Below are 115343 nucleotides of genomic sequence, written 5' to 3' on the forward strand. Positions count from 1 at the left end.
TCGGAGCGGGAACCATGGGGAATGGTATTGCACATACTTTTGCACAAAGCGGTTTTAAAGTAAACCTGGTAGATGTATCCCAGGAAGCTTTGGACAGAGGAATAAAGACCATTACCACCAATCTTGACAGAATAATTGCAAAGGGAAACCTTACGGAAGAACAAAAAACAGAAACATTAGGAAACATTACTACTTTTACAGCCCTTAATGAAGCTGTAGGAAGTGCTGATCTTATCGTAGAAGCAGCTACTGAAAACCAGGATTTAAAATTAAAAATCTTCGGTCAGATGGATGAATTTGCACCGGAAAACTGCATTTTGGCGACGAATACATCATCAATTTCCATTACTAAAATTGCTGCCGCTACAAAAAGAGCTGATAAAGTAATCGGAATGCACTTTATGAATCCGGTACCGATTATGAAGCTTGTTGAAATCATCAAAGGATATTCTACTTCTAAAGAAACGTTTGATTCCATCTATGAAATGAGTAAAACATTAGGAAAAGTTCCGGTGGAAGTTAACGATTATCCAGGATTCGTAGCCAACAGAATCTTAATGCCAATGATCAATGAGTCTATTGAAACACTTTACAACGGTGTTGCCGGAGTTGAAGAAATAGACACAGTAATGAAATTGGGTATGGCTCATCCGATGGGTCCGCTTCAACTGGCAGACTTTATTGGTCTCGATGTATGCCTTGCTATCCTGAACGTGATGTACGACGGATTCAAAAATCCGAAATACGCCCCGAATCCGTTGCTGGTAAACATGGTAACAGCCGGAAAACTGGGTGTAAAATCAGGGGAAGGCTTCTATGATTATTCTGAAAGTAAAAAAGCTGAAAAAGTTTCAAAAATGTTTTTGAACTCATTTTAAGTCAATAATTTTATTTATCTTTGAGAAAGTTAAAACATTAAAAAAATGAAATTACCAAAGTTTTTATTAGCAGATAATTCGGAGTTTCCAGAAGATTTATTCGTAGTCCACACAGAATATCCAAGATTTATCTTAAACGTTGAGGAAGAAGAAGTTGAGTGGTTGGATGATCTTGAAGGTGATGATGAAGAAACGATGGCAGATGAAGCTACGAAAGTGGTAGAAGCAGCATTTAAATGGTGCGATGAAGAGTTGGCTAAGTACGACGAAGAAGAGGAAGATTAATAACAATCCAAACATAAAAAAGGAACTCCAAAGAGTTCCTTTTGTTTTATTCTGATTTGTTAAACTTCAATAATAAAAGATTGTCTTTATACAATTCCAGGGTATTTCCGGAAATCACATACTTGTTGGCTTTTCCCATCATATCCATAAAGTTCTGCTCTACACCGATATTATTACACATCATCTTTGTAGATCCCATTTGCCCGGCAGAAAAACTTCCTGTAGACGGATCTACTTTAGCCGTTCCAAAATAGTTATTACAACCGGCATTTCCGGTGATTTTCTCTCCTTCAATATTCAGCGTTGGGATTTTGCCTTTTACATTTTCTGCCAACGTCCATTTTGTATTTGCAAGTGCAGGCTGAGCTTTTCCTACCTTAGAAGCCGATGGACTGGTCATGGTTCCACATGAAGCCAAAACCGCTGCTGTACATATACTTAAAAAAAGATTTTTCATTTTTTTCTTTTTGAATTAACCAAATTTACGGAAATTATATTATTTAAACGGGTTCCTGTAAATTTTATTATTCATTAACACCTTGCATTTTGAATAGTTTTCAAGCACAAATACCATCTTTGTCTATAATCTGTCACCGGACTCCTTCGTGTGTCATTGAAACTGGGTTTAGCCCAAGATTTGGATCAAGCCCAAAAGTTGGGGTCTTGTAACATTTAGATCTATTTAATTTTTAAAATTCACGCAAAGATTTCTTTTTGATTACTCTTTATTTTAAGTAAGCTAAGAAATGAATCGATCTTTAATCGATTCTGATGAAGCGCGCTTAGTCAGCAGCTATGCTGCCTTCTTTGCCTACTTGAAATGGAACATTATTTTTTTTAAACTTTGCGTGAAAAACGAGCTCAATAATTTTGATGCTAATCAATAATAGACAGAATTTTTACATTCAGACCCAATTTATTATATCCCCAATTTTTGAGACTGATCCCAAGATTTATCTGAGACCTACATCAATAAAAAAACGGACCTTACAAAGTCCGTTTCTATATATTGTTTTTTACATTTAAGATCTCAATTCAGCATTGAATTCTTTCTGGAAAGATTTAATTAGGGAATCCATTACTTCTGTGATTTCCTTTTCTTCCAGTGTTTTTTCCTCGTTTAACAGCTCGAAGCTCATTGCGTACGACTTCTTCCCTTCCGGCAGATTTTTCCCTTCATAAACATCGAATAGGTTGATGCTCTTAATGAATGGGGATTTATTTTTCTTTGCAATCTGATATAAATCCTGATAGTTAACAGTCTTATCAATCAATAAAGCTAAGTCTCTTCTGATTTTGTTGAATTTCGGAATGTCTTTAAACTTCAATTCATTTTTAGAACGTAATTCCTGAGCTAATTCAATCTCGATTTCAGCATAGAAGCAATCCTGATCAATATCAAAGTCTTTCAACAATACCGGCGCTACTTTTCCGATTCTTACCAAGACTTTACCGTCTGCCTCATACGCTAATGCATCAGAGAATCTTTCGTCTGATAAAGCTACTTCTTTATAGTCTACGGCTAATCTTTCCAGCAATACTTTTACATAGGCTTTAAGATTATAGAAACTTACTGCCGATTTAGGTTGCAGCCAATTCTCAGCAACATCTCTCCCTGAAACCAGAATAGCTAATTGTTTTCTTTCTTCGTATTGATCTTTTTTAAGATAGATCTTCCCGAACTCAAAGAATTTAATATCCTGATTTTTCCTGTTGATATTATACACTGTATTCTGAAGAAGCCCTTCCAATAAAGATTTTCTCATGAAAGCAAGATCACCGCTTAAAGGGTTCAATAGTTTTACGGCATCCGTTTCATCTTTTACAGAAGTCAGTGAATTATTCATTACTTCATTGAAACCAAGCCCCTGTAAAGTTCTTGCCCAGCTATTTTCCAATTCATCCTGATCATTGGCGCTTAGTTTAACAGGGGTAAATGAAATTTTTTGTGGAGCATCGATTTTGTTGTATCCGTAGATTCTGAGAATCTCTTCAATCACATCAATTTCTCTTGTCACATCTGCCCTGTAAGCAGGAACAGAAATTTCGAAACCGTTAGGAATCTCATTTAACACCTGGATTTCCAGCGCCTTTAAAATTTCTTTTACTTTTTCCCTGTGAATTTTTGTTCCTAAAATCTGTTCAATTTTTGAGAACCTTAAGATCACATAGTTATCTTCAATTTTCTTAGGGTATTCTTCCAACAGGTCTCCCTTCAATTTACCTTCTGCTATCTCCTGAATCATTTTAATAGCATGGGTAATAGCTGTTCTTGTAATATTGGGATCCACCCCTCTTTCAAATCTGAAAGAAGCGTCTGTATTCAGACTATGTAATTTCGCACCTTTTCTTACCGCTACAGGGTTGAAATAAGCACTTTCCAGGAATATTGTTTTTGTAGTTTCAGTCACTCCTGAATGTTCTCCTCCGAATACTCCGGCAATACCCATCGGGTTATCTTTACCGTCTTTGATTATGATTTCAGAACCATTCAATGTTCTTTCCACCCCATCCAAAGTTGTAAACTTTGTTCCTGGCTTTACCAGTCCTATTTTCACTTTTTTGTCAGCAATTTTATCAGCATCAAATGCGTGAAGAGGCTGACCGTACCCATGAAGAATATAGTTGGTAATGTCTACCACATTATTGATCGGGCTTAGTCCGATGGCTCTTAACCTGTCTTTCAACCAGGATGGTGATTCTGCCACTTTTACATCTTCAATCACTGCTCCGATGTACCTTGGACATAATTCAGCATCTTCAATTTCGATGCTAAAATCATTTGAGCCCTCACTATTCAAAGCTTCTGAAGCCACTTTATTAAACTGTGATTTCAATTGATTGGTAGAAAGATAAGCATGAAGATCCCTGGCAACACCATAGTGAGACATTGCGTCAGTTCTGTTTGGCGTTAACCCGATTTCAAAAACCTCATCATTGGTCAGTTCAAAATAATCGGCAAAGTTTTTTCCCACTTCATATTTTGTCTCATCCAGTACCATAATTCCGCCGTGATCATCGCTAAGGCCCAGCTCATCTTCTGCGCAAATCATTCCCTGGGAAACCTCTCCTCTGATCTTTGCTTCTTTAATTTCAAAAAAGTTTCCGGTTTTATCATAAATTTTAGTTCCGACAACCGCTACAGGAACCGTTTGGCCGGCTTCTACGTTAGGAGCCCCGCAAACGATGTTCAACACTTTTCCGTTCCCTACATCTACTGTTGTCTTCTTAAGTTTATCAGCATTCGGATGTTTTTCACAGGTTAATACTTTACCTACAACAATTCCTTCCAGACTGCCTTTTACACTTTCAAATTTTTCTATCCCTTCAACTTCAAGACCTATATCTGTAAGGAACTCACCGATTCTTTCAGTTTTTAATTCCGTTTTTACAAAGTCTTTCAGCCAATTGTTTGATATTTTCATCTGATAATTTTATTTTTTCTAAAGCCGGATACTGCCTATGAATGTATCCGGTGTATTTTCAAAATTGATTTGAATTTGTACAATTACCATTGTACTATTTTAAACGTACAAATGTCGTGTTTTTTTGAGAAATAGAGAAATTTAGGGGCAACTTTAAGATAATAAATTTTCATTAATTGGTCCTTTACGAACCGTCCCAATTCTGTCTGTGTGCTCATTGCTCTATTTAAAAGATTTTCAAAACAATAGTAAAATTTCTCATCTAATTCCGGGTAGATCATTGGAAGGATTTACCGCTTTTTTTAAGCTGTCGGAAAACAATACCAAGCCTGAAGCCATCATAATAATGTCTTTTAAAACCAAGCGACCTGCTCCTGACAGATACGGAAACCCATACTGAGGGGTAGGATAATCCCCATCCAGCTTAGGAACATAGGCCTCCGGGGTAGTGATTAAAAAAGAAAGTGTTACCAACGACATTAAAAACGTTAACATTCCTCCCACAGTACCTGCTTTAGGAAACCAAATACCTGACAGAACCAATACTCCTATCAGAAAAATCATTGTGCCCAAACCATAGGAAAATATATAGGTTCCGTTCTCCTTATGCCAGTTAATATTTTTCTGTACTATTTTTCCCTCCGGATTTTTATATAAACTGTATTCGGCAACGATTTTTTTATCTTTATTCTCCACCTTATTTTCTGCATTTTTATAAAAAAAGCTCATCAAAGGACTGTTAGCAACAAAGGGAACAATCCCGTCCGCTTCATATTGAAAAGCTTTAAGCCCGCCGATCCAGGCCATAACAACAAAAATTGAAATTCTAAGAAAATTGAGAAAATAAGTATCCAATTTTAATAAACGGTTGTATACGCTAATGTTTTGCATGTGGTTTACTTTTTTTTACAAAGGTATCCTCATGTAAGATGTATTAACATAGATATTTCATGACATTATATGGACATTTTCGCCACCACAGAAACTCCTACCTTTTTTCTGTAATTTTTGGGAGAACAGCCTACTGATTTTTTGAAATACCTGCTGAAGTAGAATTCATCGGTAAACCCCAGCTCTGATGCTATTTCTTTTACAGAACGATACGTAAGGTGCAGCAGTTTCTTAGACTCCAGAATGATTCTTTCATTGATAAGCCGGGTCGGTGTTTTATTAAATTCTTTCTTAACAGCTTTGCTTAATGTATTATTTGTAATACTCAGTTTATCACTGTAAAATGAAAGTTCTTTTTCATTTTTATAATGGGTTTCCAACAGTTTTTGAAATTTCGAGGCATTTTTATTGACTAATTTTCCACTAGAAGTTATGTTGTGATCAATATTGCTTTTTTGTTTACTTGCTAAGGCAAGGATCAACTGAATATAGGTTTTGATTATCGATTCTGAAAACGGATGTTGTTCTGATTCTTCTCTTTTAATGTGATTAAAAAGTCCGAGAATATATTCATAGCTCTCTTTGGAAAGTTCTATAGCAGGATTTAAATAAATATTATTAAAAAGTAAACCATTACAGGCCACTTCTTCTTTATGATATTCTATGCAATAATAATCACCATGAAATAGGAGAATAGAAATATTTTCCCCTGTTTCTGAAAACAGCTTTAATTTTTGATAAGGAGAAAGAAATAATATATTATAACCTTTATAAGCATAGTTTATTTCATCTACAGAGAAAAAGCCGGAACCTTTCCATACTATTACACTATAGTTTTCAGTAGTAAATTCTGAAGGGAAACCGGAATAGTATGATTGTATGTGTATAGGCATATTTTTATTTCAAGATTGAAGAACAAGTTTAGGATTTTCATTTATTCTTTCCATCCGCTAATTCCGGATGCACACCCCAGAAAATATCTGTCATAGGATACTATCAGGCCATTCTTTTCAAAAATATCCTTTACAGATCGGCTATTTTGAAATTGCTCCGTATAAACCCAAAGCATTTTATAGTCATCAGGATCACCCAAAAATAGTTTTCCCAGAACAGGGATCACTTTACCCAAATAGAATTTATAAAAAAAGTAAATCCATTTATTTTCAGGTCTGGATACTTCTACGAAACTAAATTTTCCACCTTTTTTAAGAATCCTTGTTATTTCTTTTGCTAATATTTCAAGTTGTTCTGCATTAAATGTTTTTAATCCATAGGCACAAGAAACAATATCATAATAGTCTGACGGAAGATGATGATGAAGAATATTTTCACAAATCAGATGCAGATTTCCCTGGAAAATCTTTTTTGCTTTATTTCTGGAGTTATCAACCATTTTTTCAGAAAAGTCAAGAGCAGAAAATTGAGCATTAGGAAAATTCTTATGTAAATAAACCCAGTTTTCTCCCAGACCTGAAAGTAAATCAATAACTTTTAAATCATTATTAGAATTTCCTAATTTTTTTAAAAACTGTTTTCGCCATCTGATAGAAAAACCAAAAGAAGTAATATAATTCATCCTTTCATATGATCCTGCCATATGATTGAAAAGTTTTTTAACATAATTGGGATCATAGATGTTTTTCATAAACCGGTGGGATGCAAGAATATTATTTTTTCACTAATATATTGTGAAATAATGAGTAAAACAATTCCCATAAACAGTAAAAGCCGGAAAATTCCGGCTTTACTGTTTTTCTATTCTTAATTACAATCCGATAACCGGCATTGATAACATTAAAATATTTTCGTTGTCTTCAAGACCATCAAGTGGTTCAATGATTCCGGGCCTGTTGGGTTGAGACATTTTCATTGTGATATCATCAGATCCCAGTATGGTCAGCATTTCAGTTAAAAACTTAGAGCTGAAACCGATGTTAATATCTTCTCCGTTGTAATCGCAAGGTATCTGCATATCTGCCTTGTTTGCATATTCGGTATCTTCGGCGTGAAGATGAAGGATATTCCCTGAAAGTTTAAATCGTACCTGGTTGGTGGATTTATTAGACATGATTGACGCTCTTTTGATAGCCCCCAGCAAAAGATTTCTGTTGATGGTCAATACATTTGGATTTTCTTTTGGAATCACCGCGGTATAGTTAGGATATTTTCCATCGATCAGTCTACAGATCCAGATATGCTTATCAAATGTAAATTTAGCCATGTTTTCATTGAAGTCGATTTTAACCTCTTCGTTCGAACTTGCTAAAATATTTTTGAAAATGTTTAAAGGTTTTTTAGGCATGATGAATTCCATAGGCTCTGCATTCATCAGGTCTGCTCTTTTATAAACAACCAATCTGTGAGAATCTGTAGAAACGAAGTTCGTTTCGTTTTCCCCAAACTGGAATAGTACTCCTGTCATTACCGGTCGAAGAGAGTCGTTACTGGTTGCAAAAAGGGTATTGGTAAGCGCCTCAGATAAAACTCCCGCCGGCATTGTTACGCTTTGGGAAGCATCAAATTCCGGCAATTCCGGATAATCGTCAGCATTGTCCAATGCTACCGCAAAATTATCTTTTTCGTCTAAAATCTCAAGCTGGCTTCCGGTTCCTTCCGCATTGTCTTTTACAACAAATGTTAAAGGTTGCTCACCATACGTCTTGATAAAATCCTGAAAAATTTTAGCAGGAACAGCAAATTTACCCGTATCATCAGACTTTACCTCCAAAGAAGTAACAAGAGTCGTTTCGCCATCTGATGCTGTAATGGTAACATTATTTCCGTCTAATTCAAAAAGATAGTTTTCTAAAATAGGTCTCGATTGAGAGCTTGATATTACGCCACTTACAGTTTGCAAAGCCTTCTGCAGTTCACCACTTGAAATAATAAATTTCATAGATTTAAAAATAAGTTTCTACAAATATAATAAATAGATATAACAAAGAAAAAAATAATCTTGAGGAGTTTTTAACAAAGATCATTAATTCGTTTACTGGCTTGGCGTTGCGTTTTGTCTCCTCTATTTCCAAAGATGACAGCAAATCTGCCATTATAAAAGTGCAAAGCTTATCTTTGTAAAAAATAAAAATGCGAAAACCACCTGTACATATCAGCTTTCTCAATGCTTTCCGGGGTGTTTTTGTGATGATAAAAACAGAACGGAATTTTCAGGTTGAACTGATGGCATTTTTCATCAACCTGTTTTTAATTTTTTATTTACAGCTTTCCGGCACCGATGCAGCCCTTATTCTCATTGTTTCTTTTGCCGTTTTAAGTGCTGAAATTTTCAATACCGCCATTGAAAGGATCTGTGATATCATTCAACCCGATTTCGATAAACGAATAGGCTTTATTAAAGATATTGCTGCAGGAGCTGTGGTTCTTATGGCTATCGTTTCAGTAATCGTCGGAATTCTTGTATACTGGAAATATATTTTTATTTAGACCGGAAGAAGAAAACCCAAAAATTTATTGACCTGTAACTTTCCAGGCTAATTTTTTATATGTGGTTGAATATTTCTATCTCCCAGACCTCAGGCATTTTCCTCTTCCAGCTTCATCACTGCATATTATTTGACAGCAATAAAAATATCTACTTCTGCATCTGATGCATCCTGCGCTTTTTCTCCATATATTTCAAAATCAGCCGTGAAGCTTCTTCCCAGTTCCATACTCCAGATTTTAAACCATTCATTAATGACCAGGCCTTCTGCCAGATCTCCTTTTGCTGTAAATTTGATATAATCTCCACCATCAAAAGATTTTCCGGTCATTCCCTCCGGAATATGATCAAGATGTTCTACTTTACATCCTAATAGTGTAGTATATGGCTTTGTATGATCTTTTTCATAATCTGTGTATATTGAGTAAACCTCATTGTCTACCTTGTTGGGTATCTTCCCCTGAATATTTTCAGTGATGAATTTTTCCCATAATGCTTCAATATCTTTGGCTGCCTGATTGTTTTCATTAGTTGTTCTTACTGTAATGCCAATTACCTTGAAAGGCTCGATTTTCGTTTTAATCATTTCTTTATTTTTGTTGGATGTCAAAGGTATAGAGGAATTGTGACAAGGGTATGTCAGGAGCTAAAAAAAATCTGCTGCAATTGTGTTTTAAGTTTTGACTTAAGCCAATTGACTTATATATTTTAATAAAAGAGTCTGTCTCAAAAGTGAGACAGACTCTTTTTCCTATTGTTATTTTTTAATGACTTTTTCTGAGTATATTTCGTTTTTATCAGTTGTTACTCTTACCATGTAAACTCCTTCTTTACGAGCTGTCAGGTCTATTTCTATTTCTTTTTCTCCACGTACTATTTTATTAAAAACTGTATTTCCGGTCATATCGCTTACTTCCAATGTTCCTGATGTAATTTCTTTGTTCAGAATTGCTTTAAATAGTCCATGGGTAGGATTTGGGGTTAGTGTGATAAACTTTTCTTCCACGGAAGACCTTGCATTCAACGGTGTCTGGCAGCTCATATCAATGTCAAAGTCAAAATACGGGTATTTGTTCCAGCTATAAGCAACATTCCCATAAGAGTCAATCATCGTCAGCCTGAATTTATGCGGACCTGTTGATCCAGCAGACAATGCATCATCAAAGCTATAGGTAACAAAATTAAAAGTAAAAAAGTTTCCAGATAACACAGGATAAGCATTCACTGGATATACTGCGCCGGTCTGCAAATTAATCAGGTCCAATTTAAGCTCCTTCAAAGTGATTCCAGCCGGAAGATGATAATATCCCTGAAGGTCTGAAGTAGCATGTATACATTGCCCTGGCTCATAAAGAAAATCTATATTTCTGTCCGAAGAAACACATATGGTTTCTGCTAAATCTTTCCAGTAATTCGTTTCTCCTGCCATCATATGAAATCCGTTAGTTCTATTAAAATAAGACCTAGCATGACCATTACTTGGATCTTGGGCAACAGTTTCAAGTGGCCCGGTATACGATCCGTTAGGACTGGCAATAGATGCGGCAGCCAGGATTGCATCATTGTTTGTATTAGCATGAATAACCGTAAACCTTATCCCTCTGTTAATTTTAAAATCCATCACATTTGCAAATGCCTCATAAGAACCATAATTGGCAGCAAAAGCAGGATTTACAAGATAAGAATTAAGGCCAGTTGAAGCTCTTTCTGCATCAGTAAATACAACAACCCTTGTTTGCTGCAATGAATTCAATGTTTTCTGGGGGCTTATAATATCAGGATTTGGAATTCCGTCTAAGGCATCTCCCACCAGGCCCATAGATTGTTGAAAATAATCTCCGAAATCCAACCGGCGTTCAAAATTCTGTGCTGTAAAAAAATCATTGGTAAAATCAGATTCTATATAAATTAAGGGTTTATACACTCCTGTGTCATTATCAAATACCCCAGTCCCATATTGTACCACTGCTACCCTGTTTTCAGGATTACAGGCGATAAGCTGTTCCATTAATTTAATAGCGCCACGCCTCATCACTAAATATTCGGACTTATCCAGGGAACCTCCATTATCCAGCATAAAAATATAGTCAAGCTGTGCACTTAAAGTACCGCATGACATAAAAAATGTCATCAAGACAAATAAAAATGTTTTTTTCATGATCATTATTTTATTAGTTGACCCTAAAAATAACACTTCTTTACTAATAAGAAAAAAATTAAATAAAAATTTATTTATAATGTAAAATATAAATCTAAATATCAATAAAATAGAATATAAAAACACAACCTCTATGAAATAGCAATTGTTTTGGTAATTATTTTAATGAATAATCTTTTTAGCTTATAATTATTATAATTAATAGAAGCAGTCCCAAAAGTGAGATAATCTTTTATATTTACAAAAAGATTGCCCTTCTTGAGACCGCCGCTTATTGAGTATTTTAAAATACAGCCCCATGCAACTTGTTATTTCTGCACGGGTTCGTAATAAAAAATGAACCGTTATATATATCTTTCAATAATGGGTATGGCTACTTCAGCCATCATTCCGTATCCTTTTTCATTGGGATGGACTCCATCTGCAGAAAGCAGAATTTCTTTATCCCTTATCAATGCTGAATAAAAATCAATATACCCCAAAGAGTAATCTGCAGCAATACTTTTAAGAATTTCATTATAAGCAATCACCTCTTCATTTGACCTTAATTTTCCCGAGCCCGTCACTACTCCATCAATATTTTTAGAAACAGGAAGAATACTTACCAGATAAATATCGCTTGAAAATTGTTTGGCCTGCTGAACAGCAGTGATGATATTATTTTTAAATTTTCCAGGATCTACTACCTGTACTCCGTCTTTTATAGCCAGATCATTGGCTCCGTAGCTTATGAAAACCAGATTCCCGTCTGCGGAATTTCTTGCGCTTAATTCTGCAGGCATCCGCTTCAATAAACCTTCTGTTGTTTCTCCACCGATTCCCAAATTGAATAAGATCAGTTCATGCCCATTTCCTTCATGAAATTTCTGAAGGGCATATCTCTTTAAAATATCTACCCAACCTCCAAAAACGCCATCATATTCTCCATACGTTATACTGTCTCCAAAGAACAGTCCATATACTATTTTCTTCATTCAATTAATTCTTTGTTTATTGATTTTTGCTTCTTACCCAAAGCTTCTAATTATTTTTCAAAGTAAGATAAAAATCTGCTAAATCAGCCTAATCTGCGAGAGATTTTTTATGACAGGATGTATTGATAAGATTTTAAACCATTAAGATTTCTATGTTGATGATTCTTTAGATTTTAGATACTAAGATAGAATCAACAAGTTGATTGGATAAATTGGTGGTATTTCAAACCTTATAGGTTTTTGAAACCTATAAGGTTTAATTAAGGAGTATTGATGATTCATCAATCTAATTTCAGGATAATATTCCTGTGCGATTCGATAATTTCCACCAGAATTTCAAATAATGTTTGCCCTTTTCCTTCCGTTAGATCCTTTAGCTTTTGCCGGACCAATTCTATATTGAAAGGCTTACCTTTCCTGATTTTATTTTCGTAAAATTCTTTAGTTGCTATGAGCCCTAAATCCTTTCTTGATTTTTCTGACTCTTCCCACAGGATCTCAATTTCCTCATGACTTTCAAATATACCAAAACCTCCATAAAGGATATCATTAAACCCATCTAAGGTTCCTACTTTCCAATCGGTGTCTTTCATTAAGACCTTTGAAATTTCTTCGTAAAAACCCTCTAAAGACGAAAAATGACCGCCATGAATGACGATCATTTTTCTTGTATTGTTATTTGAAGTATTCAACACCGTTTTTGAATATGTTGTGATAATTCGCGGTTGGTATGTTTCTCATAAGACCTTCCGTAAATCGTTCCGGGTGTCCCATTCTTCCGTAGATCTTTCCGCATGGGCTGGTAACTCCTTCAATTCCGAATAATGAATTGTTCGGGTTGAACGGCATTCCGTGAGCAATATTTCCATCAAAATCGATGTACTGCGTTGCGATCTGCCCGTTTTCATATAACTTTTTGATTTCTTCTTCCGAAGCCATGAAACGTCCTTCTCCGTGAGAAATCGGAATGGTGAAAATCTGATCTTTCATTCCCTTTAACCATGGGCTTTCGTCATTCACTACCTTTACCGTTACCATCTGAGAAATATGTCTTCTGATAGCGTTGTGAGCCAGGGTCGGAGAATTTTCATCCAGATCCTTGATTCTTCCGTAAGGCAATAATCCTGATTTAACCAAAGCCTGGAAACCGTTACAGATCCCGATGATCATACCGTCTCTGTCTAATAGTTCATGAACTGCATTTCTCATTTTGTCGTTCTTTAAAACGTTGACAATGAATTTCGCAGAACCATCCGGCTCATCACCTGCTGAGAAACCTCCTGAGAAGGCAAGAATCTGTGAAGTTCTGATCTCTTCTACCCATGCATCAATGCTTTCATCCAGCAATTGGTGACTGATATTGATTAAAGGTAAGCTGCTTACTACAGCGCCTTCTTTCTGGAATGCATTTAAAGTGTCGTACTCGCAGTTGGTTCCCGGGAATACCGGAGCAAATACTTTAGGCTGTGCAATTCCGTGTTTTTTGATGATGATATTTCTTGGATTGATGGAGTTTGATTTTTCATCAATTTCCACTGTTATCTTTTCTTTTTCTACTGTTGGGAAAAGGTTTTCGAATGTACTTGTATAAGCAGACACTAGATTCAAGATGCTAGACTCAAGACCATTGATCTTTAAGATCCCTGAATCTTTTACTTCCCCTATTAATTGAAGAGATACATTACTTAGTTCTTCCGTAGCTTCGATGATCAGGCTACCGATATTTTTAGATAGCAATACATTTTCATCAGCATTGATTTCAGCTCCCAATCTGTTTCCGAAACTCATTTTTGCCAGTGCTACAGCTACTCCACCGTCTTTTACTGTTTTTACAGAAACGATTTTTCCTGATTTGATGTTTTCAAAGATGAATTCATAAATATCTTTTAAAGCATCATAGTTCGGAAGACCGTTTTCCTGAGCGATATGGTTGAAGAAATATACTTTGTTTCCTGCAGCTTTAAATTCAGGAGAAATGATATTTTGTTTCTCACCGTTGGCACATGCAAAAGAAATCAACGTTGGCGGTACATTCAGATCCTGATAAGTACCACTCATGGAATCTTTACCTCCGATTGCCGCTAATCCAAGGTTGATCTGTGCATCATAAGCACCCAGGAGGGAAGCTAAAGGTTTACCCCATTTTTCAGGAGCCTGACCAAGTTTTTCAAAATATTCCTGGAAGCTTAATCTGATGTTTTTATAATCACCTCCCATGGCAACAATCTTCGCCACACTTTCTACTACTGCGTAAGATGCTCCCAATAATGAGTTTTGTTTTGAGATTTCAGCATCGAATCCCCAGCTTGCAAGGGAAACCGTTTTGATATCTTTTGCGCCTAAGACCGGAAGTGTCTGCACACTTCCTTCCATCAGGGTTTGCTGATATTTTCCTCCTAAAGGCATCGCAACAGTTGTTCCTCCTACGGAAGAGTCAAACATTTCCAATAGTCCTTTTTGGGAAGCTACGTTTTTATCTTTTAAAGTATTCAGGAAGTTTTCTTCGTTGAATGCCTTAGTTTCTGCTTTTACTTCTTCAAGATGATTGATTTTTACTTCCTGGGATTTTGAACATCCGTTGGTATCAAGGAATGCTCTTGAAAGGTCAACAATTTTGTCTCCTTTCCAGAACATCTGCATTCTTCCTGAGTCTGTCACTTTTGCTACTTCTACGGCTACAATGTTTTCAGCTTCACAGAATTTGATAAACTTTTCTTTGTCTTTCGGATCTACTACAACGGCCATTCTTTCCTGAGATTCGGAAATAGCCAGTTCTGTTCCGTTTAATCCTTCATATTTTAATGGTAATACATCAAGATTTACTTCTAAAGAGTCTGCAATTTCACCAATCGCTACGGAAACTCCTCCAGCACCAAAATCGTTTGACTTTTTGATAAGTCTTGTCAGTTCAGGGTTTCTGAACAGTCTCTGGATTTTACGTTCTTCTACGGCATTTCCTTTCTGAACTTCTGAGCTCATGGTATGGATAGAAGTCTCGTCCTGTTCTTTTGAACTTCCGCTTGCTCCTCCAACTCCGTCACGGCCTGTTGCACCTCCTAAAATGATAATTGAATCACCGTTTGCAGGTTTTTCACGTCTTACCCAATCTACAGGAACAGCTCCGGTAACGAAACCAACTTCCATTCTTTTGGCTTTATATCCTTCATCATAAATTTCAGAAACCATCGTGGTTGCAAGACCAATCTGGTTCCCGTAAGATGAATATCCGTTCGCAGCTTGTTTCGTGATTGTTTTTTGAGGTAACTTCCCTGGTAATGTTTTATCTACTGATTCTAAAACATCTGCAGCCCCTGTTAATCTCATGGCCTGGAATACAAAAGATCTTCCGGACAATGGATCCCTGATCGCACCTCCTAAACACGTTGATGCTCCGCCAAAGGGTTCAATTTCCGTTGGGTGATTGTGTGTTTCGTTTTTGAATAATAAATACCAAGGTTCTTTTTTACCGTCGTATTCTGCTTCAATCTGGATGGTACAAGCGTTGATCTCATCAGAAATCACAAGGTTATCCAGATTGCCTGTTTTATGGAAATATTTACCACATACTGTTGCCAGGTCCATTAAAGAGATTGGCTTCAGCTCACGGCCTAAGAATTTTCTTTTTTCGATATAGTCATTGAAAATAGTTTCCAATGTATGTTTGAATTTTCCTTCAAACTGAATGTCTGACAATTCTGTTTCGAAAGTCGTGTGACGACAGTGATCGCTCCAGTAAGTATCTAATACTTTCAGTTCAGTTTCTGTAGGGTTTCTTTCTTCAGTTTTAAAATATTCCTGGATGAATTTCAGGTCATCTAATCCTAATGCAAAACCGTGATTGTTATAGAAATTTTCAAGTTCAGCATCGTTGAAATTGATGAAATTTTCGTGGATGATTACTTTTGAAGGGGTTTCATCAGCAGGAATATCCAGTACAGACAGGTCTTTTTCCTGAGATTCCACTTTATTGATCAAAAGGTCTTTGATTTTCACCAAATCAGCTTCTGTAACTCCTTCAAATTCGATCAGCTTTCCACTTCTTACTTTTGACTTTTCATTCTCTGTTAATAAAGCGATACACTGTTGTGCAGAGTCTGCTCTCTGATCGTACTGACCAGGCAGGAACTCCATTGCGAAGTGGATGCTTTTTGCAGGGTTTTCTGTATGTAAAATATCAGTCACAGGATCTACGAAAGTGTTGTTCACTACTTTTTCGAATTCCCCGTCATTCAAGTTAAAAATATCATACACATTGTAGACTTTCACACTTTGAATTGCCGGAACAACTGCTTTTACTTCATCAAAAATTTTTGGACTTTCAACATCGAAAATTCCTCTTTTTTCTACGAAAATTCTTTTGTTATTAGACATTAGATGTCAGATTTTATTTAATATTAGATTTATATTCAAATTTATTTCTTGCTATCTCTATTGAACGATTCAATTTTTCAAGCAAAATTCTTTCCGGAGGTAAGATAAGTAAATATTCTGCAATTTTTATATTATCTCCTTCGAGATTCATCAGTTCTATATGTTCGGTATTTTTTCCGGAGCAAAGAATTAAACCAATCGGTGGGTTTTCCCCTTCTACTTTTTCATATTTGTTAAGATAGGAAAGATACAGCTCCATTTGTCCTTTATGGCCAGCCTCAAATTCTCCTAATTTCAGTTCGATAACAACCAGAGATTTCAGTTTTCTATGATAGAAAAGCAAATCTATGTAATAATCTCTGTTATCAATCGTGATTCTTTTTTGCCTTGAAAGAAATGCAAAATCGCTTCCTAATTCAGAAATAAATTTTTGAAGTTCCACAATAATAGATTCTTCTAAATCTTTTTCAGAAAAAGTGTCTTTCAATTCTAAAAAATCAAGGAAATAAGGATCTTTAAAAACCAGATCAGGATTTAAAATATTATTTTCAGACCAATTTTTAAGTTCGTTGTTAATGATTTCTTCGGGCTTTTTACTTATTGCAGTACGTTCAAAAAGCAAAGAATTTATTTTTTCTTTTAAAGTTCTGACACTCCAATTTTCAATTTTACAAACTTCGAGATAGAAGTTTCTCTTAGTATCTTCCGAGATGGGAATAAGAAGTAAAAAATGTGTCCATGATAATTGTCGCATCGCTGATGCGACAATCTCAAAGTTATTAAAGACTGATGCAAACTGCATCATTTTTCGAATATTTTTTTCAGAAAAGGAACTTCCAAATTCTACGGTAAGATGTTGAGCAATTTGTAAAATTACTTCTTTACCATACTCTGCCCTTTTATTCCCCAGAACATCTTCATTTATTCTCTGTCCAATTTTCCAGTACAAAACCACCATTGCCGAATTCACCTGAACAGCGACCTGACTTTTTGTCTTATCAACCAGTTCTTTTAAATCGGTAATTAATTGTTGATGATCCTGATTCTGTAACATTATTAAAAATTAAATGTCAGATTTTAATATTTTCTTTTTACTTTTTTGGGTTAAAGTTTCTTTCTTTAAACCCATGTATATTGGAAATTTTTTTTCAAAAATTTCCTACAACTATTATTCTTTACAAATTTAAAGGAATAAGTCATATGTTCTTCAAATTTGAACTGCCGAATTTCCAATTTATATTATTTATTGATAAATTTATTCGGATTGTCCTTATGCTCTTTCTGAAAGTCTTCTGCATTTTTTATTTCTTCTTTCAGCCAGTTTTCAAAAAGAACTTTTTTTTCGTTAAAATCCTCAATGGCATAAAATGTTTTACCATCTTCTGAAACCAGGAATTTAAAACGATACAGTGTACCCAGATCTTTTTTCCTGTAATCATACGCGTTTACCTGGTAATATGGAAAATTTTCTTTAGGTCTTTCTACGATTTCAAAAAACAGTTTCTTTTCATCATCAGAAAATGTGTTATAAACATTGACGTAATAAATATCTGAGAGCTTTTTATTCTGTTTTTCAAAAAATTGAAGAATATTTTTTTCTTTCCCGCTGTAGGAAAACGGATATGGATAATATTTCCCATCAATCTCAATGTCTTCCCCTGATTGTTTTGCAAGCGGCTGAACGGTTTGCCCTCTGGTATTCATCACGCCCCATTTTCCACCTACAATTGCTTTGTGCTCATCATTGGTTTTCTCCCAGTCACACCCATCGCAAAAAGAGGCATAGCCATAATTAAACGGTGAGACGAAATCATGTTCCGGTTCTATAACTGTCTTTGCGTTTCTATCTACAAAACCTATTTTACCGTTTTTAACAAATCTTCTTACACCTTCGGAAAAATAATCCGCTCCATTATCATAAGAATAAGGTTGATAAAGAAGCTTTCCCTTTTCATCAAAAACAACTCCCCAAGCATTTTTCTCTACTTCACTTTTGTTAGCTAAAGAGGAGTCAATAAAAATTGTATTATTTACACTTTTAACCAATTCACCGTTTTTCACTCCGGTAAGATTGATAAACTGTGCAGGAATAATGATTTCTCCCTTTTTATTTTTTACTCCAACTAAATTATCTTTGGAAATAAAATACTTTAATACATCTTTTCCCTGAGAAAAAGAAAGTACAGGAATCATTACAACGAATAGAAGCGTCTTTTTCATGGTTGGATTAAATAAAATATGCAGCCCAAAAGACTGCATATATTTTATACTTTAAGATCAGCTTCCAATCCTATTAAGTCTTTATTCTGGTCCAGAATCGGTTGTACCTCATTCTTAATGAATTCGTCCGTCTGAATCGGGGCGAACCCGATAAAGTTTTTCGGATCTAAAACTTCTTTTAATTTTGATTTGTCTAATTTTAAAGAGTTATCATTTAAGATTCTTTCAATAAGGTCATTTTCTTTTCCTTCTTCCTTTACTTTCTTGGAAGCTTCCATAGAATGAACTCTGATTACTTCGTGAATTTCCTGACGGTCTCCCCCCGCCTTCACTTCTTCCATGATGATGTATTCTGTTGCCATGAAAGGAAGTTCTTCTTCAATATGCTTGTTGATTCTGTTCGGATATACTACGATTCCGTTCAGGATATTGTTCCAGATCAATAAGATAGCATCCACCGCTAAGAATGCCTGGGGAATGGTTAATCTCTTGTTCGCAGAGTCATCCAATGTTCTTTCGAACCATTGGGTAGAAGCTACCATGGCAGAACTTGTTGTAAGAGACATTACATATTTTGCCAATGCACCGATTCTTTCACTTCTCATCGGGTTACGCTTGTATGCCATTGCCGATGAACCGATCTGGTTTTTCTCGAATGGTTCTTCAATTTCCTTAAGATTCTGAAGCAAACGTAAATCGTTGGTGAATTTATGAGCAGATTGAGCAATATTTCCTAATAAAGCCACTACTTTAGCATCAATTTTTCTATCGTAAGTCTGTCCTGAAACTCCGAATACTTTTTCGAATCCGAATCTTTTTGAAAGTTCTTTATCTAAATGTTTTACTTTGGAATAATCTCCGTTAAAAAGCTCCAGGAAACTTGCAGCAGTTCCTGTAGTTCCTTTTACACCTCTGAAACGAAGGGTTTCAAGGAAGAAATCCAATTCTTCGATGTCAAGAACCATACTCTGTAACCAAAGGGTTGCCCTTTTTCCAACTGTTGTTAACTGAGCCGGCTGGAAGTGAGTAAATCCTAAAGTCGGAAGGTCTTTGTACTGAATTGCAAAATCTGCTAGGTTTTTCATTACGTTTACCAGCTTTTTCTTCAGGATTAAAAGTCCGTCACGGATCTGAATTAAGTCCGTATTATCTCCTACAAAAGCTGAAGTAGCTCCCAAATGGATGATTCCTTTTGCTGAAGGCGCCACATCTCCATAGGTGTGAACGTGAGCCATTACATCATGACGGAATTTTTTTTCATATTCTGCTGCTTTATCAAAATCGATGTTTTCAGCATTCGCTTTAAGCTCTGCAATCTGTTCGTCTGTAATTTCCAGGCCTAAATCTTTTTCGATTTCAGCCAAAGCGATCCAAAGCTTTCTCCAGGTACGGAATTTGTTATTATGTGAGAAGTTAAACAACATTTCTTCACTGGAATAGCGCTCTTCCAATGGATTTTTGTAGGAATTCATTCGTTCTTTTACTTTTTAGATGTACAAAAATACGGTTTTTCGGTGAGAGATGAAAATTCTGTTTTTATGATTTTTATGCTAAAAATTTTCCTGCCCCTGGTCCTATTTTAACGTTATATCTTAATATTATTATACAATCGGCAATCTTCAAACCCTGCAAATTAAAAGAGCTATACATTAAATCGAGTATGCTGCTATTAATAATAGAATAAAACTGCCTCAGAAATGAAACAGTTTTATTTTTGTTATGCCGTGGTACACAAAAATCGTTGAATATCCACACATTAGATGTGAGGTAAAAATGGATAATTCAGATGATTTTTACTGGTAAATTATAACATCATTCTTTTTAATCTGATATCCTTTTTTCTTGTAGGGAATTAAAACATAACTATCTTTAATATAGCTTCCGCTTTTCCAGATTTTATCTTTTCCTTCTTTTTCAAGAATAATGCTCTTTGCAGCTCCGTCCGGAATAAAAATTTCTGCCCGTTTCATGTCTTTGCTAAAGATAACAGCAGTCATTGTGTGATAGCTTTTATCCAAATTCACTTCTTTTAGCTTAATCTTTTGCTCAAAGACTTTCACGCAGTTATTTCTGATTTGTGAATAGGTATAACCTGCAGAGCCTTTACAACCATGAACATCCCTGTCTCCTCCTAAAGCCGGAGTATTTTGCTGTGCAAAAGTTAAAAACCCCAGGAACAATGTGCTCAATAAAATTGTTTTTTTCATATTTAATTTATTAATGTTTTCAGTCTGGTAAAGTATATCTAAAATAAGGAAATAATTTATTTCAGACTACAAAAAAAGCCACTCTTTCGAGTGACTTCATTTTTTTGAAAATTTGATTTTATTGATAAATCACGACATTGTCCTTTTTAAGCTGATATCCGCCTTTTTTAAAAGGAACCAGTACATAACCATCTTTTTTCCATGCCTTTGCTTTCCCTGCTCTGGTAAGAATTACACTTCCACCTTCAGCATCTTTAACGAAAACTTCAGCTTTTTTCATGTCTTTGCTGAAAATAACCGCAGCAATATAGTCTCCTTTTGAGGCTACTTCTTTCAATTTGATTTTTTCTTCAAATGTTCTTACACAGTCTTTTTTGATCTGAGAGTACGTATACCCTGCCGAACCAATGCATCCGTGCGCATCTTTATCACCACCCAACACAGGTGTTTTTTGTGCAAATACTAAAGTACCAAGGAACATCGCGCTAAGTAAAATTGTTTTTTTCATGTTGTTTGTATTATTATAGCTACGCAGGTTACTATAAAAAATCATGCCAAAAAAACATAAAACACATTGCTGTGAATATTTTTTTACTTATTTATTTTGACCAGTTGATTTTTGAATGCTTTACCTCATCTGAATTGGTTCCGATCATAATATCGAATTCACCTGGTTCCCAATCATATTTCAGGTCTCCGTTATAAAATTTCAGATGTTCAGGGGTTACATCAAACGTTACTTTTCTGGATTCTCCCTTTTTCAAAAATATTTTTTGGAAACCTTTTAATTCTTTCACCGGTCTTGTAATACTTCCTACCATATCTCTGATATACAATTGTACAACCTCTGCTCCATCATAATCTCCGGTATTGGTTATCGTTACAGATGCCTGGATAGTTTGGTTTCCTTTCGGATTTGCATTGGAGATGCTGATATCTGAATAATTGAATTTTGTATAGCTCAATCCGTATCCAAAAGAATACAACGGTGTATTACATTCATCCATATAGTTGGAACGGAATCTCTGGTATTCGCATTTTTCTACCAGCTTCTGATCCAATGGACGGCCTGTATTCTTAGCATTATAATAAATAGGCACCTGTCCGAGGCTTCTGGGAAAAGTCATCGGAAGTTTTCCTGATGGATTTACCTTCCCGAATAAAACATCGGCAATTGCACTTCCCGCTTCTGACCCGGCAAACCATGCATTCAATATAGCATCAGGAGTATCTTTCACATTGGTAAGGGCTAAAGGGCGACCTGTAAAAAGAACCATGGCAATCGGCTTCCCGGTTTTTTTCAACTCATTCAGCAAGTCTACCTGGGATTGAGGAATGGTAATTTCTGTCCTGGAAGAAGACTCACCACTCATTTCTGCAGATTCCCCGATAGCCAGCACAATTACATCTGCTTTATTGGCAACTTCCACCGCTTCTTTTAAAAGGGCTTCTTTTGAACGGTTGTCCCTGTCTGTTTTTTTACCGTGGGCGGCATAAATTTCTTCTAATTTGGCATCATAGTCAATATTAGCTCCTTTTGCAGAAATAAACCTGACTTCTTTTCCATAGTTTTCCTGTAGTCCCTGCATTAAAGAAACTGAAGAGCCATGTTTGGTAGCAACACTCCATGTTCCTCCCATATTCATGGAATTGTTTACCAATGGGCCAATTACAGCTACTGTTCCTGATTTTTTCAAAGGCAATACCTGACGATCATTTTTCAGCAATACCATAGACTGGGCAGCCACATTTCTTGCAACTGTACGGTTTTCCATGTTATAGACTTCTTTTGCCGCCCATCTGGCATCTCCATAACGATAAGGATCTTCAAATAATCCCAGATCATATTTGGCTTCAAGAATTCTTCTGGTAGCCGTATCAATTTCAGCCTGGGTCACTTTTCCTTCGGCTAATGATTTTTTAAGTGTAGTAAGGAAACCTTCGCCTACCATATCCATATCAATTCCTGCTTTTAAAGCTAGCGCCGAAACATGCTGGATGTCGCCTAATCCGTGGTCTACCATTTCATTGATTCCGGTATAATCGGTTACGACGAAGCCTTTAAAATTCCACATTTTTCTTAATACGTCGGTTTGAAGCCATTTATTGGCTGTAGCAGGAACTCCGTCTACTTCATTGAAGGAAGCCATTACGGAAGCTACTCCTGCATCTACCGCTGCTTTATAGGGAGGAAAGTATTCATTGAACATCCTTACATGGCTCATATCCACGGTATTATAATCTCTTCCCGCTTCTGATGCCCCATATAAGGCAAAGTGTTTCACACAGGCCAGGATCGTATTGTTTAAGGATAAATCTTTTCCCTGATAGCCATATACCATATTCCTGGCGATTTCACTCCCCAGATACGGATCTTCCCCGGATCCTTCGGAAACCCTTCCCCATCTTGGTTCACGGGAAATATCTACCATCGGGGAGAAGGTCCAGTTGATCCCATCAGATGCGGCTTCCCTGGCAGCAACTCTTGCAGACTGCTGCACCAGGTTCATATCCCAGGAAGCTGCAAGTCCTAATGGAATTGGAAAAGTGGTTTCGTACCCATGGATGACATCCATTCCAAAGATCAAAGGAATTTTCAAACGGCTTTTTTCTATGGCCACTTTCTGAACCGCTTTGATTTTATCGGCTCCTTTTATATTGAACAATCCTCCAACCAATCCTTGCTCCACTTTTTTTCCGATATCGGAACTCTGGGCCTGGCCTGTTGTAAAATCTCCGGAAGTCGGCAGATTAAGCTGGCCGATTTTCTCGTCCAATGTCATTTTAGCTAAAAGCTTATCTACAAAGGCTTTCTTTTTTGCCTGATATTGGGCTGTCTGATAAGATTGTACGGGTTTATCTACCATTTCCTGTGCTGAAAACACCGGGGACAACGCCAAGGTAGCAAGTACGATTAGTTTTTTCATAAGTCTAACTTCTTATTGTTCTCTGTTTTTAAGGTGAGAACGTTATTTTTAATTCAATTTATTTCAAACCTCATTATTGTCTCTAAAAAAGACAATATTCAAAAATATGAAATTTATTCTATACGGTAATATAATCAATTCAAAGCTTTCCGTATAAAAAGCTTATTTTATTGGTAAACATTTAATTTTTTCTTTTTGAAAGCATCCACTCATATAATCCAGGATCAGAATAGGCAGAATCCCAAGAGTTATGGTTATCATTCGGGAAAATTATCAGTTCTGCCGTGGGGTTTACCGGATGCAATTTTTGGTAAAATTTAAAAGCATTTTCCGGCAGCACAATATCATCCATGCCTCCATGAAAAATTTTCATATTCAAATTTTTGTATTGCTGAATATTGGCGGTCATCACCTGATCAGTCGGAGCACAAACTGAAGCTACTGCTGCAAACATTTCAGGATGCTCCATAGCCAGCTTCAGAGTTCCCCATCCTCCCATGGAAAGCCCCGTGAGATAAATCCTGGAAGCATCAATTTTATATTTCTTCTGAATTTCCTTGATGAGATGATAAACAGTCACCGTATCCCACCAGGTACCGGAAGGACATTGCGGAGCCAGAATAGCCACCGGTTCTTTGATCAGGTTTTTATAGGTAAACGGGCTGTGGGCTTTTACTGCTTCCAGATTATTTCCCCGCTCTCCGGATCCATGAAGAAAAACAATCAATGGTACATTTCCTTTGGCTTTTTGAGGATAATCCAAAATGTAGGAAATTTTCTCGGAACGTTTGATTTCTTTATTCAATTCGGCTTTTATTTCCTGTGCATTGAGCTGCAAGGAAAACGGAAGCAATAAAAGGGGAATATGTTTTAATTTCATAATGCTATCAGGTTTTTGGCTAAAGCCTTTGGATTTGGTTTTTATTTATTTTCAATGGATTTCCTTTTAAGCTCAGCATAATATTCTATTTCTTCTGAATCCACGTGATTTATAGTTATTTTTTCTCTCGTTGATTATGCAGATCGAGCAGATTATTGTGTGTGACTCCGATTCAAAATCTGCATTATCGGTTAAATCAGCGAGTTATATTTTTTATCATTGTTTGGAATAGTCTTTACGAACCTCTTCCAATCAATTATTTTATTCCATATTTAGTAGATTGAAAGCTCAGTTTTTTCAATCCTTGTTGGATTTCGGGAGCATTCATAAACAACTTCCATAAAAAGCCAGTTCTATAATTTTCAATCATGGGAGCTATTGTTCCTTGATCAATGGCCAGATATCTTGGTGTGAACCAATTGTTATAATGAATGGAAGTCGCATCATAAGGTCCTGCACTTCCTATAAACTCAGGCTTCTGTGTATAGATAAATCTTAAAAAAGCCATTGATTCCTCCGGAGTATACGGAAAACTGCTCAACGCAGCCGTAGGAGTGATTACACCGTTATCATTGCCCGGCATATGAGCCGTGTAGCCTGTACTTCCGTCTTCATTTCTTGTATATCCTGCTGTCAGTCCCCAATAGTTCGGGCCATAGCCTTTCCATTGTTTTGGATTTTCAACGCAGTATTTATAATCAATAAGGGTCTGATTCTTATTAATATCAAAATAGTTTTTCACAAGTTTATCGGATAATCCTGTAGGATCAAGCCCGATATATGAATACTGAGCCCAGAAAAGCGGACCTCCATATTCTTCAGCATAGTTATGCTTTACATAAAGGGGTAATCCGTATTTTGTTTTATCGGTAAGATAAGTTCCGTTTCTTGTCCAACCTTTGTAATACGTTTCGGCATCTATGGAATAGGTAGGTGAAGATGCTGCTAAAATATAGGTAATAAGACACTCATTGTATCCTTCAAGAGGAAAATTCATTTCCCACTGATAATCCGGAGACCAGTGCCAATACAATACTTTTTCGCCTCCTTTCGTATACCAGTTCCATTGAATTCCTTTCCACAGCTCATCACATTTTGCTGCCAGGGCTTTTTCTTCGGCATTTCCGTTTTTAAAATATTCGCGGACCATCAGTATTCCTGAGGTAAGGAATGCTGTTTCTACCAGATCTCCTCCATTATCCTTTTTTCCAAAAGGAACGGTTTTCCCTGTTTCTCCATTGATCCAGTGAGACCAGGCTCCTTTATGCCTGTCGGCTTTCGCCAGGAAATCCATAATATGGGTAAGTCTTTTTACCGCTTCCCCACGCGGTACAAATCCTCTTTCTACTCCGACCAGAATTGTTGCCAATCCGAATCCTGAACCTCCGGTAGTAATCACATGTTTATCCTTATCGGGATAAATATTATCTTCGTGATAACGTTCCCTTCCCAACAATGAATGCGGCTCTGCATAATCCCAAAAATATTTTAAGGCATCTTTTTGCACTTTATCCATCAGCTGCTCATCTGTGATATCACTTTTTACTGCTGTTTTTTGTCCGGTTCCCTGTGCCGCCGCCTGGGGATTTTTACAAGATATTGCTAATAAAGAAATTAAAGCTATTGACAGTAGGGTCTTTTTCATAATTCAAACTATTTTACAATTGATTTCTAAAAGAAGAGGAGAACTTACATTCTCCTCTAAGCTTATCTTTTCATTTTAATATCCGGGGTTTTGTGCAGAAAGTCCTCCGGCCTCCGTGATAAAGTCCTGAGGAAGCGGGAATAATTCATGTTTCCCAACAATGAACTTTTTACCACCATCTGCTGCCATAGCAGCTTCTGCCTGCCCTGTTCTTACTAAATCGAACCATCTATCGTGCTCGAATGCTAATTCCAGTCTTCTTTGCTTCCAAATATCCGCTCTCACTTCAGCTTGAGAGACAGCCGGAGTATCTCCGATATTCGCTCTGTTTCTTACCTGGTTCAGGAAAGGAATTGCTGCAGAGGTCTGACCCAGCTCATTCATTGCTTCAGCTTTGATTAATAAAACTTCAGCATATCTTAGATAACGGATGTTTACATCTGTTGAAGCCTGGTCTCTATAGTTAGATGAATAGGCTTTATAGTTATAGAATTTATTTTCCGTATTTGGCCCTACATAATATCCATCATATAGCGTCATATCTCTGTGGATAATGGTAGCATCTCTTCTTGTATCTGTTGCGGAATAAGCATCGTATAGTCCTTGAGTAGGTGTAGCAAATCCCCATCCCCATCCAGTAGTACCTCTGGCACCCTGTACTTGGCTATATTGCTGGATAGCTCTGCCGGCTGTTCCTCCGGTACCATTAATTTCAAAAATAGATTCAGCATTGTTTTCCCCGGAGACTTTATAAATATCCTGGAAGACAGGCGTTAGTGAATAACCAGTCACCAAATTGGCTTCATCCACAGCTAGCTGCCATTTTTTCTGATATAAATACACTTTGGCCAATAAAGCATGAGCTGCTCCCACAGATGCTCTTCCCACATCACTACCACCATAAGCTGACTTATTGGGAAGGACTGCTATAGCATCTTTAAGGTCTTGCTCGATGAATGCATAAATTTCTTCTTTGCTTTTTCTGGTAAGCGTCATCTGTTTATCTGCTTCAACTCCTGTTACAGGAACATGGTCTACTAACGGAACGCCTCCAAAAGATCTCACCAACGTGAAGTACATAAATGCTCTTAAAAATTTAGCTTCTCCGGTTAATCTCTGCCGTAATTGTGCATCTGCCTTATCCAGTAGGGGCAGATATTTTAAAGCTTGATTACATCTGTTAATCCCCTGATAATTAGAAGCAAATAATTCTTTAAATGATGGGGTGGCCGGATTAAAATTCAGAGCATCCAAGATGTCTTTATCAGAACCGGAATCACTTGGACTGGAACCTTTATCAGCATCGTCTGAAACTATAGATGTCACCCCAATCCACGCAAAAGTACTCATGTTCCAATCTAAAAATTTAGCATAAATAGCTGTCACTAAACTATTGGCTCCTTCATTATTATTATATATTTCACCTAAAGCAGATTCAGGGATTTTCTCTGTAGGTGATACATCAATAAAGTCATTACTGCAGCTCTGGTTAACAGCTCCTAAAATTAAAAATGCGGCTGCTATGATATATTTCTTATTCATTTTTTAAAAGTTTAGGTTAACACCAAATATAAAAGATCTCAACGTAGGATAAGCATCCAGCTCTATCCCGGCACGTTTGTATGGATCTCCCTCTGCTGTAGGATCTGCCGGATTGTATCCTGATAATTCGGAAGAATATCCTGAATACTTTTGGAATACTATCGGATTGATTGCGCTAACATAAAGCTTAATGGACTTCATATAATCCGTTACATTCTTAAAGGTATATCCTACTGAAATATTATTGATTCTGAAATAATCTCCGCTTTCTAAATAGAAATTAGATGCTACGGGAATACTTGATGGATTCACAGGATTTGCGGCGTTAGTATTTGATGGTGTCCAGAAATTATTCGCTACAGAAGCTTCAACATTTTCACCACCATTTCTTTGTGCTTTTTTACCATTATACACTTTAAACCCAAAGGCTCCATAACCGTTAAGAGCAAAATCCCAGTTCTTGTAGGACATGGAAATATTCACTCCTAGTGTTGATTTTGGAATATAGGAATCAAAGAAACGTCTATCTCCTCCGTCCATAATACCGTTACCATTTAAATCTTTGAATTTCAGATCACCCTTCTCATCATATCCGTCTGTTTCATACAAATAGAAACTTCCTAAAGCATAACCTACCGCTGAAGCATTGAAAATCTTGGTATCCACTCCGTTACCAAGATTTCCTCCTACAATCTGAGAAACAGGTTTTGAAAGATCAATTCTAGCAAGTTTATTTTTGTTATAAGAGTAATTGGCTCCAATGGAATAAGTAAAGTCTTCACCTACTTTATCTGACCAGTTTAGACTTACCTCAGCACCTTTGTTCACAACACTTCCCATGTGTGAATAATTCACATCCGAAATCCCTGTTGCCAAATAAGGAACAACTCCTAAAATAAGGTTATTGGTCTTTCTGTTATAAACATCAAAGCTACCGGTTAATCGTTTATCCAATATTCCAAAATCTAACCCCAAAGAGGTTTCTTCTGTAACTTCCCATCCTAAATTCGGGTCGTATCCCTGATTAATGGTAACCCCGTTGCTTACAGGTGATGTCCCGAATCCATAGTTATAGGTTGCCCCTGATGAGAGTGGCAAATAATTTAACGGGACCTTCTGGTTACCTAATTTACCCCAACCTCCTCTCAATTTTAAAAGATTAAAGAATCCATCCTGCATAAAGCTTTCTTCAGAGATAATCCAGCCGGCACCAAAAGATGGGAATGTCCCCCATCTGTGACCTTCAGCAAACTGGGATGACCCATCTCTTCTGATAGTTCCGCTTAATAAATAGCGGTTCATAAATTTATATTGAAGTCTTCCGAAATAAGAAACAGTTGTATTTCGGTTTCCTTTTATAGATTCAATCGCTTTTGTTGTATTATCACTAAATAAATTACCATAATAGTCAACACCATCCAGATTCCAGTAATCCTGTGAAACAGGTACATTTTTTCTGTTAATCACTAAGGTTTCAAGACCATTGGCTACTGAAGTTTCTGTGCCGGCTACAATTTCGATATCGTGATTTCCTATTTTTTTTGTGTAAGTTAAATAGTTATTTAGTAGCCAATTGTAGTAATTCTGATTCTTATTAGTCAATCTTGTTAGTGGCAGAGAAGAGTCATAACCACTATCTACTCTTGTCGGGTCACTATCCAGCCAGAATGCTTTAGAGTTTACAAAATTATAGTATTTATAAGTATTATACTCTCCACTAAACTGAGAAGTAAATTTTAAATCCTTATAAATATCTATATCTAATTTTAACCCTCCCTGCAATAAAAAGTTCTTTCCTTTTTGATTATCATAGGCAAGCTGCATTACCGGATTTCCTACATTATTAAAACGGCCTCCTGTATAACTGATATTACCATTGGAATCGTAAATTGGCTGGCCATATTTGCCATTTGGATAATACACAGGAACTAACGGTGATTGTTTATATGCATTGGTAAAGACACCAAATGATTTAGGGGTATCGTTAGTAAAAGTAGCACTTAAAGTCTGAGATAATCTGATTCCTTTGGATATTCTGAACTCGTTATTTGTTCTTACTGTAGTCCTGTTATAGTTAGTTCCTTTAAGAATAGATTGCTCATCGTAATTTCCTAAGCTTAAGAAATATTTTGCAGCTTCAGAAGATCCAGAAATAGAGATATTATGTTGATTATAAATTCCTGTCCTGGTAATTTCTTTAAACCAATCCGTATTATAGGGCTGATTTGGATTTAAATGGGTGCTTGTTTTACCCGCATTATTATAATTTGCAAATTCTGAGGCATTGGCCATCCTGATTGTTTTCAGCGGGCTTCTGAAACCTACCAGGCCATCATAAGTAACACTTAATTTTCCCCGGCCTGACTTTGTAGTAATAATAATAACCCCGTTCGCAGCTCTGTTCCCATAGATTGCTAATGCTGCTGCATCTTTCAATACGTCATAGGTAAGGATATCATTTGAATTGATGTTATTAATGTTATCAGTAAACATTCCATCTACTACGTATAATGGAGTTCTTCCTCCTAACACGGTACCCAGACCTCTGATCATGACACTTGGTGTAGAACCAGGTGCATCTGATGCTATTACCTGTACCCCTGCTGCTTTCCCCTGAATAGCCTGTGAGGCATTCAATACTTTGGTTTTGGTTACTTCTTCTGCGCTGATAGAGCTGATAGATGTGGTGTTATCTACTTTCTTACGGCTACCATATCCAATCATGACTACTTCATCAATTTTCTGGACCTTAGCAGAGTCATTTGTAACCTGCGCATCCACGTTCATCCCAAAGTATAAAACAGCGATGAGACATGAATACTTTAAATTACTTTGTTTCATATAGTTTCAATTTTATTCGTACAATCAATTTCGGTAAAAGGCTTCAGTGGAAATAATTAATTTCTCAAAAGAAGACATTAACCAAAAATATAAAAAATATTGAACAATGTTAAAACATCTTAAAAATTTAAAAAACAATGTAATATTTTATATAAAAACTATTAAAAAATAAAATTCATAAACTTTAACAGCAAAATACTGTTCAAATAACAATCATTTCCTTAATGATAAAATCTATGTTTTCAGAAAATAATTCACCAAATACCGTATCAAAATTTAATATTTTGTTAATATGAGAATAGTATTTACCTTTGGTGCAGTTTTTGAAAAAACCAAGAAAAAGATCAATGAAAAAATATATCATTGCAGCAGCCCTTATCATAGGAACCGGTACTGCTATTACGACAACAGTACAATCTTGTACCACTTTAGCCACTTCCGACATGGGGCTTTCGATCATTAAAAGAATCCTGCTTAACGGCATTGATAAAGGAATGGGAATCTACGGAAACAAAGAAGCTTTTCTACAGAATAATATGGTAGATAAGGCACTTCCGAAAGAACTTAGGGACATCAATTCCGTACTGGAAAAAATAGCTCCGTCACTCGTTGCTAAAGAAAGGGATTATATTGCTCAGGCAGCAGCCTATACCGTGAATACTTCCAGACCGATTTTACAAGGTGCGGTAAACAGCTTAAATGCACAAGATGTAACACGAATAATTCAGGGGACCACAGCCACCCAGATCCTGAAAGAAAAAACATCACAGCAGCTTATTGCTGCTATTGCTCCTAAAGTAGATGAAAAACTGAATGAATATGGTATCGTCAAAACCATCAATACAGCATTATCCGGAAGTAATTTCCTGGGCAATCTTCTGGGAGGAAACAAAAATACAGTGAATGCAGGAGGACTCAGCCAGCTTGCTTCTGAACAACTGGTGAACGGACTCTTTAACATTATCGAAGATTATGAACACCAGAACTCCAAATCCCTTCTGGGACCATTTGGAAAATAGGAAAAATTTCGTTATATTTATATACTATATTAATAATTGCAGATGGATATATTACAAGGAAATCAACACGCAAGTCCTGAAGATTTCTACAAATCTTTAAGGGAAAAACTGGAAGGTCATCACGATTTTCCGGAAGATTATTTATTTAAATTTATTATTCCTACAGACCAGGCAAAACTTACTGAAATATACAGGGTTTTTGATGGGATCAAATTTACATTGGGAAACCGTGAAAGCAAAAATGGGAAATACACCGCCTGCAATATCAATGCATTTGTTCTGGATGCCGATCAGGTCGTCAATATTTATAAAGAAGTAGCCAAAATAGAAGGCGTTATTCTATTGTAAAATTAAGACTGTCAGACTAGACAGTCTTTTTTTTATCAGACAGAACCTGATCATCCAAAAATGGGCTTTAGCCCATTTAATGAATAAAATTTTCCACTGGCTTTAGCCCAAACTCGTATTATTTTAAAATAGGATTACCTTTCAATAAAAATTGGCTGCCTCAATGTTTGAGGCAGCCAATTTTTTGCTATTCATATATTCTTTATTTCTCGATAAAGAATTTTACGTTTTCAATAGGTCTTCCCAACATGGCTACAGAACCTTTCACCAGAATAGGTCTTTGGATTAAAGAAGGGTTTTCAGCCAGAACCTTGATCCACTCTTCTTCGGAAAGATTTTTATCGGCATAGTTTTCAATATACAGTTTATCCGTTTTACGAATAATATGAAAAACACTTTGATTCAGCTTCTTCAATACAGTTTTAATCTCCAAAACACTCAAAGGATCTTCAATGATATTGATAATCTCAAATGGCACCCCGTTTTCATCAAGATACTCTAATACGGCATTTGATTTCGAACAGTTTCCGTTATGTAAAACTTTAACTAACATTTTAATTATTAAAAAAATTACTCTTAATAAATTTACCAAGAATTTAACCGGGAAACTCTTAATTCTTTGATAAATATTTGTTAAAATAACCCATGAAGTTCCGCTTCAATCTTCTCCAGGATAAATCCGAAGTCTTCCGGTTTTTCTACAAAGTCTAGGTCATCCACTTCGATAATCAACAGCTTGCCTTCTGTGTAATTGGAAATCCATTTTTCATATTTCTGGTTCAGCTTCGAAAGATACTCAATACTGATAGATGTCTCATATTCCCGTCCTCTTTTATAGATTTTTTTTACCAGATTCGGAACATCCGATTTCAGGTAAATCAACAGGTCCGGAGCGGAAACAAAAGACTTCATCAAATCAAAAACAGATGAATAGTTATTGAAATCCCTGTCCGAAAGGAGATTCATGTCATTTAAGTTTTCTGCAAAAATGTGTGCATCTTCATAAATGGTACGATCCTGAATAATATTTTTACCACTTTCTCTGATTTCCTTTACCTGGCGGAACCTGCTTCCCAGAAAATATACCTGCAATGCAAAACTCCATTTGCTCATATCTGAATAAAAATCCTCCAGATAAGGATTATGATCTACATCTTCAAATTGTGCATCCCATCCGTAATGCTTGGAGAGCATTGTCGTCAAAGTTGTTTTTCCTGCTCCAATATTTCCTGTAACTGCAATATGCATATTTTTTTCCTTGTATTTACTGATTAATTGATAAGCTTTCCTATGTCTGCCTCCTGAGCTTCAGAAATATCTTCAATCAACTTTTCCAAAGTATGGTCTGAAGGTTTTCCTTCTGCATCTCCTGCATCTGACTTCCCTTCTGCTTTTTCTACCGGTTTTTCAGTAGATTGTTGTAGAATTTCTTCCTGGGATGCATGCTCATTTTGCGGCTTATGTATCTTTCCTTTTTCAAGGCTGTAAAGATAGAGCTTGTTCCCATTGATTTCAAAATAAGAAAGGATGTTTTTATCCACAATTTGTGCATCCTGATCTTCAAAAATAATCACCATACCTTTTTCAGGAACATATTTCCAAATGGAATTATTGGCAATGACCAGAATTGCATCATTTTCCCTTCTAAAACGCTTTCCATTATCCAGCGGTGCTTCAAAAAGCTTTTCAAATTTCAGATTGTAAATTCTGATCTGCTTCCCTGTCAGGATATACACTTTATTTTCGTAGACCAAAAGATCCGTCAGGTCATCAAAGCTGATATCAAAAGGGTATGAATTGATGGTGGTATCATTTCTGAAATTATACTGTATCAATCTTTTTGTGCTGTCATCCAATAGCCAAAGCTGTTGCAGGTCTTCAGCATAAGCCATTCTGATGAACCCGAATTTTTGTTTAAAGTCAATACGCTGGATTTCGTTCAGGTTCTGATCTACAAATTTCATCTCCTGGGCATTTTCAGAAAATAAAAAGACATTCAGCGGATTTTGTACGCTTTGTACTTTGTAGGGAACCGTAAGCATCATTTTTCCGATCTGTTTGCCTAAGGAATCATATTTGGTAAAACTGAAGTCTTTGTTTCTATAGATATACAGGCTGCCGTAATCATCAGCGAGCATATCTTTTGCCTCCTTCAGCTTCAAAGTGTCTAAAGGAAAAGCTTTCTGTGCTGCAGAAGAACAGAAAACAAACATCAGTATCAAATAGAATATTCTCAAAATTCTTTTTACTAAGATAGCGCTCCTGAGGAACGCTACCAATTTACATACTTTATTTTATTCAAATAGAAATCTTCTTTCCTATTTAATGGTAACTTCATAGATTTTCGGCCAGTTTTTGCCCGTCACCAGCATATTGTCTCCTTTAAAAGCAATTCCATTCAATACATCATCGCTCCCTTTGGTATTTTGCTTTGCAATATCAGTAAAGTCGAATGTTCCCACTACTTCACCGGTTGCAGGATTAATTTTCAAGATAATAGGTTTTTGCCATACATTGGCATAGATAAACCCGTTGTGATATTCCAGTTCGTTCAGCTGATCATAAGCCTGAGTGCTTCCCGCTACAGCAATGTATTTAATCAGTTTTGACGGATCATTCGGATCAAGGAAATACAGCAGTTTACTTCCATCCGATGCAATCAGGTTTTTACCGTCGTACGTCAATCCCCAGCCTTCACCCAATACATTAGGGTATGCAAATTCGGTAATCAACTTCAATGAGTTTTTATCATAGATATATCCTTTCTTACTCTGCCATGTCAGCTGATACACTTTATCCCCTACAATGGTGCTTCCTTCAGAAAAGTCCTCTGGTGCCTGTTTAGTAGAAGCAAGCGGGGTTGTTGTCCCAAGTGTATATTTTAAAATCTGTGAAGAACCGTTCTGACCGTCACTCTCATAAATCGTGTTTCCTTCGATCTGGAACCCCTGGACAAAGTTTTTAGGATCATGCGGATATTCTGCAATAATCTGGTATGAAATATTCTTTTCAGGATTCTTTGCAAACACATTGATCGTTGCATCCTGATTCAATACTTCGCCTCCTTTTGTTTTGATATTAAAAGTTACGGCATTATCCCCTAATGTGAAAAATTTAGGGTCAATCGTTAAATCTTTAGTTTCTTTATCCCCGAAACTGATGGTTACGCTTTCTGCATTATCTGTCACTTCTTTAGGAAGTGTAAGCTTATCTCCGAAGTGATATCCCTTTGCTTCCATTGAATTATTATAGGTGCTCAATGTATCAAGAATCTCTTTATCCTTATTACAAGAAGCCAGTAATAAAATCGCTGCGAAACCCGCTATTATATTTCTTTTCATTGATTTTCTAAATATTTCCCCAAAAATAGCAAATTTTATTCCGTACTGCCAATATTATCCACAGTTTCACCAAATTGTAGTATATAGCCATTATTATCATAGATGGCAAATTCCCTCATTCCCCATTCAAAAGTTTCTATTTCATAGCAGATTTTAGCTTTTGTTTTAAGATCTTCCCATAGCTCATCCACCTCATTTACATTGAAATACAATGATCCTGTAAAACCTATTTTATCAACTTTTTCATTTTCGTTGGGCTGAGAAAGCATAATATAAACGTCATCCTTCCGGAGTGAAGCCCATTGCCAGTCATCATTTCTACCCATTAAATTAAAGCCCAGAATATGGATATAGAATGCGATAGTCTCATCAATATTTTCCGTCCAGAGAACAGGTCGAAGCCCGGTATATTTTATCATTACTGCAATTCAAAAGTTTTCCTGTGGATTTTCATGTTTAAAGAAATCCATGTTTCCTGATCAATCTGTGCTTCATTTCTGACTGCAGGGTCAATGGTAAAGCCCACTTTTTTGTAACATTCAATAGCTCCGGTATTCCAATCATAAACATTTAACTCTGCCGTTTCTTTATCAAAATGACCAAATCCATACCTTAGCAGTTGCTGCATCACTTTTTTTCCATAGCCTTTCCCCCTGTTATTTTCGTCCCAAATCAATATGCGTCCAAGCAAAAAGGTCTCTTCTTTAAGAAATATCTGGGCATGTCCAATGGTGTTTCCGCCTGTTCCATCAACAATTTTAAACAGTGTCCTGTTTTCATTAGCGAGATCTTCTTCCAATTGCTTTTCAGTCAGAGGAAAATGATATGCAGGTCCTGCAAACTGCAACAGCATTCTTTCATTTTTTATTTTTGAAATCAATTCGGAAGAATCGTCAATGGTAAAAAGCTGTAATTCTATCATCTTTTATTTTTCTAAATATGTTTTCAGGCTATCCCCTATAATACTATTCCAGCCTCCGGTGAAACTTTCTCTTGAAAAATTTTCTCCAAGATCTTTAAAATTTTCAATTCCTTCATGGGTTAATTTTACTTGCACACTATGGTCTTCCGGGAATAATTCCCAGGTCACAATGGTCTTCAATGGAGAAAAATCAGGATAAGACCAGGAATGCTTCAATAACCGGGCGGGAATAATTTCCAAAATCTGGCATTGATGATGGTATTTATTTTCACCCCCGGGTTCATAGAAATTAAATACTTTTCCTACTTCAGGTTCAAAATCCTGAATATCAAAATACCAGGATTTCATTTCATTTTTATCAGTCAATGCTTTCCAAACCTTATCGATAGGAGCATTTATCTTGTATTGAATGATGATTGGCGTATTCATATTATTAAAGTTTGAATGAACTACTCAATTATTTTTAACCACAAAAGTCACAAAAGAAACTTAATACTTAAGGTATTTTAAAGTTAATATTTACTATTGAAAAGCACTTAAGTTTTTATTTACTTTGTGAATCTTATGCAAGTTAACCTTAATTTTAGACTTGGCTTAAATCCTTTTTATGACTTTTGCAGTTTATTTTACTTTATCGTAAAAATCTTCTGTTATCCATGTGAGAATCCGGTAATTTTTGCTTCATCAAAATCCAGCTGCATTTCTATGGCTCTCATTACATGATCATCAAAAATCTTTTCTTTTTTCATTTTATGCAGTTCGTTCCTCTGCGCCTGGATGATTTGCCTCAGCACATCTTTATTTTCATTGATGGCAGTTACATAGTCGCCTGTGGAAGCCATACATTGGGCTTTATCTGCCATCAGCATCATTTCATTTTCCAGTTTATGCCTTTGATGGCGTACCAGGCTGTTGGTTTCTGCAAGTTCTGAAAAATCATTTTTCAGTTTGTGAAGTGCCGTTTCTTTCAGCTTACGCATAAGGATAACTTCCTGTTTTTCTTCAGGTAATTCACTTCCGGCATCCTGTATTTTTAGTAATTTCAGGATCGGAGCCAATAACAACCCTTGCCCTACTAAAGTAATCAGTATAATAACGAAAGTTACAAACAGAATAATGTTCCGGTGTGGAAAAGCTTCGCCGTTCGGTAAAAATGCAGGAATAGACAATGCTGCAGCTAAAGAAACTACTCCTCTCATGGCAGCGAAACTGATGATAAAAGGTTCCCTCCAATCCGGTTTTGGAGCTTTAAGCCTTAATTCTTTGGAACAGAGCCGCGGAAAATACATCAATGCATAACTGTACAATATTCTTGTTCCGATAATAGCACCTCCGATCACAATACTATAGAAAATCCCTTCTGAAATGGTATAGTCTTTCATGGCTTCTACCACAACAGGCAGTTCAAGGCCAATTAAAATAAAAATAATAGTATTCATTAAAAAGATCAGTACACTCCATACATTCCCAGACTGAATTCTTGAGGTATGGCTCAGATAACAGTGAGAATTGTATGACATCAGCAATCCTCCGGCCACTACAGCCAGTACTCCCGAAAAATGGAAATGCTCAGCCCCCACATACATAATGTAAGGAACGATAAGGGTAATGACCGTATCTATATTGGAATTGGAAGGAATAATCTTTAATAATGCTCCAAACAAAAAGCCTACCGCTACTCCTACCGCAATTCCTCCAATCGCCATGGTAAAGAAATCCTGAATAGCATCCCTCCATATAAACTGACCGGAAATAACGGCTGCCAATGCAAACTTGAATACAATTAAACTGGATGCATCGTTGATCAGGCTTTCTCCTTCCAGAATACTGGTGATCTTTTTGGGAATTTTCATATGTTTCAGTACGGAAGTGGCTGCCACAGCATCCGGTGGTGAATTGACGCCTCCCAACAAAAATCCCATAGCTACTGTAAGCCCGGGGATGATAGAGGATGAAAGGTAAGCCACTACCACAGATGTTAAAAACACCAAACCAAAAGCCATGGAAAAAATCTGTTTTTTCCATTTATGAAAATCCTGCCATGAGGTAAACCAGGCAGCTTCAAATAAAATAGGTGGCAAAAATATAAGAAAAACCAGATCCGGTTCTATTTCAACCCGCGGCATTCCCGGAACAAGGCTTATCAGTAATCCTGCAATCACAAGAAAAATCGGATAGGCCACTCTGAGCTTTTGCCCGATCATTACTAATATCATTACAGACAGTAAGACTACAATGGATATTATAACATAACTGTGAATCATTTCGTTTTAGTTTTTTTAAGTATCATTTTTTATTATTAAGACAGAAAATACGAGGAAAAGCGTGCTGATTTACTAGCTGGTTATCTAAACCTTATAGGTTTTAAAAACCTATAAGGTTTCTTTTTTATCTTATACAGATTTTGCAGATAGCGCAGATTTAAATTCTGACTTCATTATTTTTTAATCTTAAAGTACAATATTATTTTTCGGAGCAATAGCCGGCGGAAGATCAGACTCATCCAGCATATCTCTCATATCAATTTCGATCGTCCGGCTGATCTGGGTGATCGGAACATCGTTCGGGCTACCTTCAAAGGGGTTTACAGAAGCTTCGCCTACACTGTCTAATGTATGAAAACACCACGTTACCAGTAATGAAAACGGAATATTAAACCATAATGTCCATCCTTCTAAAGCCGTACCGTCACCCAGCTTATCCAGTTCTTTTAATAGTCCGAACGGTACAAAGAGAATAAACAGTAAGAGAAGGTACGTTGTGATAGAAGAAAAGTTCCTCGGATAAGGAAAATTCTTAATTCTTTCGGCTTTTCCCTGGTCATCAGTAAATTTCACCAACTGCTGATTGATCTGTGTCCATTGAAAATCGTTGATCTCTCCCTTTTCATACGCTTCAGATAGTTCTTTACTCTGGCTTGCCATCAGCTGTGTTGCCCTGTTTTTTTTGCTTAAAATATATTGAAGCTCATGCTCTGATAAATATTTTTTCAGCTCTTCGTCCAACCGGGTCAGTCTTTCCGGAATATCATATTTCCTGGAGTATTCATCAAACTGGACAGTTCCCATATTTTCCCATGCCCTGGGTTCCCGAAGCTGAAATCTGAGTGCTGTAAGCCATGCGTAATGGCGAAGAAACATTTCTTTTACCTTTTGGGGATTTTTTGAGGCAAGGGCATCTCTCAGAATATAACCGAAACTACGGCTATCATTGATAATGGCTCCATAAATCTGCCTTGCTTCCCAAAGCCTGCTATAGCTGGCATTGTTTTTAAACCCCACGATAAAGGCTACTGCCGTTCCCATGATAGCTATAGGCTGCCAGGGCACTGAAAGAAATTTCCAGCCTAAAAAGTATAAAACAGTAGGAATGGCTGATAATAATGTTAAGGCATAAATACTGTGGCGCGTCCATTTCGCAAATTCGCGTGCTCCAAATCTCTTTCCTGAATGCATATGTGTTTATTTTATTGTATTAATGTATTGATTTTTTACAAAACCGTTTTTCCATCATCCGGGCATCCAGCAAAGTACGGTTCTTATTAATTTCTGGTAAACGGAATATTGTTATAAAAACCAATCTGGATCTGCCCGCGGTTTCTGTTTTCCTGGAGCTGATTCATATATCCCGCTTCAATCCGCATATTTTTATTGATAACATATCCTAATGCGCCATATACCCTGTTACGATCGAAAACAGGACTGTCGAAGTGCAGGAAGATTTCATTATAAACGGATGCATAAAATGTTTTCGGCAGCATCTCTTTTTGAGTAATCGGAATATTCAGTCCCAGCATATACCTGAACCTCATTCTAAAATCATCTTCCAGAAAACGTTCTTCCAAACGATACCGATGCTGAAGATTAAAACGCCCGAATTTCTGTTTGGTAATATACTGTTGAAAAATCCGGTGTTCAATATTCTCTTTCTTTTCACCATTTACATAAGGCTGGCTCAGAATAAAACCATATCCCAGCAAAACGTTATTATTGTTTTCCGTAAGGTCATATCCTATCCCGGTACGGATTAAAAGCTGTTCCAGATCCCCGATGGCATCAAAATTACGATACTGGATTTCATTATGCCAGTTCAGTTTCTTGCTGATTTTGTTATTTCCAAAATACATATACCAGGCTCCCAGCTCATTTTTCTGAGCATAGAGAGATACTGATCCCAGACTCAATAAGGTAACCGCCCACTTTGTAAAAACCTTTCTCATGTTTGTCAATTACTATTATCTATCGTTTTAACAAAATTAATAATTTAAATCAATAATAACAAGTAATATTTCATAGAGAGCTGTCTTCCATATGCTAGGATTAAAAAACCGGCAGAATAACTGCCGGCGTGTATTATAATTCCACATTAAAAATTATGGTTGCTGCTGCATTTTCGCAGGATCATCATAATTGACCATCCAGTTGATGCCAAACTTATCGGTAAACATACCGAAGTAAGCTCCCCAGAAAGTATTTTCCATTGGCATGGTTACCTGTCCTCCTGCAGAAAGTCCGTTAAACAGCTTATCTGCTTCTTCTCTGGATTCTGCATTAATGGAAATTGAATAATTGTTTCCCAGTTTAAACCGGGATGCCCATTCTCCGGCGGTATCGCTACCCATCAGGATTGTTTCTTTCGAAATCGGAAGAGAGACGTGCATGATTTTGTTTTTATCTTCTTCGGAAGTTTCTTTACCTTCCACTGGAGGCATTTCTCCAAAAGTTCCGATATAAGGATATTCTCCTCCAAAAACAGATTTGTAAAAATCAAATGCTTCTCTGCAATTTCCGTTAAATGTTAAATAAACGTTTACTGTTGCCATGATTGTTTTTTTATAAGTTAAGTTTTAATAAGCTTTCAGATGATTTATATAGAATTACCTGTGCTGATCTATTAGAATCATATTTCCATCGGGATCTTTCAGGTAGATATGTTCAGGGCCTGAAGTATTTTCATCAGCCTCTTTATCCAGCTCTATTCCGTTTTCCTTCAAATGTTTCTGTATACTTCGTACATCATCGAAAGCGTCCAGGTTTTGGGCATTTTCATCCCAACCAGGGTTGAAAGTCAGCATATTTCCGTCAAACATAGCCTGAAATAAACCGATCAGGGTACTTCCGTTTTTCATAATCAGGTAATTTTGCTCCATACCTCCACCCATTGTAGTAAAGCCCAATTTTTCATAAAAATCTTTAGACTTTTGAAGGTCTTTCACACTTAAGCTAATTGAGAATGCACCTAATTTCATATTCTTTTTGTTTTTAAAGCGAATGAATGTCCTGCGAAAACCAGTCCCCAAACAAGTATTCCCAAAATCCAGAACCAGATGGGAGTGGGTACAATAGACATCATATAAATAGACATCAGTAAAAAAATAATTCCACAGACAATGGCTGCAACTGGTTTTCCATTATTGGCAATTTTTGAAGCGGTAAATCCCGAAACAAAGGCAGCTGCTGCATATGCCAGAATGACAAAAAACAAAGCCATGAAAGGGGCCTCAGCAACATACTTTTTCAATGCTTCCATGTCTCCGTTCATGGATTCTGCAGGAGGCGGATAAAAGTAATGTCCTATATTTTCAATTGCTGTGATACAGACAGAGCCCGTAATAAGCCCTACGACTACTGCCAAAATGCGTCTCAACATGGCTATTGGTTTTTTAAACGGGTTTTAAAATCTAGTGTACCGTCATAGCTTCTCCAGTCACCGGTGAGTTCAATATATTGTCCTTCTACCTTTTCGGTTTTCTTATTCCATTTGAGGTTATACACGAATTTTCCTTTAAACAGCCCCGAATGTTTCCCTTTATTCTCTTCCGCCAGCTCATATTCACCGAAAACAGTTCCCTGTCTCTTGGCATCTTTATACTTCAGAATGGTGATCTTCCCTTCGAATCTGGTATAATTGGTATCTACAAGAGAATATCCTGATACAAAGTATTCCTGATCATTTTTCTTATTCTGTTCGGAAGTATTGATTTTAAGTTTCAGTTCCTGTCCTTTGCTTCCGATGGTACCGATATAGGGTTTGCTGTTATTCAGCCATACATTGGAGATATCCGGCATTTGTCCCCAAACCAGGTGGGTTGCCAGGATGAAAAAGAATACAAGTTTATTCATTCTTATTTTTATTTTTAAAACAGATGGAGTATCATAACAATTGAATAGTTGCATATACTCCATCCGATTATTTTAAACTCCGAATTGTGACAGGTGGTGGTTCAAATGTTTGGCAAACATATTATTCCATTCCTGTGCGCTTAATTTTCCGAAGGAAAAAGATTCCTTACCATCAAAGGCTTCAGCACCAAGCTGCTGGGTTTTTTGAATAAATCCGATCAACCTGGTTTTTTCTTCTTCAAAGTTTTTTCTTCCCGTAATCAAAAACTGGGGTGCTGTAGGAGAATCCCTCGGATATGCTTTTTCACCCACCACTTTAGGTTTCACAAAAGTTTTTAATATAAATTTTGCTATGGTTCCCGGTTTTTTATGTTTTTCCGGTTCGTATACCATTTCATAGGTTACACAACAATGCGCCAGCATCTGGTCTACCGTCATTTTCCCCCATAATCCATGGGTATCTTCCACAAGCTTATGTATTCTATCAATATAGCTTTGAGCATCTTTTGCATCAAATACGTTTTCCATATTTTTTCTAATTAACTGTTGACAAATATATCAGTTTTTTTGTTTGATTGTATAAGTCTGTTAAAAATTACAGTGATGCATTACGGGACCGGCTGGTGATTAAGTATAATACCAAAATAGTAACTGAAAGAGTAAAATGACGACAAAAATGATTAGAGTTTCAGCAAATGGTATAATTATCTGTTGTAGCCTAACATTTGGTATCCTGACAAATCTCCTGTAACCATATCTTCATCACAAAACCAGCAACCAGAAAACCGGCAACAAACAGCCGGAAAAGCAGAAGTCAGCACTCTTACTCTCCATCCTCATGAGACACATTCTCAACTGCTATTTCCTGAGGAGCAGCATTTTTAAAAATAAACCACAGCTTAATCTTTAGTGCGATCCAGCCCAGAATAGCATAGACTACTACCAGAACGCTCAGGTGTTCCAGGTAAGGAAAGGTGAGTTCTACAGAACCTTTCTGAATCAATAAAATTTTAAAGGCCTGTAAAAAGGGAGTTAACGGAATTATATTGGCAATAAACTGAACGAAGGCAGGCATTGCACTTAGCGGCCAGGTAAAACCACTGATGATAAATGCAGGGGAAGCAATTACCATAAGAATCTGGGTTGCCTTCAAGGCATTCGGTATCAGTATACTGATGAATACTCCCAAAAATGAAGCTGATCCTACAAAAACAGAGGTAAGAAGGATAAAATTGAGTATTCCTTCGGGCATCGGAACCCTGAAAATCATATGCATAAAGTAATAGATACTTACGATAAGAATTGAAAATACCCAGATCGGAATTACTTTGATCAGCATTGTAGGAAACGCCCATCTTTTCATTTTTATATATTCTTTTACAAATGATCCTCTTTCAAATTCTGCTGCAAAGCTTACTGCCATTGCCAACAGGATAACCTGCTGCAGAACAACGGCCAGCATGGCAGGCCACATAAAGATCAGGTAGTTTCCTGTGGTATTGAATAATGTAATATAATTGGCTTTAAAAGGCTCATATTGTGTAGCGGCTTTTGCTGCCGGCATTCCTGCTTTTTGCAATGCCTTGATTGAAGCTCCGGCGGAAAACGTTCCTATCGTAAGCTGAAGAGCTTTGGAAGCAAAATTTGCCGTCAAGACGTTTCCTGTATTGATATACACATTCAGTTCAGGATATTTTTTCTGAAGCATATCTCCTTCAAACCGGGAAGGAATAATGACAACTGCTGCCGCTTCATGCCTGATCACCTCATCTTTAATACTCAGAGGTTCCTGCAGGTATCTGATAATTTTGATGCTTTTATTGTCATCCAGCATCTCAGTCAGCTGATTGGACAACGGAGTATTATCCCTGTCAATAACCAGCACAGGGGTATTTTCAACTTTCCCGCTTTTGTAAACAAACCCCAGCAAAGTGGCATAAAAGACCGGTGCCAGAAAGAACACTGTCCTTAAGGTAGAATTGCCGATAAAAAGTTTGAACTCACGTTTTAAAAGACGGAAAAATTCTTTCATCTGTTTATATTTATTGTTGTAAAGCCTGAAGAGAATATAGCTATAATTAAATCCCGACTCTATTTTATTTCAAAATAACATTTGCATTGACTAAAATATTTTTAGCCTTATTCATATCTTTTGGTTTTACCTTGATCTCGTAGATTGCATCCTGCAGCTGATAATCAGGATAAGCTGTTGTAATGTCCGCATATTTTGTCAGCTGTTTGATATATACGATAGTTCCTGTCAGGTTTTCTTTATTATAAACCACCTGCATATTAACTTCCTGTCCTTTTTTATATTTTGAAATAGCACTTTCAGGAATGGTAAACCTGAAATAGGTACTTTCAGGAATATATCCGTTAAACAATGCAAACCCCGCTGTTGCCAGTTCTCCTGTATTCAGGCTGATGGTTTCTATTTCCATATCATTGGTGGCAATAATATATCTCTCAGAATAGGCCACATTAGCCTCCTGCAGCGCACCCTTAGCCTGGGAAGCCTGCCCTGCCGCCATTTCCACTTTTTCGAAGCGGGTACCTCTTTTCACATCATCCAGTTCTGCCACTACAGCATCGTATTGTGCTTTTGCTCCTTGCAGTTTGGCATAGACCTCATCATGGGCCTGTGGAGACATGAGGCTGTCACGGAACATATTGTTTGCCCTTCTGTACGATTTTTGAGCAAATTCATATTGTTCTTTCAGGCCTTTGTATTTTGCCTGAAGCTGTCTCATCTGATCTGCCGTAGCGCCGTTTTTCGCCATCTGCTCCTGAGCCGTTGCTGCATTTACCGCTCCCTGTGCCTGCGCTATTTTTGCAGAAACCTCCGGAACATCCAGCTGTGCAAGGGTATCCCCTTTTTTCACAGTTTGCCCTTCAGAGACAAATATTTTTAAGATTCTTCCGGTTACTTTCGGAGCAAACGAGATAACGTCTTTTTTTGTTTTCCCTTCCGGTTCTTTTATTTTTTCATTTTTCTGATTACAGCTCCCTAAAAAAAACAGAGCAGCAAAGAGTATAGATATATTTTTAAGCATCATTTTAATTTTTTAAGGGATTAAATAAAGTTTGGTGATATCCAGTTCCTGGGTAGATCTCATCAGTTCTATTCCCGCTCTTCTCTGATTGAAAATGGCATTTTGATATTCCAGTTCGGCAACTTCCAGATCATTTTCTGCATCAATAAGCTGGGATGATTTGCTCATCCCATACCGGAATTCTTTTTCAGCTTGCACCAAAGCATTTTTTGCCAGTTCTTTTTCTTTGGCTTTCAAGGCGATCTGTGCAGTAGCAATATCATAATTGGTCTGATTATTGGCCAGGTTCAGGGATAATTTTTTCAGGGCATCTTCTTTTTGATTCTGAAGGACTTCTTTTCCCACTTTTGCTGTTTCTTCAGCATGTTTTCCTTCTTTTCCGTCAAAGATTTCCCATTTAAAGCCTATTCCTGCAGTAAGTAATGGAAAAATATTGACATTATTCGGACTCCAGTCCAGCTTCTTTCCTTCATAACCAAGCAATGGAACAGCCGGAATGATATTTTCTGAACTTTTAATCCTGTTTCCATATAATCCTATATAATAAGCTGAAGCCATCAGCTGCACTTTAGGGATCATCCATGTTCTCTCGGCCTTTATTTTATAATCGGCAGCGTTGATCCCATGTTCCAGCGCCCGGATTTCGGCTCTCTGCTCGATTCCTTTTTCCGCAGCCAATAGTTCTACCGGAGATAAAACAGGATCTATCAGCCTTAGTCTTTCCTTGCTGATTCCTGTCAGGATATACAACTGTGTCAGAAGGAGTTCTTTTTTTCCTTCATATTCCACTACTTTTGCATTCAGAGTAGCCTGAGCCAGTTCAATTTTCTTGTGATCATATGGGGTAATCAATCCATACCCTAAGGCTTTATCAGCAGTCTTTTTATTGATGTCAAGCCTTTTTGTACTTTCGTCCAGTACTTTTCTGGACTGATGAATCAGGGCCAGCTGGTCGTAAGCTTTAGAAATAGTAGCCACCACTTCATCCCTTGTTTTTTCCAGTAAAATATCTTCAGACTTTTTCTTTTCTTCCACTGCTTTTTTCAGATACTTCACTTTTCCTCCGGAATACAGCAGCATTTTGGCATCTGCTTTGGCAACACCTGAAAATCCTGATACGTTAAAGTTATTGTTGAAGGCACCTTCCGGGATATTGATGAAAGGGGCTAAGTTAATTTCCGGTGACGTCAGTCTTGCTGTTCCATTCAGATAGCCGGCTTTACCGCTTAGTTCCAATGTAGGGAGAAAGATATCTTTCAGCTTGTGTTCATCAAGATCGGTAAGTTTATTCTGGGTAATCTGCATTTTAAGGCTCGAGTCCCGAACCATTGCACTATCTAAAAGTTCTTTAAAATCCGGCGCAGACTGTGCCCAGCCTACAGCAGGAAAAGCAAAAAAACTAAACGCAAAAATCAATAAATTGTTTTTCATGGTTTATGTTTATAACAAATATAATGCAAAAATTGTTTAATTCGTCATAGATAATTCAACAAAGCTGTGAATTTAAAGCAAGTTTAAAATATGTTTAATCATTATACACTATTGATCATGGATATATCCCGTTTGTTTAAGTTTAATTTAAAAGAAGTTTTATTGTAAAAAATGTTGACTTAATTTTCATTGATGCTGTGTTCTGTTTAAAAAAATGACGGAGGATAAACAATGTAAAAACAAAAAATATAAAATTTTCAGAAACGTTTCGTCCTTTGTGGCGGGAAGCCGGAAGTTACTTTTCAGCTGTAATTACTACAACCAATCGTACTATTCATTTACTTCAAAGAAAACCAACAGATGGAAACATCCATATTTTACACAAAAAAGGCCCTCCACACCACTGCAGAGAGCCTTTCGTTTATAATAAGCATATTTTTACTTCTGAACTGCCTTTTTCATTGCGGCATCAGGGCGTAAAACCCTGTAACGGACTTCAATATCTTTAGGCACATAAAACACTAATGGAAGTTTACTGTTGTACCTTACGATTTCCGGTTTTAAGGTAACAAACTTTTTAGTCAGCTTTTGTTCCGGGCAGGCCATCAATGTTCCTGCTGTTTCTCCTTTGGATTCCACTTCATAATAGTTGTACCCCCATCCCTGAAGATCCTGGCTTTTCATTTCTCCCATTAAGGAGTATTTATTGCAGTCTAACATTTTTTCGGTTCCAACGAAAACTTCTACTTTTAAATCATTTTCATTTTTTGCTATCGGAAGCTGAATATATACTTGCTTATAACCTTCTTTAGCTTTCGGGAACATTTCAATCTGCAGTTTTTCAAACTTTTCAGCTTTCTTTTGAGCGAAAGCAGTTACACCCGCCATCAATACCAATCCTGTAATTAAAGTTTTTGAAAATTTCATTTTATTGGGTTTTAAAATTTTAATTACTACCCTATAGCCAAAAATCATTCCAAAATCTGAACCCCTGTACCTTTTGTGTGGGCATTCATCTGTGGGGCATAATAGTTCTGCATGGTGGTAATCCCGTTGGAAAATTTACCGGAAGCATTGGCAACCACGTCATACTCAAACACATATTTTCCTTTTGGCATGTATTGAATATAGAAATTAGTGGAAGCATCTTTTGTAGACTGATAATAGCCTAAATTATTTTTCCACTGGTACCCCGATAAAGCATCTAATGGTTCAAATCCTGCGGCCCTCATATCTTTAATATGAATAAATTCCATCGGACGATCTGTATTTAAAATCATTCTTACCGTCACCTTATCTCCTACTTTTAATGGAGTTCCGGAGGATATTTTCTGAAGTTCTTCACCGTTTACAGTTTTCACTTTTTTATAAAGTTCTTTCGTCACAGAGATATAGTTTTCAGAGGATTTAATTTTGTCCAGGTCTTCATAATACTGCCAGAACAGTCCGCCCTGTACAATTCCCGGCCCCGGTTTTGTTACGGTAACGGTTCCCAGATCTTTATTGATTATGTCTGTTTTCACGGTAGATTTCACATAGCCCGTAGCCTGTGTTTGCGGTGACAATTCTTTTCCACCCCAGACAACAGTAGCTTTGTCACTCTCTCCTCCTGTCCAGGATTTTCCTGTATTAAGTATCGTAAAGATAACCTCAGCAGTTCCTCTCGAGCTTCCCCATGCGTTGACTTCTTTCTGGGTCACCAGCCAGATCTTCATCTCTTCGATAAACTGCTGGTCATTGGCTTTTAATTTGTTGAATGCTTCCAATGCACCGGCATGATTCACTACTTTTGAACCAAACCATCCCCAGTCATTAAAGTTTTGCTTCCAGTAGACTCCTTGTGTTTTGGTATCTGTAGAAGTTTCTTTCAGATAGGTCATCAATTTATCAGATACATCTTTCAGACCGTAGTCGTTCATCAGCAATGCTGCACGATGTAATCCGAAGAAAGTAAAGTCTGTGATTTTTGCTGTTTTTGCCTTTTGTTTTACCAAGGTTTTCAAATTTGCCCCACTTCCTTTCAACGGGTGTTCTTTTTCCCAATAGTTCCGGGTATCCAGATAATCCAGTGCCCAGTTGCTCCAGACATTATCTTTCTTTACATCCCAGTATTTGCTGATCTCATTATCAACATACTGAATCAGTTTTGCTACCAGGATTTTTTGTTCAGAGCTTTGATAGTCTTTCACATTATCCTTTAACCAGAAGTTGATTTTCCCTAAGTTTTTAAGGATATACAAAGAAGTCCCGTAAGAACTCGGGTATCCTGAATACCATGAGAATCCGCCATCAGGATTCTGAAGTTTTTTTAATTCATCCCAATCCTGCTGAATGGAGTTTTTCATCGTATTTGCATCAAAGAGTAATGCTAATTTCTGCATCTGCTCTTCTTCATTTTTACTTTGAAGCACCCAGGGCGTTTCTTCCAGCAATAGCTGTTTCAGTTCCTGGTTCTTTTCAAGGTTTGAGTTGAGTAGTCCTTTATTTTGATATTCTTCAAAAACAGTTTTCATTTTCGGATTGGCCTTGAATATTTCAGCAGCCAGTACATCGGCAAACCATTTATTGAAAATTACATCTGCAGATCTGTTTGGATCATTTTTCAGGCTTGGAAGCGCAAACATAATCTCCCAGATCGGGTTGGTGGTTAATTCTAAGGTGTTGGAAACATTAGAAGCCGTTGTGGAAGTATTATTTTTAAGATGGTCCAGAACAAAGGTCTTCGTTTCTCCTTCTTTTACAAAAACAGGAACGGCATCCGTAACCAGCATTCTGTTGGGCAGTACTGCTACTGCCTGTTGTTCTCCATCGGAAAAGGCTCCGGCTTTGGCCACTATTTTCAAAATAATGGAAGAAACATTATCAGGAACTTTCAGTTTCCAGGTTAATGCTCCGTTTCCGTTTTCAGCGATATCAAAGTTCTGTATTCCTGAGGTTACTCCGAATTTTGAAGAAATGTCTTCATTGGTAAAGGCATCTAATATCTTCAATTCGGCAGAACCGCTTAGTTTTTTGCTGCTAAGGTTGGATAGCTTTGACTGTAGGTTCAGCTCATCTCCTTCTCTTAAGAACCTTGGATAATTCGGTGTTACTGAGAATTCTTTTTGGGTCACTACTTCTTTTTCCAGGGTAGCAGCTCTGGCATCTTTGGTATGAGCCAGGAACATCAGTTTCCATTTTGTAAGGGCTTCAGGAGAGGTGAATTCAAAGTTGACATTGCCTTCAGCATCTGTTTTAAGATCAGGATAGAAGAAAGCAGTCTCGTTCAGGTTTTGGCGAACAGGGACTTTTTCCAGGTTTTCTTTTTGCTCCGCCTGGTTTTCAACATCTGCTTCAACCTGTTGTACTTCTCCAGCTTCTTTTGATACAGCTCTTTTACTATATCCTGTCACCACAACTTCCTCAATATTTTTATTTCTTGCCATAGCAGAAGGTGCCGGCATAACGCTATCATATGCAACAGTAATTCCTGCTGCTCTTCCTTGGAGTGAAGAAAGCAGGTTGCCATCAAACCAATTAAAGCTTGGAACCTCTACATATGAACCGTTGAAATACTTAAATCTTTTCTGGTACCCCTTCTGCAAAAGATAATTTCTGATAGCATAAGAGGTAATGATTTTAAACGGCACATATAATTTATCCCAGCTATATGTATTTTCTGCAAACTGATCCAGCGACATATCGTACATATTGGCCAATACTTCAGCATTGATCTTTTCTTTATCATTTCCGGTTACTTTCACGGTCCATTTTTCCTTAGAGTTAGGTTCCAGTTTATCCCTGAAGGTAATGGTTTCAATTTTCAAAGGTTTCTCAGTATCTTTTATTTTTAAAGAAACAGGCTGTGTATTCACATCATTAAATGCAACTACCTGAAACTGGATATTCAGTTCTGAGACGCTTTTATCTTTTGGAATATCAGCTGTATATTCCAATATTCCTTTTTTCAGCTGGTGAGTTTCAGAAATTGTTTTTCCTGAACCATCCTGAACAAAAACATTCACTAATGCATCCGGAATGGCTGAATACACATAGATTTTCACTTTTTCTCCCCTTGAAACTTCCTCTTTCGGGGCAATAACGGTCAGGAACGTTTTTTGTCCCGGTTTCAATGTGCTTTTATCCCAGACACTGAAATTTTGTGAAGTCCTGATCGTATCTTTTCCTTCAATATTGAACAGTTCCAGCCGGTAATCTCCTGCCTCCAGTTTCCCCAAATCAAGTTTATCTGCTGTTGGCTGTTGTTGCCTTTCTACAATCACTTTTTCGGTCTTCCAGTTTTTGATATCATCATTTTTATCAAATAAATCATGAGGAAACCTTCTGATAAATTCTTCTTTTGAATATTTCGGAAGATCCTGAACTGCAGATTTGAAATTATCCCTGAAAATTCTGTCCGGGGCTGTCAGTTTGGATAATTTTACCTGATAAGGCTTCCTGAGGATTTGTTCATTATAATTTTTTGTTTCTACTTTTAGCTTTACATTTTCGTCGCTAAAGGTATTCTTAATTTCATCTGCTTTGATGTAATGGGAGACAGAAGCTACTTTAAGCTGAGTATCGGCAGATTGCGTTTCTCCGTTGATATCGGTAACTGAAGCATTGATTTCATAGTTATCAACCTGAATACCTTCCAGCTTTTCATCCTTTTTAAGATCAAGACGGATTACAAATTCTCCTTTTTCGTTGGTTTTCACCTCTCCCAGAATTGAATTTTCATTGTCATCATCGTCTTGTGGATACCACCAGAAATATTTCCATCTGATGTTATGCTTTTTGATTTCGTAATGAACGGTTGTATTATTTAAGGCCACTCCGGAAAACATCATTGCTTTTCCTTTCAGCTCTATCGTCTGGCCATATTTATATTCTTCTTTTACAGGTTCAAAAGTAACCTCAAATTTAGGTCTTTTGTACTCTTCCACTCTGAAATCCTTATATCCCTGCGGATCGCCTTCTGTTTTCAGATAAAAGGTACCATTCAGCTGACCTTTTGGCAGGATGAAACTTCCATGGTAAGAACCAAATTCATTGGTGGTAAAATCTTGTGAAGAAACTTCCTGGCTGTTGGCATCCAATAAAGTAATTTTCTGCTTAAGGCCCGGTAATACAGATTCTACCTCCTTATTCAGCTGAGTATTGATGACTTTAAAATAGACGGTCTGGCCTGGTCTGTAAATAGCCCTGTCTGTAAATATCTGTATTGTTTTACGAGAATCTTTGTTAGGATTAAAATTTTCCACACCATTGCTTCCATATACCTGCATCATCTGGAAGTCATTGGTTTTTGGCTGACGGATCAAAAAGGTCCTGTAATATTCTTTATTGGCGGTGGAAGGAAATTTGAAAACCCCTTTTTCGTTAGTTTTTCCATCCACTTTGTTCAAAGTTTTATTAGAAACAAACTCGTAGAAAATAAGGTTTTCATTGCTTACAGGCTTCCCGTTTTCGCTGTTTACTAATTTCAGTTCATTGGACAATGGGTTATTGTCTGTTTTGGTCTGATAAATGACTGTATTCCCGGAAACCAAAAAATAAAAATTCTGTCTGGAATTATTCTCCTTTGTACCGTCACCCGCCACGGAATATTCTACAACATACGCTCCGGCAGGAAGGGGTTGTATTTCCAATGAAGTTTTATGAACCTGGTAATCTTTAGGATCGGAAAGCTGATAGGTCTCCTTTCGCACCAGGTTCTTTTTGATCCGTCCGAAAATATCGGCATACGAGTTTTGAATATACTGCAGCAGAGAAGTAAAATCCTCTTTTACTTCATAAATGTTTAAAGAAAACTCAGATACATTTTTATATTCTGCCACCAGATGAACCGGCATATTGCTCTGAGTCTGCTGTTCATATCTGATATTGAGCAACGGAGTGATAATCTGCTCCTCTTTATTTCTGATATTTCCCAGAAAAGGGGATTTGGGGTATTGGCTTTTTGCCTGTGCAGCCACTGCAATGGCTTCTTTATTTTTCTTTTGGGTAATCAGCTCATTCATGATATCTTCCATGATGAGTACTTTATAATCGCCTTCTACATTTGACTTTAACAGATTCTGAAGTTGCTCAAGCCTGTCTTTACACTGGTTGAAATTGCAGTTTTCTACCAGCTTTTCTTTCATGAAATACAGCCTGGAGTTTCCTTCGTTTTTCGCAATTAACTCATCAAAAATGGTATTCACAGAAACACGATTTTCAGCAAGTTCATTTTTAGTAAAAAGGCCGTTATCTGCTAAAAAACTGATTTTCTTTAAGGAATACCAATCAAAAAGAGTTGGGAAATAAGTGATATCTTTGGTACCCGAAAACACTTCTTTATATTTCTCCAGGGCAACCGCCTTCATTTCAGGCTTCTGCTGATCCAGCTCCTGATAGGTTTTGGTTAAATAGTTTTTAAAATCAAGTTTGCTCCAGGTTTCAATCTGTGACAGGTCTTGTGAATTGATATTGGTCCTCCCGTTGATCTTCCAGGAATTCTGGTTGTAATAATCCAGGAAAAAGCTACTGAGTAACACTTTGAATACCAGTTTCCCTTCTCCTTTCAGTTTTCCTTCTGTTTGCTGAAGCTTACTGAAAAATTTCGATGCGGCATCGTTCTGATCATCATCCACGGTCCGGTTGACAATACTGAATTCCGCTTTCAGTGCACGGATCAGCTGCAGGGTATTATTTTCTTTCATCGCCTGATTTTGTATGTCTAAAATAACGGGAAGATTAGATTTATAAGCTCCCTTCTTGCTGTTTTCTACGATTTTTTTCCATTGGTCATCATAGTATTTCTGTGCAAAAACCTTTGAAAACCCCAGCATTAAAAGCAAAAGCATAAATATCTTGGAAAATCTTTTCATATATATTATTTTTGATAAATGAACCTATTAAAAATACTGAAAAAATCTGTCATAGACAGCCAAATTTATGTCTCTCTGATGGGAACTCTTTTTGCAGTATTTTTCATGAAAGAGCAAAACACATTCCGTTTGCCCACTATAGTCTTTATTTTCATTACGTATTTCAGTGGCTATCTGTACACTAAATACCAATATACGAGACATTTTTTTAAGATATTGGTTCTGAATGCAGTAGCCGGAATAGTATGTGCTCTTTTAATTATTTATAATCATAATGAGGTCAGGCTCCTGAAATGGTTTATCATTGTAGTACTGGGGCTATTGTACAATAGTTTTTTTCTGGACGTGTATATCCGTAAGATTCCTTTTTTAAAAGTTTTTTATGTGGGATTGATCTGGGCCCTGGTGAATTGCTGGCTGACGCTTCCGGAATTCAGCATTCCTATTTTTCTGATCAGTTTTTTTTATATCACGGCATTGGTGCTTCCGTTCGACATCCGGGACATGAACAGTGACAGGGTAAAAACTTTTCCCATGCTGGTAGGAGTTCAGAATACAAAATACATTGCATACATCCTTGTTTTTATAAGTTGCATCATCGGGATTTTTACCCTGAAACCTCTGTATGCGGTTTCTTTTTTCCTTTCCTGTATTGTCACTTTTTTCTTGATTTATTTCTCTGAAAATAAAAGAGATGACGCTTATTTTTCATTCGGGGTGGAGACCTGCTCGGCACTTCCTTTTTTATTTTTGCTAATAATGGAGTATTTTTGACGAATGATTATCAAGAAACTTTCCCTGTACAATTTCAAAAACCATTCGGAGAAAAAATTTGAGTTTTCCCCGCAGATCAACTGCTTTGTAGGTAATAATGGTGTGGGAAAGACCAACATCCTGGACGCACTGCATTATTTGTCCGTGGGAAAAAGCTTTCTGGGAAATACTGACGTTAACAATATTAAAAAAGAAGAAGATTTCTTTACTATTGATGCTGAAATTCAAAATGAGGACAGTGATGATATAATCAGAGTTTCCCAGCCTAAAGAAGCTAAAAAGGTCATCAAAAAGAATGATAAAAGCTATGACAGGCTTGCAGATCACATCGGATACCTGCCAAGTGTTATGATTTCACCTTATGATTCCAACTTAATTTCGGATTCAGGGGAAAGCAGACGCAGGTTTCTGGATTCGATGATTTCCCAGACAGATTCTGAATATCTTTTTGACCTGATCCAATACCAGAAAGCCATTCAGCAACGGAATGCCCTATTGAAATATTTTGCCAAAAACAGAACCTGGGACAGGGATTCCCTGGAGATTTATGATGATCCGATTAGCCGGTTCGGGACTAAGATTTTTAATAAAAGAAAAGAGTTTGTAGAACAGCTCAACCCTATTGTTCAGAATTTTTACCAGATCATCTCCGGTGGAAAAGAAACGGTTTCAGTGATTTACGAATCTCACTTACTGGAAAATACTTTTGAGAATCTTTTAAAAGAAAGCCTTGAAAGGGACCGCATGCTTACCTACACTTCGAAAGGTATTCATAAGGATGACCTTCTTTTTGAAATGGATCATGTTCTGATCAAAAAAACCGGTTCCCAGGGACAGCAGAAATCTTTCCTTATCTCCTTAAAGCTTGCCCAGATGAGCCTTGTCAAAGAGTTAACTAAAAAGACCCCTATTCTCTTACTGGATGATATATTTGATAAGCTTGATGATACCCGTGTTTCTCAATTGATCGAATTGGTGAACAGGGAAAGCTTTGGCCAGATATTCATCACGGATACACACCGGGAACGTACGGAAAGTGTTGTAAAAAAAATCAATGAAGAAAGTATCATTTTTGAAGTGTAGTCTATAAAAATTCAGGATTCTCACCAATATGGAAAAAAGTACAACTTTAACCTTGGATTCTAAACTTTAAATCTTAAATTTCACAATGTAAGGTTACCTTACAAACCAACTAAGAACCACACACCTCCTCCTCCCGATTATGAAGAAGAAAAAACGTGAATACCAATCCTCCGAACTTGTAAAATCCTTTGCCAGAATATATGGTTTTGAAGATAAGCTTGTGGCTTTTGATATCAAAGATTTTCTAGAAGATTACCTCGATGAAAGCCTGTTCAATGAGATCCGGAGTGTCAACATAGAAAAAGGCTGCATCATCATTAAAATAGATTCTCCATTGCTGAAACATGATTTTCAGATGCGTAAAAGTTTTTATCTGAAAAAATTTCAGGATAAATTCGGTATGGAAAAATTTGAGGATCTGCAGATACTTTAATTTTCGTTATCATGTAAAGGATCAGAAATGTATCTTTGATGCTGTATTTTAAATTTCACGCTGATTTTTCAGATACCGCGGGGTATTCCTCCAGCAGCAAATTCTGGCATCATGAATGTATAATCGTAATATAGTCTAAAATAAAAAGATTGCTCCATTACTTATGAGGCAACCTTTATTTATTCCTATTTTAATGATCCTGTTCTTCCGATTTATTGGAAATCGTACTGCTCATCAGATCATTAGCCTGTTTATCCAACCCTGAGCGTAATGGGAAGAAAAATTTTAACGGATGTTTTACAAAATAACTGAAGATCTCTTTATAGATTTCACTCACCTGCCCAAAATTCATTTTTCTTGACCTGAAAGCCAGGAACATTGACAAGCTGAAACTTACCAGGAAGTTGAAAAAACCTATTAAAAATACAGTGAAGAAGGAAATCCAGAAGGTATAGGAATCTACTGAGAAATCTTTACCATAAAGACCTAATGCAAAGTTTCCTGCAGCAAAGGTGATATGCCTGATATCCAGATCCAGTCCAAAAAACAAGCCTATTGGTGCCGTAGCTCCCAGGAAAACCCCAAACCAGAAATTGGAAACAATCCCCGGCCAGTTTTTAGCATAATATTTTGAAAGTCCTTTTGCAAATTTCTTCCCGAAAAAGCTTCTGATCGAAAGGTTTTTGGCAATCCTCTCCGGAATCTGATAAAACACGGAGTTGTTTCCGATATTTCCTGAAATAATTCCTGAAATAAAAAGATAAAAACCAGCAATACTGGCATGCAGAATAGCCTTAGATTTAAAAGGATCCAGATCTTTTAATAATTTATCCGATCTGTCAACAGCCAGGTTCTGTGAGAAAAAGACATCCAGACCATAGATGATGGCCAATGCCACCGGAAAAGCAAGCAAAACATTTCCTACAAAGGCAATAAACTGACTCCTGAAAAGCTTGGACACAAGGTGTGCAAATTCAGTATTGTTTCTTTTGCTGTTTCCTTCCTCGGATAATACTTTGGTCATCGTAGCTGCAGTCATAGCCGGTTGCTTCGTTGCCAGCGTAAATCCCATGAGGTAAATCATGATAAATCCCATCGCATAGTTCATGGAATACAAAAATGCATGTGAAAAGTCACTGCCGGGAATATAGCCATACAGCATTTTCAAAACACAAAGTGCACCCACTATGATTCCTCCTCCGCTCGCTTTGTAAAACATAGTCATATATTCCCTGCGCGTGGATGTGATATAGTGAGCTCCTGTTTCCGCTGTGTGATTGGTAATAAGGTGGGAGATCAGCCTCGTACTATCGTTGATGAGGTCAGCAATATTATTTTTATGAGATTTATAGTTCAGGATATTGAAAATCAACTGTTTTGACTTGATCAGCACATCTTCTTCAGAATCAATCACCAGCAGCTGGACAATCTCATAGATCCTCTTTGTCTGCTGTCGGATTTTCAGTAAAGACTGGTTAATCTTTCCCGAAATACCATATTTGGCAGAATTTTTAAAAGCAATGTTTACAAATTCAAGGCATTGTTCTGCATAGATCTTAATTTGCTTGTACCTGCTGTCTTTGGAATGCAGTTGCAGTTCAGGATCATTAACCAGATCTTCTGCCAGTGTTTCCAGCTCATTCTGAAGGGCTAAAAACGGGTTATCAAGGTTTCTGTATTGGGGAGCCATCCTTACGACTTCCACTTCCATCGCCATTCCGGTTACCCGCCAGGAAAGAATATTCATTGAAAAGATAAGTTCTTTCTTTACATTTGGCCTGATAATAAAATCTGAAGCTCCCAGAAGGGTTAAAAACTCATTGATCTCATTTTCGGGAAGGTTGTGCAGGTATTTCAGATCCGTTTTAGGTCTCAGACTTACATTATCGATCATATACCAAACCGTTTTCTCATTCTCTACCGGAGGTAATACCTTATTCAGAATCCTTTTTTTCAATTCCGGGAAAAAGGCGTTTTCTGAAAGGATATTGGCTTCTGTGAGAGACAGGTTGAAAGGCCTTCCTTTAAAAATATTATGGATATAATGTTTAAAGTTATCCGCAAAATTGGGATTGCTTCTGAGAAAATTGAGCACATCTGTAAAGTCCGCCTTTTTTATACTTTCCAGAAATTCTGCAAAGGGTTCTAAAGAAAGGGTTTCGTTCTTAAAAGAAAAATATTTTTTAAGAACTGACTCAAAATTTGTGCTGGAATTAAAGAATTTCATTAGTACAAAGATACTATTTCAAACTCACATTCCTCATCTGTCTCATGATCCAATTGTGTTTCTTCCTCAGATAAGGGGATGGATTTTTAGGATCGTATTTCTTCGGATTGGGCAATACAGCGGCAATCCAGGCTGCATCCGAAGCACTTAAATCTTTAGATGATTTTCCAAAATAATACCGGGCAGCAGCTTCTACTCCAAATACTCCCTGTCCCATCTCGATAGAGTTCAGATATCTTTCAAGAATAATATCCTTACTCCATACTTTCTCGATAATGAAAGTATAAATAGCTTCCAATCCTTTTCTGATCCAGCTTCTGCCTTGCCAAAGAAAAACATTTTTGGCCGTCTGTTGGGAAATGGTACTTCCTCCTCTTATTTTTTTCCCTTTTTCATTATACTTCATTGCCTTTTCAATAGCTGTATAATCGAAGCCGTTATGGTTAAAAAACTTTTGATCTTCAGAAGCGATCACTGCTTTTTTCACATTGTTCCCCATATCATCATAAGAGATATAATCTCTGTGAAGTTTCCCATATTCAAAAAGCCCTCCTATCTGGGTAATGGTAATCGGCGGATTAAAAAACCTGCCCCAGATAATAAATACAACATTCATTACAAGAATGATGAAGATAAGCTGTTTAATTTTTTTCCACATAACTTCTATAAAAAGAAAGGCAAAAATAAGCAATCGCCCGGGTTACTGCAACTCTTTCATATAAGTCAGCTGATAACCGGGCAATAGTTCGGGATGAAAAATTTTAATATAATCTTTGAGGATCAAATCGGCTCTTACCACTCCGCTTTCAAAGAAGTCATTGGCTCTTTGTTTTTCTTTCCCTGATAATGTATAGATTTTCCCTTTATTGAAGACTTCTAGTTTTCCATATAAGGAATTTACTTTCTGCATTTCTTTTTTAGAGGTATAGTTTCCTGCATTTACCCAGTACTGTACGCCGTTAGTTTTTGCAAACACTTCTTCAAACCCCATGGTTAATGCTTTTTCATCCTTATTATCTTTCAGTATATATGAAGCATTGGCATCAGCAATATAATGAGCAACAGAGGTATTTCCACCAGGAAGATACCATACATCACCATACATTTCATTGGCTAAAACCAAAGGTTTTTCTTTAGAAGTAAGGGCCAGTTTTTTTAATTCATTATAATTTTCAGCTATTTCCTCATATTTGGCTTCCGCTTCTTTTTCTTTTCCTAACAACTCTCCAAAAAGCTTTATATAGGCTGTTTTCTCTAATGGCTTCTGTTCCATATACTCATCCAGGAATATAACCTGAATTCCGTTATTTTTCAGTAATTCGTAGGTATTCTCAAAACTGGCAATATGATTGGTGAAAATAGCGTCAGGTTTCAATGCGATAATTTTCTCGACATCATATTTCTGATCACTTCCTACATTTTGGATTTTCCCTTCTTTAATAAGGTTTTGAATTTTTTCTGAATAAATATACTCCGGACTAGAGACTCCGATAATCAGATTTTCGGCTCCAAGCTCTGAAATATACCCTGCCATACTTGCGTTCAGAAGAATGATTTTCTTAAAAGGAGTCTGATTTTTATTAAAATTATAGGTGAAATTTCCTGATTTCAGCTCCAATGTTCCATCATGCTCCTTAAATTGGGTACGGCTTGAAATATGAGTCCAGTCTGAGGACGAAATTTTTGATTCTCTTTTACAGGTAATTAGCGAAAAAACCGTAAATAAAAGTAAAATTTTCTTTTTCATCTTTCAAAGAACGGAAAAAAGTGCTATATTTGCAAACCTTTAAACAATAAGGAAACAACGGCCTCGTGGCGCAACTGAATAGCGCATCTGATTACGGCTCAGAAGGTTACAGGTTTGAATCCTGTCGAGGTCACTTAAGGAGACAACTATTAAATAGTTGTCTCTCTTTTTTTGTGCATAAAAATCTATATATCAAACTTTTACAATCTGATATGTTATGGTTTGAATTTTTACGTATAAAAACCTGAGTCTGTCTGAAATTGTCAGTCTAAAAGTGCTATAACAGTGATTTCAGCAGCATTGAAGCGTGGTTTGAAATCCCATTAAGGTTCTAGTATTTTTTTCTCTTTTGGCTTATCATAATTTTTTGATACTAATATAATTTTAGCTTCCTTCTCATTTACCTAAATTCCATTCTTAGCTAGAAGAATAATTGCTTGCTCAACTGAAACGTTTTTATCAATGAAATTCATTTTTCTTATTAGATTCTCGGTTAATTTTTTTTAATAATATTTTTGAAAATGCTTGATTCAAGTCCAAAGAGAGATCTCCTGTTTTATAATCAATATCTTTCATACAATATGTTTCTTGATGGTAGTAGCTTCATTCTATCAAGTCTGATCGTCCCGCTCCTCTTAATAACAAAACTCTTCCAAATCATTATACTTGAGCCTTTCAACAAAGTAATCTGGACTTTCTAACAAACCCTAAAGGACAGCATCGATGTAATTTTGTGTCAATAATAACGATGCAATTGAGCGAAGTTTTAAAAGACAATAAAATGAAAATAATTAACCAACATTATGTCGATGGTCAATTTCGGCCTTCGACAGGTAGCGAGAAAATGGATATCATTAATCCTTCGGATGAAAGCCTCATCGGCCATGTCTTATTGGGTAATGAGCAGGAAATGGAGGCTGCAATAGTTGCTGCATCAGCAGCTTTACCTTCTTTTTCACAGACGAGCAGAGAACAGCGCATGGATTACCTACAGCAATTACATGATGCGCTAATGGAGCGGCTCGACGATCTGCAGGAAGTAACCACTACAGAGTATGGTGCAACGGTACAACGGTCTCGCTGGTCAAACCAGTATGCCGCTGAGACTTTCCTCTACTTCAAGGAAATCCTTAAGGATTTTTGTTTCGAACGTCGCATAGGCCAATCTGTAGTTTCTATGGTGCCAGTTGGCGTAACTGGGATCATGACGGCCTGGAATGCCAATTCAGGTTCCATATGTGTGAAGCTGGCTGCTGCGATAGCAGCCGGCTGTACCGTAGTGATTAAACCCAGTGAAATGAGTGCGATGCAGTCGCAGGTTTTGGCAGAGTGCTTCGACCGAGCTGGACTTCCAGCTGGCGTAATCAATATGGTGCATGGACGCGGAGACATTTTGGGCACGGTATTGTCTACCCACCCTGCTGTGGCCAAAATTCTGTTCACAGGTTCTACAGTGGTTGGCAAGATCATTGCGCGTAATGCAGTGGACACCATGAAACGCGTCACGCTGGAACTCAGTGGAAAATCACCGAATATTATTCTCGATGATGCGGATTTCGATACTGCAATACCGATGGCGATAAATGCGGCCTTTATGAATAGTGGTCAGGCTTGTATTGCTGGTACACGACTGCTGGTGCCGGAAGCTAACCTGCAAGAGGTTAAAGATATCTTGCTTAAAACGATGGCTACACAAAAAGTTGGTGATCCAAGAGATGGGCAGACGGTCATTGGGCCAATGGCCAGTCAGAAACAGTTTGACCGGATACAACATTATATCAGGCTGGGTATCAACGAGGGTGCAGAACTTTTAGTTGGCGGTCTGGGCAAGCCGGAAGGACTAGAGAACGGATTTTACGTCAAACCCACTATATTTACAGGTGTAAGTAATGAAATGACAATTGCGCAGGAAGAAATTTTCGGGCCTGTATTATCTGTTATTACCTACAAAACTGAAGAAGAAGCTATTGCCATTGCCAACGATACCATATATGGACTGCATGCTTATGTAAGCAGTTCAGACATGGAGCGGGCACAACGAGTGGCAGCACAGATCAATGCAGGCAGGGTTTCGATCAATACGATCTATCACGATGCATTGGCACCATTCGGCGGATTTAAACAATCTGGCTTGGGCAGAGAAGGTGGCCTATATGGCCTCGAGGAACAATTAGAACCAAAAGTAATTATAAGCTAATCGTTATGGAATGCAAAAATGATATTTCCGAAAAAGCAAAAGATGCCGCTACAGGCCCCAGAATAGTACTAAATACGTATTCCGGGAACACGATTGAAGGCGAAGCTTTTGTAGCAGATCATATCTTCAGTTATATTCTCCAGGGTAAGCAGGATGTCTGGCTTGCTGATCAAAAACACTCTTATCGGGAAGGTGACTTCCGCTTTTTCCGACGCAATCAGCTGACCAAATACGTAAAAAGTACCACCGATGGAAGTTTCAGATCTATAGCAGTGCATATCGATCAGTGCACCTTAAAGGAAATGAGCGAGCAGTACGGACTGAAAGCCAACAGCATAATTGATGCCCATGCTGCACTGCTGATCCACTCGGGGGCATTGCTGAAAGGTTTTGTAGATTCCTTGGTTCCCTATTTGCAGCAGCAAATGGATGACCGCATTGTGTCGCTTAAGGCCAAAGAACTTGTTTTACTGCTTATTCAGCATAATCCGGCATTTAAAAATGTGTTGTTTGATTTTAATGAACCGGGTAAGATCGACCTCGAAGCTTTTATGAACAGCCATTACCGTTACAATGTACCAATGGAACGTTTTGCTTTTCTTACAGGCCGCAGCCTTTCCGGTTTTAAGCGCGATTTTGAAAAGCAGTTTAATACCAGCCCGGGCAGATGGCTGTTGCGGAAGCGTCTGGATACAGCCCGCTTCCTGATCGAACAGCAAAAAGAGAAGCCATCCGATGTATACTTGGATCTGGGTTTCGAGGACCTCTCCCACTTTTCCTTTGCCTACAAAAAAGAATTTGGTTATGCGCCAAATAAAAAACATTCATAGCATAAAAATCAATTAAAATGGACATACAATTAAAGGGTAAACGTGCCCTGGTAACCGGATCTAGTTCCGGATTGGGCGAAGCTATTGCCAAAATGCTCGCAAGTGAAGGCGCCATGGTAATCATACATGGGCGTAACCTTAAACGGGCCAATGATGTAGCTGCAGAGATTAACGCTTCCGGTGGATCTGCCACAGTAGCGATCGGAGACGTTGCGACAGATGAAGGCGCCGATGCTGTAGCTGCAGCGGCACTCTCCTCCGGACCGGTGGATATACTGGTTAATAATGCCGGAGTTACTTCCCACAAATCATGGGGCGAAGCAAGTGCGGAAGACTGGTTAGCGCTGTACAATACTAATGTGGTTTCATATGTACGGATGATACAACGCATCGTTCCACAGATGAAGGAGCTTGGTTGGGGCAGGTTAATACATATCGGTGGTGGACTGGCTATACAGCCCATAAAGGAACAGCCACATTATAATGCTACCCTTGCTGCGCGGCATAATATGTCTGTATCGCTCGCTAGGCAGCTTAAAGAGACGGGTATTACCTCTAATATCGTATCTCCCGGAGCTATCATCAATCCAATGGTAGAGCAATGGCTCGAGCAGGCAGCACCTAAATTTGGCTGGGGAACGGATATGGAAGAGATTAAGTACAAAGCAGTTCAGGAGCTTATCCCCAATGATACCGGTAGGTTTGGTGCACCTGAAGAAATTGCGGGTGCCGTTGTCTACCTCTGTAGTCGTTTTGCTGACTATATCAGCGGTTCTGTACTACGGGTCGACGGAGGGACAATCCGTTGTTTATAAAATCAGACCAACAAAGTGAAACAGCGGTTTATTTACCGCTGTTTTTCTGTTTTTGAAACTTTTTGTTTTCATATTTACTATAACTGCATCTGCTCTGTAGACCAATCTAAGATCTTCCTCACCTTTTCATCGAAGATGTGCTGCAAACACCACAGTTACCACCTGTTCGAATGTTTGTCTAATTTATACGCAATTTACAGATATATTATTCAACGATCAGCTATAGCATCATCTTGTTCGCGGATTAAAATAACCAACTCGACAGCTAATATGTCCGCTTCAACCGATTGTTTCTTTCTATAGCCTTTGGCCTGGTCTACATTTGTCTCAACAAAAAGGAAATCAGAACAAAACTTTAAAACAAGAAACAATGAAAACAAAACTTACAACACTTCTTTTAGCAGCTGCATTCTCTCTAAGTATACCTACAATTGCCAGTGCTCAAATCAACAAAACAACCAATACTGTTTCAAAAACAGACACCAGCATCCGTCCGTTTAAGATAAACATTCCACAGTCAAAGCTTGACGAGCTCAAACGCCGTATCGCAGAAACTCGCTTTCCCGATAAAGAAACTGTGAATGATGAATCTCAGGGCATTCAATTAGCACAGTTGAAAGAACTGGTAACCTATTGGGGGAAAGGATATGACTGGAGAAAACTTGAAAAAAAATTAAATGCTCTTCCGCAATACATAACAAAAATTGACGGTTTGGATATCCAGTTCATTCATGTCCGCTCAAAAGAATCCAATGCACTTCCGGTAATCCTTACCCACGGTTGGCCAGGATCACCGCTAGAATTCATAGATGCCATTGGCCCGCTGACTGACCCTGTAAAATATGGTGGAAAAGCGGAAGATGCATTCGATGTGATTATCCCCGCAATCCCAGGATATGGCTTTTCAGAAATTCCCAAAGAAACAGGTTGGAATCCAGACCGCGTTGCCAAAGCTTGGGATGTATTGGTAAAACGCCTTGGCTACACAAAATATGTATCGGAAGGTGGTGATCATGGTTCAGTGATCTCCGATGCGCTGGCGCGACAGGCTCCAGCCGGGCTTCTTGGAATACACCTTACGATGCCCGCAACAATTCCCGCTGAATTGGTAAAACCGATTAACGCTGGTGACCCTACTCCTATCGGACTTTCAGAAGACGAAGCTAAAGCATATAATTCTCTAAGTACATTCTTTGGAAGAAATGCAGCTTATGGTGGAATGATGGTTACAAGACCACAGACAACAGGTTATCTTCTTTCTGATTCTCCAAGTGCACTTGCGGCATTCTTGTATGAAAAAATTGCAGAATGGACAGAAAGTGACCTACAACCCGAGAAAGTAATCAATAGAGATGCAATACTAGATGATATTACCTTGTATTGGTTGACGAATACCGGTGCTTCCTCGTCACGGTTCTATTGGGAAAACAATAACAATAATTTCAGTTCAGATCATCAAAAAACAAAGACTATAAAAGTTCCTGTGGCTATTTCCGTATTCCCACATGAAATCTACCAGGCACCTGAAAGCTGGTCAAAAGCCGCTTATCCCACCCTATATTATTATCATAAAGCGAAAAAAGGAGGACACTTTGCGGCATGGGAGCAACCTCAGATTTTTACTGAAGAACTTAGAGCTGCATTCAAATCCCTTAGGTAATAATATAGTTTAATCCTTTATAAAATTCCAACAATGAAAAAGATCATAATAACAGCCACATTTTTAGCGATGTTTGTATTAGGAACTGTACCTACCTACGCACAAATTGCCTCTAATAATACCGTTCAGCCAGATCAGAGCATTCGTCCATTCCACATCCGAATACCGGATGCAAAGATCACGGATCTGAAAGCACGACTACGGAATACAAAATGGCCGGACAAGGAACTTGTCGATAACGAAACACAAGGAGTCGAACTTACTACCATGAAGTCACTTGCGGACTATTGGTTGACAAAATATGACTGGCGAAAAATAGAATCAAAACTAAATTCTTACCCGCAGTTCACTACAAATATTGACGGAGTGGATATTCATTTTATTCATGTCCGCTCAAAGAATAAAAATGCACTTCCAATAATTATTACCCATGGCTGGCCAGGATCGGTTATCGAGCAATTAAAGATAATTGAACCGCTTACCAATCCGGAGAAATTCGGAGGAAAAAAAGAAGATGCTTTCGATGTCGTAATTCCGTCAATCCCCGGGCATGGTTTTTCGGGAAAACCCACAGAACTTGGCTGGAACCCTGTACGGGTAGCCAAAGCATGGATCACACTAATGGGCAGACTGGGTTATAACAAGTATGTTGCTCAAGGTGGTGACTGGGGAAATGCAATCTCCGAAAATATGGCACTGATTGCTCCCAAATCATTACTTGGAATTCATACCAATATGGCAGCCACAGTACCAAGTGAGATATCGCAGGCCTTGGCAAAAGGTGTTATACCTACGGATTTAAGTCCAGATGAAAAGAATGCGTTCACACAACTGGACTTTTTCTATAAAAAAGGTTTGGGCTACGCCAATGAAATGAGTCTACGCCCTCAAACCCTTTATGCAATTGATGATTCACCGATCGGACTAGCAGCCTGGATGCTTGACCATGACGACCGGAGCCAAAAATTGATTACACGTGTATTTGCAGGTCAGCAGGAAGGACTGTCCAAGGATGACATCCTTGACAATATATCCTTGTATTGGTTTACAAATACGGGAATATCTTCAGCGCGTCTGTACTGGGAGGCATCCCAAGGGTCCACAGCTGGATTTTTTGATCCAAGGGGACTAAAGATTCCGGTAGCGGTAAGTGCTTTCCCTGATGAAATCTATGCTGTTCCAAAAACCTGGGCCCAACGAGCCTATCCGAACCTGATCTACTTCAATAAATTGGAAAAGGGCGGGCATTTCGCTGCCTGGGAGCAACCGGAACTCTTTACAAAAGAAATGAGAAATGCCTTCAAAGCTTTAAGATCAGATCTATAATTAGGGTTTTGAAAAAGTGGACTTTTTTATCGCATTCCCCAAGATCTTCGATGCCCATAAGTGCCGGCTTCAATGGGAAAAAAGTCCATTCTAACCACATTCTACTGTTATGAACCTGTTATTTACGATCTATTTGCATAACAAAACAACAGTTTTTAACAAAAAAATAAGAAAAATGAACAAGCTAGCAATTTTAATGATCACAGTCCTAATGATGTTCTGCGGTTATTCCAAAGGCCAGACTTCCAATGGTCAGGTTACATGGGAATGTATTCTCAAAAGGAAATCCCCTGACGAAGGGGAAATTTCAATGAAAGCAAAAATACCCCAAGGGTGGCATATGTATGCGCTGGGAAATAGTCCCCAAAGCCCCATTAAAATGAACTTTAAATTCCAGCATGATAAATCTTATGAACTGGTAGGGAAAGTGACCCAGCCTACACCACTCCGAAAGTTCGAAAAAGTATTGGGTATTCCTGTAACCTATTTTGAGAACGATGTTGAGTTTAGTCAAAGAATCAAAATAAAAGGAAAGAATGGCACCATCAGGGGGACAATTCAGTTTATGCAATGCAGCGATGAAATCTGCATCCCTCCTCAAGACTTTGGTTTTGCTCTCAAAATCTTCAGTTTATAATTGTCATATCAAAAACCCTTAATTCATCTTTTCATCAGTAAAATAAAAATCAATAGCATGAAATCGATAAAAGAAATATTATACGTCTTAAGTCTTCCTTTGATCATCACATTGATTATGGCTTTCAAAGGATTTGCAGATGACCAGAAATTAGAAAACATCAAAGCAAAAAATTCGGGTAAAAGCTTCGCCGTCGTCGAACTGTTTACTTCCGAAGGTTGCTGGAGCTGCCCTGCTGCAGACGAACTGATCGCTAAGCTCGAAAAGAATAACGAAAACAAGAAACTTTTTATTCTGGCATACCATGTAGATTATTGGGATCATCAGGGATGGAAAGACCGTTTTAGCAAAGACAGGTTCACAGAAAGACAGAAACAATATGCAACGTGGATGAACCTAGGGACCTTATACACGCCCCAGATGATAATCAATGGCAAGACAGAAACAGTTGGCTCCGAATCCACCAAAGTATTACGCAGCATTCAATCGGCAATGCTGGAGACCCATGCGGAAAACCTGATTGTAAAAATAGAAAAATCCGAAGGTAAATCTATTCAGATCAGCTACACCTCGAAATCAGCATCGAAAAACTCAACAATTCTCATGGCACTTGTTCAAAAGAAAGCCTCCTCGCAGGTGTCAGCAGGTGAAAACGCGGGAAAAGCGCTATCACATGTACAAATTGTACGGGACTTGCAAAGCCGAACACTTCAAGCCAATGGCAGCTTCTCATTCAAACTTCCGGATACCAAAGAAGATTGGGAAATTATCGCTTTTGAACAGAACCAAAATTCTGGAGAAATCATTGATGCGACCAGCGTAAGCTTATAAGGAGACCCTGTCCAACTCAACACCAAAAATTCTTTATTCAACTTTCAATATGTCCGGTTCAACGCCTTTGATCTTTTCGGCGGTCATTGTTTACTATAATTTTATCGAAACAAAAGAGAAAATATCATGAAACACGCAAAACAAATAAGAATATTACCCATTGCATTCCTCTGTATCTTAGCAGCTTTTATAGCCTTACAGTTTTTCAATGCGCAGATCGAACAAAGGCCGGTAACCGGACCTATGAAAAATGTACCTCAAGAGGTCACTCAGGTTTTAGAACGTTCCTGCTATGACTGTCATTCAAATTCGCAGCATCTCACTTTTTTAGATAAACTCGCTCCAATTTCCTGGATCGTCAACAAAGATATCCGCAGAGCCCGTGAAGTAATGAATTTTTCGGAATGGGACAAATTATCCGAAGCTGAGCAAAAGGGGAAATTCTACGCAATATTCAATATGGTTCGTGCCGAGAAGATGCCTCTTCCCTCCTATGCCATGACGCACCCAGGAGCTAAACTCTCACAAAATGAGATTGAGACCATTAAGCAGTTTGCTTTATCTCTCTCAGAAAAAGACAGTTTTATTCCCGCGCATATGAGCCCTGTGGAAGCTGGTTCTAAAGTACAAACTTTGACCACTGCCATACAACCTGGAGTTCTAGTTTCTCCCAATGGGATCAGCTACAATGCCGACTTCAAAAATTGGAAAGTGATCGGCATGAGCACACTCATTGACAACAGCATACGGGTAATCTACGGAAATGACATCGCTGTAAAAGCGATTCAGGAAGAAAATTTTCATCCTTGGCCAGATGGAAGCGCAGTAGCAAAGGCAGTTTTCAAGCAGACAAAAAAAGCGAACGGTGAAATTGTACCAGGTGACTTCGTGAACATGCAATACATGGTCAAAGACGGGAAAGAATATACGGAAACTGAAGGCTGGGGATTTGCAAAATTCAATGGACAGAAATTGAAACCAACAGGAAAAACAGCATTGTTCGCGCAACAGTCCTGTATCAGTTGCCACAGGCAGCTAGCGGAATCGACAGGCTTTCTTTTCAATGTGCCGCCAAAAGTAAATTCCAGAAAATTAATTGAACACTATTTAAAAACCGCTCGAAATGAAAAAAGTCTTATCCATAGTTCTATTAACTAGTTTAATTTTTGGCTCATGTGCCAAAAATCCCGAAAAAGAAACTGGAAAAATCCGCTTTATGTTTGATCCGGGAAGCTTGAAGTTTATTTCATCTTCCTTTAATCCAAACTTACAGACCATGTCTGCGCTTTACGGCAATCAAAAGGGAATTTCAGCACTGGAAACAAAAAAAGGAATCATAGGAGTAGATCTTAAGCTCGTGACTTATAAAATGCAGGATGACCCAAATTATTTTGGAAGTAAGGTCAATGGTGAGTTGTTAAGTGTCGAGACCGTTAAAACCGATCAAATGGGAAATCTCAAATATGGAATCGAATTCGGAAGGGTTTCTTCTAATGAATCCAGTAAGCAACGTATGAGTTCCATCCTTGAATACCAGCCCATAAAATTACCTCAATAATTCTCCGACCTTAAAATTTTAAATCAACTTAAATATTGAAATAATGAAAATCCAACTAAATACAATGATAAAGATGCTCACATTTTCCATCATCATGATAATGGGTACTGGAATCTCCAGGTTAAATGCACAAACGTCGGTTAATGAGAAAAAGAGCGAAACAGAAGATACGATCAATTTTCAGCAGACTAAAACTATACAAGCGGGGCTTCTAAACGTAGGATATGCTGAAATCGGACCAAGTAAAGGTAAGCCGGTTATCCTTCTTCATGGATGGCCATACGACATCCACAGCTTTGAACAGTCCTCCGCTATCCTTGCCAAAAAGGGATACCGTGTACTGGTACCTTATCTTCGGGGGTATGGAACCACGACATTCCTTTCTGACAAAACCATGCGAAACGGGCAACAGTCTGCGGTCGCACTTGATATCATCAAATTTATGGATGCACTAAAAATTGAAAAGGCGATTATCGGTGGGTTCGACTGGGGGGCCAGAACCGCAGATATTATCGCTGCATTGTGGCCTGAACGTTGTTCGGCATTGGTCGCTGTAAGTGGATATCTTATTGGTAGCCCCAAAGCGAACGAAAACCCGCTTCCACCAAATGCCGAATTTTTATGGTGGTATCAATATTATTTCGCCACTGAACGAGGCTATAAAAGCTACAAAGTGAACACACAGGAATTCAATAAACTGATCTGGAAAACAGCTTCACCAAAATGGAACTTTGATGACCAGACCTATAAACGTTCCTCAAAGTCATTCGATAATCCGGATCATGCGGATATTGTTATCCATAATTACCGTTGGCGGTTAGGATTGGCCAAAGGCGAAAAACAATACGACGAACTTGAAGAAAAGCTTGCCAAAGCCCCGGATATTATTGTTCCTACGGTAACCCTTGAAGGAGATGCAAATGGGGCAGCCTTTCCGCCGCCAGCAAGTTATGCATCAAAATATAAAGGTAAGTATAAGCATCATACTTTAAACGGTGGTATTGGCCATAACCTGCCACAGGAAGCACCGGAGGCTTTCGCTGAAGCGATTATTGAAGCCGACCTGATGGCGCAGTAAACAACGATTATTCATCATAACAATATAAAATAATTTTAATAACACGCTCAAAAGGCAAAAAATAATTGATCATGCAATATTCAACTTACACAAAAATTTATCTTGGCGGACGCATCTTTATGTCATTATGGTTCGCCGCAAGCGGTTTCTTTGAACTCACAAGAAATCCGGTGGTCTGGAATATTACACTACAACTTGGATATCCTCCACATTTCATTTATATACTAGGTATATTTAAAATTGTAGGCAGTATCATTTTCCTTATTCCAAATCGTTTCAATAGAATCAAGGAATGGATCTTTGCAGGGATGTTTTTTGACATCACTTTCGCCTTCTTCTCAAAGATTGTGGTGCTTGGTTTACCTTCGACAATCGATGCGATAATCGCCTTTATAGTCCTGGCCATTACATACTACGCGTTTAACAAACTCCACTTTATTGATTACACTGAAAATTTGTCTCAAGATTAAAAAATGATTTTTTATGCGTTTTGATTTAAATAACCCATAAAAAGCATAAATTCAAACAGAAAATAACCTTCATTAAAATGTTTAAACCCAAAAAGCAAATACCTTTTGAAATTTCGGGTCGCCTGATATGGATTAGTTCAATTTCATTGGGAATATTAACCTCAATCCCTAAAATTGTAGACCATCACTTTGTTGTGGCCGAAGGTATAGCCGATTTCGCTGTAACATCCGGTTTTGCATTATTGATCTGGTATTATAATATCTATTCGATACCTGCTTATACAAAGAAAACAGGCAGTAAAAAAGTACTGTCAGGTCAGCTGTTCAGGGGATTGGGAGTGGGTTTAATACTGATGTTTTTCCTTTCTTCCATTCAATACTACATTTTATCTCACCTAAATTTCGGCCCCCAAATATTGATGTACGAGGTAAGAGGTATATTGATCAACCTAACATTTTATATGTTTATCCATATATTATACCAGACTTATCTTAACCAACAATACGTAAGGGAACTAGAACGTTCGATGGCTGCAAATCTTGAAGCACAATATGAGCTTTTAAAACAACAGGTAAATCCCCATTTTCTTTTTAATAGTCTCAACACCCTAAAATATATGGTAGAGAGCCATGATGAGCAATCTTCGGAATTTATCATAAAACTTGCTGACTTCTACAGATTTACTCTTGGAAGTCTAAAGCTTAAAGTGCTAACATTAAAAGAAGAACTGGCCATTATGGAATCGTACGTATATCTATTGAAAGCCCGTTTTGAAGAAGGCCTTTTTGTGACACAAAATCTTGGAAGTGATAGCCATGACACTTACATTCCGCCTTTTACACTGCAGCTATTAGTAGAAAACTGCATCAAACATAATATTGTTTCGTTGGAGAAACCGCTTTACATTGCGATCTATCAGGAAGAAGACTATTTGGTCATTGAGAATAATCTGCAGGAAAGGAAAATTCCTGAACCTTCCACCGGAATGGGACTCAAAAATATCAATCAACGGTACCTCCACCTTACCCAGAAAAATATTATCATCACGGCAACTGACGAAAAATTCACCATAAAACTTCCTATATTATATGAACATCCTAATAATTGAAGACGAAATTAAAGCTGCTCGTTCACTTGAGAATCTGATATTACATTTGCAGCCAGGTTCCCGGATTCTGGCAAAGATCCAAAGTGTCGAGGGCGCTATAGACTATTTGTCCAATAACCCATCGCCAGAGCTGATCTTTATGGATATCCAGCTTTCCGATGGTATTAGCTTTGACATCTTTAAAGCCGTCAAAATCGTATGTCCAGTAATTTTTTGCACAGCCTTCGGTGAATACGCCATGGAAGCAATTAAAGAAAACGGGATTGATTATCTGCTTAAACCATTTTCGGAAGTTGATCTAAAAAATGCTTTTGAGAAAGTACATAATTTTAAAAATATTTTCCAGAAAGCCTCTGCAAATGATCTCGTAAATATAATCAGTCGGATCGGTGATCAAGAAAGTAAGAAAACGAGTTTCCTGGTTTTTAAAAACAATAAATACCTTACAGTCAAAACAGATGATATCGCCTATATTTATATCAATTATACCTCCCCTTCCCTTGTAACCTTTAAAGGCGAACAATATGATATGAACCAATCTTTGGATCATTTGGGAAGCATCCTTTCCGATAAACAGTTTTTTAGGCTCAACAGACAGTACCTCATCAATTTTTCTGCCGTAAAGGAAGTTGAGCATTATTTTGGAAGAAAGCTCTTTGTAAAACTAACCGTTCCAACAGAAGAAAAACTTTTGATCGGCAAAGATAAAACTTCCATATTCCTGAATTGGTTAGAAGACCGCTAAAACAGGTACGTAAATGGGATAAGAAACGGCATATTTTATACAGCAATGAACGGATACGGCTTCCCATTTACGTGCTTTTTATCTGCTATAAAGTTCCGATATAATTAATCTTGATAAGCAAAACGACTTTGGCATCAGGAAAATTAAAGTTTTGACCAAATCGATAAAAGATTACAAAGGCTCCTTATTGGAGATATCCAACGATAAAGTTTTTCATCAAAAGGTATCCTATTAAAAAATACAATTCTCAAACCTAACAGGCGATGATGTCCTGTTAGGTTTTGATTATTTATTCATCGCCAGAAATTGTCTGCGCAATATACACGATCTTTATCAATTCACTTTTCAGCAGCCTGTTAACCTAAAACTTGCTGCTTAACGTCATCAAAATATCCGCTAAGAATTTATTGGTACTAGCCAATTAATCCAATCCTATGTTAAAAATATAGTTAATCAAGGCATAAAGAGATCTAAATATTTTTGCAATCAGATATATGGTATTGCCGCAAATCTTCATTGTCCATTTCATTATTCTATTTGTCCACTTTAACCATTATTATGTCCATCTAGGGTACTTTACACTATTTTGACAGGAATTTTTATAGTCTCTTTGTACTATTAATTAAGTTAAAACACATCAAAAAAACAAAAAATAATGTCAAACAATAAAATAAATAAGAAAATGAGTAACATCGAAAAAGTACTCTACACAGCAAAAACCCATACGGTTGGAGGTAGAGAAGGGAAAGCTAAAAGTAGTGACGAAAAATTGGATATCATACTTTCCGCTCCTGGATCCAATGGAAAAGGAACTAATCCTGAACAACTTTTTGCCGCAGGTTGGTCGGCCTGCTATATTGGAGCTCTTGGTTTAGCAGCAAAAAAACTTGGTGCAATACTACCAAAAGATGCATTCGTCGATGCTGAAGTCGACTTGGGAATGACAGGTGATGCATTTCTTCTGCAAGCAAGATTATCTGTCGGCCTTCCAGGAATTGACAAAGAAATAGCCGAACAGCTTATTGAACTTGCACACCAAACCTGTCCATATTCCAAAGCAATAAAAGGAAACATCAATATTTCAACAACGCTAATCTAAACAGTCATGCTTAAAAAAATCCACTTTACAATTTTACTTCTAGTAACTATATTTTTGGGACTAGGTAATGCACAAGCTCAGAAAAAGAACACCAATACCAAAATTAAAAATATCGTACTTGTACATGGTGCTTTTGTTGATGGATCAGGATGGAGAAGCGTTTATGATATCCTTTCAAAAAATGGCTACAATGTAACAATTGCCCAGATTCCATTGACTTCATTAAAAGATGATAATGCAACTGTACGTAGAATATTGGATAAACTTGATGGACCGGCTGTACTTGTAGGCCATTCATGGGGCGGTACAGTAATTACGGAATCAAGTTCACATGCCAATGTTGCTTCTCTAGTTTACGTAACTGCATTTCAACCTGATAAAGGAGAAACAACAGATAAATGGTATTCGTCCCAACCGGGGCTTCCGGAAGCTGGTATTTTACCTCCGGATAATGAAGGATTTGCTTATTACGATATAGAAAAATTCCATGCAGGATTCGCCGCTGATCTTAGCCATGATCAGGCAACTTTTATGGCACATGCCCAAAAACCGATTTTAGCCTCATCGTTTACCACAGCAGTAACAGCTGCAGACTGGCATACAAAACCAACATTCGGTATAGTTCCAACTGCTGATAAGAGCATCAATCCTATTATATTAAGAAATATGTACAAAAGGTCAGGTACGAAGATCACCGAGATCAAGGGAGCGAGCCATGCCGTGTTCATTTCCCGCCCGCAGGAAGTCGCTAACGTGATTATATCAGCCTCCAAATAAGCTATGTTTTATCCCTGATCCAATAGTTTAATTTTATCCATTTTGAAATAAGTTTAGGTAAATTATTTCAGTAAGAATGCCCGGTAGTTTTATCGGGCATTTTTGCATTAATGTTTTATCTATAGCCAGCATATAATAATCACGAGCAATTTACCTCAGCAATGACCGTCAATAGAAAACCATTCATAAACTTCTCATCGATCATTTCCACTAGGCATTAAAATGTCTTCTATAAATTTGAAAATCTACACGATATTATAAATAGATCAGCTTAAGGAACTCAAAATAGTAAAGTCATTACAAAATGATGTTTGCTTGTAATTCGAAAAGATACTTTACATTTTTTCCCGTTCAACCTTAACCAGTTCTCTACTTTAAAAATTATATTCCCGGGTATTATATAAAATAAAAATGGGCAGATCAACACTAAAGTTGATCTGCCCCAGAATTAAAAGTCAAAGCTTCTATTGTTCCCAATCAGATTGCTTACAATTGTTTGTAAAGTCCCTTTTATTCATTCAATAAGAACTTCAGCATTTTTCATCGGTCCCAAATGTCCTACATTGTTAAGTGTTATAACATAAACCGCACTAAACTGTTAACCTAATAGTCCATCTTCGACAATGCCTACTCTATTTTTGGTTGTTGCAAAGGAACAAACACTCCCATTGGTTCCCGACACATTAATAAGCCTTTGTTATTTAGTATGTTATTGTGCTAAAAATGCGAATACTTTTGTTAAGAATGCCTCATGATTCTGATAAAAAGCCGCATGTCCAGAATCAGAAAACTCAACTAGTACAGAGTTCTCTAAATTTTGCTTCATATTATATGCATTTTGAATAGAAATTGGAAGATCCTTATCGCCATGAACGATTAGAACAGGTTTTTTAATAGTTTTAATTTCCTCAAGTGCATTTGCATCAGGTTGTGCCCATGCCAGTACCGCAGTAAATTGAGCGGTTGAAGTAGCATCACTTAGTGCCGGATCTCGATCAACAGTACGTAGATGTACACGGGCAAACGACGCTTTTCCTGCCGCAATGCTTACTTGTGAATCAGTAAATCCGAATTTTAAGTAGGATTCTTCTGCGGTAAGTCCAGCAGTTCCTGCAACAATATTCGGAAGATTTGCAAGACCGATTGCTCCTTTAGGTCCACTATCGGCCAAAATAATCTTATTAACTATCGCTGGCTCTGTTAACACAATTCTTTGGGCAACAAATCCTCCCATTGAGAATCCCATGATATTTACTCTTCCAAGGTTCATTGCTTTGATAAAATCAATAGCGTCATTAGCCATTGCTTGGACAGAATTAGGAGTTGTCCCTTTGGATGAAGCTACTCCCTTGTTATCAAAAATGATTATTTTATATTGTTTTGCGAGTCCATTGGTCACCGCGGGATCCCAGTCGTCCATAGAACCACCAGTTCCTGGCAATAACACTAGAGGTATTCCTCCTTCCTTACCCCAGCTGCGATAAGCAAACTCTACTCCTTTCACGCTGATAAAGTTAGTTTTTGCATTGTTATGATTTACTGGCGACGACGACTGTTCTGTCGGAAATTCGTTGTCATCACTACATGAAATTGTTACAGCGGAAAATAGGGATGCACATAATGCACCTGCGATTGTAAATTTTCTAATTGTTTTCATTATTATCTTTTTAAGAATGATTATAAAGCAAACTTAGATCAATCACACAAGTTAAATAAGGACAAAATAGTTAAACAGGACATACTAGCACCTGGATTGGACATTCCAGATGTTAAAGAAAATATTGAACCCCCTAACACAAGGTTTATAAGCAGAATCATGGCAGTTAATTTAAACTAACTGTAAATGTAGCATCATGCTAATTTTCATAAGTTATTAACTGGTTATCTTTTGTATGAAAAATGAGGACGGGCGCAAATACTTCAACATCCGATTCGTAACGGTTAAGGCCGATACAAGTTGCGATAGCTTTCTCTCCATTTTTAAAAAATATCATTGTATTACAGAAGGTAAATATAACCAATGAAAGGAATACTAAGCCCAATCCCAAAATTAAATAATATTGCCACTATGACACTTCTTGCTGATACAAATAAAACCATTACGTATATCGCTGATAATTTAGGATTTGCAGACAGTCAGAGCCTTTATCATTTTTTTAAACGTAGTACCGGCTGTACTCAGACTCAATATCGTAATCAGTTGTTGGGAAAACTCTAAAACAACTCAACAGGATTCAAACCAAAACAAAACTTTATAAAATATTAATTACCAACTAAATACACTTAAAATACATTCTAGATCTTTAAAAAATTGGTTCGATGTTCCAACCAGCAAGTTCACTTAAGGAGACAACTATTAAATAGTTGTCTCTCTTTTTTTTGTGCATAAAAATCTCTATATCAAACTTTTAGGGATCAAGCGCAAAATCTGGGCGACTAGGCAAAAAGCTTAGCCAACCTAAATAGAAAAACGACTTATCTTTTACATCTAAGCTGAATTCTGAAGTTTTTGATTTGGCATTAAAAGATTCCCCGAAACATTGGTACTTCAGCGTGAATAAGTCATTTGGAAATCTCATTAATGCCCGGATAAGATTCGAAGGCTCCGGTTCTTTTATGACAAAATACTTTTACCGTCGTCACGACTTTTGTTGATATATCCGCAAGGAGCGATTCACATTAACCGCCCCCCTTTTTACTCTTCACATTCCGTGGAAGATGTTAAAGTCCTTCTATCATTTACACTGCATTTATATTGCATTTGCACCCTTTAAATATACCATTGATAACAGCAATATATTATAAAATTTCATGAACGGAATATCAATATTTTGTGATCCATTTATTAAAATCAGATTCTGAAGATATACCAAGTTTTTTCTTTAAACGGTACTTTTTTGATTCTACAGTTCTTATCGAAAGATGTGCATACTCTGCAATCTCTTTATTGGAAAAATTTAATTTTATATAAGCACAGAAAAGAATATCATTTGCAGTAAGAGCGGGATTTTCTTTTGTCAAATTATTGTAAAAGTCTGAATAAGCTTCCCTGAATTTATGAATAAAAGACGGGTCTGATTTTATAGCAAGCTGAACGACTTCTTCATAAAGATTTTCAAGTTTTCTTCGGAGAATGTCAGTTTCAAGTTTTTTTTCGCTTAACATTTTATCTTGCTTTTTATATCTTACTTTATGAACATTATTAATGACTAAAATGATGACTGTACTCACTAATATAATACCGGCAAAACCATAATAGAAATTCTGGCTGCTTGCTGCAAAAATCTCTTCCTGACTTGTCAATATATCTTCTACAGATGTATTTAAAGCCACCCTTTCATTTTCTCTCAAACTGTCGTTTAACCGAGAATATTTCATTAGATATTCGTTTTCTTTTTGCATATTATTGAGATGCTTATACGCTGTTGCCAAAAGCTTATACGTTTCTAAAGTTCTTTTTCTGAACCCTGACCTCTGAGTAATAGCCAATGATTCAAGCAAATACTGCAAAGATTTATTATATTCTTTTTTTTCTATATTCAGCTTTCCATAAGCTCTTAGTACATTAGCTTTTCCTTCTACAGGAATATTTTTTATCAATAATAATTGGTTAGCCTTATTGATATAATATTCCGCAGAATCAATATTCCCGTTTTTGAAATGCCTATTTGCAATGGTTATGTAAAGCATCGGCATTGGTGACTTCATACATTTTTTTTCATTACTGTAAACCGAATCTACCAACCCTAAAAACCCAAAACAAGAACGTTTCCAATCATAAACAGAGTATTGCACGCTCTGCTTTTCTTTTTCATTTGAAATTCTTTTGGCAGCTTCCAAAGCTTTATTAAACCTTTGCAATGCTCTTTTATGAAGCCCGAGTGAAAAGTAGTTTATTCCATATACATGATTCATATGAGCCTCAAGTTCTGCGTCATCATATTTCGAGAGCTTTTTTCGCGCGAAATCCAGAAATTGTAGGCTTTCCTTGTTTCTATTGATACCGCTGAGTGCATGGGCAATATTGATATACCCTTTTATTTCACCTGGCACATAACCCAGTTTTTTACATTTGATGATCAGTTTTTTTTCTGCTAAAATGATATTGTTAAAATCCCCTTCGTACCGCCATTTATTATGTATCTCCTTCCGTAGGCTATCAATTCCCCATATTGCAGATCTGCCACTGCTCAGCACCCCTAAAAAAAGAAGCAGACAAATAGCTGCTTTTTCAAAAAAATATTTGATGTTCATAGTTTAACTTTAGTATGTATTACTAAATATTAGTAGCTAAATCAAGATGTTAAAGCACATTAGCTTTGACTTTATTTTTACATTTATTACTATTGAAAAGGCGGCTATTACAGAAAATATGTAATAGCCATCTTTTTTGAAAACATTAAATCATTTTCATAAACCTGAGATAAGCTTCAATCACATTTTTATTAAAAACCGCAGGCCTGATATCTGTGTCTTTTAAAAAGTATTCTGTATTGCTGCTTTTAAAATAATAGGTATTTTCATATGCCTCAACGAGGGACTTGCCTTCATGTACATCATCGGTAAACAAATAAAGCAAAGAGTAGATTGGCAGCTCTTGATTTCTCCTCCATTGCTCAAACCAATTCTGGAAATCCAAACCTCGCATTTCCAATCCACAATAATCACTTATCCGGACGCAGAAATCAGTAAGAGATAAATCATGCTCCGGCAGCGGGTTCAGATTGAAATTTAATCCTACAGCTTCTGGTTTCCGGCTGATATGCACCATCGCTTTACAAACATAATCAACTGTTACTACTTCGTCTTTCAGCCCCATTACCAATGGAAATGCTTTCAGTTCAATACATGAACGCATCAGAGAACTCCACCATTGATTTAAAGGTGTTGCACCAGTTTTTCCATGACATACAACAAAACCTAAACGGAAATTGATCAGAGGCAGCCCTTTTTCACGCGCTTTTGAGGCCATACTTTCCATTACCCATTTACTTCGGATATACCCCATATCGCGGCAAACTGCAGGCAGATTCTGCTCTATAGGTTCATCTTCTGTCATCCAGGTTTTCCCTGTAAAGCTCCTTCCCCAGCTATACACACCCATTGAAGAAGAAATGATCAAAAATTTAGTTTTTTCGTTAACAGCAAGATGAAGTATATTAGCCATACCATCAACATTAGGCTTTTTAATATATTCATATGGTTTTACGTAACTTACATCGCTTGCCATATGATAAATAACCTCAATGTCTTTGAGAAGTTTTTCATATGTACTTTCATCAAGGCCCAATTTAGGCTCGGTCAGATCTCCTAAAATAATCTTTATTCTATTTTCGTATTCAATCTTCCAAACCAATTTGAATTTTAAGAATGTACTTTTAATCCGTTCTAAAGCTAACTCTTCATTTTCAGCACGCACAAGACAATAGATCAGGGCTTCAGGGTTTTTTGGAATAAGCTCTTCCAATAAGTGTGAACCAACAAAACCTGTAACTCCTGTAAGAAAAATATGAGAAGGGTTAGCTAAAATCTGTGGATCAGGCTGTACCGTTATTTCAAAATCGAAGGGTAGCTCTGCATCTTTTAATAGCTGCTGCTCTACAAGTCGGGCTTTTTGCTGCTGGCTGGCTTCATTTTGAGACAATCTGTTTTCTGCCTCTCTTACAAAAAGACTGATTGTAGGATAACGATATAATTCTGGAAGCGAAACTTTTTTCTGAATGTTTAAAGGCAAACGCTCATGCAGCTGAGCTAACATTAAAGAATGTCCTCCAAGATCAAAAAAGTTATCATTTTCATCTATATGCTCAAGATTCAGCAAATCCAACCATATTTCAGTCAATTCTTGTTTAAGATCCCGTGCCTCAACTTTTGCTTTTGCTTTTCTTTCCGTCTTCTGTAATGGGATATGCAGCTTGCTTTTGTCAATTTTTCCTGTCAATGTCAAAGGAAGCTTATCATATAAGATAATTTTTTCAGGAAGCATATACGTAGGTAAACTTTGTTTTAACCTCACACGGATATCTTCCAGTGAAATCCGTTCTTTGTCATTATCATACAATTCTAAAAATGCTATAAGTATGGGTAATCCCGTCTGTGGACGATGAACTTTTACAGCTACATTGGCAACTTGCGCCAGCTGTGATATATGATGCTCAATTTCTTTTAATTCAATTCTAAATCCTCTTAGTTTCACCTGATCGTCAAGCCTTCCGACAAACTCTATATTACCGTCCTGCCTCCAAAATCCGCGGTCTCCGGATTTGTAAAGCCGATAATCAGATCCATATTTTGATTTCATCCATTCCGGAGCTTCAATAAAGACTTCTGCCGTCTCATTAGGTTTATTTATATACCCTTTAGCCACTTGCTTACCACCAATATAAATTTCACCTGTGATCCCACTATTTACATACTCAAGATCTTTATTAAGTATATGTATATCTGCGCTTTCCAACGGCTTGCCAATTATATGGGGATTTGTATCATCATCTTTAAACTGATGGCTCACAACACTTACTGTTGTTTCTGTTGGTCCATATACATTAATAAGACGTACACGATTACACCAGTTTTTTACGGTCTGTTCAGAAGGAACTTCTCCGGCTATTGATAATGTATGAAGGCAGCCAATAGGAGTATCTGTCGGAAGAGTACTCAATACAGCCGGAGGAAGATAAGGTACAACATCAATATTATGATCAACAATAAAATCCAATAATGGTTTTCCTACTATTTTGTTATCCGGATATAAAAATATAGTGGCTCCGCTAAATAAAGGAATCCAGATATCGATGATTGAAACATCAAATCCGGTTGAACTAAACTGAAGTGTTCTGTCTTTCGCTGAGAATCCCCACAGCTTTGTAAACGAATGCACAAAAGTATAAAATGCTTCATGATGGATTTCAACACCTTTTGGCACTCCGGTGCTGCCTGAAGTATAGATAATATATGCCGTCTGCATAGGATCTATCTCATCAGGTTGTATGATCTGCTTATTGTCCTCCGAAGTCTCATACACATGGTTGCCCATAGTGAGGAGCTTAAGATCCATTCCGGCAAACTTATCGATATAAGTACTACCTGTGATAATCAGCTCTGTATGAGAATCATCAAGCATCATTTTCATTCTGTTTTCGGGCAGCTGTCCATCAAGAGGAATATATGCTGCACCTATTTTAAGTACGGCCAAAAAGGATATAATCCGGTCTACAGATTGTGGCATGCATACAGCTACAGAAGTTCCTGCCTTCAGTTCCAGAGTATGCAAGTAAGAGGCTAAAAGGTCAGAGCGTCTGTCCAACTCACCGTAAGAAATACTTTCGGTCTCAGATATTATAGCCGTTTTGTCAGGAATAGATTTGCTTACAGCTTTAAAAATTGAAATTACATTTTTAAGCTGATTGTTCTGAATGAGAAAATCAGTAGTAAGATTTTCTTGATTGATTTGATGTTTCATTTTTTAAGTTTTTGGTTACTAAAAATATTTTTGGATATTTTATCAATGGGAGTTTAGACATACTATCATCTTTCGTCCTAAATTAGGACGGTAGAAGAATCGTAAAGTGGATTGTTAAGAGACAGTATCACTTATCTATAATTAATATACAGCAAATATATTGTAAGTACGATTTAAATGATATGCTTTAAATCATACTATATTATATTTTATATTTTCTTAATCATAAATTTAATTTATTGCAAAATAGAAAACACTCTAACAACAAAACTGATACACTTATTTTAATCTTTATAATCTAAATAAGTTAATTAATCTTATCCGATATTAGAGTACTAATTGAGCTAATTCCATAATTGCCGGTAAATTAAAATAGAGCAACATGGCCGAACTCACTTTATGATATAAATAGATAAAAAATTAGAATTTCATAGTATATAAATTATTTCTTCGAAAGGTTACTCTGTCCAATAGGAATCATAGATAGTATTTAATAGAATATTTTACTGTTAATCAATTTCAATATATGATCGCTTTCCATTTTCTTAATAGTTCTAATCACAGTTTCAATTCGTAAACCTGTTATGGATGCCATCTGTTTTCTCGTTAAATAAAGCTCAAATGAGTATTTTTCTTTGTTATTACTGTAGCTTTTAAAGTAATCAAGAATACCCAAAAGCCTCACCTCCGGTCTCAATGATAAATTATGCTGCATCATAACAAATTTTTGATACAATCTTTCAGATATAAATTTGTTGATGTCAAGAGAAACATTGGGATGGTCATTAAGTAATTTAAAAAAGTTTACTTTAGTGATGGTAATGATTTCACAAGAAGTTAATGTTATTGCATTTACAGGATATTTTTCGGTTATGAAAAGAAGTAATTCACAAACACTCTGTCCTGAAAACAAAATACTTTGAATAATCTCTTTCCCGTCTTCGTCATAGTGATTTAATTTAACTCTTCCTTTTACTATTTGATAATAACGTTTCGGAATCTCCCCCTCTTGGAATATTGTTTCATGGGGTTTAAATTGTGTTGTTTCTGCACCGTATAATTGCAAAAGATTTTGATCAATAATCATAATATTGAGTTTTTGAATTAAAGTTTTTAACAAGATGTGGCACAATTCTTTTCTAAAGATAACATAAAACCAGTAAACAAAAGTCTTTTGTGATGAAAAAGAAGGCTCTGCAATTCATCTTGGCAGATTGTTCCGAACTTTCAATGATTTTTATTTATCTGTAGAATAAAGCGAATCCGGAATAAAACATTGAGACATTTTATGAATGATAGCAAGTAAGGAATTGAAGATCTATTTACCGTTACAGAAAGTCAATATTTTTAATCACTTTCTCAAAAATAAAATAAATAAAATAAATGGCACCAACTGTCTTTAGTTGACGCCATTTGGCAAATTTGTGATCTTGACGAGAGCTATACAGGCACCTTTGTCTATGATTATTCTTTTAAGCCAAATTAAACAAGAATTATAAAATTCATTTTCACTAAGTACTTTTCTTTAAAATGAAACCTTTTACAATTTAATTTTAAGAATTTAAACCACATAAACTTGATATGGTGTGCAAATTATTTTTCCATAGTTATTTATTAGTTAAACCTTTAAATATACATCAGCTATGATCTACCGTGTCATATTGTAAAATAAATGATTACAAAATGGAAGCTTAGTAATGACTGACGTCAGCAGTCCTATAATGAATCCTAATGAAATATATTTTACAAGATTATAAGCTTTTTCCTATAATGCTGTAACACTAAACAATGCTTTAAATTCAGCAAAGTTTGCATAGTTAAAACTAGTAGGATATGAAATTCCACTACTTGCGCTGGCGGCAGCATTCGTTCCGGTAAGGTAAACTACAGCATTAAGGGTATCTCCTGCATTTAAGGAAACCATTCCGGTAACAACCACAGAATAACGTAATGCTGGTTGCTGAGGTGTTGCCCATCTTATTGTAGCATTATCCATAATAATAGTTCCCCCAGAAGGATTTCCACCTGCGTTCTTTCTTATTTCAAGGTTTACAGGATAGAAAAAGCCTGTGAGATTTCTGGCTGGGGTAGAATTGGGCATGATGTAAGCAGAAATTAAATAAATACCTGACTGTGCAACTGTGTATGTTCCGTTACTCAGATTAAAGCGGCCATTTGGGTCGGTGACTGTGGTATCAAATTTTTGGAAAAACCTCTGGTTTACACTTCCGCCATCAACTCCACCATTTGTGATGTTAGTAGAGCCTAATGCTTCATTCGTTAGGGATATGGAGGCTAAGGTTGCAGAGGCCGGGTTCATTGCTCCCCATTGGGTTACCCCAGAAGCATTGGTTGTAAGGACATATCCGTTAGCCGGTGCATTTGAAGGAAGAATCAGAGTCCTATTCGCAGGAAGATTAGCAGGCGATTGTATTGATATGGAATTAGCTCCGTTTGCCGCATCTTCATAAAACTTTAATGACGAAGCTGTACCGGACGGATTAGTGTTAAGTGAAATGTTACCTGCAACATCTAATTTTTCAGTAGGATTATTAGTTCCAATCCCAACTCTGTCATTAGATGCATCAATGCTTAAAGTATTGTTGTCAAAATTAATAGCATCAATTCCGGTTCCTGTGATCGCAAGTTTATTCACACCGGTTAGACCTGATATATTGGTTGGTTCCGTAAGGCTTCCTCCCAATTTCAAATTATTACCAGACATCGTTACACCATTGGTTGCTGTATACGGTACTGATATTTTCTGCCAGAGTGTACCGTCAAAATAATAGTAACCTACAGTATTGACATTGCTTCTAGGTGGGTTGGTATCTCCTCCCGATACATCACTGATATAAATCATAGCCCCCGTCTGATCTGCATTATAAACGGCTGTATTATCCGTTAGCTCTGCCCTGGTAACGCGAGGCGGTATTAAGCCATATACCTGCGTATTGTCTGCAATTCCTGATGCATTTCTTTTTGCGCTCACATCCAATGTAGATTTTGGTGATGCCGTATTTATTCCTACTTGGGAAAAAGCCATTGACGAAAAGAATAAAGCTGTGGTTAATAAAAAATTCTTCATAATTAAATGTTTTAGTTAAAAAATATAAAATGTGTTTATTAGTGTTGGTTTATCGGTTAAAATAGGTATAATCCATAAGTGTTATGAATTATACCTTTATTCACCAAGTGTGTAATAGAACCATTGGGAACTGCTACTATTGAAATAAATTGAGGGGCTGATGCAGTAAGTTCGGGTATAATTTAATGATGTTCCGGTCATCTGTCCTGTTGCATATTCCGTATTCCACCTTACCTCTTTTAAACATAAGAGCATAAAGACAAGTATTACCCGGCAGCGGAATTATTTTTCTCATGATAAAACAAACTTTCATGTAGCTAATTTTCATTTGTCAATTTGGTTTAAAATATTCCTAGTTGAATTGATTTTAAAGGAAATTGAATCACAAACATACTTATGTTGCAAAAAAATATGCGCACTGCATTTATACTTCATTTTATTTCACGTTGATTTTCAGATATATAAAATTGAATAACGTGTAAATGCAGTGCAGTAAAGAGGCAGTTAACAGACTATTAGTCCAAATTTATTGATTGAAGCCCATATCAGAAGATAGCTTTAATTCATACAAAGCCGAATAGTTAATTTTGCTCCGGCCGAAGCTCAGTCAGAGAAGGATGATGAGTGCCGTGACAAGTTGTAGACGTAGAAAATAAAAGATATCCATCAATCTATAGCCCACGAATTGTATTTCATTCAGATTTAATTAAAGAACTTCTGTAGAAGATATTTCTATGATAACTTTTGCAAAGCTCAATGCATTCCAATTCGGAAGCAACGCTAAAATTTTCTCTTCTATATATGAAAAATGCCCCCAAAAAGTTAGATACTTTTTGGGGGCATTCCAAAATGGAGTTCCGGGATTTTAATTTCTTCTATTAAATTTATTTGATCTCTACAGGTACTGAGATTTTATCCCAATCCATTGTGAATCCATTACTGTTTATTTTATAAACTAAAGTTTCCTGTGTTGCCGGTAAGGCTTTTGTTTTTACATCAACGCGTAAAGCATCTTTAGCTTGATCATACTTATAAGCGCCCCATTGTTTGGATTCTTTATTAAAAATTGCAGTCCAGGTTCCGCTTTCTTTGGGGATTAGGAAAAAGCTATATTTACCTTTAGGCAGCTTTTTACCCTGAACGGTAATATCCTTATCCGTTTCGAAAGTAGTTGCTTCATTGGCACCCGCACGCCAGACTTTATCGTAAGCTTCTAAACCACCCCAGATGGTACGTCCTTTAACGGAAGGACTGCTATAGTTTATTGTAATGGTTGCATCTTTAATTTTTCCTGTAGCAGTAGCCGGAGGGCTGGCAGGTTTTTTAGTGTCCTGTGCAAAGGCATTCAAGGAGATTGTCATTGTCGCAACAAGGACAGCAGCAGATTTAATGATGGTTTTCATATTATTTTTATTTGTTTGTTTTTGCGATTGTTTGTTTACGAATTTACTACTTTCGGCTTATAAAACAACAACCCTATTGCAGAAAATATAATGACTGCTGCTGCCCCAATTACATTAAGCCAAAGAAAAGAAACGATATTGAACTGATAAACGGCAATAACCGCAATTTCTGATAGTATTGCAGCAATAAATACATTGGAACCGGTGATTTTTTTATAGTAAAATGCGACCAGAAAAATCCCCAATATCGGGCCGTAGAAAAGAGAACCCAATACATTAACCGCTTCAATAAGGGACCCCATTTGCGTGGCAAACATAGCTACACCGATTGAGAAAATCCCCCAGGCTAAAGTATGCAGGCGGCTATACTTCAATTCGGTGGCATCATCAGGAGTTTCTTTTCTGAATATCAAATGAACATCTTTTAATGAGCAGGCGGCAAGGGAATTCAGCGCTGCCGAAATGGAACCCCAGCTAGCCAGAAAGATGACGGCAAACAGCAAACCGATCATCCCTGCAGGCAATGTATTTTTTACGAAATACAGGAAAATGTAATTCGTATCCGTCTTTTCCGCATTATAGTTTGAATTATTGATCGCTTCCTCTACCCTGCCGTGAAGTGCTTTTACCTGGCTTTGTGTGTTTTTAAAATCCTGAATTGCTTTTCGGAGTTGGGGAGAATGGGTTTCTTTCAACTTTAGAATTTCCTTCGATTCTTCATTAAATTGTATTTGTAAATCCTGATGTTCTTTTTCAAAAACCGCAGCCTGTTCAGGTTTTGTTTCTTTTAAATATTGATAAGAGCGTTCGTTAAAATAAATCGGGGCCGGTTTCAGAGAAAAGAATGCGAAAAGCAAACCACCGATCAGGAGAATAGCAAACTGCATCGGAATTTTAACCAATCCGTTCAGCAGCAAGCCCATTTTTGCATTGGTATTATCCTTTGCAGTAATATACCTTCCTACCTGGCTCTGGTCCGTACCAAAGTAAGAAAGTGCCAGAAAAAAACCGCCAATCAGCCCGCTCCAGATATTGTATTTATCTTTCCAATCGAATTCTGTGGTGATGACATTGAGCTTTCCGGATTTTCCTGCCAGATACAGCGCATCATTAAAACCAATTCCATCCGGCATATTCTGAATAAGCAGATATCCTGCAAATGCCATTGTTCCCAGGATAATGAGAAACTGTAGCTTCTGGGTATGAGCAATCGCTTTTGCACCGCCAATATAGGTATAAATCAACAGGATCCCACCTGTTAAAACATTGGTTACATAAATATTCCAGTTTAAAACGCTTGACAAGATGATACTCGGAGCGTAAATACTGATACCCGTTGACAAGCCTCTGGAAAAAAGGAAAAGTAGAGAAGTGAGCACCCTTGTTTTCTTATCAAAACGGTTCTCCAAATATTCGTAGGCGGTATAAACATTCAAGCGTTGAAAAATCGGGATGAAAGTGATACAGATCACAATCATTGCCAAAGGCAAACCAAAGTAATACTGAACGAAACGCATGCCGTCTGTGTACGCCTGGCCCGGCGCTGAAAGAAAGGTAATGGCACTTGCCTGGGTAGCCATAATACCTAAAAGGACAATGTACCAGGGCATTTTATTATCTGCTTTCAGGTAGGATTCGTTGTTTTTCTGGCCACGACCGGTGAATACACCGTAAACCACCACTACAACAAGTGTAAAAATAAGAACTGTCCAATCTATATTACTCATGCCCAGAATTTAGTAAACCAATAATAAAATGCGATCTGCAATACTAATGCAACAGCTAATAGTACGTACCAGATATTCCAATTTTTAAGTTGCTTGTTCATCAGTTTTTCTGTGCAGATAAAAAGTTAAAAAATAAACGTGCCGCCCCCACATTTCCCGCAGGCAGCTGTCTGAAAAAGGCCAATGGGGTGTAAATAAAATTACCCTTCCCGTATCGGGCATATAAAGTGGATCCCTGCAGTGGCTCTTCGTCTGTATCGTGCATTTCAAAAAGCGGTTCATACGCTGCATCCCATTGAGAAGGGAAATAGGCACCCCGCTCCTGTACCCAGCCTTTAAAGTCATCCGCAGTAATTTTATTCGGAAAGTTCAGTAATTTATGATTGGGATTTAAAAACCTAACCGCGGCATTTTCTTCGGTAACCCGCTTATTGGCAATACTGAAACTGTACATTCCCAATTGATTAACGGTTGTATCCTGGTTGGTGTTATACTGCATCACCAGATTGCCCCCGGCTTTCACATAAGACCATAAAAAAGGTATCCAGCGACCCAGCTTTTTCTCTGTGTTGTTGGCTCGAACACCAAGTACGATAGCATCATATTGTGACAGCTTGTTTTGACTCCCACTTCCAGCAGATTCATCTATGTTTCCATAAAAATCTTCGTCTTTCAGGACATCTACCTGAATACCTGCAATGCGCAGAAAATCAGGAATGAAATCACCCGCACCTTCTATGTAACCTACTTTTTTAACTTTTGCCTGGATATCACCCTTCATTACCGTTACCGTGGCAGGCGCAAAATATTGTAAGGAGGGTAAATGCGGGTACTGAATTAATACCTGTTTTTTATTATACGTGACTCCATCTGCAACAAAACTGGCATCCAATGGCAGGCGGGATGAGTGTATTGTGGCAAGCTTATCTTTTGGAATAATGTAATCAATGGTAGTATCTTTTCCATTGAGAGAACTTACATCAGTGCCGCCTAACCGTTCTCCGTTATACATCAGGTTGAGAACTCCTTTAGTAAACTGTTTGTTAGAATTAACCTTAACATTTAAACTTACATGTAAATCTTCATTATCTTTGACCAAATAAAGAGGTTGTGTAAATTTCAGTTCCAATGCAGGAACAATGCGCAGGGCTTCGACCACATCACCACGCACCGGGTCTAATTTTTTAAAAGATAAAGGAAGTTTAACCTGAAATTTTTCCGAACCGATTTTTAGATCAAGTAAAATATTAAGCGGCGATTCTGCCTCAGGCAAACCGATCAAAGTATCATCCGGAACAGAGAAAGTTGCTGCATTCGTAGCTGGTTTGGACAACCAGTAAGGTTCGGTAAGTGCTGCATCTGCAGGAATCTGAATATCATGCTCAATGGTAATTAAAGAATCTTTTGATAGTTTTCTGTTGAAGCTTTCTGATTGACTGAGCCATTTTACATTTTCTAAAACAACAGGATTTACAGCTCTTGCAATCAGATTTAACCTGAAAAGGTAATGATCGCCGGCAACCGCCTCAGGTTGACTGGTAACCACCTCGCCCATAAAGCCGGCACAGCTTAAAATGATACGGTCAAGTGATTTAATTTTATCCTTTCTTAGGGCTGAATCCTGGATTACCATAACCTTTTTTCGCAAAGCAAGTAAAGCAGGCAAGCTAAGCTCCGGATTATTGAAATTGAAAGCGGAAATAATTTTATCCAATGATTGATCAATATCAGCATTTCCTTGTGAAGTCCAGGTTTTAATGATTCCGTCAAAAAGTGTTGCTTTTGCAGGCTCGCCGGCAACGTGGGCAAAGTATTCAGTTCTGATACCGGCTACAGACTGTGTTCCCGCACCCTGGCTTTTATGTAAGCTTCTGCTTAATCCTGCCAATTCGCCATACCCCATTCCCAATTGCGCATCATATTGTCCAACGGTAACTTTCAGTTGATTTTCAGCGGTCGTATTGACTCCGCCAAAACGGAAAGTATTCCATAGTACACGTTTCGGTTGCCATACATTAACATATTTCAGTTGATCCGGAAAAGCGGTTTTATCGCCTGCCAGCCTAAAAGCTTTTTCTGCTACCACAGCCGAAGCTGCATGTTGTCCATGACCTGCCGCAGCCGTAGGAGGAAAACGGCAAATGATAACATCAGGACGGAATTGACGGATAACCCAGACAACGTCCGCTGTAATGCTATTTTCATCCCATTGTTTAAAGGTATCAGTCGTATTTTTAGAGAACCCGAAATCAATCGCACGGGTAAAAAACTGCTGGGCACCATCTAACTTTCTTGCCTCTAAAAGCTCATGCGTTCTGATTAACCCCAATGCTGCACCTTGCTCTGTGCCTAGTAAATTCTGACCACCATCTCCTCTGGTTAAAGACAAATAGCCTGTTTCTACATTCTGATCGTTGATTAACCAGGAGAGCAATCCTGTATTCTCATCATCGGGATGAGCTGCAAGGTATAAAACTTTAGGCAGCTGTTTAAGGGTTTTGAGTTCGCGGTAAATTTCAGATGATTTGGAAGGCCGGACCTGCTGGGCCGAACAGAAAACCGTATAAAAGCCAAGAATAAATACAGTGCTTACTTTTTTAAACATTTAAATTTGCTTTGCGGCAAATATAAGTAAATCGTTTTTCTTTCCACCTTAAAAGAATTGGACTGTGAATTTTACAAAAAACTTTTTAAACTTTTTTATTAAACCAAAATGGCACAAAGCTTTTTAAACACTTAAGTTATTTAAGTTATATACTTTGCGCATAATAAGTACACTAAAGTTTTTTTGAAAATCAAAGATTTTCAGCTTATGTGAACTTATTGCTGCGGTCTTACCTTAAACTTTCTACTTTCTAAAGTGTACTAAAAGTGTAACATTAAAAAATTTTGAGTAATATCCCGCCAAGTTCTCTTGCCCCAAAGGGGTTTACAATTAGAGTTTATCAATAAATTTATTATTTCTACTTATAATCATTTATATCTGACTATAATATATTCGGTTATATCTTTAATATATTAGAATAAATAATGAGTACAAATATCTATACATTGAACAAAAATCATCTTATCTTAGAGAAAAATAGAATTTATATAAATTAGTTTCAAACAATATAAAAATTTGAAATTCAACATATTACAAAACGATTCAAAATCTCCACATTTTAATTATGTATTACTAATTAATTAATTTTTTTCAACAATAAAGGAATTATTTTTATTTTTTTCATAAAAAAAGTTATATTTGATTTACCCAAATAACATCTTAATATGAAAACAAAATTTACACTATTCAGTGCTGTTCTTATTACTGGATTCTCATGTGCCCAAGTAGGTTTTAATACAACTTTACCAAAAACAACGATGGATGTATCTGCTAAAAGAGATACTTCAGGGCTGATTACGGATAACACACAAACATTCGGATTACAGGCTCCGAGGCTTACAAGAGCTGAGCTTACAGCCAATACGGCTACTTATGGCAGCGATCAAAGAGGAGCATTAATTTATATTACGGACGTTACTGGCGGAGATGCTACAGGACAACGTATCAATGTTACTGCTATGGGCTATTATTATTTTGACGGAGCAGTATGGCAAAGACTTACACAAGCAACAAATGCCATTTCTCCGGCGATTTCCGCATTACAATGTACTACAGCTTACTTAAATCCTTCTACGTATACTCCCGGTACTCCTTTCAACGGAAACCTGAGAGTGACCTACAGCCAGGGAAACGGAGGCTCGTATAATTCAGGCGCTCCTTTTACAGTGAACGGATTAACCTTCCAACTAAGACCCGGAACACTGGAGTTTGGTGATGGAGAATTGGTATTTTCAGTAACCGGAACTCCCACCACCGGTAATGATATGGCCCTTCCCCTGACTAGTGCTGCAGTTCCTTTCTTAACAGCAGGACAAAACTGTACTGCTACAGTGGGAAATACCAGCCGTGCAGACATCTCACCTGTCGCTGTGATGGGATATCCTACCCTAACAACCGATTCCAACGGGAAGCAAGCTTATACTTTACCCCTTACTACTCCGGATGGTAAGTATTCGATCAGGGTAATATTTGACACCACAAGTGGTACAACCGCTGCAGTTCCTAATGTGCAATTGTATAATAATACAGGTTCTACCGTTAATCTGTATTGGAATTATAATACGGAATATGGTGGTTATATCGGTTCAGCTGTAACAACAAACAATATTACTTCAGGAGTATGGGGCGGTATGGCAGATTCATCAGCTACCTGGTATCCTCAGGGCACAGGGGCAATAGGAAACGCTTACTGGGGGAATATAGGGATTATAGACGGATCCGGTGGTGGACCTGAGCATAGAAGATATACCTGGATAGACAGTAATCCTTCTTCAAAAACCGCTTATACCGCAACCATTATGGTAGGAGCACCCACTTCAGGCAGCGCCCAGCCCAACCTTTCTAAAATATTCATAAAGATAGAGCAAGTAAGAGCACAATAATATAATGCCCCTAAAAAAAGGGGCATTTTTTATCATCTACGAAGTTGACAATACATTTATGGATGTGAAATCATCAATGATATTCGCATCACTTACTCTCCGGAGTTACTGAATTTAGAGCAAGTTGAACAATATGCGCAAATTCAAGACAATTTGCGCATATTTGTTTTTACAAGATTAAATGTATCCATTATGTAAAAATGTAAAGATCCACCAATCACTTAACGTCTTTATTTATCTGGAAAGTATGCATCATCGTAATTCCGATTAAAACCTGTACATTATACTTTTTACATCAATAAGATATAACTCCATTTTTTTGCTTAAAATGCTATTTCTTGTCATAGGAAAACTTTAATGACGGAAAGTCTTTTTAATTTTCTACTTAATATGTATTGATATTGATCTTTTAAAAAAAAACAGTTTTAAAAATTGAATATGAAAAAGCTCATTCTACAAGAATTTATATCCACAGATGGTTTCTGTGCTGACAGAGAGAAAACAACAGGCTTTTTTGATGGGACCTATAATAACATAGGCAATGAAATAACTCCGCATCAGGAAAAACTAATGGAAAGTATTGACCTTATTCTTCTTGGGAAAGAAACCTATAAAATGTTTACCAACTACTGGCCGGATGCCGGTGGGGAAGATAGCAAGATTGCAGAAGCAATGAACCGGACACCAAAAATTGTTTTTTCCGGTTCATTACAGGAAGTACAATGGGGAAATCATGGAAATATTTCGTTAGTTACAGAAGATGCGATAACCTATATCACATCATTAAAACAGAAAGAAGAAAAAAACATGATCATGTGGGGTAGTATTTCTTTGGCACAATCCTTACTAAAAGCAAACCTCATCGATGAAATACAACTGGTGGTAGTTCCTGTAGCTATTGGTAAAGGGTATTCTCTCTTCCCTGAAGATTTTAAACTTTTCCATTTGGCACTTTCTGACCACAAGATATTTTCAAATGGTGTGGCTTTGCTTACGTATAAGCCGCAAGAGGTTCTTAGGCCAATATGATAGTCGGTTATCAATTTTCTTAAAATGAACAAGAAGATGAAATCTAGGACCAGTTTCTGACAATAATAGCTGTTTGATATTGAAACTATATAAAGGCACATTCAGAATGATGTGTTTCCCACTGAAGCGTATAACTATGGAAAATATCCGTTTCAGGATATAACCTTGTATATCTGCAAAATACAAATATCAGAAATTCACTTTCCTGTTTTCCATTAATAATCTATTCAATGCTGACTATTATCCCGTTCATGCCGAAGTAAGAGGTGTAAACAACGAAGGCCGTTATTTTCAAAGGGTCAGGACTATGGCAAATCAGGAAATACAATTCAATCTTTAAAACCCATTAGAATATCAGTTATTTGCAAATCAACAAGATTTCTGTATCGGAAACAAGCCAGATAATGGCCTCTACCTTGAGAAACGGAACAGCAGCTCACAATAATAAAATTAAAACCGAGGTCTGTCCAGGAAATAAATTATCTTTGTTACAGAAAAATTTTCTCAATCATGAAATTGGAATTTTCCCCGCTCTCCGAAGTCTCCCGACTTCGGAGCAAGTTTAAAGGAAATAGTCTTATTGACTACTCAACAAGCGGAAATCAAAACAAAAAAATTCCAGCTTTCGTTGGGATTTTTAAGCAAAACAACCTACAATTCTCTATTATTAAAGAAATTTCCCACGAAAAAATGCCGGATATTTTCGTATTCGGCATTTTATAATATTCAAATGGTATAATAAGTAAGATTGATTTCTACTGCTCCACAATGGTTAATGAATTGTATACTCCGCTGCCTGAAACATCAAACTGACTTACCGTCCCATCAAATGCTACCGTAATCCAGGTGAATGGTCTTAATTTATCTCCTTTATTCAGATAAACGCTTACAGTACAGGCTGAGCCTACAGGTACAGCGTTAGGGCTTGCCCCGGTATCAGATGCATATCCGTTGTTGGTTTTTATCCTTTGGGTAATTACTCCTGCTGGATTTCTTACTTCCCATATGGCTTCCGTCTGGTTATTTCCCCCGGTATTTACCTGGCTTGATTGTAATGCAAAAGTAAAAGTTGCAAAATACACCCCGGTTCTGGGAGCAATAAACTCCCCTGTAGATGGATTGAAATTATCGGTAGGGACACCAGAATCGGAATCCAGTTTTTCAGTCCAGTTGGTTAAATATGAGGACCTTCTTTGTACAATTCCGGATTTGGTTCCTATTTCTGAGGGAGTTCCACTTTCAAACACATAAGTATCCTGGGTTACCTTATTTGCCATAACAACAATGCGGGGTTTACCTTTTGGGAAAAAACTTACCCAATTTGTACCATCAGAAAACTCCAGATATCCTTTTACCCCAATGGCAGGACTTGCTACATAACGTAAAGCACCGGCACCAGCCTGTACCGCTGTTTTATCTGTGTTCCCTATTGCAACCGCCCCATTGTTTCCGCTTCGTAAATCTATTGCAACTTTCGGATTGGCAACCAGTACTCCTATCTTACCTGATTTATCAACTATCACTTTGCCGGCATCCGTTTTTACTTCAACAGGATTTGTCGGGTTATCTACTCCTATCCCAATTTGGGCACTAGCCTGGACCCAGAAAAGCAGAGGAACAAAAACAATTGTCAGGCTCTTTATTTTATTATATTGTATCATGATTGTGTTTTTTATAATTCACTAATGCTGAGATTATTTAATTTCCCGTCATTCAGGGTATTTCTCGCAGAACCTATATTGTGCCTGACACTAAACTTAATGGTATTTCCTGCTTTAAGATTAAAGATCGCATTGCAGTTACCACTTATAAAATTACTGACTGCCCCAGCTTGGAATGCAGGATAAGAATTGACTGTTTTAAAAGTCTGAATATTCTCGGTATTGCGATTGCTTTCTATTGCGGTCTCTATAAAAGTATTTTTTGGAATAGTACCATTCGCTAAAGTGATATTGAAAGATACCAGATAAAAACCATCACGAGGAGCCGTAAATATACCGGTTGAAGAATTAAAATCTCCATTGGGTGTTGTTCCCAGGTCTACAGTTTCGGTCCAGTCTGATATATAAACTGTAGAACCGCTACCGATACTCTGAACAGTACTCTTATTGGCATTTACAAGGGCTTTGGTAGGTGCTGTAAGAGGTAAAGCAATCCATTGTTCACCATCAGAATATTCTAAAAAGCCATTTACATTATAGCGTATTGCGCCGCCACCAGCCTCAGCAGGCGTTTGTGTACCGGTTCCTAAACCAATAAGCCCTTTATTATCCGGTGAACGGAGATCTACTTTGGTTACAGGGTTTAAAATCCCTACGCCAAGGTTCCCGTTTGAATCTACCACTACATCATTAGACAATTTTAAAGCATCAGGGGTGGATCCATTATCCTTTGCAGCATCAATCTGCAATGATTTCACAGGCTTATCGGTAAAAAAGCCTACCTGGGCTGATATCTTAACCGAAGAAAAAAATAGAATACAGGTCATTACCTGATATGCAAAACGAATTTTCAATTTCATAATCATCTATTTTTTAATGTTCTATAATGGTTAAGTTGTTAAATCCATCATCAGGATTTGTAGGGTCTGCAGGGTTAGTAGTCACTCTGAGTTCCACAGAACCACTTGATACAAGATTATGCCAAAGCCTGGTTGCTACTTTTGTCCCTGCAAGTAAAGTAAGAGTTACGGTACTTGATCCTCCGGCCTGGGTAGATCGGGTAGAATTGGCATCATCGGCAGTACCGGTCATAGATTGTCCGAAAGTTTTGTAAACAGATGCCAGTACTGTGTTGGTTGTAGTATTGTAAAATTGTGATTCTACTCTGGATCCGTCATTAATTACGGCTCCATTAAAGTTAAATGTTAATAGAAAGGTATAGGTACCATCACGGGGAGCGGTAAAAATACCTGAAGAAGCATCAAAGCTATTACTCATGTCCCGCACCACATTCCAATTGTTGATATTGGTAGCTGAATTTGGTATTATGGATTGAGTCGATATTTTACGGGCTACTACTACTGCTTTTTGAGGAGCTATATAAGCTTTATGCCAAACCATTCCATCCGAAACTTCAATTTTGGGCCCTACAGGGATATTGGCAACATCATACCTCACTGCTCCTGCACCGGCATCTACAGCACTCATTGTAGTAGTGCTGAGACCTAAGGCATTTTCGGTTCCTGCAGATCTCATATCCATTTTTACCTGAGGATTAAACACTCCCACACCAACAAAGCCTGTTGTTTTGTTAATAATAACATCATTGGCTGCCTGTGCTGCTGTTGGAGTTCCCGTAACGGCATTGTCTTTAGCACCATCTACATGTAAAGCCCCTTGAGGATTTTTTAATCCAATCCCTACTTGAGAGAATAATGGATTAACACAAGAATAAAACACTCCGCAGGAGAATATCAGAAAACGTATTTTTTCTTTCATTTGTTTGTTTTTTTAAGGTTTGAATTATGGTAAGTAAGGCCTTAATACTAAATCAGCAATATGATACAGTCTCAATCGGGAATAATTTCCCAAATAAAACCGGTATTCGTGGATTATAATATTTTCGGTGAACTTAAAATGCCTGGCAAGCTATTATAAAAAAATAGTTTTTCGATGCATTTTAAGCTTCATATATCAATTTTATTTTTTCATATTAAATAAGGTCAAAATTATCATATATACCTCATATATAAGGCCTTAACCTTATAGATATAATTCGAAAACAAATTAGATGTAACTCTACAGACCCATAATGGATCTTATTCAATGAATTACTCCCGTAAGCATACTTTATATTTATAAACAAATCCCTGAGAAATATCAGAATATATATTCCTCTAAACTTTCGTATTTTTATGGATTAGAATACGTTTTCCACCAGCTCAATGCAGCCAAACCCAACACTATTATTCATGAAAAAATTAAATCCAGGGTATTTCGAATTCTTCTTTTTCAGGTATGGATTCATTGTTATCTTTATTCAAATAGTTTCAATATCACTTTATTTTTTTACCGAACAAAAAGAGCCTTTTTATTTGGCCTGTACAGGTATTATATGTTTGCTGTTTCTGGTTTTTGTATGTTCATCAGATTATTGGATACTGAGAAAAAACCTTTCTCTTGCCAATGTTTTTCTAACTGATAATGGTCTCATCATTAATGAAACCCCTTATCCTGCCGAACAGATAAAAGAAGTAGCCTTTATACCCGTAAGACATGCTTTGAACAAATTTCCAGCGTATTTCATTGAAATTACAACCCATGATGGGGCTGTTTTTTATTTTCTTGAAAAAAGTATGGGCTGGGACTTTGAATCACCTACCCTAAAATTATTGAATAAGCATCCTTTATTTTCTTCAAAAACAAAAGAAAAAAGTGAGTCTTCAGAAGGTTTTTCAGCGTTTAAAAAACAAAAGCAATCATCCCAAAAGCTAACCGAAAAATAAATATATACTAAAAACTCTCATTATGAAGTTAGAATTATTTCAAATAGATACTTTTACAGAAAATATTTTCCAGGGAAATTCAGCCTGTGTTGTTCCATTGAAGACCTGGTTACCAGACGAGGTTCTCTTAAAAATAGCCCGTGAAAATGCTGTGGCAGAAACAGCTTTTTTTATTGATACCGGCAATAGCGTTCACCTGAGATGGTTTACCCCGGAAATAGAAATGGACCTATGCGGACATGCTACCCTTGCCACGGCTCATTGCCTGGCTTCCATCTTACATTATCAAAACAGCAGAATCGTTTTTGAAACCAAAAGCGGTGAACTAACCGTTGAGGTTAAAGATGGATTTTATTACATGGATTTCCCATCGAGAATGCCTGAAGCATCAGCTCTTCCGGATATCATATCCAGATCCCTCAATATACAACCTAAGGAAGTTTTCAAATCGAGGGATTACGTCCTGGTATATGAGTCTGAAGAAGACATTAAAAAAATCAGGCTTGAAAGATCTATTTTTGATCTTATCAATCTGGACCCGGGTGGTATTGTGGTAACAGCAACAGGCACTGACAGTGATTTTGTTTCAAGGTATTTTACGCCGCAGTCCTCAATTCTTGAAGATCCTGTCACCGGCTCCGCACACTGCTCACTTATTCCGTTCTGGTCATCAAGATTAGGGAAAAATAAACTTTTTGCCCGCCAGCTATCAGAAAGAGGTGGCGAACTCTATTGTGAAAACAAAAACGAGAGAGTGATTGTGGCAGGGAAAGCCAGGACTTATTCTATAGGACATCTATGGATAGAATAAACTTTTTTAAATTAAAATAAAGAAACAACAAACCAATGATATAGCTGTATTGGCTATCTCGCGGCCACATGAATCCTTCATGTGGTTTTTGTATTATAAAATCAGACACTATAAAAACAACTGTATGAAAAGTGATTGAATAAGACCACAATACAATTGTTCGACAGCGGGAGGTTATTTTTAACAGTATCTTTCAAAAGAAAATACTAAATTTTCCGTTTAATTATTAAATTTGGCTAATGCGAAAGAATCTTTATCTCATCATTATATTATTTTCTCTTACCAGTTGCTATACCTACCAGGTAAAAAAACAGGTGGATACAACAACCGGCAATCAGCAAGAATCTAAAAATGGTTCAGCTCCTGTTAATAGTGTATCTGCGCCAATGAAAAGTACAACAGCTGAATCCCAGAACCTGAACGCACAGCAAATGCCTGTTCCTGTCAACATCCAGGAGAAGCTGACCCCTAATAAAAATGTTAAAATTAACGTTGAAGGCAGGAGCTATAAAATAATAGTTGACAAGTGGGAAAGCGACAGCCTGGTGGCACACCCGGTTCATAATTCTAAAAAAATTCTGAAATTCCATAAAAACCAGATCAATGGAGAGAAAATTGCAGAAAAACGATTTTCACAACCCATAGCAGATATTATTACGGTTACTGCTTATGCCGGAATTGCTGCTTCAATCTGGTTTCTTCTCCGTTAGTTATAAAGCTGCCTTCTCAAAACTGCCGCCCTTCAAGAGTCATAATATCAAATAAGACAGATTATCCTAAATTTGTCTCGAATAAAGCCTATCCGGGTTTAACACCCATATTGATAATGATGCAATATTATCCTATACCGGATCCCCTGAAACCCTATGTGGAATCCATCTGGTCTTTTGAGAGCCCGGATCGGCTGGACTATTGTGAACAGGCAGCAGTCATTCCCACCGGACGCTGGATACTGATCTGGAATTACCAGGGACAGTATGAGCATATTATTCAAAACACTTCCTACCACCATCCACTCTATGATTTACATTTGGTGGGCCAGCACAATTCAAAAATTGAACTCAAAGGAACTGAGCCTGTTCACTCAATAGGCATCAGTTTCAAGCCATACGGATATTATGCTATAGAAGGAAAGGAACTCCCGTTACTTGTCAATAAAGTACAATCCGTATCTAAAAGGAATCTTGACGGAAAAGAGCTCCTGGCCTCCTTCACGGGAAACCTGCATGAGGCAGTAGCCGAAATTACCGGTCTGATCATTGAAAGGATACGATATACCCCGGATCAGCGCGTGGTAGAAATCATAAACCAAATCAATGCCTGTAATGGCAATGTCCTCATTAAAGAGCTATTCGGACACATTCCGGGATCACAACGTCATCTCAATAAGCTTTTCAAAGCACAGGTGGGCATTACTCCAAAGGAATATGTATCTATAATAAGGTTTCATGAAATTTACAACCGCTATATCAGAAATGAGGAACGGGAAAATAAAAGTGAACTTTATGACTTTTTTTATGATGAGTCTCATTTCATCATGAACTTCCGTAAGATTCTGCTTACAAAACCTCATCAGTTCATGAAAAAGGTCAACAAACTGGGAAACCAGTTTATCAGGAAATAAATGAGGTCTGTTTTTTCCTATTTTCCGGCATCCGGTTGCCGTTACTTTGCAGAAAAATTCAATGATTATGTTAGAAAAAGTAACAGACACCGCCAAAGCACTCATGGCATTTAAAGCAGAAACAGACACCATACCTTATGCAAAAAAGATAGCAGATTACTTCAATATTGATACTCCGGCAGCACTGAAGGAGGATTTCGGATTCCAGGCAAGTGTACTTCACTTTGAAATGCGCTCGCGTTCTTTGGACTATTTCCTCGAAAAAACCTCTGCCTCTACTGTATTGGAACTATCAGCGGGTTTTTCCTTAAGAGGATTGGAATATGCACACCGTAATATCAATACAACATATCTTGATACTGATTTGAATTCCATCATCACAGCAAAAACCGGCATGCTGGAAAATATGGGGGAAACCGTGCCCTCCAATCTGCAGTTTCTGGATCTGGATGCATTGGATGAAAAATCATTTCCGGCAGTTAGCAGTGAAGTACTGATCATTAATGAAGGCTTACTGATGTATTTTAACCGTGAATCCCAACGCCGTATTTTAAGAAATATCCATTCCCTATTGAACAAGAACGGAGGAACATGGGTAACCGCAGATATTTACCTGAAACACGAAACCCATACCCTGGGAAGCGATCGCGATAAAAAATGGAATACCTTTTTCAAAAAGAACAATGTTCATGAAAATTATTTTGAATCTTTTGGTCAGGCTGAGCAATTCTTTCATGATAACGGATTCAGGATTATTGAAAAGTATGAACCGGAATTTGAAAAGCTCAGCAGCTTACCTAAATTACTCGAGACAGGCACACCCAAGCAGCTGGAACTTCTGAAAAGCAGAGGCAGAATACAGGAAACCTGGCAGCTTGCAGTGAAATAGAAACCGGTAATAAAGTTAACTACTCTCCGAAGTCACTGATTTCGGAGAGTTTTTTTAAAAACAATTCTGACAAACCAAACCACCCCCTACATAAATTCCTTATAATCCCAAGAAGCTGCTTCTTCTGCAATTACTCATACTTTGAAAAATCAACGGCAAATATGCACCGGTTGACCTGGCTACCATTCTGGGCTCCGGCATTGGGTTCATATTCCGTCAGGCTCCACAGATAACCATATTGAGCTTCATAGTAGAGGGATTCTGCTCCATAAGGCCATCGGTAACGTACCGTATCATCGGCTCCATCGGTATACCTTGCCAGCCTTGCATTGGAACCATAGGAATTGCTTGGAGATCCGGTACAGGAAAGCCATGTCCTGTTGCCTTTCCGGAATACACCCTGGATGCCATGAGCATGATTATCCGCAAAAAGACTGTTTTTGGGCGCTATGGTAACAATTCCTGAATTTTGAATCGTTCCACTTGCGTTAATAGGAAAACCAAAGACTTTAGGAACAATGGAAGCATCAGCGCTGCCCGCATAGTATTGCCCGGTCCATAGCTGGGTCCCTTCATCATTAACCTGTATGGTAGAAAAAGGACTGGCATTGTTGATTTTCTGATACCCTGTCTGAGGCAATACATACCGGTAATTGAAGGCAAACAGATTACCGTTCGCATCTTTACCACATTTGTCATTGGTAGTGTCCCCTGTACTGACTTCAATAATTTTATTCAGATCAAATATCCGGACGCCCAGATTGGTACTGCTGAGATATATTTTCCCATTAAAATAAGCAATTCCACCAGCGTGTACTTTCAAGGGAGCGAAAGAGCTATATTGCGTATAGGTTGTAGTACCTGCCGGAATATCAGGCTGTACCAGCAGGATATGCCGGTACGTGAGATAGGTGCTTGAACTCGGGCTGATGTCAATCAGGGTAATGCGGGAACCTTTATATTCTGCATCATCTTTTGCATACCAGCTCACCAGCAGGTAGCGAACGCCATCTTTGGTAAATCCTGCAATTCCCTGTGGCCGCCAGATGGAGGTGGTTTCGTCATCGGTGTTCCAGCGGATTCCCCTCACTCTGTTTTCTTCCGGAATATTGAAACCGTAGACTTCGGTATAGGCATTTCCGCCAATGGCCTGACGGTTTTTATTGACCTGCGAAGGATTTAAAAAGCTAAAACCCGAATTGATATAAGCGCTGGTGTCTACATAAGGATTGACACTTACCTCTGATGCAGCGGCCTTGCTGGTAGTAGACTTTGCCGGTAATTCTTCTTCCATTGAGGCTGAAGTCAATTGATTATTCTGACATCCGATGCCTGTCATTGCAAGCATAAGTATCCATCCTGGTAGTTGTTTTTTAATCATGGTTTTTATACATTTAATAAGATATGGTACGGCTTACCAATATTGTGAATTGCTTGCGAAACTACCGGATTCCGGTTTTATTTGGGTAACTTCAGTGTTAAGTCTGTATTAAATTTCTGATTCCGGCACTATTTTACTTTCAGAATTAAGGAATAAGAGCAATGATCAAGTATCTTAATGTTTAAAATAAAATATTTTTAAATTTTAATTAGAAACATAGGGTAAAAAATTAAACATGTTCTATATTTGAAGTTAGACTAACCAATCTCATAACATGAAAGATATCCAACATGAAATACAACTCAGGCCAACAGTCGTTGCTGATTTAGAAGTTCTTTTTCAATTTCAGCTTGATGAGGAAGCCAATCATCTGGCTGCATTTACCTCAAAGGAGTCCCAGAATAAAGAATCCTATCTGGCTAAGTACACTAAATTCCTGAATGATCCAACCATCAACAACCAGACTATTATGGTTGATAATGCTATCGCCGGAAGTATCGCAAAGTTTGTCATGGAAGGTAATGCGGAAATCACTTATTGGATTGATAAAAATTTCTGGGGGAAAGGTATCGCCACAACAGCATTGAAAGACTTTCTCAAGATAGAGACTGCCAGGCCAATTTTTGGACGGGTAGCTTTTGACAACTTTGGTTCTCAGAAGGTCATGGAAAAATGTGGTTTTAACAGAATCGGTTCTGATACGGGTTTCGCCAATGCAAGGCAAATGGAAATTGAGGAGTTTATTTACAGGCTTGATAACTAATTCAGAAGTAAGTATGGTACTCCTGAATTCCAAAGGAGACAAGGCGATACGGTTTTAAACAGACGGTGAAATCCCTGTTTACAGATTATAAAAAAACTCTTCTTATGATAAGAAGAGCTTACTCTGTAAATGAATTGTATGCGTCTTAATACATACTCATTGATCATATCCTATTTCACCGCAGCCTTCGCTTTTTCCGACTCTTTCAAATGATGTTCCAGAGTTGGAAGTGTATTACTGGCAAAAGATTTAAGGGATGTTTCTGTACCGTCAGCACTTTGTTTTTTAAATTCTTCTATGTCTTTTTTGTGGTCATCAACCATAAGCTCGGTGTACTTGCGGTCGAACTCTGTTCCTTTTTTAGTTTTCAGCTCATCATATTTCTTTTGTTTATCTGCATCTAATCCACTTGGTAAGGTATAACCTGCCTTGGATGCCCATTGTTTAAGCTCATCATTGGCCTTGGTATGATCTTTTACCATCATCTGGCCTAATGCTTTTACGGCCGGATTAGAAGCATTGGTTTCTGCAAGCTGTCCCATCATGACTTCCATGATCCCTCCTTTTGCTGCAGCATCGGCAAACTTTTTATCTTGTTCACTAAGGGAAACCGTTGTAGCTGTATTAGTAGCTGCACTATCGGCTGGTTTGATCGAGTCCTTATCGGTAATTGCAGGACTTACTGTCTGAGTGTCTGTCGACTGGTAGCCAGCCGTACTTTCATTTTTTTTGCAGCCAACCATAAGCATTGTTGCTGCAAAAACTGTTAAAATGGAATTTCTCATAATACTATTTTTATGTGGTAAGTGTTCGTTATTGTAAATGCATTTAAAATAAAATTTATTTATCAATGCAGTACATTTTACCTATTGTAACACCATTTTAAAACATCAATTATTATGGTTTACAAAATCCAATGTAACGATTTTGAATACAAATTTCAGACCAGCTACACAATACATGCCTTCACGTTGATCTGAAAATAAGCTGCTTACGCGATACTGTGCCTGCTCTTTCACAAAATACTTTCCTTCAGAATAATGAAGGGAGATATTCAGAGTGCTTTAAAATGATCAGGTCTTCTTACTACAAATTTCTTTGTTGTACCTGATACTGCCTCTTATGATGCATTAGTTTACCGTTAAATTAATTTTTTGAACAAACTCATTCCACTCTTTATTCAGATAATCAACAGATTTCTTTTTTTCCCCATCATTGAGCGAAGAATAATTTATTGAATTGAAAACCAGTTTTTTCAGGGCCTTCACATCAAGCTCCCAATATACAAAAGCCATCCAGAAGTCGTAACTCAGGCCTTCATACCCATAAACACCCGGATCATCACTATTGATAGAACACTGTATGCCGTTGCTTAATAAAACCCTTGCCGGATGGTTCCTTAAATCACTGACATAGCCCAGGATCTGGTTGCTGATCGGACTTACTTCAACCAATTTTCCCTGCTTCCGGATACGCTCCATGGTTTTTGGAAAATAAATCAGGTTCAGGCCATGTCCGATTCTTTGGTTATCCAACAATGAAATATCCACCACATTTTTATTAAAGACAGAGTTGCTTTCACCGGCATGAAGGAAAAGAGGAAGCTCTATCCCATATTTTTTATTAAGCTCATTCAGCTTTGCCCAATTGTTCCGGAAAGAATTGATACTATGCCCGGCCGCTTCATCAGCAACAAGATCAAAACCTGAAATCATGTCCGGGAATTCTTTTTTAAGTTGAAAAGCCATTTCGAGTTGTTTATCAATCGCTGCCGGATCCAGGAATTTAAAGCTGGAGTAAATTAACTTCAGACTGAACCGGGGATTAGACCTACGGACTTCTTTAACAATCTCCTGCAAATCGGTGACGGAAGTCTTTACGGGATATTTTCCATGCTGAAAATCGTAAAGTTCATCAAAGATAAACCTGATTTCCACGTGCTGTACTTTATCTTTGGCTAAATCCTGAAATCCTTTTATATAATATTCTTTAAAAAACGGACGGTAAGGCAATAACAAGCTGATTCTTTTAAAGCGTTTTTCAAATTCAATCCAATAATTGTTATAATTGCAAAGATTATCCCGTTTCAGAATAACAAGCTCTTGTAATTCCTTCTCAAAGTGAGCATCTGAAGTTAATTTTTTATCGAGGTTTACAAACCCTTCCGGCACTTTCCCGCTTTCAAAAAAAGCCAGCTGCCCAAAAATAAACCGGTCATTGTCTTTCTGATCATAAACGTAGCATTCTTTGTATTTCCTTGCCGTTGCAATTACCCATTTTACATCGGTTACTCCCCCACTATGGGTATGCAGCAAACCTCCTTTGGGCATGTCCTGGATAATCTTAAACAGTGTACTACTTTCTATTAACGGTTTTATTTCATTAAAAGAAAGATTATATAAAGGGATTTTTTGTTTTTCTGTTTCGCCAAGGAATTGTTTTCTTAACCGGAACAGTTTTTTATCTAATGTAAGTTCAGACTCAGATAAACGGATGTCAGCATCAAATGCCAATGCTTCATTCTCCTTCTCTGAGACCACCCAGTTTTGCTGGTAAACGGAATTTTCAGTCTCTTTATTCTGCGCTCCCAAAAGAGGACCTAAAAGCAGAGCGTAAGTAAAATATTTTCTCATCATAATAGTAGGATTCACGTTGCACATGGTGATATGTATCACTTTGAATAAAGAAAGGTGCAACTCACAATAATCTTCAAAAATATAATTATTTTTTCTGGTAAAAAGAATTTCAATCCTAAAAACCAACAACAATGGCTAAAATAAAAGCTATCTCATAGGGAGACAGCTCTATTGCATTATCAATTTTTATCCCCAATAATCAGGGTTTCCAAAAAGTCCAAACCGTTCCGTTAAAAACAGCAAGCTGATGGGTGGCTGTATCATAAGCCATCATTCCGGCTGCAGGATTGATAATATTCAGATGCGGGGTATCCATTTTGGGGAGGATCATCGCTTTATCCTGGTCTGCCAGAACGAGAATACCGGCGGTGGTATCTGTATTTCCATTGCCTCCGATAACTATTTTAGCTCCCGCTAATTCTGTTTTAGAATTTTGTAAAACAGTATTAACGGTTCCTGTAGTATCTATGCTTAAATCTTTCCAGGTACCGGCCTGACGGTATTTTACTTTTTTATCTGAAACATCATAAATAAATGTACCATCTACAGCTCCTATCGCAGAAGCAGCAGAAGTAATCCAGGGAAGAATAAGCCCCCGGCTACCATTGGAGAACTCAAGAGACACCGAGGAATTGCTTATCGAATCTTTACCAATCGCAACTTGTGCAAAATATTGGTTAAGAAGGAATAATGACAGTATTGTAATTGTTTTTTTCATTTCAAATAATTTAAATCAGAGCTATTAAAATAAATAAGACCTTATTATTAATCCGGACAGGTTTGAATATTAATGCAATGCCACCCGAAACTCGTACCGTTATCTTTAGTAGTATAAATTTTCAGGCAATTGTTTGTAGCATCATAAACGGTCATTCCTTCAACAAAATTTAAAGGAGAAATTCCAACAGGATTACCAGACGTATCAAAAGGTACCCTGTTTAAAACAAATCCTTTAGTTTTGGCTTCCAAAGCCAGCCAGCCTCCTTTTCTTACCATCGGCCAGTTGTCTGTATTCCCACTTCCGGCCCTTCCCAAAACGGTTATTCCCAACTTTGTATCAAGGGCAGCTCCTCCTGTGATACCAGGCTTATAGCAACTGCTGCATGCATTGATATTTTGAGAGCTTCCTATCCCCTGTCCCTGGTCTCCTCCGCTATCAGCAGCTCCTCCGGCATTAACAAGAAGCGGAATCCCTTGTGAGTCGACACACGAAGCATTGGCACAGATATTCTTATCAGGCGCAATAGAACCGGGTCCTACTGTTGCGGTTCCTCCTGCATCCACCAATTGTGCCACCGTAACATTTTCATCTCCTTCCCATGCATCCACACAACCATCATTATCAGAATCAAGGTCCAGATGATTGGGAATACCGTCACCGTCATAGTCACAAGGCAACGGTAAAGTGGCTCCAAAAGTAAAATTGGCCCAGTTTTCTGCTACCGTATAATTAAAGGAAACACTGGTATGCACTCCGGGAATCCTGAGAATAACATAGCCTTCCCGCCCGGTTATCTGGGTAGGGGAATTTACAATTAAAGTATTTCCTGCAGAAGCCCATATAATCTCTATAGGTTTATCAAATATAATAGGTACAGACAGAACCCCGCTCCCAATCGATGAAAAAACCAATACTGGATCTGTCATCGGTGAGGCAAACGTTAATGTGTTGGTGGTAGCCTGTGTATTTTTAATCGTGGGGTTATTATTAGGCACACCATACGAAGCGGGAAAATTACCATAACCAAAAACATTTCCGGTTGAGCCCAGTGGCTGGCTTGATGTGTAGGTATAACCGACGCCGTTGATTGTTCCTGTAGCAATATTATTATCTATGGCAGAAAACGTAACAGGCCCTGTCCAATAAAACTGTCCGGGACATTCCAATGCATCAGGAATACCATCATTGTCATCATCCCTGTCATCATCATCTGCTATTCCATCTCCATCGGTATCTGTTAACCTGGCCGTTATTAAAGAAGAATTATTAGCAGCTAATTCCGGTTTAGTATTTACAGACTGGGAAAAAAGCAGGGAATACAATAACAATCCGAGGATTGTTAAATTTTTTTTATTCATGTTCAAATATATTTTTAGAGGGTTATTAAGCTTGTAATAAATTGTTTATTGAGGGAAACTCCTGCGTGTACGCAAGTAACGATGTGCCTTATATTATGTTCCGAGCCCTATATTTACTGTACTGCCATTCAGCTGATTAATGAAATAAGAAGGCGTCACCCCCTTTTCTTTTTTAAAAGCAATGACAAAAACCTGGGGTGAAGCATATCCGCATTCTTCTGCCAGATAGCTTATTTTATATTCTCTGTATTTGGGATTATTGTATAATTGATGAACAATATAATTGATTCTTAAACTATTGATATAGGTATTAAAATTCCGGGATTTATGTTCTCTGATGATCTCTGACAGGTATTTGGGATTGGTATTGAGAAAATGGGACAAATACGCAATATTGATACCTTTCTTAAGGAATTTGTCTGAGTTCTCAAATGCCGCCAGCTTCTTTAAAAGTTTTTTTTCCGTTTCAGAAGAAATATTGGAAATACCCTGATCCTTATTACCATCAACCTCATCGGGCTGATTCTTTTCACGGTTAAGGCCATTGATCAGCTCATCATATTTTTTACGGTATTCATATTCTTTTTTTCTGTTATACTTCCATGCTATGGCAATGATCAGCAATATAATCCCTAAAGCTGTCAAAGCAATAATAAGCCGGTTCTCGTTATATGCATCTCTAAAAGTTTTTATTTTTTTCCTGGATTGATTGATCACCGTGACTTTCTGTGCATTTTTAATACTGTCGTTCAAACCGGTATATAATTTCAGGTATTTAAGCTCCTGCGTTGAATTTCCCAGCGCATTATAGGCATCTTTAATCCCTTCATAAGCTGCCAGCCTTTCTTCCGGTTTCTTCTTTATCCTTTCCAGTTCCAAAACTTTTTTTGAGAATTCTATGCTTTTCTCATACTCCTTTTTTTTATAATAAAATGCGCTTACAGATTCATATACCTCAATATCACATAGCTTGAAATACTGCGGGTGTGTTACCGAATATGCCAGTGCTTTCCGGAAGTAAGATTCTGCAAGATCTACTCTGGGCTTTTCAGGATGAAAGGCATAAGCAATTCCCATATTCATCAGCTGAAATATCTCAAGATAATAATACCTGACCTTCTGATAATCTGTCAGACCAGCCAAAGGTGTTGCCTCAATGGCATCAAGGCTTTTTCTGGTATAATACAGCATGGAATCTTTAGCTCCTGTCCTCGAATATATCCCGGCAAGAAGCATATAGGAATTGGAGAAATAAATATTCCTGTTGGCCTTATTACCAATTTTTTCTCCATATTCTTTTTTTTCCAGAATAGTTTTAGCTTCAGGATATAATCCGAGCTCTATTGCTACACATGCCCTGTTAAGTTGAATAAGGCTTAGCGAATAGTTATCATTTTCAGCGTAAGCCAAAGATTCTGCTTCATCGCCGTACTTTTCCGAAAGGGTATAATTTCCTCTTCGCAACGCGTTCCGTTGTAAAAGAACCAGCCCTCTGATTTCTCCCGGCTTGAAATTGATTTTTTTTGATTGGTCAACTACCTTGCGGATATCATCCATATTGGTGATCCGGCCGACATCATTGTATTCAATTTTATCATATTGCCCCATAATCAGCTTTTCTTCATTCTTCAGATTCGAAGTCTGAGCAGGAAATTGATAGAAAGTAAATATTGACAATAATAAAGATATCAGGGAAAAACTTTTGATCATCAGAAGTCAATTCATTATGATGTTAAAATTAAAAAAAATTCCTTAAAAATTCTTAATTTAATGAAATAATTACTGAAATTATTCACTAAGCAATTAAACACATTACACTGATTAACAATTACTAGTAACAATTTTATAAAAATATCAGCGAGTTTATTTCTCGCCCAACTATGATGGCATAAATTCAATAATCTTTCCCTGTTTTTGTTGTTATAAGTACCCGCCACAAAATAAATTTGCCCAATAGATAATAATCAAAACAGAAAAATAATCCGGAAACACCGGTTTTATAAGTCAGGTTTTTTTATAAGTCATGGTAAAATAATACCATGGCTTTTTTTATCAGGAAACTGGAATTCCGGACTGCTGTATCCGAAGTTATTTTATACTTTAGAGCAGGCTGAAGTCCATTCTATTGAGGTTATAAAATAAACAAAAAGTCTACAAAAACAATAGACTTGTATTGTTAATTTTAATTCACAGTACAGAATTTAATTTTGTTAATAATTATCAGCACTTCAAACAAAACATCAAAATATTGATTATCAAACGAATAATAACAAAGAATAGTTTCAACAATAATTAACCTACTAATTTAGTAGACTAATATGATTTATCTCATATCCCTTTTTAAGCTGCGTTTATGAATTATTAAATAATTTTGAAACAGTTAAAAAAAATAAAACTTTATTCTCATGAATAAGAACGACTTTGATTCTTACCAGTTCACCATCATAGCTATTGCAGCTGTTCAGCCTGAAGGTTGCACAAAGAATAGCTTTTCACAACACCCTGTCATTTCTAAAAATATGTGTTCTGAATCTATGATGTGTATGTGTACTATGATAATGTCATAATTTCAAGAAATACACATTACTGTAGGAATTAAAGCCCATTATTCAAATCCTGATTTAATCCGGGCACATCTCCTGTAAATTTTAACATTCCCACGCATTATAAACCTCCTGAAAAAGGAGGCAGGGAATTCTTTATCCTTAACCGGAGAGGTCAACAGTAATACACCCTTTCAATTTAAACCTTAAAGATGATAATATAATGAGAAAAAAACAATGCAAACTTGGTGTATTGGCCCTGCTTTTATTCGCTGAATATGGCTTTGCACAAAGTAAAGACAGCCTTTCAAAGGAAAATGCCATCAAAGAAGTGGTGGTGGTAGCTTTTGGGAAACAGAAGAAAGAAGAGATCACCGGATCAGTACAATCATTAAAGGCAAAAGACCTGTCTAATCTTCAAAACGGAAACGTCCTTCAGGGAATCGGAGGTAAGGTAGCAGGAGTACAGGTAGTTTCCTCCGGACAACCCGGTTCACAGCCTACAATAAGAATGAGGGGAATTGGCTCCATTAACGCTTCCAGTGATCCGTTGATCGTTTTGGACGGGATTCCCTATAGTGGAAACCTGAACAGTATCGCAGGATCAGATATTGAAAGTATTTCTTTCCTTGAAGATGCTTCTTCCAACGCTCTATATGGTTCCAGAGGTGCCAACGGCGTCATTATTGTCAATACCAAACGAGGTAAAAATAAAAAACTGAGTGTGGATGTGGATGTGAAAACCGGGGTTAATTTCAGATCCATTGAGGATTATCCGGTGTATACCTCACCACAGGATTATTATACCGCTTTCTACAACAGGGCGAGAATTGGTGAAATTGCCAGGTTAAAGCAACCTGGAGCTGTTCCTTCCGGCCCTGCTCCCCATGATGTGGGACTTGCTGCATTAAGCAAACTAGGCTATAATGTTTATAATGTTCCTTTCAATCAATTGATCAGGCAGGACGGTTCTTTTAATCCTGATGCAAAATTATTATATCAGGATAACTGGAAGAAGCTTCTTTTCAAACCGGCCTTGAGAAGAGAAGCCAATGTGGGGATTAATGCCAGCGGTGATCAGGTAAAATCCTATACGTCCTTAAATTATCTGGATGATAAAGGTTACCTTATCTCTTCCGGGTTTGAAAGATTCGGAATCAGATCCAACCTGGATTATACCATTACTCCTAAATTAAAATTAACCTCCGCGCTGTCTTATACTTATAGCAAACAGGATTTTGGGGAGACAGGAGGATTTTCCAACCCATTTCAGTTTGCCAGAAATATCTCACCGTTTTACCCTGTCTTCTTAAGGGACGATAACTACCAAAGATTGTATGACAGTTACGGAAACGCCCTGTATGATTATGGAGACGGACAAGGTCCTAACGGAGCCACAAGATCCTATGCCGTTTTTGAGAACCCTGTTGGCAATCTGCAAAAAGATAAGTCCCGGACTACAAGTAATATTGCCAATGCCAATCTTGGTTTGAATTATGAGATCATCAAAGGATTGGATTTTACCTATAATTTTGGAGCGTATCTGGAAAATCTGAGAAACCTTCAGTTCGGAAATACGGAAGGAGGCACCTCATCATCAGTAGGCGGTACAATTACCAGAGGCTCACAGTTCAGATATACCCTGAACCACCAGCAATTGCTCACCTATCAGAAGAGATTCAACAAGCATAGCTTCAATATCCTGATCGGTCATGAATTAAATAAAATTAAAAACGAAGGAATATCAGGAACAAAGCAACAACTTTTATTACCGGATTCATGGTCTTTTGACAATGCCGTGAAAATAACAGACCTGTCCGGAAGTGGTTACGAATATGCAGTAGAAGGTTATTTCTCAAGACTGCTTTATAATTATGATGGTAAATATTTCTTTAATGCCAATGTCAGAAGAGACGGTTCATCTGTATTTTCTCCTGAGAGCAGATGGGGAAATTTTTACGGGTTAGGAGCAGCATGGAATGTGGCTAAGGAAGATTTCCTTAAAGACAATACCGTCATCAATGCTTTAAAATTAAAAGTTTCTTATGGCCAGCAGGGAAATGATAATATTCTGCTGAATAACTCCACAAGAGATTATTATGCGTATCAGGATATATATGGAATTAACAATTTCGGTGATGGCAAGCCTGTTTTATCCCTTAAAAAACAAGGGAATAAGGATTTAAAATGGGAAACGTCCAAAAACCTGAATGCCGGCTTTGAAATTTCTCTTTTAAACAACAGGGTGTCATTAAATGCTGATTATTTTGAACGAAAAGTATCAGACATGATTTACACCCTTCCCCTTCCACCGTCCAATTCCGGTTCTTATGTGAAATATGGAAATATAGGTGACATGACCAACCGCGGAGTACAGGCAAATGTCAATGTGGATATTCTCCGCAATGAAAATGTACAATGGAGCTTCTATGCCAATGCCACTCACTATAAAAATAAAATCACAAGATTACCTGCAGAACAGAGAAGTACAGGGCTCGTTACAGGATTGTTTATCCTGACGGAAGGCGGAGACCGGTATACCTATTACCTTAAAGAATTTGCAGGGATAAATCCGGAAAACGGAGATGCCCTATGGTACCGGACTACGATCAACCCTGCCACTCAGAAAGAGGAAAGAACGATTACCAACAACTATAAGGAAGCCACTGATTATAACACGGGAAAATCCGCTATTCCTAAAGTATATGGCGGATTCGGAACGGATATTACCTATAAAAGGCTGAACCTTTCCGTTAATTTTGCGTATCAGTTGGGCGGATATGGGTATGATGATATTTACAGAAGTTTATTCCATTCGGATACGTATGGGTCCAACTATTCTACTGACCTGGATAAAACCTGGACACCGGAAAATCCCAATGCAGCCTTACCGCGGGTAGATTTAACTTCTACCAATCAAAACGGGAATTCAACATTATATCTGATAAAATCAGATTACATCAGCCTTCAGGACGTCACTTTATCATACCAGTTATCTGATGAATTTGCAAAGCAGGCAGGATTATCAGGTTTAAAAGTATATCTGACAGGAAACAACCTTTATTTATGGTCAAAGAGGAAAGGATATGATCCGAGAGCATCATTAACCGGGGTTTCTGATTCTTACAAATATTCCCTGTTATCGAGTGTCTCGTTAGGCTTTAAATTAACTTTTTAAAAAAATTTATGAAAACAATAAAATACTTTATAGCAACCATAGCCATTGGCCTTCTTACTTCAAGCTGCGCCAATGATCTGAATACTTTGCCGGACGGGGATATTTCCGGAGAGCAATTGAATAACGATTCATCGAGCCCTGAAAAAATATTAGGAGGAATCTACCTTGATCTTCGCAGCAATGGCGCCGGAGGCACTACCTCTCACTCTGATTTTGGAATCATGGCTATAAAAGCCGGTGCAGACCTGATGTCCAATGACGTGATACAGTCTACCAACCAGCATTTGGGAATGTTTTATAATTATGAAGCAACCAATGCCAGTAATTTAGCTTCAGAGATTGTATGGACTACTTTTTATGCCAGGATATTTGTTATTAATAAATTACTTGACGATTTACAGAAAGATACGGGTTCAAAAAACAGGGCTATCAAAGGGCAATTGCTTGCGTTAAGGGCTTACTCCTATTTTTATCTGGTTCGTTTTTATGCTAATGATTACCAGGGGCATTCATCTGACCCGGGGCTTCCATTGGTTCTTACAAGCAGCAACCCTAGCCAGGGATTGCCCAGGTCCACTGTATCGGAAGTATACGGACAGATTACCAGGGATATTGAAGAATCCATC

At 37.4% G+C, this 115343-nt stretch carries 96 protein-coding genes and 1 tRNA gene (2 of these 97 only partly in view); 36 read left to right on the top strand and 61 right to left on the bottom strand.

Features of this window, described 5'->3' with window-relative positions:
* Positions 1–878, top strand: the 3' portion of a protein-coding gene (locus OK18_RS20150; RefSeq protein ID WP_174441973.1) for a 3-hydroxybutyryl-CoA dehydrogenase. The gene continues 19 nt to the left of window position 1, outside the view; the window shows 878 of its 897 coding nt (coding positions 20–897); its start codon lies off the left edge, out of view; it ends in the stop codon at positions 876–878.
* 45 nt (positions 879–923) lie between these two features.
* On the top strand, positions 924–1163 hold the full coding sequence (locus OK18_RS20155) for a hypothetical protein (RefSeq protein ID WP_002977986.1): 240 nt from the start codon (positions 924–926) through the stop codon (positions 1161–1163).
* A 46-nt stretch (positions 1164–1209) separates the two neighbouring features.
* On the opposite strand, the gene OK18_RS20160 is transcribed toward OK18_RS20155, so the two are convergent.
* From OK18_RS20160 to dnaN, 6 genes are all read right to left on the bottom strand, one after another.
* Positions 1210–1620 carry an META domain-containing protein gene (locus tag OK18_RS20160; protein ID WP_053329177.1) on the bottom strand — a complete coding sequence of 137 codons (411 nt, stop codon included), beginning with the start codon at positions 1618–1620 and terminating at the stop codon, positions 1210–1212.
* 565 nt (positions 1621–2185) lie between these two features.
* A complete protein-coding gene (gene pheT / locus OK18_RS20165; protein ID WP_053329178.1) occupies positions 2186–4588 on the bottom strand; it encodes a phenylalanine--tRNA ligase subunit beta in 2403 nt (800 codons plus the stop codon).
* 258 nt (positions 4589–4846) lie between these two features.
* Positions 4847–5479: a DUF417 family protein gene (locus OK18_RS20170; RefSeq protein WP_053329179.1), complete on the bottom strand. Its 633-nt coding sequence runs from the start codon at positions 5477–5479 to the stop codon at positions 4847–4849.
* A 65-nt stretch (positions 5480–5544) separates the two neighbouring features.
* Positions 5545–6372 (bottom strand): AraC family transcriptional regulator, encoded by an 828-nt coding sequence (locus tag OK18_RS20175; RefSeq protein WP_053329180.1) that lies wholly within the window; start codon positions 6370–6372, stop codon positions 5545–5547.
* 41 nt (positions 6373–6413) lie between these two features.
* Positions 6414–7124 carry a class I SAM-dependent methyltransferase gene (locus OK18_RS20180; RefSeq protein WP_053329181.1) on the bottom strand — a complete coding sequence of 237 codons (711 nt, stop codon included), beginning with the start codon at positions 7122–7124 and terminating at the stop codon, positions 6414–6416.
* A gap of 120 nt (positions 7125–7244) precedes the next feature.
* Positions 7245–8375 carry a DNA polymerase III subunit beta gene (gene dnaN / locus OK18_RS20185; protein ID WP_050020357.1) on the bottom strand — a complete coding sequence of 377 codons (1131 nt, stop codon included), beginning with the start codon at positions 8373–8375 and terminating at the stop codon, positions 7245–7247.
* A 191-nt stretch (positions 8376–8566) separates the two neighbouring features.
* On the opposite strand from dnaN, the gene OK18_RS20190 reads away from it, so the two are divergent.
* The gene (locus OK18_RS20190) at positions 8567–8923 is read left to right on the top strand and encodes a diacylglycerol kinase family protein (RefSeq protein ID WP_053329182.1); all 357 of its coding nucleotides are present in this window, start codon (positions 8567–8569) and stop codon (positions 8921–8923) included.
* Between the two features lie 125 nt (positions 8924–9048).
* Here OK18_RS20190 and OK18_RS20195 read toward each other — a convergent pair whose 3' ends face one another.
* From OK18_RS20195 to OK18_RS20265, 15 genes are all read right to left on the bottom strand, one after another.
* Positions 9049–9507 carry a GyrI-like domain-containing protein gene (locus OK18_RS20195; protein WP_053329183.1) on the bottom strand — a complete coding sequence of 153 codons (459 nt, stop codon included), beginning with the start codon at positions 9505–9507 and terminating at the stop codon, positions 9049–9051.
* A gap of 171 nt (positions 9508–9678) precedes the next feature.
* On the bottom strand, positions 9679–11079 hold the full coding sequence (locus OK18_RS20200) for a T9SS type A sorting domain-containing protein (protein WP_157837416.1): 1401 nt from the start codon (positions 11077–11079) through the stop codon (positions 9679–9681).
* A gap of 344 nt (positions 11080–11423) precedes the next feature.
* Entirely contained in the window at positions 11424–12053 is a 630-nt protein-coding gene (locus tag OK18_RS20205; RefSeq protein WP_082129240.1) for an SGNH/GDSL hydrolase family protein, read from the bottom strand.
* Between the two features lie 281 nt (positions 12054–12334).
* Entirely contained in the window at positions 12335–12646 is a 312-nt protein-coding gene (locus OK18_RS20210) for a ribonuclease inhibitor (RefSeq protein WP_228377660.1), read from the bottom strand.
* 82 nt (positions 12647–12728) lie between these two features.
* Entirely contained in the window at positions 12729–16424 is a 3696-nt protein-coding gene (locus OK18_RS20215; protein ID WP_053329185.1) for a phosphoribosylformylglycinamidine synthase, read from the bottom strand.
* 13 nt (positions 16425–16437) lie between these two features.
* Entirely contained in the window at positions 16438–17478 is a 1041-nt protein-coding gene (locus OK18_RS20220; protein WP_053329186.1) for a PDDEXK nuclease domain-containing protein, read from the bottom strand.
* A 185-nt stretch (positions 17479–17663) separates the two neighbouring features.
* Positions 17664–18644 carry a WG repeat-containing protein gene (locus OK18_RS20225; protein WP_228377661.1) on the bottom strand — a complete coding sequence of 327 codons (981 nt, stop codon included), beginning with the start codon at positions 18642–18644 and terminating at the stop codon, positions 17664–17666.
* A gap of 44 nt (positions 18645–18688) precedes the next feature.
* On the bottom strand, positions 18689–20116 hold the full coding sequence (gene purB / locus OK18_RS20230; protein ID WP_053329188.1) for an adenylosuccinate lyase: 1428 nt from the start codon (positions 20114–20116) through the stop codon (positions 18689–18691).
* Positions 20117–20437: 321 nt separating this feature from the next.
* Positions 20438–20851, bottom strand: coding sequence for a hypothetical protein (locus OK18_RS20235; RefSeq protein ID WP_053329189.1), 414 nt, complete (start codon positions 20849–20851; stop codon positions 20438–20440).
* Between the two features lie 118 nt (positions 20852–20969).
* On the bottom strand, positions 20970–21359 hold the full coding sequence (locus tag OK18_RS20240) for a hypothetical protein (protein WP_050020350.1): 390 nt from the start codon (positions 21357–21359) through the stop codon (positions 20970–20972).
* 91 nt (positions 21360–21450) lie between these two features.
* Positions 21451–23778: a beta-glucosidase BglX gene (gene bglX / locus OK18_RS20245; RefSeq protein ID WP_053329190.1), complete on the bottom strand. Its 2328-nt coding sequence runs from the start codon at positions 23776–23778 to the stop codon at positions 21451–21453.
* A 181-nt stretch (positions 23779–23959) separates the two neighbouring features.
* The gene (locus OK18_RS20250; RefSeq protein WP_050020348.1) at positions 23960–24658 is read right to left on the bottom strand and encodes a carboxylesterase family protein; all 699 of its coding nucleotides are present in this window, start codon (positions 24656–24658) and stop codon (positions 23960–23962) included.
* A gap of 256 nt (positions 24659–24914) precedes the next feature.
* On the bottom strand, positions 24915–26303 hold the full coding sequence (locus OK18_RS20255) for a glucoamylase family protein (RefSeq protein WP_053329191.1): 1389 nt from the start codon (positions 26301–26303) through the stop codon (positions 24915–24917).
* A 75-nt stretch (positions 26304–26378) separates the two neighbouring features.
* Positions 26379–27845 (bottom strand): RagB/SusD family nutrient uptake outer membrane protein, encoded by a 1467-nt coding sequence (locus OK18_RS20260; protein ID WP_050020346.1) that lies wholly within the window; start codon positions 27843–27845, stop codon positions 26379–26381.
* A gap of 3 nt (positions 27846–27848) precedes the next feature.
* On the bottom strand, positions 27849–30686 hold the full coding sequence (locus OK18_RS20265) for a SusC/RagA family TonB-linked outer membrane protein (RefSeq protein ID WP_053329192.1): 2838 nt from the start codon (positions 30684–30686) through the stop codon (positions 27849–27851).
* A gap of 347 nt (positions 30687–31033) precedes the next feature.
* On the opposite strand from OK18_RS20265, the gene OK18_RS20270 reads away from it, so the two are divergent.
* Positions 31034–31705, top strand: a complete 672-nt coding sequence (locus tag OK18_RS20270) for a DUF4197 family protein (protein ID WP_050020345.1) — start codon at positions 31034–31036, stop codon at positions 31703–31705.
* 42 nt (positions 31706–31747) lie between these two features.
* A complete protein-coding gene (locus OK18_RS20275) occupies positions 31748–32053 on the top strand; it encodes a DUF493 family protein (protein WP_050020344.1) in 306 nt (101 codons plus the stop codon).
* 202 nt (positions 32054–32255) lie between these two features.
* Here OK18_RS20275 and OK18_RS20280 read toward each other — a convergent pair whose 3' ends face one another.
* From OK18_RS20280 to OK18_RS20375, 20 genes are all read right to left on the bottom strand, one after another.
* Positions 32256–32606 (bottom strand): ArsC/Spx/MgsR family protein, encoded by a 351-nt coding sequence (locus OK18_RS20280; RefSeq protein WP_053329193.1) that lies wholly within the window; start codon positions 32604–32606, stop codon positions 32256–32258.
* A gap of 80 nt (positions 32607–32686) precedes the next feature.
* A complete protein-coding gene (locus OK18_RS20285; RefSeq protein ID WP_050020343.1) occupies positions 32687–33301 on the bottom strand; it encodes a deoxynucleoside kinase in 615 nt (204 codons plus the stop codon).
* A gap of 23 nt (positions 33302–33324) precedes the next feature.
* Positions 33325–34290 (bottom strand): hypothetical protein, encoded by a 966-nt coding sequence (locus tag OK18_RS20290; RefSeq protein WP_167336377.1) that lies wholly within the window; start codon positions 34288–34290, stop codon positions 33325–33327.
* A gap of 81 nt (positions 34291–34371) precedes the next feature.
* Positions 34372–35394: a glutaminyl-peptide cyclotransferase gene (locus tag OK18_RS20295; protein ID WP_053329195.1), complete on the bottom strand. Its 1023-nt coding sequence runs from the start codon at positions 35392–35394 to the stop codon at positions 34372–34374.
* 35 nt (positions 35395–35429) lie between these two features.
* Positions 35430–35813: a VOC family protein gene (locus OK18_RS20300; RefSeq protein ID WP_053329196.1), complete on the bottom strand. Its 384-nt coding sequence runs from the start codon at positions 35811–35813 to the stop codon at positions 35430–35432.
* On the bottom strand, positions 35813–36316 hold the full coding sequence (locus tag OK18_RS20305; protein ID WP_050020340.1) for a GNAT family N-acetyltransferase: 504 nt from the start codon (positions 36314–36316) through the stop codon (positions 35813–35815). The genes OK18_RS20300 and OK18_RS20305 overlap by 1 nt, the downstream gene beginning before the upstream one ends.
* Positions 36317–36319: 3 nt before the next feature.
* Positions 36320–36745 (bottom strand): SRPBCC family protein, encoded by a 426-nt coding sequence (locus OK18_RS20310; RefSeq protein WP_053329197.1) that lies wholly within the window; start codon positions 36743–36745, stop codon positions 36320–36322.
* Between the two features lie 221 nt (positions 36746–36966).
* Positions 36967–38580, bottom strand: coding sequence for a Na+/H+ antiporter (locus OK18_RS20315; RefSeq protein ID WP_053329198.1), 1614 nt, complete (start codon positions 38578–38580; stop codon positions 36967–36969).
* Between the two features lie 186 nt (positions 38581–38766).
* Entirely contained in the window at positions 38767–39771 is a 1005-nt protein-coding gene (locus OK18_RS20320) for a bestrophin family protein (RefSeq protein ID WP_053329199.1), read from the bottom strand.
* Positions 39772–39857: 86 nt separating this feature from the next.
* Positions 39858–40535 carry a DUF2490 domain-containing protein gene (locus OK18_RS20325; protein ID WP_053329200.1) on the bottom strand — a complete coding sequence of 226 codons (678 nt, stop codon included), beginning with the start codon at positions 40533–40535 and terminating at the stop codon, positions 39858–39860.
* Between the two features lie 153 nt (positions 40536–40688).
* Positions 40689–41138, bottom strand: coding sequence for a VOC family protein (locus OK18_RS20330; RefSeq protein WP_053329201.1), 450 nt, complete (start codon positions 41136–41138; stop codon positions 40689–40691).
* 54 nt (positions 41139–41192) lie between these two features.
* A complete protein-coding gene (locus OK18_RS20335; RefSeq protein WP_050020335.1) occupies positions 41193–41564 on the bottom strand; it encodes a VOC family protein in 372 nt (123 codons plus the stop codon).
* A complete protein-coding gene (locus tag OK18_RS20340) occupies positions 41561–41965 on the bottom strand; it encodes a hypothetical protein (protein ID WP_053329202.1) in 405 nt (134 codons plus the stop codon). Before OK18_RS20340 ends, OK18_RS20335 begins: the two co-directional genes overlap by 4 nt.
* 2 nt (positions 41966–41967) lie before the next feature.
* Complete coding sequence (locus OK18_RS20345; RefSeq protein WP_050020333.1) at positions 41968–42438, bottom strand: hypothetical protein; 471 nt, start codon at positions 42436–42438, stop codon at positions 41968–41970.
* Positions 42439–42510: 72 nt separating this feature from the next.
* Positions 42511–42966, bottom strand: a complete 456-nt coding sequence (locus tag OK18_RS20350; RefSeq protein WP_053329203.1) for a DUF1569 domain-containing protein — start codon at positions 42964–42966, stop codon at positions 42511–42513.
* A gap of 295 nt (positions 42967–43261) precedes the next feature.
* Positions 43262–44470, bottom strand: a complete 1209-nt coding sequence (locus OK18_RS20355) for an ABC transporter permease (protein ID WP_053329204.1) — start codon at positions 44468–44470, stop codon at positions 43262–43264.
* A 64-nt stretch (positions 44471–44534) separates the two neighbouring features.
* Positions 44535–45491, bottom strand: coding sequence for an HlyD family secretion protein (locus tag OK18_RS20360; RefSeq protein ID WP_053329445.1), 957 nt, complete (start codon positions 45489–45491; stop codon positions 44535–44537).
* Positions 45492–45503: 12 nt separating this feature from the next.
* Positions 45504–46922: a TolC family protein gene (locus OK18_RS20365; protein WP_053329205.1), complete on the bottom strand. Its 1419-nt coding sequence runs from the start codon at positions 46920–46922 to the stop codon at positions 45504–45506.
* Between the two features lie 438 nt (positions 46923–47360).
* A complete protein-coding gene (eco, locus tag OK18_RS20370) occupies positions 47361–47849 on the bottom strand; it encodes a serine protease inhibitor ecotin (protein ID WP_050020331.1) in 489 nt (162 codons plus the stop codon).
* 44 nt (positions 47850–47893) lie between these two features.
* Positions 47894–53773 (bottom strand): alpha-2-macroglobulin family protein, encoded by a 5880-nt coding sequence (locus OK18_RS20375; RefSeq protein ID WP_053329206.1) that lies wholly within the window; start codon positions 53771–53773, stop codon positions 47894–47896.
* 18 nt (positions 53774–53791) lie between these two features.
* Here OK18_RS20375 and OK18_RS20380 point away from each other — a divergent pair, with 18 nt between their 5' ends.
* The 3 genes from OK18_RS20380 to OK18_RS20390 all read left to right on the top strand — a co-directional run bounded on the left by OK18_RS20380 (position 53792) and on the right by OK18_RS20390 (position 56063).
* Entirely contained in the window at positions 53792–54547 is a 756-nt protein-coding gene (locus tag OK18_RS20380) for a UbiA prenyltransferase family protein (RefSeq protein WP_053329207.1), read from the top strand.
* Between the two features lie 3 nt (positions 54548–54550).
* Entirely contained in the window at positions 54551–55630 is a 1080-nt protein-coding gene (gene recF, locus OK18_RS20385) for a DNA replication/repair protein RecF (protein WP_050020330.1), read from the top strand.
* 139 nt (positions 55631–55769) lie between these two features.
* Positions 55770–56063, top strand: a complete 294-nt coding sequence (locus OK18_RS20390; protein WP_053329208.1) for a hypothetical protein — start codon at positions 55770–55772, stop codon at positions 56061–56063.
* A 190-nt stretch (positions 56064–56253) separates the two neighbouring features.
* Here the strand turns inward: OK18_RS20390 and OK18_RS20395 are convergent, their stop codons facing one another.
* The 3 genes from OK18_RS20395 to OK18_RS20405 are packed head-to-tail and all read right to left on the bottom strand — an operon-like array spanning position 56254 to position 60037.
* Positions 56254–58290, bottom strand: coding sequence for a recombinase (locus OK18_RS20395; RefSeq protein ID WP_053329209.1), 2037 nt, complete (start codon positions 58288–58290; stop codon positions 56254–56256).
* A gap of 13 nt (positions 58291–58303) precedes the next feature.
* Positions 58304–58948, bottom strand: a complete 645-nt coding sequence (mtgA, locus tag OK18_RS20400) for a monofunctional biosynthetic peptidoglycan transglycosylase (protein WP_050020327.1) — start codon at positions 58946–58948, stop codon at positions 58304–58306.
* Between the two features lie 42 nt (positions 58949–58990).
* Positions 58991–60037 carry an ABC transporter substrate-binding protein gene (locus tag OK18_RS20405; RefSeq protein WP_050020326.1) on the bottom strand — a complete coding sequence of 349 codons (1047 nt, stop codon included), beginning with the start codon at positions 60035–60037 and terminating at the stop codon, positions 58991–58993.
* 59 nt (positions 60038–60096) lie between these two features.
* On the opposite strand from OK18_RS20405, the gene OK18_RS20410 reads away from it, so the two are divergent.
* From OK18_RS20410 to OK18_RS20485, 16 genes are all read left to right on the top strand, one after another.
* Positions 60097–60170: transfer RNA gene (locus OK18_RS20410), tRNA-Arg, on the top strand.
* Between the two features lie 621 nt (positions 60171–60791).
* Positions 60792–62234 (top strand): aldehyde dehydrogenase family protein, encoded by a 1443-nt coding sequence (locus tag OK18_RS20415; RefSeq protein ID WP_228377662.1) that lies wholly within the window; start codon positions 60792–60794, stop codon positions 62232–62234.
* Positions 62235–62239: 5 nt separating this feature from the next.
* Positions 62240–63064: an AraC family transcriptional regulator gene (locus OK18_RS20420; RefSeq protein WP_053329210.1), complete on the top strand. Its 825-nt coding sequence runs from the start codon at positions 62240–62242 to the stop codon at positions 63062–63064.
* A gap of 17 nt (positions 63065–63081) precedes the next feature.
* Complete coding sequence (locus tag OK18_RS20425; RefSeq protein WP_053329211.1) at positions 63082–63879, top strand: SDR family NAD(P)-dependent oxidoreductase; 798 nt, start codon at positions 63082–63084, stop codon at positions 63877–63879.
* 370 nt (positions 63880–64249) lie between these two features.
* Positions 64250–65539, top strand: coding sequence for an epoxide hydrolase family protein (locus tag OK18_RS20430; protein WP_053329212.1), 1290 nt, complete (start codon positions 64250–64252; stop codon positions 65537–65539).
* Between the two features lie 69 nt (positions 65540–65608).
* Positions 65609–66865 carry an epoxide hydrolase family protein gene (locus OK18_RS20435; protein WP_228377737.1) on the top strand — a complete coding sequence of 419 codons (1257 nt, stop codon included), beginning with the start codon at positions 65609–65611 and terminating at the stop codon, positions 66863–66865.
* A gap of 175 nt (positions 66866–67040) precedes the next feature.
* Positions 67041–67502 (top strand): protein-disulfide reductase DsbD N-terminal domain-containing protein, encoded by a 462-nt coding sequence (locus OK18_RS20440; protein ID WP_053329214.1) that lies wholly within the window; start codon positions 67041–67043, stop codon positions 67500–67502.
* 57 nt (positions 67503–67559) lie between these two features.
* Positions 67560–68333, top strand: coding sequence for a DUF1223 domain-containing protein (locus OK18_RS20445; RefSeq protein WP_082129242.1), 774 nt, complete (start codon positions 67560–67562; stop codon positions 68331–68333).
* A 126-nt stretch (positions 68334–68459) separates the two neighbouring features.
* Positions 68460–69491, top strand: coding sequence for a heme-binding domain-containing protein (locus OK18_RS20450; RefSeq protein WP_053329216.1), 1032 nt, complete (start codon positions 68460–68462; stop codon positions 69489–69491).
* Entirely contained in the window at positions 69457–69891 is a 435-nt protein-coding gene (locus tag OK18_RS20455; protein WP_053329217.1) for a hypothetical protein, read from the top strand. Before OK18_RS20450 ends, OK18_RS20455 begins: the two co-directional genes overlap by 35 nt.
* Positions 69892–69934: 43 nt before the next feature.
* Positions 69935–70969: an alpha/beta fold hydrolase gene (locus OK18_RS20460; RefSeq protein WP_053329218.1), complete on the top strand. Its 1035-nt coding sequence runs from the start codon at positions 69935–69937 to the stop codon at positions 70967–70969.
* A gap of 71 nt (positions 70970–71040) precedes the next feature.
* Positions 71041–71439, top strand: a complete 399-nt coding sequence (locus tag OK18_RS20465) for a DoxX family protein (RefSeq protein WP_053329219.1) — start codon at positions 71041–71043, stop codon at positions 71437–71439.
* Positions 71440–71516: 77 nt separating this feature from the next.
* Positions 71517–72548 carry a sensor histidine kinase gene (locus OK18_RS20470; protein WP_053329220.1) on the top strand — a complete coding sequence of 344 codons (1032 nt, stop codon included), beginning with the start codon at positions 71517–71519 and terminating at the stop codon, positions 72546–72548.
* On the top strand, positions 72529–73293 hold the full coding sequence (locus OK18_RS20475) for a LytR/AlgR family response regulator transcription factor (protein ID WP_053329221.1): 765 nt from the start codon (positions 72529–72531) through the stop codon (positions 73291–73293). Before OK18_RS20470 ends, OK18_RS20475 begins: the two co-directional genes overlap by 20 nt.
* Positions 73294–73948: 655 nt before the next feature.
* A complete protein-coding gene (locus OK18_RS20480; RefSeq protein WP_284347466.1) occupies positions 73949–74392 on the top strand; it encodes an organic hydroperoxide resistance protein in 444 nt (147 codons plus the stop codon).
* Positions 74393–74398: 6 nt separating this feature from the next.
* Positions 74399–75169 (top strand): alpha/beta hydrolase, encoded by a 771-nt coding sequence (locus OK18_RS20485; protein WP_053329222.1) that lies wholly within the window; start codon positions 74399–74401, stop codon positions 75167–75169.
* A 709-nt stretch (positions 75170–75878) separates the two neighbouring features.
* Here the strand turns inward: OK18_RS20485 and OK18_RS20490 are convergent.
* Complete coding sequence (locus tag OK18_RS20490; protein ID WP_053329223.1) at positions 75879–76826, bottom strand: alpha/beta fold hydrolase; 948 nt, start codon at positions 76824–76826, stop codon at positions 75879–75881.
* Between the two features lie 363 nt (positions 76827–77189).
* Between OK18_RS20490 and OK18_RS20985 the strand changes: the two genes are divergently transcribed.
* Positions 77190–77387 carry a helix-turn-helix domain-containing protein gene (locus OK18_RS20985; RefSeq protein WP_082129243.1) on the top strand — a complete coding sequence of 66 codons (198 nt, stop codon included), beginning with the start codon at positions 77190–77192 and terminating at the stop codon, positions 77385–77387.
* A 605-nt stretch (positions 77388–77992) separates the two neighbouring features.
* On the opposite strand, the gene OK18_RS20500 is transcribed toward OK18_RS20985, so the two are convergent.
* The 7 genes from OK18_RS20500 to OK18_RS20530 form a co-directional block, all read right to left on the bottom strand.
* Complete coding sequence (locus OK18_RS20500) at positions 77993–79423, bottom strand: LuxR C-terminal-related transcriptional regulator (RefSeq protein ID WP_053329224.1); 1431 nt, start codon at positions 79421–79423, stop codon at positions 77993–77995.
* Between the two features lie 145 nt (positions 79424–79568).
* The gene (locus tag OK18_RS20505; protein ID WP_053329225.1) at positions 79569–82631 is read right to left on the bottom strand and encodes a non-ribosomal peptide synthetase; all 3063 of its coding nucleotides are present in this window, start codon (positions 82629–82631) and stop codon (positions 79569–79571) included.
* 490 nt (positions 82632–83121) lie between these two features.
* A complete protein-coding gene (locus tag OK18_RS20510; protein WP_050020308.1) occupies positions 83122–83718 on the bottom strand; it encodes a Crp/Fnr family transcriptional regulator in 597 nt (198 codons plus the stop codon).
* Between the two features lie 678 nt (positions 83719–84396).
* The gene (locus tag OK18_RS20515; protein WP_156173343.1) at positions 84397–85719 is read right to left on the bottom strand and encodes a hypothetical protein; all 1323 of its coding nucleotides are present in this window, start codon (positions 85717–85719) and stop codon (positions 84397–84399) included.
* 884 nt (positions 85720–86603) lie between these two features.
* Positions 86604–87122 carry a DUF2911 domain-containing protein gene (locus OK18_RS20520; protein WP_050020306.1) on the bottom strand — a complete coding sequence of 173 codons (519 nt, stop codon included), beginning with the start codon at positions 87120–87122 and terminating at the stop codon, positions 86604–86606.
* Positions 87123–87157: 35 nt separating this feature from the next.
* Complete coding sequence (locus tag OK18_RS20525) at positions 87158–88849, bottom strand: sodium:solute symporter (protein ID WP_053329227.1); 1692 nt, start codon at positions 88847–88849, stop codon at positions 87158–87160.
* A gap of 100 nt (positions 88850–88949) precedes the next feature.
* Positions 88950–91454 (bottom strand): PIG-L family deacetylase, encoded by a 2505-nt coding sequence (locus OK18_RS20530; protein WP_053329228.1) that lies wholly within the window; start codon positions 91452–91454, stop codon positions 88950–88952.
* A gap of 665 nt (positions 91455–92119) precedes the next feature.
* Between OK18_RS20530 and OK18_RS20535 the strand changes: the two genes are divergently transcribed.
* From OK18_RS20535 to OK18_RS20545, 3 genes are all read left to right on the top strand, one after another.
* Entirely contained in the window at positions 92120–93337 is a 1218-nt protein-coding gene (locus tag OK18_RS20535) for a hypothetical protein (RefSeq protein ID WP_053329229.1), read from the top strand.
* Between the two features lie 438 nt (positions 93338–93775).
* Positions 93776–94366: a dihydrofolate reductase family protein gene (locus OK18_RS20540; protein ID WP_053329230.1), complete on the top strand. Its 591-nt coding sequence runs from the start codon at positions 93776–93778 to the stop codon at positions 94364–94366.
* Positions 94367–94876: 510 nt separating this feature from the next.
* Positions 94877–95089, top strand: coding sequence for a hypothetical protein (locus OK18_RS20545; RefSeq protein WP_053329231.1), 213 nt, complete (start codon positions 94877–94879; stop codon positions 95087–95089).
* A 32-nt stretch (positions 95090–95121) separates the two neighbouring features.
* On the opposite strand, the gene OK18_RS20550 is transcribed toward OK18_RS20545, so the two are convergent.
* From OK18_RS20550 to OK18_RS20560, 3 genes are read right to left on the bottom strand one after another with little or no spacing between them, the layout of a single operon-like run.
* Entirely contained in the window at positions 95122–96027 is a 906-nt protein-coding gene (locus OK18_RS20550) for a hypothetical protein (protein WP_228377663.1), read from the bottom strand.
* An 11-nt stretch (positions 96028–96038) separates the two neighbouring features.
* Positions 96039–96887: a complement C1q domain-containing protein gene (locus OK18_RS20555; protein WP_053329447.1), complete on the bottom strand. Its 849-nt coding sequence runs from the start codon at positions 96885–96887 to the stop codon at positions 96039–96041.
* Positions 96888–96900: 13 nt separating this feature from the next.
* Positions 96901–97806 carry a hypothetical protein gene (locus OK18_RS20560; protein WP_050020299.1) on the bottom strand — a complete coding sequence of 302 codons (906 nt, stop codon included), beginning with the start codon at positions 97804–97806 and terminating at the stop codon, positions 96901–96903.
* A gap of 473 nt (positions 97807–98279) precedes the next feature.
* Between OK18_RS20560 and OK18_RS20565 the strand changes: the two genes are divergently transcribed.
* The 5 genes from OK18_RS20565 to OK18_RS20585 all read left to right on the top strand — a co-directional run bounded on the left by OK18_RS20565 (position 98280) and on the right by OK18_RS20585 (position 102137).
* The gene (locus OK18_RS20565; protein WP_156173344.1) at positions 98280–98813 is read left to right on the top strand and encodes a hypothetical protein; all 534 of its coding nucleotides are present in this window, start codon (positions 98280–98282) and stop codon (positions 98811–98813) included.
* Between the two features lie 22 nt (positions 98814–98835).
* Entirely contained in the window at positions 98836–99624 is a 789-nt protein-coding gene (locus OK18_RS20570; protein ID WP_053329234.1) for a PhzF family phenazine biosynthesis protein, read from the top strand.
* A 239-nt stretch (positions 99625–99863) separates the two neighbouring features.
* On the top strand, positions 99864–100334 hold the full coding sequence (locus OK18_RS20575) for a hypothetical protein (RefSeq protein ID WP_053329235.1): 471 nt from the start codon (positions 99864–99866) through the stop codon (positions 100332–100334).
* Positions 100335–100450: 116 nt separating this feature from the next.
* On the top strand, positions 100451–101248 hold the full coding sequence (locus OK18_RS20580) for a helix-turn-helix domain-containing protein (protein ID WP_082129244.1): 798 nt from the start codon (positions 100451–100453) through the stop codon (positions 101246–101248).
* A gap of 67 nt (positions 101249–101315) precedes the next feature.
* Positions 101316–102137, top strand: coding sequence for a class I SAM-dependent methyltransferase (locus OK18_RS20585; RefSeq protein WP_053329237.1), 822 nt, complete (start codon positions 101316–101318; stop codon positions 102135–102137).
* 130 nt (positions 102138–102267) lie between these two features.
* Here the strand turns inward: OK18_RS20585 and OK18_RS20590 are convergent, their stop codons facing one another.
* Complete coding sequence (locus tag OK18_RS20590) at positions 102268–103518, bottom strand: hypothetical protein (RefSeq protein ID WP_050020293.1); 1251 nt, start codon at positions 103516–103518, stop codon at positions 102268–102270.
* A gap of 274 nt (positions 103519–103792) precedes the next feature.
* On the opposite strand from OK18_RS20590, the gene OK18_RS20595 reads away from it, so the two are divergent.
* A complete protein-coding gene (locus OK18_RS20595; protein ID WP_050020292.1) occupies positions 103793–104281 on the top strand; it encodes a GNAT family N-acetyltransferase in 489 nt (162 codons plus the stop codon).
* Between the two features lie 170 nt (positions 104282–104451).
* On the opposite strand, the gene OK18_RS20600 is transcribed toward OK18_RS20595, so the two are convergent.
* From OK18_RS20600 to OK18_RS21795, 5 genes are all read right to left on the bottom strand, one after another.
* Positions 104452–105066: a DUF4142 domain-containing protein gene (locus OK18_RS20600; protein ID WP_053329239.1), complete on the bottom strand. Its 615-nt coding sequence runs from the start codon at positions 105064–105066 to the stop codon at positions 104452–104454.
* A 345-nt stretch (positions 105067–105411) separates the two neighbouring features.
* Positions 105412–106917, bottom strand: a complete 1506-nt coding sequence (locus OK18_RS20605; RefSeq protein ID WP_053329448.1) for an amidohydrolase family protein — start codon at positions 106915–106917, stop codon at positions 105412–105414.
* 199 nt (positions 106918–107116) lie between these two features.
* On the bottom strand, positions 107117–107635 hold the full coding sequence (locus OK18_RS20610) for a hypothetical protein (RefSeq protein ID WP_050020290.1): 519 nt from the start codon (positions 107633–107635) through the stop codon (positions 107117–107119).
* A 47-nt stretch (positions 107636–107682) separates the two neighbouring features.
* A complete protein-coding gene (locus tag OK18_RS20615; RefSeq protein ID WP_053329240.1) occupies positions 107683–108996 on the bottom strand; it encodes a hypothetical protein in 1314 nt (437 codons plus the stop codon).
* A 93-nt stretch (positions 108997–109089) separates the two neighbouring features.
* Positions 109090–110706, bottom strand: a complete 1617-nt coding sequence (locus OK18_RS21795; protein ID WP_228377664.1) for a helix-turn-helix domain-containing protein — start codon at positions 110704–110706, stop codon at positions 109090–109092.
* A 1056-nt stretch (positions 110707–111762) separates the two neighbouring features.
* On the opposite strand from OK18_RS21795, the gene OK18_RS20625 reads away from it, so the two are divergent.
* A complete protein-coding gene (locus OK18_RS20625) occupies positions 111763–114717 on the top strand; it encodes a SusC/RagA family TonB-linked outer membrane protein (protein WP_053329241.1) in 2955 nt (984 codons plus the stop codon).
* Between the two features lie 8 nt (positions 114718–114725).
* A protein-coding gene (locus OK18_RS20630) for a RagB/SusD family nutrient uptake outer membrane protein (RefSeq protein ID WP_053329242.1) crosses the window boundary here: on the top strand, positions 114726–115343 show its 5' end (the start). 846 nt of this gene lie beyond the right edge of the window; only the first 618 of its 1464 coding nucleotides appear in the window; the start codon lies at positions 114726–114728; its stop codon lies off the right edge, out of view.

This window comes from Chryseobacterium gallinarum (genome assembly GCF_001021975.1).
Taxonomy (GTDB): Bacteria; Bacteroidota; Bacteroidia; order Flavobacteriales; family Weeksellaceae; genus Chryseobacterium; species Chryseobacterium gallinarum.

Excerpts from the sequence above, each read along its gene's own strand:
- OK18_RS20155 (WP_002977986.1), top strand. The coding sequence starts at position 924 with ATGAAATTACCAAAGTTTTTATTAGCAGATAATTCGGAGTTTCCAGAA.
- OK18_RS20160 (WP_053329177.1), bottom strand. The coding sequence starts at position 1,620 with ATGAAAAATCTTTTTTTAAGTATATGTACAGCAGCGGTTTTGGCTTCA.
- pheT (WP_053329178.1), bottom strand. The coding sequence starts at position 4,588 with ATGAAAATATCAAACAATTGGCTGAAAGACTTTGTAAAAACGGAATTA.
- OK18_RS20170 (WP_053329179.1), bottom strand. The coding sequence starts at position 5,479 with ATGCAAAACATTAGCGTATACAACCGTTTATTAAAATTGGATACTTAT.
- OK18_RS20175 (WP_053329180.1), bottom strand. The coding sequence starts at position 6,372 with ATGCCTATACACATACAATCATACTATTCCGGTTTCCCTTCAGAATTT.
- OK18_RS20180 (WP_053329181.1), bottom strand. The coding sequence starts at position 7,124 with ATGAAAAACATCTATGATCCCAATTATGTTAAAAAACTTTTCAATCAT.
- dnaN (WP_050020357.1), bottom strand. The coding sequence starts at position 8,375 with ATGAAATTTATTATTTCAAGTGGTGAACTGCAGAAGGCTTTGCAAACT.
- OK18_RS20190 (WP_053329182.1), top strand. The coding sequence starts at position 8,567 with ATGCGAAAACCACCTGTACATATCAGCTTTCTCAATGCTTTCCGGGGT.
- OK18_RS20195 (WP_053329183.1), bottom strand. The coding sequence starts at position 9,507 with ATGATTAAAACGAAAATCGAGCCTTTCAAGGTAATTGGCATTACAGTA.
- OK18_RS20200 (WP_157837416.1), bottom strand. The coding sequence starts at position 11,079 with ATGAAAAAAACATTTTTATTTGTCTTGATGACATTTTTTATGTCATGC.
- OK18_RS20205 (WP_082129240.1), bottom strand. The coding sequence starts at position 12,053 with ATGAAGAAAATAGTATATGGACTGTTCTTTGGAGACAGTATAACGTAT.
- OK18_RS20210 (WP_228377660.1), bottom strand. The coding sequence starts at position 12,646 with ATGAAAGACACCGATTGGAAAGTAGGAACCTTAGATGGGTTTAATGAT.
- OK18_RS20215 (WP_053329185.1), bottom strand. The coding sequence starts at position 16,424 with ATGTCTAATAACAAAAGAATTTTCGTAGAAAAAAGAGGAATTTTCGAT.
- OK18_RS20220 (WP_053329186.1), bottom strand. The coding sequence starts at position 17,478 with ATGTTACAGAATCAGGATCATCAACAATTAATTACCGATTTAAAAGAA.
- OK18_RS20225 (WP_228377661.1), bottom strand. The coding sequence starts at position 18,644 with ATGAAAAAGACGCTTCTATTCGTTGTAATGATTCCTGTACTTTCTTTT.
- purB (WP_053329188.1), bottom strand. The coding sequence starts at position 20,116 with ATGAATTCCTACAAAAATCCATTGGAAGAGCGCTATTCCAGTGAAGAA.
- OK18_RS20235 (WP_053329189.1), bottom strand. The coding sequence starts at position 20,851 with ATGAAAAAAACAATTTTATTGAGCACATTGTTCCTGGGGTTTTTAACT.
- OK18_RS20240 (WP_050020350.1), bottom strand. The coding sequence starts at position 21,359 with ATGAAAAAAACAATTTTACTTAGCGCGATGTTCCTTGGTACTTTAGTA.
- bglX (WP_053329190.1), bottom strand. The coding sequence starts at position 23,778 with ATGAAAAAACTAATCGTACTTGCTACCTTGGCGTTGTCCCCGGTGTTT.
- OK18_RS20250 (WP_050020348.1), bottom strand. The coding sequence starts at position 24,658 with ATGAAATTAAAACATATTCCCCTTTTATTGCTTCCGTTTTCCTTGCAG.
- OK18_RS20255 (WP_053329191.1), bottom strand. The coding sequence starts at position 26,303 with ATGAAAAAGACCCTACTGTCAATAGCTTTAATTTCTTTATTAGCAATA.
- OK18_RS20260 (WP_050020346.1), bottom strand. The coding sequence starts at position 27,845 with ATGAATAAGAAATATATCATAGCAGCCGCATTTTTAATTTTAGGAGCT.
- OK18_RS20265 (WP_053329192.1), bottom strand. The coding sequence starts at position 30,686 with ATGAAACAAAGTAATTTAAAGTATTCATGTCTCATCGCTGTTTTATAC.
- OK18_RS20270 (WP_050020345.1), top strand. The coding sequence starts at position 31,034 with ATGAAAAAATATATCATTGCAGCAGCCCTTATCATAGGAACCGGTACT.
- OK18_RS20275 (WP_050020344.1), top strand. The coding sequence starts at position 31,748 with ATGGATATATTACAAGGAAATCAACACGCAAGTCCTGAAGATTTCTAC.
- OK18_RS20280 (WP_053329193.1), bottom strand. The coding sequence starts at position 32,606 with ATGTTAGTTAAAGTTTTACATAACGGAAACTGTTCGAAATCAAATGCC.
- OK18_RS20285 (WP_050020343.1), bottom strand. The coding sequence starts at position 33,301 with ATGCATATTGCAGTTACAGGAAATATTGGAGCAGGAAAAACAACTTTG.
- OK18_RS20295 (WP_053329195.1), bottom strand. The coding sequence starts at position 35,394 with ATGAAAAGAAATATAATAGCGGGTTTCGCAGCGATTTTATTACTGGCT.
- OK18_RS20300 (WP_053329196.1), bottom strand. The coding sequence starts at position 35,813 with ATGATAAAATATACCGGGCTTCGACCTGTTCTCTGGACGGAAAATATT.
- OK18_RS20305 (WP_050020340.1), bottom strand. The coding sequence starts at position 36,316 with ATGATAGAATTACAGCTTTTTACCATTGACGATTCTTCCGAATTGATT.
- OK18_RS20310 (WP_053329197.1), bottom strand. The coding sequence starts at position 36,745 with ATGAATACGCCAATCATCATTCAATACAAGATAAATGCTCCTATCGAT.
- OK18_RS20315 (WP_053329198.1), bottom strand. The coding sequence starts at position 38,580 with ATGATTCACAGTTATGTTATAATATCCATTGTAGTCTTACTGTCTGTA.
- OK18_RS20320 (WP_053329199.1), bottom strand. The coding sequence starts at position 39,771 with ATGCATTCAGGAAAGAGATTTGGAGCACGCGAATTTGCGAAATGGACG.
- OK18_RS20325 (WP_053329200.1), bottom strand. The coding sequence starts at position 40,535 with ATGAGAAAGGTTTTTACAAAGTGGGCGGTTACCTTATTGAGTCTGGGA.
- OK18_RS20330 (WP_053329201.1), bottom strand. The coding sequence starts at position 41,138 with ATGGCAACAGTAAACGTTTATTTAACATTTAACGGAAATTGCAGAGAA.
- OK18_RS20335 (WP_050020335.1), bottom strand. The coding sequence starts at position 41,564 with ATGAAATTAGGTGCATTCTCAATTAGCTTAAGTGTGAAAGACCTTCAA.
- OK18_RS20340 (WP_053329202.1), bottom strand. The coding sequence starts at position 41,965 with ATGTTGAGACGCATTTTGGCAGTAGTCGTAGGGCTTATTACGGGCTCT.
- OK18_RS20345 (WP_050020333.1), bottom strand. The coding sequence starts at position 42,438 with ATGAATAAACTTGTATTCTTTTTCATCCTGGCAACCCACCTGGTTTGG.
- OK18_RS20350 (WP_053329203.1), bottom strand. The coding sequence starts at position 42,966 with ATGGAAAACGTATTTGATGCAAAAGATGCTCAAAGCTATATTGATAGA.
- OK18_RS20355 (WP_053329204.1), bottom strand. The coding sequence starts at position 44,470 with ATGAAAGAATTTTTCCGTCTTTTAAAACGTGAGTTCAAACTTTTTATC.
- OK18_RS20360 (WP_053329445.1), bottom strand. The coding sequence starts at position 45,491 with ATGCTTAAAAATATATCTATACTCTTTGCTGCTCTGTTTTTTTTAGGG.
- OK18_RS20365 (WP_053329205.1), bottom strand. The coding sequence starts at position 46,922 with ATGAAAAACAATTTATTGATTTTTGCGTTTAGTTTTTTTGCTTTTCCT.
- eco (WP_050020331.1), bottom strand. The coding sequence starts at position 47,849 with ATGAAATTTTCAAAAACTTTAATTACAGGATTGGTATTGATGGCGGGT.
- OK18_RS20375 (WP_053329206.1), bottom strand. The coding sequence starts at position 53,773 with ATGAAAAGATTTTCCAAGATATTTATGCTTTTGCTTTTAATGCTGGGG.
- OK18_RS20380 (WP_053329207.1), top strand. The coding sequence starts at position 53,792 with ATGAACCTATTAAAAATACTGAAAAAATCTGTCATAGACAGCCAAATT.
- recF (WP_050020330.1), top strand. The coding sequence starts at position 54,551 with ATGATTATCAAGAAACTTTCCCTGTACAATTTCAAAAACCATTCGGAG.
- OK18_RS20390 (WP_053329208.1), top strand. The coding sequence starts at position 55,770 with ATGAAGAAGAAAAAACGTGAATACCAATCCTCCGAACTTGTAAAATCC.
- OK18_RS20395 (WP_053329209.1), bottom strand. The coding sequence starts at position 58,290 with ATGAAATTCTTTAATTCCAGCACAAATTTTGAGTCAGTTCTTAAAAAA.
- mtgA (WP_050020327.1), bottom strand. The coding sequence starts at position 58,948 with ATGTGGAAAAAAATTAAACAGCTTATCTTCATCATTCTTGTAATGAAT.
- OK18_RS20405 (WP_050020326.1), bottom strand. The coding sequence starts at position 60,037 with ATGAAAAAGAAAATTTTACTTTTATTTACGGTTTTTTCGCTAATTACC.
- OK18_RS20420 (WP_053329210.1), top strand. The coding sequence starts at position 62,240 with ATGGAATGCAAAAATGATATTTCCGAAAAAGCAAAAGATGCCGCTACA.
- OK18_RS20425 (WP_053329211.1), top strand. The coding sequence starts at position 63,082 with ATGGACATACAATTAAAGGGTAAACGTGCCCTGGTAACCGGATCTAGT.
- OK18_RS20430 (WP_053329212.1), top strand. The coding sequence starts at position 64,250 with ATGAAAACAAAACTTACAACACTTCTTTTAGCAGCTGCATTCTCTCTA.
- OK18_RS20435 (WP_228377737.1), top strand. The coding sequence starts at position 65,609 with ATGTTTGTATTAGGAACTGTACCTACCTACGCACAAATTGCCTCTAAT.
- OK18_RS20440 (WP_053329214.1), top strand. The coding sequence starts at position 67,041 with ATGAACAAGCTAGCAATTTTAATGATCACAGTCCTAATGATGTTCTGC.
- OK18_RS20445 (WP_082129242.1), top strand. The coding sequence starts at position 67,560 with ATGAAATCGATAAAAGAAATATTATACGTCTTAAGTCTTCCTTTGATC.
- OK18_RS20450 (WP_053329216.1), top strand. The coding sequence starts at position 68,460 with ATGAAACACGCAAAACAAATAAGAATATTACCCATTGCATTCCTCTGT.
- OK18_RS20455 (WP_053329217.1), top strand. The coding sequence starts at position 69,457 with ATGAAAAAAGTCTTATCCATAGTTCTATTAACTAGTTTAATTTTTGGC.
- OK18_RS20460 (WP_053329218.1), top strand. The coding sequence starts at position 69,935 with ATGAAAATCCAACTAAATACAATGATAAAGATGCTCACATTTTCCATC.
- OK18_RS20465 (WP_053329219.1), top strand. The coding sequence starts at position 71,041 with ATGCAATATTCAACTTACACAAAAATTTATCTTGGCGGACGCATCTTT.
- OK18_RS20470 (WP_053329220.1), top strand. The coding sequence starts at position 71,517 with ATGTTTAAACCCAAAAAGCAAATACCTTTTGAAATTTCGGGTCGCCTG.
- OK18_RS20475 (WP_053329221.1), top strand. The coding sequence starts at position 72,529 with ATGAACATCCTAATAATTGAAGACGAAATTAAAGCTGCTCGTTCACTT.
- OK18_RS20480 (WP_284347466.1), top strand. The coding sequence starts at position 73,949 with ATGTCAAACAATAAAATAAATAAGAAAATGAGTAACATCGAAAAAGTA.
- OK18_RS20485 (WP_053329222.1), top strand. The coding sequence starts at position 74,399 with ATGCTTAAAAAAATCCACTTTACAATTTTACTTCTAGTAACTATATTT.
- OK18_RS20490 (WP_053329223.1), bottom strand. The coding sequence starts at position 76,826 with ATGAAAACAATTAGAAAATTTACAATCGCAGGTGCATTATGTGCATCC.
- OK18_RS20985 (WP_082129243.1), top strand. The coding sequence starts at position 77,190 with ATGAAAGGAATACTAAGCCCAATCCCAAAATTAAATAATATTGCCACT.
- OK18_RS20500 (WP_053329224.1), bottom strand. The coding sequence starts at position 79,423 with ATGAACATCAAATATTTTTTTGAAAAAGCAGCTATTTGTCTGCTTCTT.
- OK18_RS20505 (WP_053329225.1), bottom strand. The coding sequence starts at position 82,631 with ATGAAACATCAAATCAATCAAGAAAATCTTACTACTGATTTTCTCATT.
- OK18_RS20510 (WP_050020308.1), bottom strand. The coding sequence starts at position 83,718 with ATGATTATTGATCAAAATCTTTTGCAATTATACGGTGCAGAAACAACA.
- OK18_RS20515 (WP_156173343.1), bottom strand. The coding sequence starts at position 85,719 with ATGAAGAATTTTTTATTAACCACAGCTTTATTCTTTTCGTCAATGGCT.
- OK18_RS20520 (WP_050020306.1), bottom strand. The coding sequence starts at position 87,122 with ATGAAAACCATCATTAAATCTGCTGCTGTCCTTGTTGCGACAATGACA.
- OK18_RS20525 (WP_053329227.1), bottom strand. The coding sequence starts at position 88,849 with ATGAGTAATATAGATTGGACAGTTCTTATTTTTACACTTGTTGTAGTG.
- OK18_RS20530 (WP_053329228.1), bottom strand. The coding sequence starts at position 91,454 with ATGTTTAAAAAAGTAAGCACTGTATTTATTCTTGGCTTTTATACGGTT.
- OK18_RS20535 (WP_053329229.1), top strand. The coding sequence starts at position 92,120 with ATGAAAACAAAATTTACACTATTCAGTGCTGTTCTTATTACTGGATTC.
- OK18_RS20540 (WP_053329230.1), top strand. The coding sequence starts at position 93,776 with ATGAAAAAGCTCATTCTACAAGAATTTATATCCACAGATGGTTTCTGT.
- OK18_RS20545 (WP_053329231.1), top strand. The coding sequence starts at position 94,877 with ATGAAATTGGAATTTTCCCCGCTCTCCGAAGTCTCCCGACTTCGGAGC.
- OK18_RS20550 (WP_228377663.1), bottom strand. The coding sequence starts at position 96,027 with ATGATACAATATAATAAAATAAAGAGCCTGACAATTGTTTTTGTTCCT.
- OK18_RS20555 (WP_053329447.1), bottom strand. The coding sequence starts at position 96,887 with ATGAAATTGAAAATTCGTTTTGCATATCAGGTAATGACCTGTATTCTA.
- OK18_RS20560 (WP_050020299.1), bottom strand. The coding sequence starts at position 97,806 with ATGAAAGAAAAAATACGTTTTCTGATATTCTCCTGCGGAGTGTTTTAT.
- OK18_RS20565 (WP_156173344.1), top strand. The coding sequence starts at position 98,280 with ATGAAAAAATTAAATCCAGGGTATTTCGAATTCTTCTTTTTCAGGTAT.
- OK18_RS20570 (WP_053329234.1), top strand. The coding sequence starts at position 98,836 with ATGAAGTTAGAATTATTTCAAATAGATACTTTTACAGAAAATATTTTC.
- OK18_RS20575 (WP_053329235.1), top strand. The coding sequence starts at position 99,864 with ATGCGAAAGAATCTTTATCTCATCATTATATTATTTTCTCTTACCAGT.
- OK18_RS20580 (WP_082129244.1), top strand. The coding sequence starts at position 100,451 with ATGATGCAATATTATCCTATACCGGATCCCCTGAAACCCTATGTGGAA.
- OK18_RS20585 (WP_053329237.1), top strand. The coding sequence starts at position 101,316 with ATGTTAGAAAAAGTAACAGACACCGCCAAAGCACTCATGGCATTTAAA.
- OK18_RS20590 (WP_050020293.1), bottom strand. The coding sequence starts at position 103,518 with ATGATTAAAAAACAACTACCAGGATGGATACTTATGCTTGCAATGACA.
- OK18_RS20595 (WP_050020292.1), top strand. The coding sequence starts at position 103,793 with ATGAAAGATATCCAACATGAAATACAACTCAGGCCAACAGTCGTTGCT.
- OK18_RS20600 (WP_053329239.1), bottom strand. The coding sequence starts at position 105,066 with ATGAGAAATTCCATTTTAACAGTTTTTGCAGCAACAATGCTTATGGTT.
- OK18_RS20605 (WP_053329448.1), bottom strand. The coding sequence starts at position 106,917 with ATGATGAGAAAATATTTTACTTACGCTCTGCTTTTAGGTCCTCTTTTG.
- OK18_RS20610 (WP_050020290.1), bottom strand. The coding sequence starts at position 107,635 with ATGAAAAAAACAATTACAATACTGTCATTATTCCTTCTTAACCAATAT.
- OK18_RS20615 (WP_053329240.1), bottom strand. The coding sequence starts at position 108,996 with ATGAATAAAAAAAATTTAACAATCCTCGGATTGTTATTGTATTCCCTG.
- OK18_RS21795 (WP_228377664.1), bottom strand. The coding sequence starts at position 110,706 with ATGATCAAAAGTTTTTCCCTGATATCTTTATTATTGTCAATATTTACT.
- OK18_RS20625 (WP_053329241.1), top strand. The coding sequence starts at position 111,763 with ATGAGAAAAAAACAATGCAAACTTGGTGTATTGGCCCTGCTTTTATTC.